Below are 115295 nucleotides of genomic sequence, written 5' to 3' on the forward strand. Positions count from 1 at the left end.
TCCCAAATAATATCCTCCTTAATTAGTCAATTTTTTTATCACTACAAGGAGAACATCTTCGCCCCACCCTTGTTTGTATATATACTAGCACAGTTGCATTACAAAGTCAATATATTTACTTACAATCGTCGGGCGACTTACGCCCCTCAAAAAGAATCTTAAATCGTACCAAACATGCCAAATTCCGGCATATAAAAAGAGCGTAAAACGACACCACCAATAAGAGGGACGTTCTACGCTCAAAGTTTTTTCAAAACCCGTCTTATATTACTTCCTTATCTTGACTTTTTTCACCGTGCTCCACTTACCATACACCTTTTTCTTGCCATTCATCTTATAGGCACGAACCCGAATGTAATACGTTTTCTTCTTTTTCAGTTTCTTAATGGTGTACTTGGTTTTCTTGGTCTGTACGCTCTTTTTCTTTTAGAACTTTTTGTTCATAGCGTACTGAAGCTGGTAACCTTTAGCGCCAGTAACTTTCCCCAAGAATAACTTTAAGCGTCCTTTTTTACTTAATGCTTTTTTTATTTCCGCTTCTGTCATCCCTGTTTTTCGATAGTTTTGTTCCTTTGTCGTATTTAATTTACTTTCTGTAACTGTTGTGATAAACCTACAACACCTTTGTTCCTTATCTCTTCTTTACCTTAACTTTTTTAACTGAACTCCACTTTCCATACACTTTCTTTCCATCTGCAATTTTATAAGCTCGAATCCGAATAAAATATGTCTTTTTCTTTTTCAGCTTCTTTAATGTAACAAAGGTTGATTTAACCGTTTTTTTCTTGGCCTTTTTAAACTTTTTATTTGTTGCATACTGAATCTGATACCCCAAACTGTTTGGCACCTTTTTCCAGGTAACTTTTACTTTGCACTTCTTTTGATTCTTTGCAACGACACCTTTAATCTTTGTCAAAGAAGCCATTTGACCGCTATTCTTCCCATCATTGACCGTTTGTGACGATTGCGGAATATTCCCTTTTGTCGGCACTTGCGGCGTCATAGATGGCTTCGGCGTATTCGCCGGTTGATTGTCTGGATTCGGTTTCACACTTGGCTGAGGACTAGGAGATGGGATTATCTGTGAACCATCACTCTCTCCTTTTGACACAATCGTACATGTATCCTTTACCTTCCCACATGAAACAGTAATTGTCGTTGTTCCTTTTCCTACGGCTGTCACTTTTCCTGTTTGATCTACGGAAGCAATACCTTCATCATCTGATTTCCATGTTATTGCTCCATCTGCATCAGAAGGATAATAACTTGCATTTAACTGGTAACTGTCACCAATAGAATTTAATTCTATTGATGTTTTGTTTAAATAAATGCTTGTTATTGGGATGTTGACTGTTACCTTACATGTCACTGTTTTTTCGCCTGACTTTGCCGTGATCACTGCCTCGCCCGCCGATATTGCCTCAACATTTCCTGTTTTGTCCACTTTTGCAATCTTCTCATCCGAAGACGACCAAATAACTTCATCCGTAGAATCCATTGGATTTAATCCAGCGGTTAATTGATATTTCTCATTTCGTCCTAATGTCATTCCTGTCTCAGACAGCGTAATTTTCTCCGTTGCAATCTGCTGTGCAACAAAAGCAATATCATTTTCTTTTGCATACTGCTCTGCGTAACTTCCTGCCACGCCATAAATTGTCATTTTATCCGGATAGGAAAATGCACTGTCAGATATCGAAGTTGTTGCTTTTGGTATCGTAATCTTTCTTAATTTTGTACAATTTTTAAATGCATCGTCTCCAATGGTTTCCACTTGATATGGGAGAATAATGGATTCTAGGGAGGAACAGCCTCGAAATGCCTGGGATGGAATATTTTTTATTCCTGCTCCCAATATAATATCCGTTAATGCCTCACAATTTTCAAATGCATTTCTTTGTACCTGCTTTGTACTATCTGGTAAATGTAATTTTTCTAAGGAAGCACAGCCCGAAAAAGCGTATGAATAAATATAATTCAATTTAGGTGATAACTTTACTTCTTTCAAAGCGCTACAATTTCCAAACGCATATTCTCTTATTGCCTCTACAGTATCTGGAAAAGTAATAGACTCTAAAGAGTTGCAATTATAAAATACACCTTCGGTAATATTAATACGCCCTTTTGGCAGATAAACATTTTTTATTTTATTATCTCCCGAAAAAACATATGTTCCCATCGAATTTACACTATCTGGAATATTCATTGTTTCAATTGACATGCATCCTTTAAATGCATTAGACTCAATTTCTTCTATTCCATCATTCCAAACAATATCTTTTAATAAACTTGCATTTTCAAAAGCGGATTGTCCTATCTTTTTTAATGCACTTGGAAATTCTATTTTTGTAATTTGAGCACTTCTAAAAAAATTGTCAGGAATTGCTGTCACCTTTTGATCAAACTCTATTTCCTTCAGTTGATTACATCCTGCAAACACGCCACCATCTTTCATATCCCAAAAGGAATACCCTGTACTTTCTATACTTCTAGGTATAAAAACATACGATATACTATCACAATTCGAAAATGCATACCCACCAACATGCTCTACTTTATTAAAATCAACCCTTTCAATTGAGTCACAATCTTCAAAAGCACGCTGTCCTATTCTTTTTAATGCACTTGGAAATTCTATCTTTTTCAAATTAACACAATCTTGAAATGCATAATCTGAAATGACAGTTATCGTGTCAGGTATTTCGATATCCTGAATTCCCGTACAACCTGCAAAAATAGAGACTGGTATTCCTGTTATACCACTTTCAAATACAACATCATTTAATGAAGAACATCCACAAAATGGACCTTCAGAACTCCACAGTCCGCCCGAAGTATTTGTAAGTTTTTTATTTATAAAAACGCTTTTAAGTTGTTCACACTGTCCAAAGGCATTACTTCCTAAACCATCACATTTTTTTGGCAAACATAGTTCTTCAATATTACAATTATAAAACGCCAAATCGCCTATTACTGTAACATATGGATTAAATTTTATCTCTCCCAATTCTACACAATCATAAAAAGATTCACTCTCAATTCTGGTTACATATTCTGGTATTTCTATCTCTTTTAAATTTTCACAATAACAAAAAATTCTGTATCCTATCACGGTATATTTCACATTATTCGGCAAATATGCATACCCCAGACTGGTACAGTCTTTAAACGCACTGTTTCCAATGAATTCCACACTATCCGGTATACTCACAGACAGTAAACTCGTACAGCCTTCAAACGCACTTTCTCCAATGCTAGTTACACTATCAGGAATCAGCACATGCATCATTGTTTTATTATTCAAAAACGCCTCATCACCAATCGCTGTTACCGTATCCGGGATTTCTACAAATGGCTGCCATCCCGTGTATTTTACTAAAACACCATCTTTTATGATAAAATTTGCACTATCATCATAAAAGACATCATCGCCATCTCCGTAAATTGACGCATAATTATCAGCACGATAAATTGTAATTCCTCCATTGGAAGAACCATATCCGTATGTTCCTTTTGCTAATTCCGAATAAGAACGTTCCCATTCATTGATACCACATCCTCCCGGAGCACAACCATTCACTGCGGCATTACAATCATATACTGTGATTCCTTTTGAAGTCAGTCCGGTAAAAATCATGGTATGCTGACCAGAAGAAGCTGTTGTACTGGCCTGAATTACATCACCAATTTTAGCCTGTGCAAATAATTGCTGCACTTGTGCCGCTGTAAAGTTTCCTGTCAGTTGTCCTACCTTATTTACACCATTTTCGTCTCTATATTGATAACGAGCATTAGAATAATATCTAGCCGGCATTTCTTTTCCATAAAGGAAAAAGAATACCATACGTGCAAACCCAAAACACTGGGTTGCTCCACCCCAATCTCCTTTCCATGTTGCTCCTTGATTTGGCGGATATTTCTGTTTTATTGCTGCTAACCGCGCCTTGATGCTCTCTGTGCTGTCATAATTTCCATCAATTGTTGCCCCACTTGGTGTCTTGCGTGTAACTGTATTGCCGGAAATCTTCAACAGACCCGCAGATACATCTGCTGATGCTTCCGAACAGCAACGATCCATATAAGTAGCATAAGAAAAACCAGAAAGCGAACCTGCCCAGCTTTTTAATGCCTGTTTTACTGACTTATCCGAGCCATTTACACAACCTGCCACTTTGTCCATAGTTGTTTTCATTGTTGTAATATAAAAACCATATACAACTTTATATTGCTCTATTTTTTCTGCTGATGCTTTCCCGTTTTTAAATTCTTTACGCAGCTTATTAACTTTATTTCTTGCCAAATATGTATATGCCTGACACATTCCAGCTTGTATGATCTGATCTGCTGTTGGACAAAAAGATTTATATATTTTTCCTAATATATTTGCACAAACATTTTTCACAAACACAACCGGTGATGAACCATATTTTGCCACGGCACTTACCATTTTCTTTATGACTTCATCCTGTAGATAATTTTTCTTCGCAAATGTCAGAAAATCTGATGTCCGATCTGACATAATTGACCGGATTGCACTGGCAAACTCTGAATCCATGGAACTAAAAGCATCATCCAATTTGTTCAATACTGCCAAATCCAAGTCCTGCATTTCAATATATGCCGTAATTATTTTCAATGCTTTCTGTGCATTGCCGGCATAACCCAATATTTTTGAAAATGTATCTGCATCTGTATACATATCCACAAGTTTGTCAACTTGATTATCTGACAGGTTTAGGGATGAGTTTTTCAATGACACTTTATAATTGTACAAATCCGTTGCATTTGCCACATTATAAGCATCGGAAATGATACTATATGCATTTCCAATTTGCGAAACTGTATTTGTAGCAGAAGTATCACTGGACAGATACGCCTGAATTAATTGATAAACCACTTCCTTATTCAATTTGTCTTTGGTGCTCTGTCCAATTCCCGCCTTGCTTGCCAATTCCGATATGATGATGTCCGCACCATTTTGTAACGAATATAAAATGGAGGCACCTAAACCTTCTGCATCATTGATCGTTGACATCCCTTTTTCAATGCGCTCCTCGCATCTAGCCATATAGTTATCATAGGCCTTGTTATCGAGATATTCCGGACATCTATAATATATGTCCTCTTCACTAACAGAATATGCTGCTTTTACTTTTTCTGCCGGAACAAATTCAGCCAGTTGCAAACAGCACATGATTGCTGCCATTAATATGGCTAAGATTCTTTTTTTCATAACAATCCCCTCCAATTTTTGTTAATTCATGTCTACATCATAGCACATATTGTTCTATGGTTCAATAGTCCATTTTGTTCTAGCATTATCATATACACTACGTTCAATTTATAATATTATTGAATTTTGCTCGGATTTCATCCGTTTAAAATCACCCTTAATCCTAGGAGGTTTTTTACATGAAAATGCAGCGTATTCGTGATCTGCGAGAAGACAACGATTTAAAACAAACAGACATTGCAGACTACCTACACATTAGCCAGCGTACGTACTCACATTATGAGACAGACAGCCGGAGCATGCCGATTGAAGTACTAAAGCGACTTGCTGTCTATTACAATACAAGCATGGATTACCTGGCGGAACTTACCGATGAGAAAAAGCCCTACATAAGAAGCAAAGAAACACTTCCAAAATAAAAACACATCGCTTCCCTTTGCAATGTGTTTTTATTTTATATGGCTTGCATAATTTTTTTACAGCGAACTCACATCCACCAAATACGCTCTCTTTTTATTTGTAATCAGAATTTTCTTCTGCGTTTTCACCAGATGAATTTCCATATCATTTCTCAATTTCCCCGGAATATTCATCTTCTTCCACGTATGATTTGTGAGTTGAATGAGATAAACCGCCTGTTTTTTCTCCTCCAGATTTCCAAATAATACATAATCACCACTTACATCAATTACATCGCCACTATCCTTAACATCCGGAATGGTAAATGACTGATTTCCGGTAATTTCATAAAATTCCAGTGATTTCTTTTTGTGGTGGTAACGGTAAGACCATTTCATATTAACAAGGCCGACACCTGAATATTTCTTCTCAATTCTCATGGTCTGTAAATTTACTACGCATGTAGAATCCTCTTCTGTACTGTTTTTAAAAATTGACTCACCGTAGGTTAAAATTCGGTTTTCATCCAAAAACTCAATTTCTGTTGTTCTGGCATATCCATTCACGAGTTTCTGACTTATTTTTTTCTCCGTCTGCGAAGCAATATCAAAGACTGACCAGTAGCCGTCTCCCCTGTGATTGCACAAAATTTTACTACCTGCCGGTGACATAACAAAATTGCATATCATGTTACCGCCGGATATTTTTTTCACCGTTTTCTCTGCCAGATTGATTTCCACCAAATAACCTTTTGTCGCATTTTTTTCTTCTCTTACACCGTAAATTATGCCGTTTTTATAATAAGAGAAAATCTCGGTAATTCCTCCCGTGTAATTAAAGGCATAAATTTCGTTGCCGCTTGCCACATATTGAAAACCGCATTTTTCCCCGTCAAGTACACTTTCAAAAGCAACCGGTGTCATTTTCTTTAATCCATTGGAAACTACTGTGTACACATGGTCTACTTTTTCCTCATCTCCCTCAAAATGATATTCACTGATAAAACTTTCTTTCTCTCCGACCACCATCATGTTTTCCTGTAATTGTATCGTGCCATCTTTTTCCGCCTTAACGTCTGCCACCTGTTTCGTTGGTTCTGGATTTAACTCCACCTCGGTGACATTTTCCTTGCCAAACATATTTTCCAAAAGCGATTGAAACACATTGGATTTCGTTGCCGCCACAGTTACAAAAGTTCCGCACAAAAGGAAAATCACTACCGCCGCAGCCGCTGTCCGAAGTTTTTTCATTGAATTTCTCCTATGGGAAATACCCTGTATCTTTTCCGGATTCAGTGCCTCTTCCACCCAGTCTTCCGGGGCTTTAATCTTATCTATTTTTTTAATATCCATCATTATGCCTCCTGTTTAATCCCTGTTAATTTTTCATGATAGCAGCGAGTTTTTCTCTGCCTCTGCGAAGTCTTGATTTCACCGTATTCACACTTGTATGCAGCATTTTTGCAATTTCACCCGTGCCATATTCTTCATAATAATAAAGCACAATTACTTCACGGTATCGAAAAGGTAATTTTCGCAGAGCCACAACAAGCTGCTCTGTTTCTTCATCTTCTATTTGCAAAGAGCCAGCCTTTTGGTTCTCCTGTGGCACATATCCAATATCCACTTTTCGATTCCAGAACTGCCTGTGGTAATCTCTGCATTCATTTCGCGCAACTGTATATAGCCACGCTTTTATATGTTCTTCCTCTCGAAAGGTTTGTTCGGTCTGGTAGAGTTTCAGAAACGTATTTTGAAAGCAGTCCTTTGCCGCTTCCTCATTCTGCGTCCAGACAACACATAGTCTGGTTATGTCATCTGCATACTGCCGCACGACGTCCTCATACTCTATCCCGGCATATTTATTTATCATTGCCTGATACTCCTTTACTACAATTTCTTTTGCATGCATGGTAGAAAATAATTACTTTCTATATAATACACGATTTGGATGGGAAAATGGGTGCAGGATTTTAATTTTTGTTGTTTAGGATTTTAAGACCCTCATATATCGGACAGACGACTTTTATTTTTTCCAAACTTTTTAAGCGACAGACCGGATTTTCTCCTTCGGATTACCGGTCTTTTACCAATAAAAAAACTCCGATTACGGAACACACACTGCATACCGTAATCGGAGATAAAATCGAGTAATTCTTATCGACGGAACAATCCTTTTTTCTCATAAGGTTCACTTGTATGGGAAACTAATTCATAACCAATCTCTTTAATTTCCTTTTCCAGCATAGAAATATCTAACGATTCCTCGCTGATTACAACAGTTTCTCCTTTTTTTGCAGAGGAAGAAACTTTCTTCACCTTACAATGGTTGCGAATCAAATCATTCATATGCGATTCACACATACCACACATCATACCGTCAATTTTTAACACGGTTTTTACCATTGGAATCATCTCCTTTAACACATTTTCATGTCTATTATAGCAAGAGATTCACCCTTTGTAAAAGATTATTTGTTTGTTGATAAAAATGGTTGCAGAACACCTGCCATCTGGTTAATCGGCATCGACTGCAGATAAATCTTACCGGGACCGGTCACTACGGTGTTAAAGAATCCTTCTCCACCAAGCACTTTATTTTTCAGTCCCTTAACGGTTGTAATATCCATCGTACAGGTTGCATCCATCGCAGCTAAGTAGCCGGTATCAATAATCATCTGCTGCCCTGCTGCCAGCTCATATTCCTTTACATAACCATCAATTTCTACAAAAGCCGTACCGTTGCCGGAAAGTCTCTGCATAATAAAACCTTCGCCACCAAACAGACCGCCACCTAATTTTTTCTGGAACGCAACCGATAATGTCACTCCATCCGTAGAAGCAAGAAATGCGCTCTTCTGTGCAATTATCTCATTTCCATTTCCAATTTCAAATGCCAAAATCGACCCCGGAAAACTGGAAGCATAAGCAATCTGTCCGGCTCCGCCTTCTGCTGTATAACGGTTCTGGAACATATTTTCCCCGCTGAACATACGACCAATCATTTTTCCCATTCCGCCGCCGGATGTCTCCATCTTCATGTTTGGCGTCATCCAAGACATAGCTCCTTTTTCCGTAATCATGGACTCGCCTGCCTCCAAATCACAAATAACTACCGGCAACGGTGCTCCTTCAATTGAATATTTCATATGTATAAATCTCCTTTCGCAATTTCATAAATTGGATTTATTCTATCATATTCAAACTGCACTTTCCATAATCACTGTCAAAGCGGTTATAAAACTGTCGTAATTGCTATTATTTTGTCGCAGCCTCTAAGAAAGAATAAAAAGCTGGTTTTGGATCTTCTAAACTTTCTCCAAATAACAGACATGAAGTAGGTTTTCTCCATGAAATCGCATCATAGAGTCCCCATACCGTAACACCTGTGATTCCGCGGGCATTTACGGATTTATCACGATTTTCCTGTTTGGAAATAAGCAGTTTCATAATATCGGAATAATGATTTGCCAGATCCTCTTCTGTCTGTCCATCTTCGATTCCGATATCCAATTCTGTAACCTGAACCTGAAGTCCGGTTGCCAAAAACTTATCCACTGCTGTTCCATATTTTTCAAGAGACGGATAATTCACAGTAATATGGCTCTGCATACCGATTCCACCGCAAATTTTTGCTTCTTCTCCTTCATTAATGTAATTGATGAGTTCTACAATTTCATCCGCAACATCATATTCATTGTAATCATTATAGAACAACGTAATATCTTTCTGCAGACCGTACTGTTTCAACTCATCATAAGCTACTTCGTAAGCCTTTTTCACATAGGTTGGTTTCAAGCCCATGTCACCATAAACATCAACCCATGTTGTATCGGATGGCTGATTGGTGCGGTGTGTGTACTCATTCGTGATATCCCAGCAATAAACAAGAGAACCTGCTTTTCCGGTCAAACTCTTCTCCTTGTCCATCACATGTTTCATCACGGTACGAATATAAAACTCAATTCGCTTATCCATCACTGCTTTGGTCACAATATCATTATTCGCATCATATCCTTCGTGAAAGAAACGCGGTGATGTCTGCTGATGCCACTGCATCACATGTCCTCGCATCTGAATGCCATAATTATTTGCAATTTCCAGAATCTTATCTACACTGTCAAAATTCAGTTTAGCAACAGTCGATTCGGTGTAACCATCCGGAATCACATAACCAAGTTTTTTCGCTTCGCTCACAGAAATCGTACCACTCCAATTCGATAAAACCTGCTCCGGTTTTAACTCATTTTCCAACGTATAACTGTTAAAATGATGTTTCACAAACTTCATCGTATCATCACTCTGCATCTGATAACCATTATTCCATGAAGTATTGTAACTTACTACATTACCCATGCGTTCAAAAATTCCACTGTAAGTATCCTTGATACTCGTAAGTCCTTCCGGATTAAATGGTTCTTTTCCCGCCGTTGTCTGTGTAATGGTAAGATCATCCACAAGAAAATCAAAATTACCGGATGGTCCCTCGACATAAAATGTTAATTTAGAAAATGACTCCGGAACCTCATAAGTACCCTCAATTTTAGTCCAAACACCGGATTTCAATGTTGTTTCATCCTTGATTGCCGGATAACTACTTTGACCGGAAACCGTCAGATTCGCTGATAACTTGACTTTTTGGTCAGAGCCTGTTGTCTGCTTTACCCATACCGAAATCGAATACGTTGCACCCTTCACAATCGAATCCGTTACATTCAATTCAGCTCCGTTCCATGTGCTCGTACGTCCGGTTACAGAAAGACAATTTCCACTTCGTCCGCCGGAAGCCACTGCTACTTTTGCTGCTCCACGTCCGGTAAATCCGTCCGTTCCGTCTTCAAAACCGGTAGACAAATACGTTTTTTCTGCAAATTCACCTGCCGGTGTTGCCGTTGGTGTTGCTGTTGGCTTTGCCGTTGGTGTTGCTGTCGGTTTTACCGTTGGTGTTACCGTCGGGGTCGCCGTTGGCTTTGCCGTTGGTGTTACCGTCGGGGTCGCCGTTGGCTTTGCCGTTGGTGTTGCTGTCGGGGTCGCTGTTGGTGTTTTTTCTGGCTCCTGCGGTTTATCCTGTCCATCCGTCGGAGTTTGTGTAGGAACAGAAGGCATCGTAACTACCGCAGTAGAACCTGGTTTTTCCGTTGTTTTTACGACATCATTTGTTGCCACCGGCGTACGGACAAGTGTAGCCTTTTTGACTTTAACTTTACACCTGTAACTCTTCCACTTGCCATTTTTCACCTTGCAGGTAAGGGTCGTTGTTCCCTTTTTCTTTGCGGTCAGTTTTACAGCATACTTACCGCTCTTTTTGTAACTTGCAATGCTTTTTTTCTTAATACTCCATTTGATACGCTTTCCTTTTGCGTTTTTGATACGAATTGTCTTCTTCTGTCCCACTGTCATCGTAACACTCTTTTTGGACAGTGCAATTTTTCTTCTTGCTGCTTGACCGGAAACACCTTGCAACGGTGTCATAAGGGAAACAGCTAAGGACATACTTAACAATCCTGCAAAAACTTTTGCCTGCTTCTTCTGCATATAAATCCTCCTTGATAGCATATAAATTTTCCTTATAAGGAAAACGCTATATTTTACACTCAAATTATACGACGTTTACTACCAAGTGTAAAGGAAACTTTATCTAAAGAAATACCACAAATGATGCAAGCCATGCCATAACCAGCTGAAATCCAGCTGCTAAAAACATAAATTTAATACTTCCGCTTTCCTTACGAATCGTTGCCAGCGTAGCAAAACAAGGAATATACAGCAGGCAAAAAATCATAAGACAATAGGCATTTACCATACCAAATCCGGCTGCACCAAGTGCCTGATGCAGCGCTCCCATACCGGCTGCCGAATTTACATTTGCTATTCCAAACAAAACAGCACAACTTGATACAACAACTTCCTTTGCCGATATTCCGGCAATCAAGGCCACGGCTATCTGCCAGTAACCAAGACCAATCGGTTTTAACACAGGCACGATAAAATGTCCGATTGCTGCTCCAAAACTTTCCGACATCTCATTTGTGTAACCATGTATTCCAAAATTTAAAAGAAGCCACATAGCAATAGAAGCAAGGAAAATTACGGTTCCGGCCTTCGTCAAATAATCTTTTACTTTCTCCCAAACATAAATCCAAATCGTACGGGCACTTGGTGCTTTATACTCCGGCAATTCAATAATAAGCATTCCATTTGCTTCTTTTTTATCTACAATATGAAGAATAAAAGCAACAAAAACAGCAACAACTAACCCAATGACATACATTGAGTAAGCTGCTATCATTGCATGTTTCCCAAAAAACATCTGCGAAAACAAAATATAAATCGGAAGCCTTGCACTGCATGACATAAAAGGCGTAACTAACATTGTTTTCATACGATCCTTGTTATCTTCTAATGCCCTTGACGCCATGACTGCCGGCACCGAACACCCAAATCCGAGAATCATCGGAATAAAGGCACGGCCGGATAACCCAATCCGCCCCATAATGCCGTCCATAACATAAGCCACTCTTGCCATGTATCCACTATCTTCCAAAAAAGCAAGTGCCAAAAACAAAATAAAAATATTAGGCAAAAATGTCAATATACCACCTACACCAGCTATAATTCCATCTACCAAAAGCGATGTAACCGCCGGATTAACCTGCCATGCTGCCAATGCGTTTGAAATAAATCCACTTAACCATTCTACTGCCAATTCAAAGTACCCGGATATAAAATCTCCCACCGTAAAGGTCAGCAGAAATACGAGTGCCATAATCCCTAAAAAAATCGGAATTCCGAAAATCGGATGAGTCAAAATACGGTCAGCTTTATCCGTTGACTGCGCCTTCTCCTCTTTGTTTACCAACACTTCCTGAACAATTTCTTCAATGAATTCATATTTCTGGTTAATAATTTCTGATTCATAACTGCGGTCAAGCACTTGTGGCAAATCAACCGGATATTTTTCAGAAATTTCTTTATCTCCTTCTAAGAGTTTAATTGCACACCATCGTACATGAAGCATTTCCGGGTACTGTTTCTGCAAGACATCCGAAATACTATCAATCTTATCCTCAATTTCATCACTATATACCATGGCATGATCGACATGATGGTCATGTTTGTGATGTGATGGCATTGTATGATGATGAACGAGTTTATCCGGCATAACCGCATCCTTGTGATGCGACACAGCATGCATCAAAATTTCAAGCCCGGTACGTTTTCTGGCAGACACAGGAATAACCGGAATTCCAAGCATCTCCGGCAGACGATGCAAATCAATTTCCATTCCACGCTTTTCCACAATATCCATCATATTTAGTGCTAATACCACCGGCTTTCCAAGTTCCAACAGCTGCAGCGTCAAATACAAATTTCGTTCCAGTGAAGATGCATCTGCCACATCCACAATAACGTCAACCTCATCACTTAGAATATACTGTCTGCTCACTTGTTCCTCCATCGTATAAGAGGTAAGACTGTATGTTCCCGGCAAGTCCACAAGCCGATATGTATTATTATGGTATTTTAGCGCACCCTCTACTTTCTCAACCGTTACACCAGGCCAGTTTGCCACCTTTAAATTGGCACCGGTAAAAGCGTTAAACAACGTTGTTTTTCCACAATTGGGATTGCCAATAAAACCAACCACCAAATTTTCACTCATTGTTTTTTATCCTCCGCGACTTCAATTTTCCCGGTTATCCCCCTGCCTAATGCAAAACGCGTTCCCCGCACACGCACAATCATCGTTCCACTTCGCTTCCGGTTTAAAACTTCCACCGGAGTTCCCTTCGTCATGCCAAGTGCTTCCAATCTTTTCTCCGTTTGAAGCGGAAGAAAAAGCCCCTCAATAATGTAGCTGTTTTCCTTTTTTCCTTCTTGTAATATCATAGAACTTATTCTCCTCTACCCGTAATTATCCAAGGAGCCGGCTGCTGCTTAAAGGAATGATTTGCAGACAATCTGGAAACCGCAATCTGAATTGTCTCCACATCCTGAATTCCCAATTTCGAAAGCATCTCACCAGCTCCTGCTGCCACCTGAAAATCCAACGTATAAATGACAACATGAACATTTGGATTCTTCTTAACAAAATACTCAAGTTCCTGATTCATACTTGCGCTGGCTACCATGAATACCGTCGAAGGAACCGGACAGTCACGCATCGTTTCTTCATCCACGTGGTCAATAATTTTTACATTCTGCAACCCAAAATGGTCTACATTTTCCTCCATTGTATCACGGTCTGTAGCACTATATTCAACAGCAATAACCGTTCCTTCCGGAGCCAAAAGAGCGGTCTCAATGGCAATACTCTCTCCTCCGATAACACAGACATCGTCCTGCGTATCCACCATCATTTTATTTAAAATAACAGCACGAATCTCACTTCCCACATACTGAATAGAGCCCTTTTTGAAAAATTCATTGCCAATGCCGATTTTTGCCGTGTTTCTCGCATTTGGATTGACAATCAGCATTCCGGCAGAAGCATTGATTCCACGGTTAATCATATCCTTTACCTGACTGTTCAAAATCGGTCCGTCTGGTTCTGAACCGTCATTGTACCAAACCTCACACTCACCAAGCCCGGCATTCCACAAGCGGTAAAAAATATCGTCAATTCCTGCATTGGTAAATACCATTGTCGTTTTGTGGGATTCAACTGTAGGAATTACATTCTTGTTTTTCTTTGTAATATCAATAATTTTCACATGTTCCAAATCAATTGTTGTATTCTTTGCATAATATTGAAGCCAAGATAAAATAACCTCGTTTGTAAATATCTGTTTTTCCATTATAAAAGCCCCCTTTTGATATTTTTTATCAATTATTTTTATAAGCAGATTATACCACTAAAACTGGGGACGAGGCAAGGTGAAAGGGAGTTAATTTTGTGTCAAGTGTTTGATGCTAATTTCTTCGTAGTTCCAGTAATATAAAAGAAAAACCTTGTGACTCGTGGGTTTTAAGTGCGTCGGTATGTGGCACTGGTATTTTCAGTGCCCATACCGCTACGCACTTAACGAGCGAAAGCGCCCACGAGTCACAAGGTTTTTCTTTTATATTACTGAAATTTCTAACAAACTAGTATTAAAATTTGACACAAAATTAGTTTACCCCAATGAAGTTTTGAAGGCTTTCGCTCAACAAAGGCTCCGGTGTCAGCATTTGTAATAAGGAGCCAAACATATCGGATGAATTCTTATCCTGTTTTTTCTTACCATGTGCTTTTTTATCTTTTTTCTGGTCGTTGGTTTCCGGCAGTCTGGCGTACCGGAAGCTTTTCTTGAATTCTTCTGCGACTTTCCGCAATCCCGCTGTCAGATATGTTTTGTCAGGGTCTTTGTCACTGATTCTGGAAATTGCCCGGACAATGAGAGTATTTGCTTCCTGCTTCGATTTACAGTGTCTTAACTGCTCTTTCAGTTGTTGTTTTGCTGTTTTTACACGCATTGCACTTCGATATAATTCGGGATTGTGAATTCTCAGATAATTTAACTCCTCTACAGATAAGTTCGCACCTCGTTGCAATTTTGCCCGAATCTTTTTCTCATAGTCTTGTTTTTCTTCCTCTGACATACCAGAAGTTATGTCCGTCAATTGTTCGCACACTTTTTTCCATATATCCTGTTCTCTCTCCTGTACGCCCTGTACGCTCCCGCTCGTCATTTGGAAACTTTTCCCAGTTGTTTTCATGTAAATTCCTCACTTTGTCATCGATAAATCCTTTTATCTCATATTATCATCCATGACTCTGTTTTATATATCGGAATTTTACTTGATTCCATAACGGGTCAAATCTACTTTTCCATCTACCACTTCAATACCGTCTGCCATCAGCCGTTCTGCCTGCACATTGGCACCGCCAAAAGCGAAAGCCCCCGAAAGTTCTCCCCTACTGTTCACCACACGGAAACATGGGATGTTGTCCGGGTCCGGATTTTTATGAAGCGCATTTCCAACCGCACGCGCCATTTTTTCATTTCCTGCCATGGCAGCAATCTGTCCGTAGGTTGCCACATGCCCTTTCGGAATTTTTTTTACTGCCTCATAAATCCGTTTTGTCGGATCATCCGTGACAAGTTCATAACTCTCATAAATCATTTTTCGAACATCCGCATCCGGGATGGTTCCATCCAAAACAATCGTATTCCAGTGTTCCTTGTTCTGATGCCATCCCGGTACTACGGAACCATAAATACCACGCCAGAAATCTCTGCTCTCCGGCGTTACCTTTACATTCAGACAGAGAAGTCCTTCCCTTTCATAAGTCCACAAAAAAACTTTTTTACTTTTTTTCACTCTTACAAGCTGCCAGTTGGCATCTCGAAATGGTGCGTCCTGATATGTGTCTGGGAAGGATAACCCATAGGTTAGTGCTTCTTCTCTTGTCTTCATAATGTATTAAATCTCCTCTGTTTCATTACCCTTTTGTTCTCACTTTTAAAGTCTTAGACCATTGTCCATACACACTTTTCTGTCCGGCATCCGTATCAACTACCGTATTCGAGCAATAGCGGATATAGTACGTTGTATTTCGTTTCAATTTCTTAATCGCACGTACCAGCCTTCCCTTATTTGAGACCGTCTTCGCCTTTTTAAATGATTTCTTGGTTGAGTACTGGATTTTCATTACATAATCCGGGTACTGCTTTATTTTAATTTTTTTCGAAGAAATTTGCAAATGCTTTTTCTTTAAGGCTCTTGGTTTTCCCGGCACATACACATCCAGCCAGATTTTTTTTGAAGTTCCATTTTCATAATTTGCCGCCAGTGCAATGTAAATGCAGGTACGTTTTTTCAAATATGACTTTTTCACCGTTATCGTGTTCTTCTTATAATGATTATTTTTATAAAGAACATTTTTCTTTGAAGTCAGACTGCCAAAGGAATTTTTACAGTATATAATCTGATAATCCTTACAGCCGGACGGTTTATCCCACTTCAAAACGTACTGATTGTTTTTGATGGTTTTAATACGGAAATTCTTTGGCACATTTTTCGGCTTCTGAACTACCGGTTTTACCACTTTTTTCAAGTATTTTGCAGGCACATAAGCTTTCTGACTGTTAAAATAAATGGCTGCCCAGCTGGCGTTGCTCTCTTTTTCATACACCTGAACCTGTGCCTCATTTTGCAGATATCCCAAAACTTCACTGGATGAATTAGCTGCTGCCTGCACATTAATATCCCTTTTCTGATTCGCATAAGTAACCGGATAATTCACTTGATAGTCCACCAGATTACTCGGCGTTTTCATGTCTGCCCGGTAAAGATTGATATACTTACTCTTTACATAGTAATATCCCGGACGATTTCTCGTCATATAATTTACGTCATTCTTTCCGTTAAAAGAAATTTTGTAATATGTATCCGTTGTGTCCGATGTGCGGGATGGAAGTTTCACCGTAGAAACAACATTTAACTCGGTATTTACCTTTACTTTGTAAACGTCACCGGAATCTGCTGTTCCCGGAATCGGACTGATTCCAATAAATGACGAAGTGACTCTTCCGGTTCCCTCTTTCTTAATCGTCTCCCCTGTCGGAACTACATTTTCTGTTCGTCCACAATCCAGCCATACCACACTCCTTGGCAGCCTGTAAAAGCCCGGCGGATGTGATGCCATAAGCAGATACTGTTTACACATAACCGGACTTTCCGTGAAACTGCGGTAGCCATTGCTCCAGTAAATAATGTAATTTTTATCATAGGCGACAACTTGAAGCTTGCTGCCTTCATTTTCCAGATATGCACCGGAAATCCACGTGAAATTCTGATACCCCTGAACGGATGAATACAACTGTTTCAGATTCTCAATATTATCCTGCGGAAAATATTGCGGGTCAATCGTCTTCCCCTGAATTTTCGTGTTTACAGGCACCTTATCAACGGCAATGGTTTTCCAGTAATTTGCCACATTATCGTTTCCTACTAAATACGCATGGGCAACGACCTGAATGCCCGGACAGCAGTTTTGCAGATATGCGGTTCGATAACGCGTGACATCTCCGGCTGCTTTTGTCGAAGTACCAAATAAAAGTACGCCTGCGAAAACAAATACCACGCCAAACAGACTGTGAAAAATTTTTGCGATATATTTTCTGTTTTTCCCCATCGCACTCACTCCTTTCTCGCTCTCTATTTTATCATATAATTTTTCGCTATCCGGCGATTTGCGTGAATGGTAATTATACAGCGTGAATAGTAAATCGGGATTGCCATGTGAAAGTTAATGTCGTATAATAGGGGCAGATAATCGGCAGCGAAAGGAATACCACAGATGATTTTACAACTACTTACCGGCATACACAATTTAACAACACAGCTTTTCGGAATTTTCATTTCTGCATTTTTTCTTGGTGTAAAGCCAGTCATGAAAAATTTTGGAAAACTGCTTTTGTTTGCATTGGTGGATGTTTTTTTTTACTGGGGCATCAACCTTTTTACAGGCACGGAGTTTGCCAATCAGCTTTACCCTGTTTTGGTACACCTTCCACTCATTTTATTTTTGTTTTTGTGTTACCGTTATTCACTTTTATCCTGTTGTATTTCTGTTTTTTCCGCCTATCTGTGCTGTCAGTTCAGCAACTGGATCGGACTTTTTGCACTTACGCTTACTAAGAATCCGGTCTGGTACTATAGCACACGAATTGCTATAACACTTATCACATTCTTTTTCTTGTTCAAATTTGTCCGCCGGACAACACAAACTATTTTTTCAAAAGAAAATAAGGAACTTGTTATCATCGGCTTTCTTCCATTTATTTATTATATTTTTGATTATGCCTCAACGAAATTTTCCAATCTTTTGTACTCCGGAAATAAAGTCGTTGTTGAATTTATGGGATTTGCTTTTAGTATCGGCTATCTCATTTTTCTGCTTGTATACTTTAAGGAATCCGAGAAAAAATCGGAAATCCGCCAGTACAGCGACCGAATGGAAATGCAGCTAATATCGCTGCAAAAAGAAATTGAGCAGGTCCGTAACAGTGAACAGACGCTTGCCATTTTGCGGCACGATATGCGCCACCACCTAAATCTTATTCTCTCCATGCTAAACCAGAATCATCCGGAAAAAGCCATTTCCTATATTCAGGAAATCGGCACCGCTTATGATGACACAATTGTCACAAGATACTGCAAAAATGAGACTTTAAACTCGGTAATTTCCATTTATAAAACACGTTTTCTTGAGCGAAACATCAATTTCCTGCCAGAAATTTATGTGCAAAAGGACCTGCCGTGTCCGGACCTCTCTCTCTGTACGATTTTATCAAATGCACTGGAAAATGCACTGCATGCTCTGGAACATACATCAGGCGAAAAATGGGTCTCCTTACATATCATGCAAAAGGAAAATCTTTTGCTGTTGGAAATAAAAAATCCTATTGAAACAATGCCAAAATTTATTGACGGGATTCCCATTTCGGATAAAAAAGGTCATGGTATTGGAACCAAAAGTATTGTATACTATGTACAACAGTTAAATGGACAATGTCATTTTTCTGTTGAGGAACATTGTTTTGTATTAAAAATCATTCTTTCGAGGTGCATATGAAGATAGCAATTTGTGATGATGAGGTGGCAGTAAGCGAAGTAACAAAATCTCTTTTACAGCAATGGGCAATTCACCAGTCGATTTCACTTTCTGTCCACTGCTATGAAAATGGAGATGCTTTGATTCTTGCGCAAAAAAGTGAATGCTTTGACCTGATTTTTCTTGACGTCCTTATGCCGCTTCTAAACGGTATTGATACGGCAAAAGAATTACGCAGGCAGAATCAAAACGTTCCCATTATTTTTCTGACCTCATCCAAAGAATTTGCGTTTGACTCTTATGAGGTCAAGGCACTTCAATATCTGCTAAAGCCGATTTCTCCCAATCAGCTTTGGTCTATTATGGATGATTTTATAGCGCTGATAAAGAATCAGAAAGAAATCTTTGTTGCCCGCACTTCGGACGGATTTTGCAAAATTGCACTGGAAGATACAAACTATTTAGAAGCTCAAAACAAATCCGTTCTCGTTTTTCCTCATAACGGTACAAGTATCGAAATCCGCGAACTATTTTCCCGGTGCGAAGAAGTTTTTACTTTGGAACAGGGATTTTTCCGCTGCCACCGCAGTTACATTATTAACTTAAATTTCGTAAATCAGTTTACTAAAAACAGTGTGACTATGACAGATGGTGTTACACTGCCGATTTCACGCAATCGCTCCCTCGCATTTAAGGAAGCTTATTTTACCTACATGTTTGAGTAAAAGGGCTTCGCCTGTAAATTAAGAAAACCGCTGTAAGCGATGCAATCGTCTCCGCAATCCAAAAGCAGTGCCAGACTGCTGCACCGCCAAATAGTTTTCCAAGCACAAATGCCGCCGGTATAATTACGACAACATAACGAAGCAGCGAAAGAATCAAAGATTCCACACCTCTCCCCAATGCCTCTAACATACCACTTATCGTAACCGAAACTGCCGATATCACAAAGCCCATACAGATAATGCGTACCGCCTGTGCACCCTCCAAAATCGTTAGCGAATTTTCTGTAAACAATCCTATCAGATTTTCTGCAAATCCAAGACATATCAACATCCCCACAAACATAATAGAGGCAATCATAATCAGTGCTGTAATAAAAATTCTTTTAACACGCCCTCTCTCTCCCGCGCCATAATTATAACTGATAATTGGGCGAATTCCCTGTACAATGCCATTTGCCGAGAGATAAATAAATGTCTGCAGTTTATAGTAAATGCCAAGCACCAGCACATACGATGCGGAATACACAGCAAGAATTCCATTAAGTGCCGTAATCATAAAGGAAGGAAGGGCAAGGTTTAATGTCGCCGGAATTCCTACTCCATACATCTGCCCCATCAACCGTTTTTGGAAGACTTTTTTATGCCAGTGAAAATGCAGTGATACCGGGTGCTTGATAAAAATAAACAAGTACACAATAAGTGGTATTACTTGTCCAATACCGGTTGCAATTGCAGCTCCCTCAATCCCCATTTTTGGGAATATTCCAATACCAAAAATCAACAGCGGATCAAGTATGATATTAGCAACACACCCACACAGCATACTAAGCATCGAAACTTTCATCCGTCCCTCTGCCTGAAAAATTTTCTCAAACGTTATCGCAATGACATTTGGAACTGCAAAAATAAATACAAGATTTGAATATTTCACACCATCCGCAAGAATCTTTTCATTTTCTGTAAACAGCGAAACAAATGCCGGTGCAAAAAGAAGTGCCGCAGCCATCAAAATCACGCCATGCAAAAGGCTGAGGATAAGCCCTGATGTCACAATATCATCCGCCCTCTGTTGCTCCTTCGCTCCCAGATAATATGCGGCAGCCGCATTCATTCCTATCCCGAAGCCAACCGCTATTGCCGTTTCCAGTAATTGGAGTGGATATACTAAAGATAATGCCGTCATCGCCTGCTCACTAATCTGTGCCACAAAATAACTGTCAACAATGTTATATAAAGAATTTACAAGCATGGACAACATCATTGGCAGTGACATCGACAATACTAACGGTAATATTTTCTTTTCTTTCATAAATGTTTGTTCCATGGGGAACTCCTTTCTTGGCAAGCGTACAATTGTGGTTGTGTCAAGTAATGTTTTTTAATTTTTTTATTTCCGTAATTTAGCCAATCCATTTTGCATTTCGTGAGCGCTCCCGCTTAACAAACTGCGTAGTGGTATGGATATGCAAAAAACGCATATCTCATACCCACGCGTTTGTACTCACTCAACGCAAATTGGATTGGCTAAATTACTGGAATCTTAAAAAGATTAAATATCTTTATTTGGCACACTCGGAATGTTTATCTCCATTCCTGCCTCTAGTGCAGCTTCAAACCATGCTCTCTTTGCATCTATAGCATTAGCAATTGCTTTTTCTTTTGTATCTCCACAAGTAAAGCATCCCGGAAGTTCTGGAAACGAAACCGCGAAGCCACCTTCCTCTGCATCCTCAACAATTTCCATTCGATAATTCATTTTCATGTAATCGCTTAGCGTTTTCACTATTCCTCTCCTCCCATTCTACAATCTGTTACGCTAATTTAAACTTTCAGCGTATTCATTATATATGGCGTTTTATATGGTGTCAACACTAATCAAGACACCTATAGCCTGCAATTTCCCTTAAAAAAGATAATACCAGGTCTTCCAATATAAAAAGCTTGGTATTATCTGTACCTGTTTCATTTGTGCATAATTGTTTCTGAAAGTATACACATATAACTCTGAACGCTCTTTGTCGCTGCATAATTTTTCCATTATGGTAAAATGAACCTCCTCTCTATGGCTAGAGTATAATTAGTAAATTGGTATTTTTCAGTATTTTAACATTCCAGTAATTCAGGCGAAAACTTTGTGGCGAGTGGATATAAATACGCGAAAGTATCCGATATACAAATCTGCATATCAATACTTCCGCGTATTTATCAAGGCGAGAGCCGTCCACGAGACACAAAATTTTCTCCTGAATTACGGAAACTAAAAAAATCAATCAAACCTTGTTCCCAGATTATAATCCGTCTGAAATTTGGTCTGGCAGAATTTATCTCTTGTTGTGTTGACTGCGACCGCTGTGACAAGTCCGTCCGGTTTATTATCATTGATTAGCACACGCTCTCCCTGTCCTGCGCCAAAAATAATATGGTCATAGCGCACATGATTTTCTTTTAAAAACCGCAGGGTATGCTCTTTTTCCCACTCACCTCTGGCAGTCAGAAATATAATCATATCATCTTCCGAAATTCCATCTAAAAATTCTTTTGCTCCCGGCAAAAACTTATCGTGTCCTAAGATATACGGCCCGTCATGGACAACGATTGTGCCGTCCAAATCTAAAATCCATGTCTTTGGCATGGGCGATAAATTAACTTCTTTTGGCTCTAACATAATATTCCTCTCTACTACTTTTTCCTAAATAACATATAGAATTATATGATTCGCAGCCATATTTGTCAATTTTCACCCAAACAACATTTTTGCAGCCTGCTCCAACGCCCTCCGTTTTCTGTGTCATCATACGATTTTTCCCTGTCATCAATTCCTTTCACCAAATCGAGGGCAAGCAATCCATCCTCCACCCGCTCAACAAAAATAACACTACCTACGAAGCGTAGACTTTCGTTGATTTCATCCTATTCATCAATTTTCTCCGGGTCCCACCCAAATGCCTTGTAATACTTAATATCCAGCTGATTCTGTTTTACATAAGTTCTCAATGTTTTAACTACTTCATCCGCAAGCGAATCTTCGAGAACATCTGAAACAGCTTTTCCATCACTTCCATATAATTTCACCAAGTCTTTCTGTAATAATCCACCATCTCTTGGATGTACTACCTTTTTCACCTGATATCTGCCACCGTCTTTTTTCAAAAACATGACTGCCACCCCACCACCGGACTGCGCCTCATATAAAGTTTTTCCGGACAAGCTGAAGCCATACCAGTAGAATTGTCCAATTACTTTTACCGTATCTTTTTGTCTATTTGTTCCTGTGATTTTGACAATTGGAATTACCACATCACAGTTTCCAAATTCTACTTTTTGATAATTTTGACTGCCCTGATAAACATATCCCTCATACAAAGATGGATTGTCATAAAAGGTTTCAACAATTGCCTTTTTTATCTCCGAACCGCCAAGTTCTTCATACCTTTTAAGGACCGTCGTCTTCTCTTTCTCCGTAGATGCTTGGATGCGTAGTTTTTCTTTTTTTGCCACACCTTGTTTTCCTTTTTTCTGATACAAATACATCTGGTAATCACCCTTAGTCTTGTCTTTTTCAAGCACTAACCACACAGCAGATGAAATCGTATTACCTTCTTTTGAAATTAATGCTTTTTCGCTCAGAAGTCCCTCTTTATCTTTATACAAAGAGGTTCCCTCCGCATAAAAATTTAATGTATCGGCATACTTATCCTTATTCTGTTTCTGCCATTCTTTCTCTAAAAAAGCATCCGCTTTTTGCGTAGTGTCCGGCAAAAGAGACGACGTTTCTTTTTTACCATTCGTTGAAAGATTATAGTGATAGCTCTTTCCATATACTTTTTTATTTTGCAGATTATAAATCACCAGTTCGTCTCCCTGAATCAGAAACCTAGTCTGCAATGTATCGGCATTGAAGTGATTACTTTCAATTTTCTGCAAATCAATCGTAGCCGACACACGCTCACTTTGCCGGTCATAAATAACAAGACCAAAACTTCCGGCAAAAATAAGTCTTTTCTCCGTACATTCAAGTATTTCTGGCGCATATACGGAATCCAGCCTCACATGATAATCGGTCATTTCTGTTACAATTTTCTGACTGCTCTCGTCTGTCTGCCACAAACCGGAAATTGCCTCAACAAGTCCGCCATGACTTACGCCATTAATAGTTCCGAAAAGAACTCCCATTATAAGGAATGCAGCCGCTGTTTTTCCAAGCCGTCTGACCCAAACACGGTTTTTGTGTACCCTTTTTTCTACTGTAGTATTTGAAATTATACTTTCTAAATTTCCCCACACTTCCTGTTTCGTCTGCTCCGGCAATTCCATACCGTCAAACATATTTTTTCCTATCTGTTTATTCATTACCATACACCCTTTCTGTCTGCCAATCTTGTTTTTAATTTGTTTCTTCCTGCCGCCAGCCGGGACTGGATGGTACTCTCTTTCCTTTTGAGCATAATCCCGATTTCCTTTACTGAATATTCTTCATAATAATATAAATAAAGAACCTCCCGGTATTTTTGTGGCAGTTTCAAAATCTCATCTAACACCGGATACTCCTGTTCTCTCTCATCCGACATGATTTCCCGGTTAATATCCAGTGCCACTCGTTTTTTATGCCAACTGCTTTTTAATACATCCAGACAATAATGTTTGGTCGTACTTATAAGCCATGCCTTTTCATGGGAAGCATTTTCAAAGACCGGTTGTTTTTCCCACATTTTCAGAAAAATATCTTGTAACCCATCTCTGGCATCGCTTTCATTTTTCAAATAAAGCATACAGATTCGATATACCATATCACAGTAGCACTCATATTTTTCATGAAAATAATCTTTTGTCCAATCCCTCACCATAAAACCTCCTTTCTCTTGGTCTTCACTATATAAACGAGTGAACTTGCAAAAATATCCTTTTTTCATAAATTTTTCTTGTTATTTTCTCCTATCTCTGCTATTATTTAATTAGAATTATTCGATAGGAGGTATCGTTATGGATATGGATTTAGGCATGGATATTGCCAGTTATTCCATGGCAAATGCTACAAACAATCTCATGCAGTCAGTCGGTGTCTCGATGCTTTCAAAAACTTTAGACTCACAGGAAATGCAGGGAGATGCATTGGCGAAAATGATGGAAATGTCAGTAAACCCAAATGTTGGTGCAAACATTGACATACGCTTGTAAAAAGTGGCTGTATCAAGCAGCCACTTTTTGTTATGATTCATACAATCTTAAGTTCTTTTCCACTAATTTTTCTCCTTCATAAACAAGACGAAGACTAAAAAACCGCGGTTCATCTTCCAGAAACAATTTTAGGAAAATGGCATCCCCCTCCCATGTTGGAAGTGAGGGTACTTTTTCTTTTTCAACCCAGAACAAATCCCCCTCATCACACTCTATTACTTCTCCCTCAAATTTGTCTGCACTAAAAAGGCACATCAGTTCCGGCTCACACTGGTCACTGACAAAAGTTACAATTCCGCGAAATCGGTAAGAAGTAAGTAAAAGACCTGTCTCCTCCTTTACCTCCCTTAACAGACATTCCTCCGGGCCTTCGCCTTCCTCGGCATGCCCTCCAACACCAATCCATTTGTCCTTATTAATATCTTTTTCCTTTTTTGTCCGATGAAGCATCAGATATTTCCCATCTTTTTCAATATAACAAAGTGTCGTCATTTTCATCGTTTGTCACCTCTTTTTAAATTCATCAATCTGCTGTTGAATCGTCGTGTAATCCCGCTCAAACAATTCATCACTAATTTGTTTATGCAGCAGATCTTCCGGTACTTTTTCCATGATTTTTTTGCGGACAAAATCTTTGCTTTTCTGCTTGTATGCCGGCAAATGATTCACTTCTTGAATATGTGCCAGTTCCGGACGCCACAACAATTTTATTTTGTGAAGCATTTTCTGCTTGGGATTTTTTTCGGCTTTACGGAGTACATAAAAATCGCACACTCCATCAACTTCTTCTACCGTAATAATGCCCCACCACTCCGGTACATGTTCCCCCACGTGATGAGCATGTTTCGAACCGGCAACGACATAATTTCGGTCAAAAAAACGGTCGTAATCTTTGACCTGACGTGAAAGTCTTGCGTAGGTATCTGCATCGCTTTTGATTTCAATTCCTACCAGTTCTTCTTCCAAAACCATCACAACATCCGCTCTGGATTTTCCCATCGTTTTTTCCTCTATAATCCGAGTTTTCCCGTACTGTTCCTCCAAAAAGTCAAATAGCGGTTCCCTGATATCTTTATCTTTTAACATCGTATTCCTCCGCCTCCAAAAGTTCAAATTCATTTTTATAGAAAGAAAGGATTCCTTCTTCCTGCATAAGTCCTAACTCCTTTGACAGTGCACTCCGGTCTAAATTCAGGTAATCCGCCATCTGCTGCCTGTTAAACGGAATCTTGAATTTCCGGCATCCGCTTCTCACCCTCTGCATGGAAAGATAGGTGTACACACGATCCCGGATTTTTTTCGGCGTTGTACAGAAAATACGATTTGACAACACCAGATTTTTCTTGCTGAGCATACGGATTATGTTCGCCTGCATTTTCCCGTACCACAAATATCCGGCATTTTTTTCATGCATAAGCTGTTTCATAGGAAGAAACAAAATAACCGTCTCGCTCGTAGCCACTGCATCTACCGCCATTGCCTCGCCACAGAGTGCATACGTCTCCGCAAATACATCCCCGGCTTCCGCATTTCCTAGCAGACTTACATTGCCGGAGACATCCACACTTTCTATATTTACATTTCCTTTTATGACAATTCCCATCTCCTCTGTAATGTCACCCTGATGAAAAATAATCGTATTTTTTTTGAATTTTTTCTCTCGCAGACACAAAAGACGAACCATCTCATCCCATTCTGCGTCCGTTATTTCCATAAAAATCGGTATTTGTGGTTTTTGCATTTTCGCTCCTCAATTTCAAAAAAATGATTTTCGTTGTTATAACAACATAATTTTAGCACAGCGTTTTCTATAATACAACCAGAAACAACAATTACCCGAAAGGAAGGATAAACTATGATACGAAGAATTATTCAGATTGATGAAGATAAATGTAACGGATGCGGTGCCTGTGCCAATGCCTGCCACGAAGGTGCCATCGGTATGGTAAACGGAAAAGCAAAATTGCTGCGCGACGACTACTGCGACGGACTTGGCGACTGTCTGCCAACCTGCCCGACCGGTGCCATTACTTTTGTAGAACGGGAAGCTGCTGCTTACGACGAAGAAGCTGTGAAAGAAAATATGAAAAAGAAAGCAAAAGAGAAAAAATCTCCAGCATTCAGTGGATGTCCCGGACAGAGAATGCGCCAGTTTGACCGCCGCAATTCAGCACCTGCTGTATCCGCAGACAATTCTCTTACGTCCGAATTAAGACAATGGCCGGTTCAGATTAAACTCGTACCGACAAAGGCTCCTTACTTTGATGGTGCAAAACTTTTGATTGCTGCGGACTGCACCGCCTATGCGTATGCTAATTTCCATCATGATTTTATCAAAGGAAAAATCACCGTTGTGGGCTGTCCAAAACTGGATGACATCGATTACTCAGAAAAACTAACCGAAATCATCCGGAACAATGACATCCAGAGTGTAACCGTTGTCCGCATGGAAGTACCGTGCTGTGGCGGACTTGAGCATGCGGCAAAGACAGCACTGCAAAACAGTGGAAAATTTATCCCATGGCAGGTTGTCACAATTTCTACGGATGGACAGATTTTAGATTAATTACAACACACAATACATGATGTGTATGTCTTCATAATCCCCGCTGCGGTTTTCAAAGCCGCCGGGGATTATTTCTCCATTTTCTTCTGATATTCTTCGCCCCACGTCCACATAGCGTCTAAAATCGGTTTCAAACTGTATCCCACGTCCGTCAATGAATATTCAACTTTTGGCGGCACCTCGGCATATACTTTTCGATTCACAAGTCCGCTCTGCTCCATCTGTCGAAGCTGTGCTGTCAACACTTTCTGCGAGACATGTCCAATTGATTTCCTTAACTCCCCAAACCGTTTTGTCCCCGGAAGTAAGTCTCTTAAAATTAACACTTTCCATTTATCACTAATTAAAGTAAGTGTCGTTTCCACCGGACAGGCAGGAAGTTTTTCTACTGTTGGTATATTTTCCATAGCAAAAGTCTCCTTTTTTCGCAATTGTTTCCTTTTGGTAACTATGGCACAAAATAGTGCTTACTTTACGAAAGGTCCCTATGGCGATATTATAATAGCATCAACAGGAAAACACAATATTTTTCCAAAAAAAATTCCAGGAGGTTTTATTATGAACAAAGTAATTGAATTTTTAAAAGAGAATCCGGTACAGTATCTCGCTACCGTAGGACGCGATGAAAAAGCAAAGTGCCGCCCATTTATGTTTGCCGGAGAAATGGACGGAAAACTGTGGTTCTGCACAAATAACACAAAAGATGTTTATCTGGATATGCAGAGCAATCCGGAAATTGAAATTTCTGTTTCCAGTCCATCTTATGCATGGATTCGCCTGCACGGAAAAGCCGTATTTGAAAACAACATGGCTGCAAAAGAAATGTGTATAGCCAATCCGATTGTCAAAGGACAGTATGAGACTGCGGATAATCCGATTTTTGAGGTATTTTACCTAGATGAGCCGCATGGTGTAATTGCTGATTTCTCCGGAAATCCACCGTATACATTTTAAGAAGTAACCCATTTTGCCGCCAGAAAGGAGAACATATAATGACAATGACGAAAAAGCAGTATCTTAATTTGTTGGTAAACGAATTTCATTCCGCCACCATGGCAACGATTGGCGCAGACGGTCATCCGGTAACCCGCATCATTGATTTGATGCTTTGGGATGAATCCGGTGTTTATTTCTTGACGGCAAAAGGGAAATCCCTTTATACTCAGCTTATGGAGCAGAAATTTATCGCCCTGTCTGCAACCGCAGAGAAACGGGCGATTTCCCTTCGCGGTAAAATTAAAAATATTCACTCCGAAAAATTATAAGAAATATTTGAAAGAAATCCTTATATGAAGGGAATTTATCCCGGCGATACCAAAATCGATGCCTGCACTGCGGACAATGCAAAGAAATCTGCCCAAAACAAGCTATTAAAAAGAGGTATTAGCATGACAAAAAAAGAACGACTTATCTTTCTCATCCAGACATTACTAAAAGAAAGTCCGGAATACCACAATACGCCCATTCCGAAAGGTCTGGCGGAGCAGCGTATGCTTTTGCGTGCTCTGATGAATGTCCGGGCACCAAAGCCAATCGATGAGAATTTTATACAAGTGCAAAATGAATATCTACAGGAAGTAATTGAGGAAAAGGGAGTGACTGACCTTGACGATTTAACACCGGTCAAAGACAATTTGTATGTGTGGCAGGGAGATATTACAACACTTCGTTGTGATGCAATTGTAAATGCCGCCAACTCCCAGATGACCGGCTGCTACATTCCGGGTCATACCTGCATTGATAACTGTATTCACACTTACGCCGGTGTGCAGCTGCGCTATGACTGCTTTCAAAAAATGCAAAAACAAGGGTTTGAAGAACCAACCGGCCAGGCAAAGATAACACCTGCTTATAACCTGCCCTGCCGCTATGTTCTCCACACTGTCGGACCGATTGTGGGGGGACACCTGACAAAAAGAGACTGTGATTTGCTGGCAAACTGTTACACTTCCTGCATGCAGCTCGCTACAGAATACCATTTAGAAAGTATTGCTTTTTGCTGCATTTCCACCGGCGTTTTTCATTTTCCAAACGAGAAAGCAGCCGAAATTGCTATTGATACAGTAAGAAACTTTATGAACAACAATGACACAACAATACAGAAGGTGGTATTTAATGTTTTCAAAGAAAATGACAAAGAAATCTATGAACGACTGCTCAGCTCAAATTAACCGGTTAAAAGAAAAACTGGAAAAGGCAGATGCCGTTATCATCGGGGCAGGTGCAGGTCTTTCGACCTCTGCCGGATTCACCTATTCCGGAGAACGATTTAACAGATATTTTTCAGACTTTATTGCTAAATATGGCTTTTCTGATATGTACTCCGGCGGCTTTTATCCGTTTGAGACCTTGAATGAACACTGGGCATACTGGAGCCGCTATATTTATATCAACCGCTATCAAAATGCACCCAGACCGGTTTATGAAAATCTACTGAAACTAGTAAAAGATAAGGATTATTTTATCCTTACTACTAATGTAGACCACTGCTTTCAAAAGGCTGGATTTGATAAAAAAAGACTTTTTTACACTCAAGGTGATTATGGACTCTTTCAGTGTTCCAAACCATGCTGCAGCAAAACTTTTGATAATGAAGTTCAAATCCATCAAATGATGAAAGAACAGGAAAACATGCGGATTCCGGACTATCTAATCCCCCTCTGTCCACACTGCGGCGCTCCTCTGTCAATGAATCTAAGAGCTGATTCTACTTTCGTAGAGGACAAGGGATGGCACGCAGCCGCCAGCCGCTATGATGACTTTTTACGCCGGCATAAAAACTTAAACGTCCTATTTTTGGAACTTGGTACCGGATATAACACACCCGGCATCATTAAATATCCATTCCGGCAGATGACTGCTGCCTGGCCGGATGCTTTTTATGCTTGTATCAATCTTGGACAGACAGAAGTTCCATTGGAAATCCAGAACAAGTCCATAGGCATTTCAAAGGATGCCGGAGAAGTGATAGAAAATTTGCTTACGGGTATCTGATACAATCTAAAAAACACCCGAAACAAAAATTTCAATACCGATTGCAATCAGAATCGCACCACCAAGAATTGTTGCTTTATTGGAAAATTTCGTTCCGCATTTTTTACCAAGAATTAAGCCGGTAAAGCTGATTACAAAGGTCACCGCCGCAATAATCAGAGAGCACGCCAGTGCCATAATAAAATCGTACTCCGCAATCGTAAACCCGACAGACAATGCATCAATTGAGGTTGCAATTCCCTGTACCAAGAGAGCGAGTGCACCAACTTTCGCTTTTTCCACTTCTTCGGCTCCATCCTGAATACCTTCCTTCACCATTTTCCCTCCGATAAAAAGAAGCAGTATCAGTGCAATCCATGGAATGAATTTCTCAAACATTTTAAAATATTCAATAATGGTGTGAACACATACCCAGCCGGTCATTGGCATTAATGCCTGAAAGAAACCAAAGGTTCCTGCAATGGCACACATTTTTTTCTTGTGCATCCAAGACTCATTCAATCCATTTGCTAAAGAAACTGAAAACGCATCCATCGCCAGACCTACACCAAGCAATATACTGTTGAATACAAAAAATAAACTCCATTCCATTTCACAATCCTCCATCTGTTTTCCATTCCGTAATTCCCCATCTTTTGCATAAAAAAACGGGTACAGCAGACATCACTATACCCGGTTGAATTTCTAAAATAGATAGACTTCACGTATAGGAATCCGCTATACATGAGTCTCGCAATTTAAAACAAGCCAGACCATTCGGTCAGTATGTTGACTTGATACGTGTCGTACACGCTCGCTACTCCCTCATGGAAATTAATTGATAACAGAATATCATTAAAGTGGAAGGTTGTCAACTTTTTCTGCAAAGCCACCGGTGTTCCAATCTTTAATTCTTTTGCCGTCATATTCCGGTTGATTCGAATATCTTTCTTCTTAAGAATAAACGGAAGTTTCTTTTCCTTATCAGCATATAGGAAAGAATTACGCTGACTACCTGTGCGGCAACCGTCCTTTGTAAAAATTTGCAACATTCTATCCTTTTCACTCGTTATATATATGAAAACATGATAAAATGATATTATTGATTGGAGGAATGTATCATGAAAAAAACAATTTTATTTGCCGTTTTCGCTATTTTGTGCCTGGGAACCGCACTCCCTGTCCACGCAAAAACAATCCGAAAAAATTATGTGGTCATGCAGGGCGGCACACGGGGAATTAAAGTAAAGAGCAATTTGGCAAAAAAGAAAGTGAGTAATAAAAAAATATCAGCTAAATTTAACAGTCATTATATGTCACTTGTCATTACCGGAAAAAAGGCCGGCAAGTCAACTCTGACCTACTGGTATGGAAAGGGCAAAACAAAATATCGTTATACCGTTACTGTTTTAAGTAAAAGCAAGGTAAAAGCACTGGCAAAGAAAAAACTGAAAAAATATGTAACCGCACTTCCGGAAGGAACCAATTACTCTTATGTGGATTTAAACAATGACGGTGTATCCGAAGTATTTTCGGACAATGGGATTACCTATTACAATTACGCAACAAAAAAATGCGTAACAAAGGATTATAAAATCGGAAATTTTTACGCCGGCAAAAACAGCAAAACTCTTTTGATAACCCGGCCACAGGAAGAAATCCGTAAAACTGAATTTTTTGAATATTTTTCTTCCCTTTATGAGATAAATCCAACAAAAGTATTTGACCTTGTTGACACCGCTGCCGGCTACCGAAAGTACACTACTGTCGGATTAAAAGAATATGGAATTAAAGATGCAAATGCCATTTATTCCTTCTATGATACTCACTATGACCAGGACGATTACGACTACGTTGGCTATACCAAAGAGGAATTGACAAAAAAAATACTGGAATCCATTCCAAATGCCAAAGAAGTTCTCAAAACGAAAACTAAATAAAAAAACAATTTGTTAGAGACTATAACAAGATATGTTATTCAGTCTCTAACAAATTTTTGGGGTTTTATCACGGGAAAATCCCCTTAATTTCTTCCGCGTAAATTAATTTCTTCAGAGCTACCACATAAGCCGCCATTCGATAGGTGCAGTCATACTTCTCTTTTGCTTCCGTAATCTCTGCAAACGATTTAGACATCAGATTTTCCAACATCTCATTGACGCGGTCACGCTCCCAGGTAAGTTCCTGAATATTCTGAACCCACTCAAAGTAGGAAACGATAACACCACCGCCATTAGCAAAAATATCCGGAATTACCGGTATACCGCGCTTTTCCAAAATTGCATCTGCCTCTTTGGACGTTGGACCATTGGCTGCCTCCACAATATAAGAGCACTGCAATTTATCCGCATTTTCTTCGGTAATCTGATTTTCCAAAGCTGCCGGAACTAACACATCACACGGTGTTGTTAATACTTCCGAATTGGAAATATGAGTAATTCCTTCTGCGTCGTAATCTTTCAAAAGAGCCCCAGACGTTTCCAGATACTCAGCAATCGTATCAACATCCAAACCATCCTCTTTGTATAAACCGCCGGACACATCACTGATTGCCACAACTTTGCTTCCCCTGTGCCGGAAAATTTTTGCCGCATTACTTCCGACATTTCCCATTCCCTGAATGACCACTTTTATTTCGTCCAAATTTTTTCCCTCTTTGGCAAGAAGCAATTTGGTACTTATCACAACACCACGTCCGGTTGCCGAATTTCTTCCACGTGAACCGCCAAGTTCAATTGGCTTTCCGGTGACAACGCCCGGACACGGCTTTCCCTGCAGCTGACTGTAAGTATCCAAAACCCAAGCCATCGTCTGAGCATTTGTATTTACATCCGGTGCCGGAATATCCGAATCTGCACCGATAATTGGTGCAATCGCAAAAGTATAACGTCTTGTAAGCGCCCGCAGTTCCCGCTTGGATAATTTATGCGGGTCAACTTTAATACCGCCCTTTGCGCCACCGTATGGAATATTCGCAATTGCACATTTTAATGACATCCACGTAGCCAGTGCGCGAACTTCATTTAATGTAATATTCTGATGATATCGAATACCACCTTTGAATGGTCCGCGGATATTCGAGTGCTGAACACGATATCCTTCAAACACATGAACCGAACCATCATCCATTTCAACCGGAAGGTAAACTTTTGTCTCACGCTGAGGACATTTGATAATTTCCATATAAGGACTATCAATCCCTGCCATTTTCGCTGCATCACTCATTACATTTCTTACATTTTCATATGGGTCATAACTATGTGCCATAATAGCCTCTCTTTCTGCTTTCGCAACTTCCCATTTCCTGCTCCCTGCCGGATGCGCATCGGCTTTACGTCTAATACCTTATTCCTCATTTTTTTGAAAGTCAAGGTTTTCAGAATTTTCAAATTTATTTAATAAAATTAACCATTCGCACTTAATCAAACAAACCATTTTGTATTTTCACAAAATAAAATTAAGTGTGTTCTTGACGTTGTCTCCTAAAAAGAGTATGCTGATTTTGTAGGATTGCATCACAAGGAAGCAACCCGCAGACATCATATTACTTAAGAATGGAGTTTGACAATGAAGAAGAACGAACTTGACCATGTGGACTGTGAAATTTTGAATTTACTCAGTAAAAACGGACGAATGAGTGTAAAGGATTTGGCAAATGAAGTTTTCCTCTCTTCTCCTGCTGCCTCGGCGAGAGTGGAGCGGCTTGAAAAAGAGGGTTACATTACCGGTTATCACGCCACATTAAATCCCGAACTTCTCGGCTTTCACATCCGGGCTTTTATAAACCTTGAGGTTGAGCCAAATCAGAAAGCGGAATTTTATCCTTATATCCGTTCCTGTCTTAATGTGATCGAATGCAATTGCGTGACCGGCGATTATTCGATGCTTTTAGAAGTTCTTTTTCACAGCACAACCGATTTGGATACTTTTATTGGTGAATTGCAAAAATACGGACGCACCAAAACATTGATTGTATTTTCAACTTCTGTAGACCACAGAGAAGTAACGATTCAGAATATACCAAAGGAGAAGTCAGATGAGTAATTTTATGACGAAAAATTTTTATAAACAGCGGGAAGACTTTGAAAAATCGGCAGCTGTTCGCGACAAAAAATTTTCTTTCCCGGATGGCGTAGTCGAAAGCCGTGATATTCCCTATATCGCTGACAGTCAGAAAGAACATCTCATGGATGTGTACCGCCCACAGGGAAAAGAAAATGAAACACTCCCTGTCATCATCAACATCCACGGCGGCGGTCTGTTAATCGGCAATAAAGAATTCAACCGCTATTTTTGTGCCAGATTATGTCTTTTAGGCTATGTTGTATTCAGCGTTGAATATCGTCTTGTCCCGGACTGCAGCGTTTACGACCAGTTTTCAGATGTCTCAACCGCCATGACATTTATCCGTGACAATTTATCCTCCTATGGGGGAAATCCGGATAGAATCTATGGCGTTGCCGACAGCGGCGGTGCTTATCTTTTAACAAATGTAGCTGCAATGACAAAGAACAAGAAATTCGCCAAAGCTGCCCACACAAAGGCACCTGATTTTTCCCTGAATGCCCTTGGACTTATCAGTGGCATGTTTTACACAACCCGCTTTGACAAAATCGGTCTTTTCCTTCCTTCTTATTTGTATGGAAAGGGCTATAAAAAGAAAGCAATTGCACCGTATGTAAACATTGAAAATCCGGAAATTATTTCGGCGCTTCCACCATGCTTTTTAGTTACCAGCCACAGCGATAACTTAGAGCATTATACCGTAAAATTTGAAAAGGCATTGAAAGCAAACCGGGTATCACACAAGCTGCTCCGGTTTGGGAAAAATAAAAAACTCACGCACGCCTTTAGTGTATTCGAGCCATTCTATGAAGAAAGCACAAAAACACTAAAATCCATGCATGAGTATTTCCAGTCTTTTTAGAAGGTCCGGACTTTTATAATCCTAAATCCTCATAATCCTCCGGTAAAAACCGATGGTAAATAATATGACAGCCTTCGTCTTTGAAACAATAGAGATATTTATCTTTGGAATCCACAAAATGAATCATGTAGTCAAATTCTCCATGATTCATTTTTTCTATTTCATAAGCATCTTTCTGTTTCGCAAACAATGCCTCTACTTCTTCCATGACCGTGCCATGCTTTGCCAAAAGCGCTACCAGGTCAAATATAAATTGGTTCTGTCCACCGTTTTGATGAACATACTCGGTTGCACGCTCAGATAAAAAGAAACAAAAGCGCTCTCCTTTGTGTGTTATTTCTACTTCACCGAATTTATCATAAGCAAAGGATTTAAACTTTGAAAGTTTTTCCTGCATCTCATCAGCGGAAACGTCTCCTCCAAAAAAATGATTTAACGAACTCAAAGGATAATACAAACGGATTGGCTCTTTCATGTAACCAAGTTTCGCCTGCTCCTCTGCCACAATGTCACATAAATTATCCATTAATTTCTGATATGCCTCATTCTGCATGCTAATAATCTCCTTTGATGTACTATTTTTACTCTACATCGGGCATTATATAACGAGGGGAAATAAAAAGCAAGTAGAGGGTTGCCAGTTAGGGTTTTATTCTTTATGATTATAAGTATCAATATAAATGGAGGGATTAGATGAATTACTATAAACGTGCGTTGGAATTAAAAAAGGAAACGATTGCGAACCGCCGCTATCTGCATGAACATGCAGAGACAGGGCTGCATCTTGAAAATACGGTGGAGTTTGTGATGAAGCGGCTTACGGAATATGGTCTTAACCCGGAAAGATGCGGGGAAGGCGTGACGGCTTTGCTTGGACAAGGTGAGCCGGTTCTTCTGCTTCGTGCCGATATGGATGCGCTTCCTCTGACAGAAGAAAGCGGAGAAAGTTTTTCATGTAAAACCGGAAAAATGCACGCCTGCGGACATGATTTTCACGCTGCCATGCTCCTTAGTGCGGCTAAGATGCTAAAGGAAAATGAATCTCATTTATGCGGACGCGTGAAGTTTATGTTCCAGCCGGCAGAGGAAACTTTTGAGGGGGCTGACAACATGATCGAACACGGCATTTTAGAAAATCCAAAGCCGGATGCCGCGCTTGCTTTCCATGTAACGACCGGCAGAAGTCCGGTTGGCACTTTTATGTACAATAGCAAAAATACCATGATGAACTCGGTGGATGGCTTTCAAATTACCATCCACGGAAAAGGTTCCCACGGTGCCTGCCCGCATCAGGGCATTGACCCGATTAACATTGGTGTTCACATTTATCTTGCCCTGCAGGAACTAATTGCCAGAGAAAGTAATCCTGCCGATTCCTGTGTTCTCACAATCGGCCGGTTTTGTGCCGGTGAAGTTGCCAATATTATTCCGGAAACAGCCATTTTACAAGGAACACTGCGCACCAATAACGAAGCCGCAAGGGAAATCCTTGTAAAACGAATCCGCGAAGTCAGTGAACGAACCGCTGCGGTATATAACGGAAGTATTGAATATACTGTGCTTTCCGCCGTCCCACCGCTTATATGCAATCCGGATTTGACAGAAGAATTTGTTTCTGCCATGAAAACTCTTGCCATTCCAACGCTAAATGGTTATCCGGATATTAACGCACCCGCTTCGGAAGATTTTGCCTCGATTGCAAACAAAATTCCAAGTACGTATATGTATTTGTCTGCCGGCTTTGAGGATGAGCGCGGCGATTACCCGGTGCACCATCCAAAGGCTCTGTTTAATGAGGACGTGTGCCCGATTGGGGCTGCCTGCTACGCACAGTGTGCGGAAACATTTCTAAAAAACCGAGGGAAGATTTAATCCCTCGGTTTTCTTATCAGAACGGAAATTCAAAACAATGCCAGAAGCGAAGAACTAATTTTTTAATGCAGGAAGATTCCTGCCACATCGTATTCTGAATTTCATTTCCATATTCTCTTAATTGTGATAACTCTTTCTCCGTTATTTCACCGTTCTCATCAAACCAGAAACGTTCCATGCCCTCTCGTATCTCCCGTGGCAAATCTTCTTCGGAAAGTTTTAAATAGGCAAATAACGTGGTCAAATATGAAATAATAAATCGATAATTCGCTGCCGTATCTGCCTGCATAAGTGTTTTTCTACGCTTGTAGACTATAGCCTTTCTGCGAATTGCAAGCACTCCTGCGAAAAGAAAACTTACAGCAAAAATGCAAATTACGATCCATAAAATGATTTGCTGCCACGATAAGTATTTGTTCGGTGCCTCATTTTGTTTTGATTTTTCTTTCTTTTTCGTAACCTTCTGCGAAATTGAGGTCTGCTGTTTTTCTATTTTCTTCTGCTGTTTTGCTTTCACCGTAATCTTATCATAATGTCCCGGTGTCACATCCACGGGAAGCCACCCCACACCATCACAGTAAATTTCCACCCATGCATGCGCATTTTGCCCGGTCACGTCCGCACGGTAATTTCCATTAGCATCTTTTTCATCGGAAGTAACTGCCTCATATCCCTCCACATATCTCGCCGGGATATTCGCCGCACGAAATGCAAGCGTACCAAGAGAAGCATACTGCAGGGCATCCCAGTCACCTTTCTCTTTTCCCGCATTTTTTAAAGAACTTCTAATTTTTTCAATAAACGAAACCAAATTATCTTTCTTTTGAGGAACATACGGTGCAACCTCTTCTTTGGCCTTTTTTGAAAGGGCAAGATAATGTTTTTTTACAAACTTTCGATAATCCATTTCCATATCCGCATAGGCGCGCACCTTTTCGTCTGTAATCGTCTGTTTCTGCCAGTCAACTCCCGCCGTTTTCAAAAGAGAATCTTCATCTATCATGCAAATTTTGTATGTATTTTTTTCATCTTCACGATTGCTCCAGAATTTTTTTTGCAAATTCAAATCCCGGTAAAGGGTATCCAACGACTGAATACTCGAAAAATCCACACCGTAAGGCAAATACTGATACCTCTCATAAGCCCCTGTATTTTCAACTATAATCGTTCCTTCTTTCTCCTCTTTTTCCAATCCGTTTTGCTGGCGGCCTGCCGCCTCACAGTAACTGTACAACTGAGCAAGTGGATGAAATCCATCCGACCGGTACCGATTAAATATTCCCTCGTATTTTTCCCCGTATTCTTTTCCTTCTAATGGTTCCCACCGGTTTTCATGATATTCACTTCCTACATATCCCTTCAAATAATACTTGCCCTTTTCGCTTGCAAAGACAGTCAGACGTTTTTCCCCGCTCAAGGCAATTCCCTCTTTAATTTTTCCCTCCGGCAAATCTTTTTCCCCATATCGTATCGCATTCGCTTCCTCTGTTATATTTTCCTTCAAATCTGCTATGATTTCATTTTTGTGATAAAGCTGCCGGTTCCATGTAAAACAGATAAAAACAGCCACTATAACAACCATTTTGCAAAATGCTGCCAAATAATTTTTTTCTTCATCCACTTTCGTATGCGAGTGGGCATATATCCCTGCTAATGACAAAAAAGCCATTGCACCAACACACCATGCAGACGGCATTTCAAAAAATACAGCCAAAGATACAAGCGCTGCCCAGAAAACAAGGACAGGAACCCAGTGTTTCCCTTTGATTGCAATTGTCAAATATCCGGATAAAAACCACGCCGTAAGACAAAAGAATACCACCATAGCAAGTTCTCTGTTCATATAATTCGGTACAACAAAATAGAAAACTGATTCCCCGGTCACAGCATTAAATCCGGCAGTCACCTGATTTACAAAATCCAGTGCACCGGAAATCCATATCGTGCGAAATGCAAAAAGCAAAAGGATTCCCAACACAAAATAAACCAACACAATTTTTGTGCTTTTTGTGGAAAATATAACGAGACAACAAAGAACGGACACAACCATCGAAATAAACCACCATTTTGTATCCACAAACATTTGCTGCACACAAAAAAGAATGCCCGCCACGGTAAATATCGATAAAATCAGGGCAAAAAAACTTTTTTTCTGTTTTTTCTCTTCTACCAGTCGAAATCCTTGATTCTCCACTTTCTTTCCTCTTCCCAATTAAGATGCCGAAACCATAATCTGTCTGACATTGGCATTTTCCATGCACCAGTCCGTTATTTCGTCATCCGTAATCAAAATTATATGTGAATATTTATGCAATACATTGTGATGCATCAGATAATCATCCACAAACGACTGCATAAAACTTATATTTCCATCTAAAATTGTTCTCTCATATCGTTCTCTTGTGCAGCCCTCTTCTACACTAAATGTCATATGAGACAACCCTTTTTTTTCAAAAACTACACTATCAAAAAATTGATCATTTTCCAATAAATTCTTTGACACCTGACTAATCATTTTCACTAACGAATCCCGATACCAAGGCTTATCTATATTTCTATCCGATAGTGCAAACAAAACAATTGTTTCCTGATTTGCCGGCGTATCCAATTCGCGGACAATCTTATGCCCCATTTTTTTCGATAATTTCCAATGAATCGTCTTAATGCTGTCACCCTTTTGATAGTCTCTTAAATCGAGTATTTCTGTGATATCATTACCTTTCCTGCGCAGATAACGATTTTCCATATTCTGCGCTGCCGGTGTCATTTCTTCTAAATGATATTCACCTTCATCCGCCCCATCCGGATACACATAATAAACCAACACTTCGTGATTTTTTACGAGGCACCCAAAGATACCAAAAAAATCTCGAACAATAAATTCGTCTGTTTCCACTTCAATTCTTCCACAATAGAAGCTTTCAACAGCAAATTCCACCTTTTTTTCCTGCTTCGGTGCTACTGATATCTCCTGATTAAAACAAAAGGAAGAATCTGTCAGGCAGTTTGCAATCGTTCCTTTCATTGACACCCGGAAGCAGGGAATAATTCCTGTATTTTTTACACAAATCAATATCGTGCTTACCTGATTCAAATCTTGCTTCACCTGCAAATGCATTGTCAAATGTCTCGCTGCATACCAATTAAGCAAAAAAGACAAAATGGCAAACAACAAAATTCCAAAGAACAGATAAAATGTCACGGCCACATTAGTCCATAAATAGAGAAAGCCCATTAAGACAAGAATTGCCATGTACCCGATTTTTGCTCTCATAATCTCTTCCTTTCCTTGTTGTCTGCCATTTATGTTTTTTGCTATTTTCTCAGCAGTTTCGGCTTTTCAGTCTGCTGTGCAATTTCTTCCAAAATCTCATATGCTGTTACATTTTCCCTGCGTGCCTTTGTATTCAAAATTAAACGGTGTGCACATACATCCGGAAAAATCGCAAGGACATCATCCGGTACAACATACGTTCTTCCCTCACACAATGCGAATGATTTTGCCATCTCTGCAAGTGCCCCAACGCCACGCGGGCTAATGCCAAGTTCCACATGCTCATGTTCTCTCGTTTTCTCACATAAGCAGATGATATACCGAAGGATTTCATCATTTACCTGCATATTTTTCACATAAGATTTGGCCTGCTTTATATCTTCGATCGTCATAACCGGCTGCACCTTTTCAATCAAATCTCTGTCAGACACATTTTTTAAAATAGCTAACTGACTCTCAGCGTCCGGATATCCCATAGACAAACAAATCATAAATCGGTCTAACTGCGAATCAGGCAGTGCCTGTGTTCCGCCACTGGTAACCGGATTCTGCGTTGCCATAACAACAAATGGCTCAAGGAGCTGGTGTGTCACACCATCCACTGTGACACACCCCTCTGCCATTGCCTCTAACAATGCAGACTGTGTTTTTGACGAAGTACGGTTAATCTCATCTCCCAATAGAAGATTGCAATTCACTGCTGCTCCCTCAACATATTCAAAAGCATTTGTCTGCTCATTATAAATTGACATTCCTACAATATCACTCGGCATCGTATCCGGTGTAAACTGGATTCGTTTGTTTGCAAATCCAAGTGCTTTGGAAAATGCTTTCGCAAGCGTTGTTTTTCCAAGCCCCGGAACATCTTCCAACAACACATGACCGGAAGCTAAAATCGCCATTATCACCTTTCGAATGACCTCATCTTTTCCCTTGATAACAGTCGAAACTTCCTTTTGAAGAATATCAATTTTTTCTTGAATTTCCTTTGCGTCCATATTTACCCCTTATTCTAATTCAACGTCTCCATCTTCATTGCCATCTTCTCCATCGTCTCCATCTTCATTACCGTCTTCGCCATCGTCGGAATCATCGGGAACAATATAAATTATACTCTCATCCACTCCGGTAATTCCGGTCTTCTGGCTCTCTGTACAACTAACCTGTTTCAAGTTTGTATTCGCTGATAAATCCAACGCAGAAATTCCTGTGCCGGCAATATTTAATGTTTCCAGCCCTAACTGTTTCTCAAGATTCACAATCTGCGTAACCGCACTGTTTGAAGCGGAAAGATTTGCAACGATGTCATTTTCCGGCAAAGTAAGTACATTTACATTAACCATTGACATATCAATGTCTTTCAATTTAGCATTTGACTTCAAATCAATATCAATATTTGGTAAATCTTCATTATCTGTTGTAGCATCAGGATTACCAAAACCCGTATTCATTGCATTTAACACCTGCAAATCCGGACAGATTGAAAAATCAAGCTCCGGCACATAAGAATCCGATACATCCAATGACTCTAACTTTGTTAATACTGCAAAATTAATTGTTTCAATTCCTAAACTTTCACTGCAATCAAGTATTTTGATTTCATTTGTCTCAGGAATGTGTAAATCCGTAATTTCGTTGCAGTTAATATTCAATGATGAAAGTTTTACCGCTCCATCCAATGTGATTTCGGATAAATTACATCCGGAAGCATCAATTGTCTCGAGGTTTGACAAATTTAAAACATCCAATGTTTCAATCGGACAATATGAGCAATTCAAGGTCTTCAGACCGGTACATGCCGAGATGTCAAATCCCATCGTATCATCTGCCGAAGTACCACCATCTTCCGGCTGCTCAGAACAGTTTAAGGATTCCAGTTTTGTAAAACCTGCTAAGTTCAAATTAATAAAATCATAATTCGTACCGTTTAATGAGCAATCCAAATTAATAAGTCCGATACTTCCTGTCAAAATTAAGTTGTCATCTTTTAACATATTGCGGCTGCAATTCAAACTCTTTAATGAAGGCAAATCAGAAACATTCAAGCTGCTCATAAGATTGTTACTGCAGTCCACATCCTGCAGTTTATCACAGCCGGACACATCAAGTTCTGTTATTTTGTTATTCGAACAATAAAGGCGTTCCAGATTCTTGCTGTCATTTAAGCGTATCGTATTCGAAATCTGATTATTATGGCAGTCAAGCTCCTGTAAATTTTTATTTGTGTCCAAAACTAACTTATCAATCTTATTTCCGTAACATTTTAATTCCTTCAAATTTGCCAGATCTCCGACATAAAAGGTCCCGGAAATATTATTGTTATTGATATCCAGAATTTCGAGTGCTGTAAACTCATTAAAGTCCGCCATTTCCGCACCGATAATTTCCTTTTCGCCCCAGTAGATTTCCGTCAGACGTCCTTCTTTATTCCAATGATAAACGGATTCGTCATCTAAATTAGCCGAAATATCGGCGCCCTTTTGATTCAAAGTCTGAATCAATGCCTGTAATTTTTTCACATCTTGTTCATTTTTCTTTGGCACATCCGGATCAGCCGCCGGTGTAGCTGTCGGATTCGCAGGATTATCCTTTGAGGGATTATCTTTCGACGGATTGTTTGTTGGCTGCGTAGTTGCATTATTCTGTCCGTTTGAAGGATTGTTTGTTGGCTGCGTAGCTACATTATTCTGTCCGTTCGAAGGATTTTTCGTGGCATTTTTTGCATCTGCCGGCTTATTTGTTGTTTTAGTGCCTGCTGATGTACCATTCTTAACTGTTTTTGCTTTTACAACAACCTTGCATACATACTTCTTTTTACCAACCTTTGCCTGTACTTTTGCTGATCCTGCTTTTTTTGCAGCGACAACAACACTTGCTTTCTTTTTCTTTTGTAATTTAATTTTATCCTTGCCCGATTTAATCGACCATTTCGCTTTTTTCTTTACATTTTTAATCTTTAGTGTCTTCTTTTTTCCTACGGTAAGTGACAATTTTTTTACATTAAACTTCACTTTTTTTGCTGCTGCAGCCGGCTCCGCCGGTGAAAGCAGACTAACCGCCATTGCTGCCGTCAATGCAGTAACAAATAACTGATTTCTTTTTCTCTTCATTTTTACAAATCCATCCTCTCTTTCTTTCTATCAAAAATACGTGTGCTAATTAGACAACACATATATTTTGGTCATTCGAATTCCATAAAAGAATCGCTCTTTTACAAGATACGGTGTGGCTTTTTTGGCATAAACACCGCTTGCATCTGCCTCTTCCATCTCCACTGATTTGAGAACATATTTTTTACTATTATACATCGTATCTTTATCCTGCAAATCATCTTTTCGAAAAGCATTTAAACTTACTCTCTCATCTGAGTAATAATCATAATTTCCCGCATACGAATAACTTCCTGCCAAATCGGTAAGCGACTCATCACGATAATAATAGCAGCGAATCCTCATACTTCTCATATGAAATGTACAGGTTCCGGTAGCAGTAAATGTTTTGTCAATTACTTTATCTTTATATGTAATTGTGAAAGCCTGCTGCTTGTCAAATAATTTTTCATTATATCCGGTAATTTCATATTTGGTAATTTCCTGTTTGGTTCCATCTGCCATCAAAACCTGAACGGTAAGTGCTCCATCCGAAAAATCTTCTTCTGTATAACACTCATCTTTTGTCGGCCATGAATAGGTCAGAGATTTCGTATAATTGTTAATTGTATAAGAAATCCGGCACTCTGCTCCACCGCTTGAAATTGTCATGTTATGCTTTCCAACAGAGTTATTGTTCAACCCGCGAACCACATAAGCTCCTTTAGCCAGCCGGCTCGTTTTCCCGGACTCATATTTGGCAGTCACCTTCATACCATCCATGGAAATATCTTTACCATAAAGAAGATTGTCCTTTTCACTCCACTCGCAGGAAAGGGAAATAATACGGTCTGTCTCCTCAGGCTTCTCCGTGTTTTTCGGATTATCATCCGGCTCTGCGGAAGGTTTCGGCGTTTGTGTCGCCTTGGCATCATCTACCGTTTCTTCCGGCTGCTGTCCTCCATCACCTTCTGTCACCTGTTGATCCGGCAAATCCGGCACACCACTTCCGCCGTCTTTTCCCCCGGGAACAGACTCATCCCCCGTTCCATCCGTTTGCTTTTTATCTGCCTTTGATGTATTTTGTTTTTTTATGGAATTATCTTTTTTCTCCTGACGCTTCCACTGCTTTTTCGGCTCTTTTCTTGTCTTGGATTCTGCATCCTCTTCCTTTGACGCCTGACGGTTCGCATCTGCTGCTTTTATTTCTTTCGCCAGACTTTTTTTGTCATACTCATACAGATGCGGTGTCCGCTCCCAATTTGCCAAGCCGGCATAAATAAGCATCCCGGTAATAAAGAGCGCTGCAAACAGTAAAACCGACTCTTTTTTTCTTCTTTTCAATCGATACCCTCTTCTCATACAGTCTAATACAATTATATTACAATATTTATATAGAAAATTATAGGCAAATCTGTGGCAGATTTTCTTTTACTAATCTCTTTTGAATAATTTCCTCCTTTGCAGCAAACACTAACGAAAAGCAACCGCAAAGGAGGTATTTTTATGGAAGATGATTCGGTTAAATTATTACGGGAATGCAATGCCGGCATCAAAATGGGCATTTCCTCAATTGATGATGTTATGGACCATGTGCAAAACGATGGCCTGCGCGGTGTCCTCAAAGACAGCCACGACATTCACTGCCGTCTCGGCGACGACACCCACAAAATGCTAACCAATTACCATGACGAGGGCAAAGAACCTGCCCCCATGGCAAAAGCAATGGCAAAAATGAAAAGCAATTTCAAAACCATGGGCGAAAACCCGGACTGCGGCATTGCCAGCTTGATTACCGATGGCTGCAACATGGGAATCAAATCCCTGTACCGCTACTTAAACCAGTATCCGGCAGCGGATGATAAAGTAAAACATCTCACACAAGAAATTATCGATACCGAAGAAAAATTGCAGCAATCCATGCGGCCGTATTTGTAAAGGAAAAAGAAGGGGCTATAAATCAATTTCGAAGCTTTTATAGTTTCTTCTTTTTTTCATATATTCCCATTTGTCATCTAAGCACAAATATATAAATACCAGGAATAATTCCACCCAAAATCATCGATACTAAAAAACTATATAAATAGTGTTTTCGTTTATATAAGAAAAATAATAGGGGTACAAAAACCATGGAATATAAAATGCAGCCTAGTAATCCATATATGCGCATCGACTCCCCTTCAGCGACATAGTCTAATGAACCTGGTTCTTCCATAAAGTTTCCTAGCGTTAATATACTATACCCCAGCCAAAAGAAACTAACTGTTCCCCAGGCTAAGCCTAGTACTATAATTATAATTTGTTTCATAATTTCTTCTCGCAATCGTCTTTCAATATCATTATTTATTTACATTTACTACAACAAGATTTTCCATGAGCCACCATTATCCGGTCCTATACGGTCTATAATATTATGTTCCTTTAGCTCGGATATATATCTGGCAATTGTTCTATCTGTCACATCCAACTCGATTCTCATTTCACCAATGGATACTTTGGGATTATCTGAAATCATTTTTACAATTTCAAATGCTCTAGCAGCTTTTTTCTTTGAGTAGCTTGGTATACACTCTCGAATTCGTTTTTCTGAAATGTCTATGACATTTTCTATGACATTTTCTATGACATTTTTGTCTTCTTCCAAAAACGTCGGATGAATCGGAATCCTAATCCTCATAGCTCGTCTATCTTCATCCGTAAAGAATTCTGCCCGTGGAGAACCGTTCTTTTCCAGTTCTTCTTGTATTGTCGGAATACCGGAGGAATGACCTTCTGACAAATCCAACTCTTTCAAAAATTCTCCCAATCTTCTGTTACGATAGTGTCTTGAAACAAATCTTTTACCTTCTGCTATCGTCTTTTCGGAAATGGACCGGTCGATTCCGGGGAAATTCATAATATTAATGCAATCCGGCTCTATCTCTATTGTAACAGGCTCACAAGACATATAATCTCTGTGGTAAAAAGCATTAACAACAGCCTCCTCAATTGCCTGATACGGATAATTCATAATCCGCAAAGCTTCCATTTGATTTGGAACCTTGATTACTTTTTCTCGTATAAAAAGATTTCTAAATCGTTCCATTGTTGCCTGAATCATCTGTGGTACGGAACCTGTAATATTAGGAAAATCCTCGCTTACACTTGGATTTTCTATACTCCCCTGCGGAAATGACGTCATCTGAACATAGGTGTATGGGAAAAAACGGTCCGGATGCTCACAAAACATCATGATTGCCACATTTTGAATATAACGTAGTTCCGGCGGTCCTACCAGTAACTGCATATCTTCTAATATCTCCTCTACACCCCGTTCTTTAACTTGTTTTGCTAATTTACTACCTGTTTTTCTCAAATGATCTTCCAAAAGGACAGGTGAAATGTCATCAAAAATAGCCTTATGATTCGCTCTGCAATCATAAGGAGTCTGGTCTGACATATTAATCAATTCCCTTTCCTGCTCAGCATTTGCCTTAACAGAACTGGTTAGATAACGAATATAATAATTATACTTCTTGTCTTTTTTACCGGTAACATGTTCTGGTGATTTGTAAGGACGCTGCTGTCCGGTTCTCGCCACAATAACAAGAATCCATTTTCCATCAACTTCTAGCGGAATCACTTTGGGAAAATATGGTGGAGAAATCATATTGTTGTAACTGAGCATTTCTTTTTGAATTTCATCCAACATGTACTCCAGAATTCCTTTTACCGGACGTACTGCTATTCCATTTTTCTCTTCAACACCGACAACAATATATCCACCACCATCATTGTTGTAATCATTTGCAAATGCACAAACACTATGATAGATGTCATCCGGGTTCCATCCTGCTTTAAACTCTATGCGGTCTGATTCAATTTTTCTTTTGTTTAACAAATCTTCTACGCTTATTTCAAGTTCCATAGTGCCCTCACTTTCCCTTTACCGGTTTTCCTATAAAATCTCTACAATTTCAATCTGGAAATTTAACTCTTTGCCAGCCATCTCATGGTTCGCATCAAATGTTATCGTGCTTTCATCTTTGGCTGTAACTTTTACTGGGAACGGCTGTCCGTACATATTTTGGAGATATACCTGCTGTCCGGCCTCCAACGCCTCCGCTCCTGGCATTTTATCAATATCCACGGTAAATATTGCATCGGGGTCCGCTTCGCCATACGCTTCCGATGGCTCCAAATGAACGTCCGCAATCTGTCCAACTTCCATATTTGCCACCGCTTTATCAAATCCTAAAATCATCATGCCAGCACCGCAAACGAACTCCAGCGGCTCACCACGGTCGTAGGAAGAATCAAACTGAGTTCCATCATTAAATGTACCTTTGTAATGTACCCTCATCGTCTTTCCGACATTCTTGCCCTCAAAAGGCGGTTTACTGTGACAGCCACCACAGCCGCCTCCACATGCAGAACCACATCCGCCATCTTCGTGTCCGCCGCAAGAACCTTCTTCACCGTGATGATCACAATTGGCACCGGTAGAAGTAAGCTCCCCTTTGATATATTTTTCTACTGCCTCATCTGCCTGTCCACTGACACCGGCAAACAGCTCAATTCCCTGTTCTGTGAGCGCTGCTTGCGCACCCTCGCCAATGCCTCCGCAAATCACAGTAGAAACCGCCTGTTCATGCAAAAAATCTACCAGAGCACTGTGACCCTGTCCATTTGTTTCTACAATTTCAGATGACACAACTTTACCATCCTCTATTTCATACACTTTGAATTGTTTGGTATGACCAAAGTGCTGAAAAACTTCTCCATTTTCATAAGCTGCTGCTACTTTCATTTTCTGTCCTCCAATTTTACATTATGCCCTTGCCGTTCGGAAAGGGTTTCTCTCATCTTTACATGAATTGATGGTTTTGTCAATGGGGAAGGGCCTATGTGTCAATCCTCACATCCCTTTTGCAATCTTATCCACCAAGGTTACATCCGCAGGTAACCAATCAACCGAATCCAACTGTGCCTTCGAAAGCCACTTTGCGTCCTCATGCTCATTTAACACAACATGCTCTGACTCCAATTCACACCAAAAGCAGTCCATTGATAAATGAAAATCCGGATAATCATACTCAATCGTGTCAATCAAATCGCCCACAATAATATCTGCATCTAATTCCTCTTTTATCTCACGAATCAATGCCTTCTGCGGAGTTTCACCGGCTTCAATTTTTCCGCCGGGGAACTCCCATCCACCTTCAAATTCACCATATCCTCTTTGCGTTGCGAAAATTTGTTTGCTGCCATTGTGTTTTCTTTGAATAACCGCTGCAACTACTCTTATTATTTTCATTCCTAATTCTCCTTAATTGTGCTCTGTAAATAACATAACAAATCATCCCTCACTGGGTGATGCATTTTCACAACCACTTTACAAATTTTCTTTAAAATGCCTTTGTTATCTTCTTTTTGGTCTTCCTTAACATCTAAAATATCAAATGTACCCATATAATAAAAATTAGATTCTGCATCGCTTTTCTTGACCAGCAAATGTTTTCTAGGTGCTGTTGTCACCTCTTTCATATAGTTACTTTCAATACCCATTCCGATTTTAGAATCCCATCTAAAAATCATGTTGTCCTCAAACGCATCTGCGTAATCCGGTTTGCCATCCACATAATTACGTTCATCATCTGATTTTTCTTTATGATATGTAACAAATATAAAAACATCATCCACGATTCTTTTCATTCCAAACATAACCGAAGATAAATCTTTTCCGCAATTCATTAACAAACTCACGTCTCTTCTCGAATACTTTTCATACAAAACAAATGGAGACTCTATCTCATCCGTTTTCATAAATTTATCTTCGTATCGCGTAAGACCTACTCGAATTATATCTTCTACCATTTGCCTAAACTCATCATGTCGTAAACGCTCCTCATAACAAAGCATTCTTGTAATAAAGTTATTATGGTCATTCGTTATAACTTCAATATTCTTGTATTTTTGATACTCATTATCATTACTTACAAATTTCCCTTGTAGCACATCTATTGCATAATCAACTTGATTATTTGTAATGTTTCTATCATACTTTTCATTTACAAACCGTTTAAAATCATTTATGGAAATACTTTTTTGTTCTAATAATAAACGCAAGATTTCCAATTCTTCCGGTCGCACCCCACTTAAAATAGTTTTCGACAAATATTCTATAATCATTTTTTCTTCTTCTGACAAAGTGCAAATATAGTTCGCTTTTTCTACACTTTCAAGAAACTGAAAATATGTCTTGTATTCCTTAATTATGACTAACGGGTCCACTTCGTTATGAATATAAAAATCATACAAACTAGGAATTTTCCCTAATCTATTTTTTAATGACACATAACTTTCTTTAATAATCGATTTCATTCCTCGAATTTTGTCAATTGATTGGAATATTTTATTCTTCGCAATCTCATCAAAATGAATTGTCGAGGCTCCCGGAATTGTTCGATTTCCGCTTATAACATACTTTCGAATCGTATCTGGATTATAGGAACGATCTCCCGATAAAGCCACCGGAATCATAAAATTATTGTTGTAATTTCCAATAAAATCAAGAATAACGACATATTCCTTGCCCGCCGCCTTTCGAAGTCCCCTACCTAATTGCTGAATAAATACAATCGGCGATTGTGTAGGCCTTAACATAATAACCTGATTGACTTCAACAATGTCAACACCTTCATTTAGTATATCCACTGAAAAAATATAATCCAATGGTTCTTTGTCTGTTGCATTTTCCTCATCCATCGCCAAACGCTCAAACGCATTTTGCCGGATTTCCTCTGAATCATCTCCACTAAGTGCAACTGTTCGGTACCCTAACTCATTAAATTTTGCCGATAATTGTTGACACTCTTGTTTGCGGCTACAGAAAACTAAACCCTTTACACGCTCACCACTGTAACCATAATAATTTGCTTGTTCCAAAATATGTTCCACACGTTCATCACAAATCAACTTATTAAACTCTTCATGAGACAAATTCTTTGATTTCGTATCCTGAACAACAGATAAATCCGTAATTCCAAAATAGTGAAACGGACACAATAATTCTTCTTCCATTGCTTGTTGCAAACGAATCTCGTATGCAATCTGATGGTTAAATATTTCATATATATTATCATCCGAATCCGTTCTCTTATCTGGCGTCGCCGTCATTCCCAAAAACAGTCGCGGCGTAAAATAATTCATCACTTTTTGATATGTATTGGCGGAACTATGATGCGCTTCATCTAAAATAATACAATCAAAATCATCCACTTTATAACGCTGCAAATGCGCATCCTTATTTAACGTCTCTACAGTCGCAAATACATAATCTTTATCATATTCATAATAACCGGCACCAACCAATCCCATCGAAACTGAGTTACCAAACACTCTCTGATAAGACTTCTTCGCCTGAACTGCCAATGACGCCCTATGCACAATAAATAAGACACGTTTAAATCCAAGTTCACGCATAGCAAAGGCAGAAGCATACGTTTTTCCTGTACCCGTAGCACTAATTAATAACGCACGTTTCTCATCTTTTTTCAAAATATTTTTAAGATTCGTAATAAATCGAACCTGCATACTATTTGGTTTTAATTTATATCTCTCAAGCGAGGTTACATTTCGCTCTGTTGCGATTTTTCTTTGTTCTTTTATAATATCATATCTCTGCTTATATTCTTCATAAAAAACATCATAATCAAGCGCATACTCTGAATTCCATAACTCCTCAAATTCTTTCAGAATATCCTCAGCCACTTCTCCCTGCGAAGTAGAAACTAACTTTGTATTCCATTCACGATTTGTCGTAAGTGCAGCACTCGTCATGTTGGAACTGCCAATAATAATGCGATATACTTCTTCCTCTTTAAAAATATATCCCTTCGTATGAAAACCATTCTTCGCCGAATTTGTGTCATACATTTTAATCCGAATATTTTTTAAAGAATTCAATTTTTCTAATGCCTGCGGCTCACTAAAATCAAGATAATTAGAGGTTAAAATCTCACCTGGGATTTCTCTTTTCTCTAATTCTTTTAATGTCTGGAGCAGCGGCGTCACCCCTCCCAGCGTAATAAACGCAACACTGATTTGGAATTTGTCACATTTTAAAAGTTCATCCTCAATGACCGATAAAACCTTTTTTCCCTCATTGTGGTTATTTGAAACAAAGTTTGGTTTATATAATAATTCGGATGCCGTACTACCATTCACATATGCTGTTTCCAAGCCATCTCGAATTAATTGTATTTTTTCCCTTTGCATAACTTGTCCTCCGTTTCAAATAATCCTTTATCAACATTGTAAACATCTTATGACTTAATTGCAAGGGGGAGATGAGGGTGGGCGGAGTAATTCTTTTCGTAAATCAGTCCTGTATCATAGCATAGTTAGCCCAGTTATTCTAGGTACTCTTTAAATTTGCATAAGTTTTTGTTACATTTTATTTGCTTTTACAAATCAGTTATCGCCCCCATTTATATTAATTTTCTATAACAATCACAGATAGCCTCCACAAATTTGTTTGCATACCAACTCTCTTAACTGTGAAGGTGTTGCTGGAACACTTTCATTTCCAATACGCATAAACACAATAAGTTGTCCATCGCCTTCATAATAGTATGGTGTCTGCTGCCCTTTCATAATTTCTACAATAACAAATGTCTTGTCTTTATCATTTTCAAATGAAAGCTTAAACTCTGGTATTGGATTAAGGTTTGTTTTAATTATCTCACTGATTTTTTCTGCATCACCTTCAGCATCCTCAAGACCAACCAACACATTATCGTTTGCCACACCAAATATCAGTTTACCACCATAGCAATTTGCAAATGCACTGATACTCTTGCACCAACTTTTAGGTTTCTTTGTCTCAAGTGCAACCTTTTTATCGTAATCTGTAGTTTCACCGATTAGCTGCTTTATGTCAATAAATTCACTTCCTTCGCTTTATAGTGTATAGAATTTCTAATTATTTACACACTCAATTTAACGTACTTGTCTCTTAGAATTAGCCAAAAAAGTTTTTTGTGAAAATGGGCCTTTATAAGCTTCTTCATCAAGAAATCCAAGTATTATCTTGATTTTTTCTTTATCATTTGGAATTACAATTTTTTTATCCTTCACATCAATCTCTACTCCAACCAACTTTGCTCGTGCTTTTATCTCTTTTGCCGAATAGTTATCCAAAACTTGTGAATCATTAATCATAGCAATCTTTCTTCTTATCCAAGTATTTGCCAGCCCTTTAAATGCGTCTGAATCATCAATTGCTAGCTTTGAACTTGTGGTAAAGGATTCGACCTCGCTGTCAGTAGCTGAACGATAACATTCGCTCAAGTCAAATATTTGCCTTGCATAATAAAATGATGAAAATCGTAATTCTTTATCTGTATAATAACAGTCGACTCCATCAGCTATACTAATTCCGAATCTTTTCTCTTGAAAAAAAGTATTATTTTCAAAAAAAAGATTACACCATTTTGTTGAAATGTATTGTTCTTTTCTAAATCTCTGAAAAACCACATTAAACTTTTCTGTTTCTCCATCCTCCGTTCTCTCACCAACAAATATTGCCTTGATTTCCGGAAATACATCATTATCTTTTTTGAAACTTGGTACTCCCAAAGGATCTCTTATTGCGTCTTTTATTTCATCAGATAACTGATAATTTTCTATTTTTAATATTTCATCCTCATTCGGCTTATAACTGCCATCAAATATTATTTGTGTTTTTTCAGCAATCAGAGCATTTAACGCATTCCTCATAGAAGCAATTATTGTATTTTGAGTTTGTGCATCGACTTCTATTTTATATACCTCATCTTCTTTTGTATTTGCCCTCAATACCATTATAGAACTGTTTTCAAACACTTAGTCTTACCTCCTCATTTCTCAATTAACAAAAATTCAAAAATTCTTCCTACCACTTTTATATCTTTCTTATTTCGTATTTTCTTTTTACTTATCAAAATGTATGATGATATGCCATTCTCTGTAGCAATACTATAAAAATGGTATCCTCTAAAAAATAGTAATGGATGAGGAATTGCAGAATTCACAAATAGTATTACTGCGCTTATTATCAAGCTGATTCCTACTAATATAAACAAATTCCATTCATCTATTACCATATTCGCCAGCGGTAACAAATAAGAGAAAATATATCCTAATATCCATAAATCACCCGTAGATACATCTGTAACTCTAATTGTCATAGGTGCAATATTTTTATAACCATATCTAAATGATACAATAAATAAAACACTTCCTATCATTGAAGCAGATACCAATATTACCGGAAACATTATTCCTTTACTTTGAATAATCCAAACCACTGAAAATGTTATGCACACGGGTGCTACCGCCGAGAAAAAATAAAGTAGCTTTTGTATTATATTAGCCATATCTCATCCACTTCCTTTTATTTCTTTGTTTCATAGATTGCTGTACTTTCAGCAACCATCATGGGTGCATAATTTGATTCTGCATATGATATTGATTCGTCTCGAAAGTTGACAACCTTTTCCTCGACCATATCATTATTATCTGTCCATAGCTCGCATTGTGTCATAACAGTCTGAACCGCATCCTCCATACCTTCAGGTGGATACCTATGTTTTTTCAGCAGTTTCTTTATAAGCATACGCATTTTTGCTCTTGCTGATTCTCGTTTCTGCCAGTCAATTGTTTTATTTCTTCGGAGAGTGTCTGCAAGTTCTTTTGTAATTGCTATCAGTTCTTCATTTTCATAGAAATCCTTTATTGCCTGTGGCCTCGTTAATGCATCATAGAAGGCAAGCTCATCAGCAGTAAGCCCAAGCTGGTCGCCTTCCTTTTGGGCTGCTGCAATCTGTTTCGCAAGATTCAGCATCTCCTCAATAACTTCTTCATTTGTCAACATACCATTAAGATACGCATTAAGTGAGTGCTGCATGATTTCACTAAACTTCTCAGATTTAACTACATTAGTTCTGCGATATACTGAAACCTGTTCTGCAATCAACTTCTTAAGAAGTTCAACCGCGAGATTCTTCTCTTTCATATTGGCAACTTCTTCAAGGAACTTCGGATCAAACAATGAAAATTCCTCTTTGATATCTGAGAAAAGATTGATAACTCCATCACTCTTGATACTCTGCTTTAAAAGCTCATTTATTCTTGCATTCATTTCTGGAAGAGAAATCTTCTTCCCAACTCCTGTATTAGTCAGTCTAAGGACAAGAACACGCACTGATTCAAAGAACGCTGTCTCAAATCGACTTTCTTCATCAACTAGAGAAGAGCAAAGAGACAATGCCTGATGCAGCATAAGTGCTTCTTTTACAAATGAATCCTTGTCATCAACTTTATTTCTGTCCATAACAAAGTTGACAGCACCACTGATAGTTTTTGCTCTTTCAAGGTCCGTTCCACCTGTAAACTTTGAGTAATCATATCCGTGGAACATATCTCGACAAACTGAAAGTTTTTCTAAGAACTTCGGATATGCTACCTTTGCAACATCAGTATCACCATAATTCTTTTTATCACGAGAAGTATAATTATTCATTGCCTGTTTCAATGCAGATGCAATTCCTACATAGTCTACAACAAGTCCGCCTTCTTTATCACGAAATACACGATTTACACGAGCTATAGCCTGCATAAGGTTGTGTCCGGACATTGGCTTATAGACATACATAGTCGCAAGTGAAGGAACATCAAAGCCTGTCAACCACATATCAACGACAATTGCTATCTTCATAGGGCTGTTATTATCTTTGAATTTCTTAGCAAGTTCATCCTTATGATGTTTATTGCCAATAATTTTTCTCCATTCTTCTGGATCATTATTACCGGAAGTCATAACTACCCCAACCTTTTCAGTCCATGCAGGACGAATTTCTAAAATACGCTTGTATATCTTCATCGCAATAGGACGCGAGTATGCAACAATCATTGCCTTTCCTGTTAAAAGATTCTCTCTGTTATTCTCGTAATGGTCAAGAATATCACAAACAAGTGAATTGATAGTATTATCATTGCCAAGAACAGCTTCCATCGTACCAAGTTCACGCTTGCTTTTCTCAACTACTTCTCCATCAGCATTTTCAGCCATAATGTCATATTCACTATCAATCAGCTTAAGAGTTTCTTCATCAAGATTAAGCTTGATAACACGGCTCTCATAATAAACCGGTCTTGTTGCTCCATCCTCAACCGCCTGTGTCATATCATAAATATCTATATAATCGCCAAATACTTCACGAGTACTGCGGTCTTTTGATGAAATAGGAGTACCAGTAAATCCGATATATGTAGCATTAGGCAGAGTATTTCTGATAATTCGTGCCGTTCCAATTTTTATCTTACCAGTTTTAGCATCAACAGTTTCTGCTAGTCCATATTGTCCTCTGTGTGCTTCATCCGCCATAACTATAATGTTGTTTCGCTCCGACAATGCTTCGTCAGATTCTTCAAACTTCTGCATTGTAGTAAAGATAATACCATTTGCCTGTCTGCCGGCAAGCAAAGACTTTAAGTTTTCTCTGCTTTCGGCATGTATCGGCTCTTGTCTTAAAAACTCTTTACACTTTGCAAATTGCCCATAAAGCTGATCGTCAAGGTCGTTTCTATCGGTAATAACAACTATCGTTGGACTATCCAAAGCTTCTTGTAATAAATGTGCATAGAATACCATAGAAAGTGACTTACCACTTCCTTGTGTATGCCAGAACACACCGCCTTTACCATCCGTAACAGTAGCGTGTTTTGTGGATTCAATTGCTTTTCTGACTGCAAAATACTGATGATATCCGGCAAGAATTTTGAATGAGTTAATCCCCTCATTTGAAAAGCAAATAAAGTTCTTTATAATATCAAGAAGCCGATCTTTCTTGAACATCCCCTCAAAGAAAGTATCAAACTGTGCAAACTGTGTATTCTCATAATCTCCATCTTTAGTTTTCCATTCCATAAAGCGGTCTTCACCTGAAGTGATTGTACCTGCTTTAGATGTCAACTGGTCGCTCATAACGCAAATAGCATTATAAATAAACATAGATGGGATTTCCTGCATATAATTCTGAAGCTGTCTGTATGCTTCAGAAGCGTCCGTTTCTTCACGAGAAGGAGATTTCAACTCAACCAATACAACCGGTAAGCCATTTAAAAAGAGAATTACATCTAGACGCTTATTACTGTTCTCAATGAAAGTCCACTGATTAGCTATAATAAAGGAATTATTGTGAGGATTTTTATAGTCAACAAGATAAACGATAGAGAAACGCTCCTCACCATCCTCAAAATATCTTACTGGAATGCCATTTTGCAGATAGTCCATAAATGCAGCATTTTTCTGCACAAGCTCTCCGTTTTCAAAATTTTTAAGCTTATATAAAGCATCCTGAATAGCGTCATCAGGAAGACCTCCGTTCAGACGATACAGAGAATCAAGCAGAACTTCCTCATATAGTGGATTGTAAAAATCTCTTTCTATATCCGGGCCATAAACATATTCATAGCCTAAATCATTTCTAAATAGCTCTATAACCGAATTTTCATAATTAGCTTCCGTGTAATTAGCTGACACTTTATTCACCTCTCTCATCCATTGCTGTAATAAAATCTTCAACCATTTGGTTTAATAATATCACAATCTGTTCTGCCTTTTGCTTTGCGACATCCCTTGATTGATATTTTTTTAAATAATATCCTGTAATAGACATATTTATTTTACTAAGTATTGGATTACGCTTATACCAATCAACAGTAAAATGTTCTTTTATTATATTTAATACCTCCTTAACATCTTCTCCAATAATCCCTTTAAATTGATCATCAAAATTGTCAAGAATGTATTGTTCCAGTTCCGATTGTTTTACACCTATCCCCTGCTTATTGCTTGCAGACTCTTCTTCATATTTTGTAAAATCTGTAACAGGATTAACCAGATTACGATTCACATATTTTATGTAACTTAGTTGATGCTCTAATTCAGGAAACAAGGTAGCCTCATTTATGTTATACAGATCCAGTTCCTTTAAAATAGTTTCTTTATTTTCTCCTGAAATATAAAAACACGTATCACTAAATTCTTCTTTTAGTTTTCCCTTCGCTTTTGATATAACGGAATTCTTGGTCTCATTCTCTTTATTAAAAGAAAATAAGCTTGTCAATAAAAATACTCCACTTTGCTTTCTCAATCTTTCATTTGTATAAGTTGGCATTACCATGTAATTATTTTGTATTATTTTTACAAACTCTCCGTATTTTACTAACCAATTATCCTTTGTTCTTTCGTCTATAATTCGGTCATGATTTAGTCTTTCAAGAACATCAGACAAAGTATTTTCTTTTTCCAAATCATAACTTGCTAAAGCAGACACGATTTGAATTTCGATATCTGTAGATTGAGATGAATAGTATTTGTCCGTATAATAAATTACTCCATATGGTTCTTTTTCCACTTCTCCATCTTCTGTAACATATTTTACCTCACCATGTTTTTTACATGCGAAGTAGAGTGCAACCAACGGATTTGTAGTCAAATCTAAAAGACGGGTACACATCCCATAATGCTGGTACTTAGTCATAATATCAAACATTGAATTCAAGTCCCTAAATTCTGTTGGTGACTTCTGCAATGGTATCTGCATCAATTTATGTTCAATGCTTAACATATCGTCTCTAAATATACTCGGCTCAATATCCCAAAATTCAGTCTCCTGACCCCTGAAATATAATTCAGTAGAAGTTCCGTCTTGAGCTTCCTTAGTCTCTTTTATCTGTCTTATCTTTTTAATAAAAGAACTAACTGAATTAATCAATGTTATATTAGATTCATCAATTTCTTTATATGCCACTTTATCTACTCCTTTGCAAACTAAACGATTATCCTTTGAAGTGTTTTGGCTAGCAGTGCACCACCTGCCAAATTAGCGCTCATAGTATATAAAATATCAGGAATTACACTTACGAATTCTTTCACTTTACTTCCCATGGCGTCATCTCCCTTCGCTTTTATCACTATCTTGACAACAGATACAGTAAATAAGACTACAAGCGATGAAATAGCAATTGGTGCAACTAACCCTTGCACTGCAAGCCAAAACACTTCAAGTATGGTAAACAATAATTTAGCGGCTTAGCCTTTAAGCTTGGCATATTGCTTTTTCCAAGCGCGTGACGGCTTTTTGCAAATACAATCTTCCGAGGAAAAGGCACAGACATTCGGTAATCCGTTATTCCCACATATATCTGGGGTATTAGCTCTGCAACCGTATGTTTGTAATTCTGTGTCTTGTGAATGTAGTGGTGCATTAAAAGGTATTGAGAGGTCTTTTTTATTCATAATCCACCTCCGATATATCAATCTCTCCACTCATAAGTTTTGGAAGAAGCGTGTCTCTTGCTTCAGCAAGTTTTTTGTTCTCTATTCGGTTTGCGATAATCAAATCATAAATTGGCTGAAGCAAATCTCCAATTCGCTTGTAGTCTGCTTCGTTGGGTATGAGAACCTCTGCTTTTGAAAGTTCATCGCGCTTGATGTGTCCCATTGTTGTAGCTTTATCAGCAGCAACGGCAATAAAGCGGTCAAGATGGTGTTTTGTCCAAGCATAATAGAACCACTTATCATACTTGTTTGATGTTACTTTAAACAAATGCTGGTTTAAACCGCAAATACCGCCACACCAAAAATCGACTAACAGACTGCCTGACCAAGAGAAAATAACATCGCCATCGCGAATGATGTACTCACTTTTAATGTTTGGAGAACACAGTTCGCTGTTATCATCACAACAGCCTTGACGAAGTTCTTTAATTTTAAGAACTGGAATGCCTGTTTCGTCAACAGTTGGACGATATTTTTGCATAGCAAGACCGTTTAGATAGTCTGCAATATCTATCAAACTGGCTTGCTTCCAACTATCTGGCAACGTTTCAAGAGTTAAAAACTCATTTGAAAAGATAGCCTGAGCTTGCAGCTCTAAATTATTGTTTATCCTCTCATTTTCTTCAATTTTATTATCAAGCGCCCCAAGAATCGACGCTATTTTTTCTTGCACCCTTTTATCACTAGGTACAAATACTATAATATTCCTCATAGTATTGGCTGATACCTCTTTAAATGTTGTTCCACTTCCCATACTTTCAATATTGTGTTTATTGTATTTGAGTAAATAATACAAAAATAGCGGATCTATGTTTTCATTTGGAATAACACTTTTGAAGCCTTGATTGGTGCATAGTTCTTTTGCCGCAATAGCAACATAACCAATTGGCGCCCTTGAAGAAAACAACACCGAATTTCTAGGAAGAAGCTGCGTTGAACAACTCCTATATCCCGTTTCCGTAATATTTCTTTCCCCCTGCTTAATATAGCGTCCACAAAATGTCGATAAATCCTTTGGTGTTATCCAAGAAATGTCCCCGTTTTCGTAATTTTCACTTTTTTTCGTTGAAGGTGTAGCTCCACCCACAACTGTACCTATATCAGAAATCTTACATTTCTTCCATTCAGCCATAATAAAAATCCTTTCTATCCAATATATTTTCGATGTGCAATCTTAACATTGCTCTGTTTAACCATTGCATATTGCAAGGTTGTATCTATTTTCCTATGTCCTAAAAGTTGCTGTAATTGCTCAATAGGCATTCCCTTATCTATTGCCATTGTTGCAAGTGTACGCCTGAATTTATGTGGATGTACCTTTCGCAACCCCAATTGTTTTCCAAATTCTCGCAGTCGAACTTCAACACCGCCTATTTTCAACCTTTCATGTGGCGATTTCAGCGAAACAAACAATGCTGGATTATTGTCTGTTCTACTCTTCAAGTAGTTCTGTAAATGTATTTTTGTTCGAGCATCAAAATAAACTACTCGTTCTTTGCTTCCTTTACCAAAAACAATACATTCTCTCTCATTAAAATCAATATCATTTCGATTAAGCAATACCATCTCACCTACACGCATTCCCGTTGAAGCAAGTATATCGATAATCGCCAAATCTCGAAGTGTTGTGCAATTATCTCGCATAAGTTCTAATGATTCATCGGAATATGTTTCCTTAATGTTTGTACCAGTTTTGACTTTATGTATACGTCTCACCGGACTTTTTAATATATAATCCTCATCCTCTAGCCATGAAAAAAAACTAGATAAAATGCGCCGGATATTATCTATCGTAACCCTGCTTGACTTCTTCTTTTCCTGATATTCCGTCAAGTAACCTCTAATATCATCTGTTACTATGTGTTTAACATCTTTTTTTAACTCATCAAGCATTGTTTCAATAGTTGCCTTGTAATATTTAAGCGATTTCTCAGAACAGCCCTCTATTCGCTTTGCGGCTAAGAACAATTCTACAAAATCCTGTTCCGAATTCTCCTCTTTATTCTGACTATCTGTTACCTCATATTTTGCAAGAGTATATCGCAAAATCTCTTGCAATTTTTCATTTTGTGCGTTATTCAGATATGGCAACATTTCTTGAACAACATCTTTGATTAAATTCTGTTTCATTGTCTTTTCTCCTTATCTTTTAGAGAACGACAATCAACGGCAGTTCTTTTATTTTTACTCCCGCCGTTGGTGGAAGATTGCCTTTTAATAAAGGTCTATCTCATCATGGTCTTCACCATCATAATGATTATAATAATGAAATCCATCTTCAAAGGGTTTACCACAATCGCAACAAACATCCCAATATCCCCATTCTGAATTCTCAGATGTCATTGCAGATGGAGTAGAACATTGACAATAACCAATTTTGTCAATAGGAATTCCTCTAAAATGCATTTTCTCACCTCCTAAGATTGACAATAACTAGCACCATAATAACTAAAATAGCAATATTGTGCTCTGTTTCACTTCATTCTTATAAACAATAATTTAGAGCAACAAATTGAGATGGTTCTGCTTAAAACCATTAATGATACCGATACTCAGCCAGTAATGCTTGGCGATTACCTTTACATCAAGGGGCGTATTGGATGGAAAGGTTTAAAAAAATCAGAGTATTTGCCAATTTCAAACTACCGTATCATCAATGGTGAGAGTCTCACTCTATCGGGCATTGACTGGAACAAAGCTGGTTACATATCCGCTGAAAGATATGAGGAATCTCCTGAAATAATGCTTAACATTGGAGATATCCTTCTTTCTAAGGATGGAACTATCGGAAAAATTGGATATGTCGATAAACTGGATGCTCCGACTAGTGTTGCATCAGGAATTTTTGTAATCAGGAACACCAGGCAATCCGAAATTTCAACACAGTTCATTTACTATTTGTTAAAGTCTAAGCTGTTTAAAGCTTTTATCGCTAGCAGGACAGAGGGAAGCGTCATTCCTCATCTTTATCAAAAGGATTTTATGGAATTTGAATTCCAACTTCCGTCACCTGATGATATGAAAATTTTTGATGATACTACAGCCGATATGTTTTCCTTGGTGTTTTCAAATCTTAATGAAAATGAAAGGCTCATTCATTTAAGAGATTCATTGTTGCCAAAGCTCATGTCTGGTGAACTTGATGTCTCTGATACAGACATCTAAACCGCTAAATTATTGTTTATCTCATTATTAAGCTTTATCTTATCATCAAAAGTCTTTAACAATCCTCCTATCTTTCTTTGTTCCTCAATAGGTGGCAATTCAATATCTAAATTGGCAACAACATCAGTCTGAACTCTTTGGCGACCAGATGAACCAACCATGGATTTAATCGCCGGATTGCGAACCAACGGGCTAGATATCAAATAGTACAAAAAATCAGCATCACTTACACCATCAATAGCTCGAAAGACAATGTATTCCGTTGATCCAAAACCTATTTCATCAGTATTCAAAACTGAAACTTTTGCAATTTTTCCGTTTTCAAGACAAGGAGTAATTCTTGCCATAATCGTATCATCATTTCTAAATTTTGTGCCACCCTTATATTCCCCAAGCACAAATTCTGGAACATCTCTACAAAAAGGCTGCAATTTATCCATTGGCACTTTCTTTGCAACAACGCCCTTACCTATACTCTCTCTTGGATTAATATAAGCGATTTCTGATAGTTTTTTCGTAGTCCAATTAAACTTCATGCCCAATCGCCCCCAGTTTCTTACGAATTTCTTCTTCCAACTCATGAGACTTTGCAAACATATCTGAAAGCTCTGATGTAAGGCGTGTCATTTTTTCTTCAAATGGTTCTCCGTCGTCTGGGGCTTCTTCAATACCAACATATCTACCCGGTGTCAGAATAAAGTCCTGCTTTTCGATTTCTTTAATGTCTGCTACAACACAGAATCCTTTCACATCTTCAAGCGTACCATCTTGAAATGATGTAAATGTATCAGACAACTTCTGAATATCTTCATCAGTAAAATCTCTATGCTTGCGGTCAACCATATAACCCATCTTGCGTGCATCTATAAATAAGGTTTTGCCTTTCTGCTTTTTGTTCTTAGAAATAAACCAAAGTGTAACCGGAATTGTAACGCTGTAAAATAACTGCGTAGGCAATGCAACGATACCCTCTACAAGGTCAGCCTGAATAATATTCTTTCTGATTTCTCCCTCGCCGCTGGATTGAGAGGACAACGCACCATTAGCAAGTACAAGACCAATTTTCCCATTCGGTGCAAGATGATGTATCATATGCTGAATCCACGCATAGTTAGCATTTCCTGCTGGTGGAGTTCCATATTTCCATCTAAGATCATCTTTTAGCTTATCTTGTCCCCAGTTTGAAAGATTGAATGGCGGATTTGCCATAATAAAATCAGCTTTAAGCGTTTTATGTAAATCATTGAAAAAAGTATCTGCCTGATAAGGTCCAAAATCTGCGTCGATACCGCGAATAGCCATATTCATTTTTGCCATCTTCCAAGTATCAGCGTTAGACTCCTGACCATAAACAGCGATTTCTCCACGCTTTCCACTGTGTGCCTGAATAAATTTTGCACTCTGAACAAACATACCACCAGAACCACAACATGGGTCATATACACGACAGTTTTTGAATGGTTTCAAAATAGCAACGATTGTTTTAACGATACTTGCAGGAGTATAGAACTCGCCACCTTTAACACCCTCGTATGCTGCAAACTGCTGAATACAATACTCGTATGTTCTGCCAAGAAGGTCTTTGCTTTCTTCTGTATCGCCCATATCCATATTGGTGAAAAGATCAACAACCTCACCTAATACTCGCTTATCCAAATCTAGACTTGCATAATTCTTTGGCAGCACATTTTTAAGAGTTATATTTTCCTTTTCAATAGCTCTCATTGCATCATCGATAACAGTACCAATTTCTGGCGTATGTGCCGCAGAAGCAATCTTGCTCCAACGGGCTTCCTCTGGTACAAAGAAAATATTATCTTCTGCATATGCATCCTTATCACCCTCAAAACCATCACCCTCTTCAACAAGCTGTTGATATCGTTTTTCAAACGCACTTGATATATAACGCAGAAAAATAAGTCCTACGATAACCTTTCTGTATTCTGCTGCTGGAATGTGTCCCCAAAGGACACAAGCTGCATCCCATATTTGTTTTTCAAAGCCAATGTTAGCATTATTTTGAACTACCATTTATAAATTCCTTTCTATTAGTAACTTGCTATAATTATCTGCACACACTTCTTCATTTTGCAATATAACTATCGTTCTATCTCCACAATATCATCAAAGCCACATTTCAATTCAACACAAACACATATACTTGCCAGAATATCTAACGATACTTGTTGATCATTGTTGATTTTAGTAAACGTACTTGGTGCTATCTGTGTTTTCTTTCTCAATTCAGTTTTTGTCATATCCCTATCAATCAACATCTTCCATAAAGGTTTATAAGTTATTTTTACTTGATTTTCTGACATGTTGTTTTCTCCGATTATCACGTCAAATAGTCCTTTTATCTTGATTTTTATTATATCATCAGTTTTTCGCTTATGCAATTACAAATTTTGAGTTCTCGAAATCACGCATATGGTTATTTGCGGAAAAAATTGAGTAGAGGAATTATCTTCCTTTACCCCTATTCCACATCTTATCTTTATCCTTTTCTTTATTTGTATCTCTACCGACACTCTCATCATAAATTTTCTGAAACTCCTCATAAAGCTCATCTCCATCTTGTTTTATCTCCAGCCTTTTCATTACATCCGAGAACAACCTTATGCTTCCACTAACATCAGCAATATCAAATCCGAATATATCTGCCTTAACAGAACCACCAAGTTCTGATATTCTCCTGACAATCCAGCCACCTTTGTATACAGGTTCAGTTTCTTTAGTTTCCACAAATTCATTTTTATCTGTTACATCAGTTATACTTTCGCCCACTCTTGTCACATTCACATCAGACGAATTATGAATCTCTGGTATTCGAATGCCATCTAAATCAGTCTGTTGTTTTCTCGCACTATCAGCTTGCTCCTTCTGTCTGCCTATTTCATTCTGATTATTGTCAGACTTCATTCCTGTAACACTTATATCCGGCTCAACAACCGCTTCCGCTGTTCTCTCCATTCCTATGAATGTCACAGCAAATGCCTGTTAGCTTTCTGATACCGCTCATTCAGTTGTTTTCAATACTATATCGTATAGATAAATGAATTATGATTATTCTATATCCTATGGTATTGAATTGTCAAGAACTTTTTCTAATGTTCTCGTATAGAAAAAGTTCCCTTTTCATTTTTTTCGTGTTATACTGTGTTCAACAGTCCATACAGGATCACAAAATGGAGGTGACTACACTATGACAATAGGTGAAAGAATAAAGAAAATACGGGTGTTCCGTAAAATGACAATGGATGATCTAGGCGGTGCTCTTGGCTTTGAAGGAAAAAATATGTCAGTCCGTATATCACAATACGAAACTGGTGCACGTATTCCCGGCGAAGATATGATTCAAAAGCTCGCCGATGCACTGCACTGCAATTACAAAGCTATTTCTGATTATAGCCTTGGTGCTGCAGAGGATATCATTGAAACACTTTTCTGGCTTGAAGAAAGTGCAGCTTCACTTCCAGCAAGAGGAAAAGGCACCAGATTTCCTGAGTACACTGCTCCCGGCAATCTGATTCACTTAACTGCAATGATTCCGTCAAAGCCATCTGAAACAGCCAGACCAACTTATAACGAAGATGATTATGACTGTGCAGGTGCACCTGTTGCATTAACTTTTGAATATGGATTGGTAAATGATTTCCTTTCGGAATGGTGTGAAATGAAAACGAAATTAAATAACGGAGAGATTTCTCCAAATGAATATTTTGAGTGGAAAATCACATGGCCGCATGGCAAATAGAAATAAGAATAGGAGAATTATTATGATACGTGATATGGAATTACTACTTAATACTGTATATGACGACGAAATCAAATCCTACTTACGCGAAGCTCTTAATTGCTATTCTGCAGAAGCTTATCGTGCTTGCGTAATAATGTCAATAATTGGAGGGATTCATGATTTACACAATAAACTCAAAATTTTGGCACCAAGTAATCATGACATTGCCGACCTTGAAAAAAAAGTATCCGATTCAAAAGAAAAACTAAATCCATACGAGAGACTTTTAGTTGATGGCTGTGCTAGATCAGACATAGATTTATTAACACCATCTGAGGCAAAAGAGATTAATAGATGTTTTGATATTCGTAATGACTGTGCTCATCCTAGTGATTATAATTGTACTGCTGAAACAGCACGTTATGTTTATTCTACTATCATTGATATTTTGGCTTCAAAACCAATCTTACTAGGGCAGCAATATATTACTACTATTTATAACAATATAATTTCTGATACCTTTTTTCCTAGAATTGACAAGACCGAAATACAATCTTTTGTCAACAAACAGCTTCAATCTTGTAGCAAACGAATTATTGCTCCACTTGCTCAAAAAATAGTCAAAGGAATTATGGAGGAATCATCCCATACAAATAACAACAAACTATTTTTTCTAGCAAATATGTCAACAGAACTCAATAATAATTTTGATAGAATCATTCAACCACTCTTATTGGACTCAAAATTTCATTCATCCATAATGATAATGCTATCATCCAATGTCAATATAATAAACGTTTTATCGGATGAAAATATCAAACGTATCTTGCATATATTTAAATCATATGTTAAAGAAGACCAAAACTATAACCAAACTATAATAGATGTTTTGCAAAACGCAAAACTTTCAGATGCATCATACAATAATAACATTGTCGAATTATTAAATTTCAGCTATGATAAAATGACAGATAATCAGATTGACTTATGGATAAAAATTGTTACTAATAACACTTATAATCAACAACGACTATCTCAAATAAAGTCAGATTATATCTCACATATTTTAGATAAAACAACTTTTTCAAGCCAAAGATTTCAAGAGATATTTATATTATGCAACAATAAAGATTTGTTTTCTTCATTAATCAAAAACATATCTGAAAAAGTTGCTGATTATGATTACACAATAAGTAACCCTGCTGTTTTGCAATTAAAGGAACTAAATGAAAATTTTATAACTTCTCTGTCAATTAAAGATGTAGACAATATCATATATAGTATCTTAGCAGGTAATCAAGGATATGGACGTGAGGTAGCTGCTTTACTTGATAGTATATATGACAAACCATTTTACAAACGTTATATTAATGAAACTGTTCCTAGTTTCAATTATGATGAATTATTAGAAATGGAAAGTTATAATTTAACTGATTATACATTATATAAATTTGTAACCATAATAACCCAAAATGCCCCTGATTTTGATAATCATTTTATATCACTTGCCAAAGATTATATTTCCAATAATTTTGATGATTATTATGCTACTATATTAACTAATACCATCAATAAGCTTGAAAATAGTGACTCTAAATCTTAGTACCAAAACGAAAAAAGAGAGCTCGCATCCCTTGATTTACAAGGGTTTGCGAGCTCTTAGAAATTATTCAAACTCTACAAAGACTAACGCTTTTTGTTTAGGAATTATTCTCTGTAATGTTTCTCGTTCTTTTGATTATTTGATATATCCATATTATCCTGCCTATACGAGCTAATGTTATCATTTTGTTATCGGCATTGATAACACCTACTCGATAACTGTGGATAATAACTATATGTAGCATGTCAAATTATAAGCTATTTTGCTTAGAGATTCAACACAAAACTGAAATTTTACTTTTCCTTATATTCATCTGGTATTGCTATTTGAAATGTTTCACACAACAGCATCACATCATGCACATCATTTTTATCGTGTTCATATCCCAAATGAAGCATTACCTGACTCAATGGTTCAATACAAGAAACAGTTATATCTCCAACTTTTCCAATACCGGAAAAAGTTTTTGATGGAAATATATCTCCCTCATAAACAATTCCGTCATCTGTAAATTCAAAACAATGTAAATCAATGATTCTTTGTTTATCATCTTTCCAGACAGTATGACCATCCGTTGTATAATCAGTATTTACTTCCTCAAATCCATGCTGCTTAATCACATAAATATAATCATGATAATGTTTCAGTTCAACAAACAAATCAATATCATTGTGTATTCTTGATTCTCTTTTAAGAAGTGCATCAACACCCCATCCGCCATCTAAATATACTTTAATTTCGTTTTGCAAAGCATATTTTATAATTTCACATGCATCTTCTGTACGTACCATAATCTATCCTCCAAATTCAAATCTTTGTATGCTTTCCAACTCACTAAAAGCCTGAAATTTGTCAGTCTTTCATCCTTTTTGTTATCAATCACCAATTAGCTGTAATCCATTAGGATTTAGCTGATATATTTTATCGCACACCTCTTCAATATACTTTCTATCGTGAGAAATGCTAATGACAGCCCCCGGAAATTCTCGGAGCATTTTTCTTATTACCGGACCGGACAATGGTGAAAAATTTCTTGTCGGTTCATCCAGAATAAGAACATTTGCACCACTTAAGCTCATCCTCAAGAGAAGCACTTTCGCCTTTTGTCCGCCTGATAACTCCCGAATCGGATGCTCCATTTCATCTGGTGTGTATTTAAGTGAACCAAGGTATGTTCTAATTCTTGTACGCTCTTCTTTATCTCCTGTTTTATCAAGGTAATCAACCGGTGTAACATCCAAATCCAGCAGGTCTTCATAAGTTTGAGGCATATATTCTGCTTTAATGTCATTCCGATTTAGGAGTTCTTCCGCTATCTTTTTTAGAAGAGTCGTTTTTCCTGCCCCGTTGGCTCCTATCATACAGATTTTTTCTGAACCTTTTATTTTTAAATGAATTCCTTCTGCTAAAATTCTTTTGCCATCCGGAGTCACAAGCTTTGAAAGTTCATATTCTATGACCGTTTTTCCTGCGGGAATGTGTGAGTTTTCATCCCCTAATTTGACAAAGATTGCTTCTTCCTGTTCCGGCATCTGAGTCATATTTTCATCTTCTTTTTCAAATCTTCGTTCCATTGCCTTAACCGTATGCATTTTGTCCTTTAAGTTTTTGGCAACAGACGGTGCTTGTCTGGTACAACTTCTTAATGCACCTTGTACACTCTGCATAACTCTTTGATATTTTTCATCGCGAATCTTTTTCTCCCTACGGTCACTCAGTGCCCGCTGTTTTTGGATTTCAAATTTATGAAGCCGTTCTTCCACATAGCGTCTATAGGGAAGCTTTGCCACGGTATATCTCGCCTTTGTTTTTCGTATAATCTGCTCGATATGTATCACCATGTTGGCAGTACGCTCTATCAGCGTTTCATCGTGTGAAATAAAAAGCACAATGTGCTTCCAGTCATTTATGATTTTTTCCAGTAATGTAAGCGTCGCAATGTCGATGTCATTGGAAGGTTCGTCCAACAACAGCACAGAAACATCGCGAATGAAAAGCCTCATAAGTTGTGTCTTGACTTTTTCGCCTCCTGAAAGACTACCCATTGTCTGGTTACTGTAGAAAAAATCATTTTTCATTCCAAATTTTCCCGCAATAACAGACAATTCTTTAGGCGTTTTCTCCCAGAATATTTCCTCTTCAGAAAAATATTCGTATATTGTTTTTTCCTTATCTTCATCGAGCATCTCCTGCGGAAGATAACCAAGACGTTCGTGTCCCATTATCCTTTCCCCATCTGCTTCTATATAGTTTTCTACAAGCGACGGATTGTATATCCACTTCATTAATGTCGATTTCCCATTTCCCTCTTCTCCAATAATAACTGCCTTATCTCCATCATTTAGCACAAGGTTGAAATCATTAAGAATTATTCTCAGGTCTTTTTTATGTGTTAAATTTAATTTTTTTATCTGCAACATTAAAGTTTCTCCTTTTCGAAGTCTGAGCCAATTATTATTTTGAACACACAAAAACGAGTCTTTTTTGCATACGCAAAAATAGACTCGCTAAATAGCCCCTTATTTCTTTTCCAAAAGGAAAACAAAGGAAATGCCTCTTGCGATAATCCAACTTAAGCGTACACAAAACAAACCTATTCTCTACAGGCTCAATAACTATATGTGTCTTACTTAAATCAAATTATCTATTAATCATTTCCTCACCTTACACAAAATGTGCCTTTCTTTCTTCTAATGGCAATACTATCATACTGTATTTTTTGTGTCAATACATTTCACCTTATGGAAGTGCAAATTAAAATTTTCACTTCCTAATTATACATCCAACCATTACGAAATTCAATCTTTCACAACCTCTTTACAACCACAACCACAGCACTCCAGCAAACGCAGGAGCACCATACCGTAAAACGCTTATGTGTAAATCAACTCCGTTCCTACAACTTCCCTCACACAAGCCTGAATATTATTCATTCTTCCAATCCATTCGTAGGGATTATCTTTCTTTAATTGTTCCGTCACATCTTGTCTGTCGGCATATTCCTTTACCAGTCGAAGAAACATATCCTCTGCTTGCTTATCGACTTCTGCAAGATAACTATGCAGCTTTCCGCTTGTCAGCAGGTTCATATATAACACTTTATAGTGTTCCTTTAAATGCCTTGCATGTCGTTTCCCCCATAAACCAATCGGCTCTATTTCTTCTTCGGCTGGTACTGTGATGTTCGGCAATAAATAATCACCCACCTGTCTATAAGTTCCGCCCATTTCTTCAAAAATTGTCTTTGTCATTTTCCTTTTCCTCCTGTGATTTTTGTCTATCGTGATCGTGTATTATCACGCTTGCGACCTTTAACTGTTCTTGCCTGCTCCAACAAATCATCTATCTGTTTGCGACCAAAAACCTTACGGAGCAGGCTGTAATCTTTATTTTCTGCTTTTAGGATTTTGTTTTCTTCGGTCAATCTTTCATTGACTTTCTCCAAACGCTGATTGGTGCGGTATAACTGTGCATTCGCTGTATTCAGCCTATGATAGTTGTCCCACCCCTCAAAGCAGCGGGCAAGCACCGTTTTGACAAGTTGCTTCAATTTCCTTACAACCGGCTCTGCCATTTTGGTTTTATATGCCTTTGCAGTCATAAATTTCTCTGGTTCTGGCAACTGATATTTCGGTGCAGTATCAAGCTCTATTTCAAGATTTGACAGCTCGTCTTTTGCCTTATCATAGTTCAATACTCGTTCCGACAACACATCAAATTCAATCTGTTTCTGCTCGATTTTCGCACCTAATGCCGCCACTTCTTTTTCTCTTTCCTGCTTTTTATAATCCAAAACAGAAAGATGTTTTTCGTGTGTGCCTAAATGTTCCCACTCAATCCCATAACGTTCCATCACCGCCGCAAGCTGTTCTTTTTCGGACTGTATCCATTGCGACCACTCCGTATCGCCACGACTGCCGCCCTTAAAACCTTGCGTTGCAAGAGCCTGCTTTAGTGACACTCTTGTATCAAGTCCACGCTTGCTGCCTGTGGTAAAAGGTACAAAATCTATGTGCAGATGTGGTGTAGCTTCATCCATATGCAGATGAGCCGAGAACACCCGAAGCTGTGGATTTCGCTCCTGAAAACCCTGATAGTATTCATCTAAAATCTGCTTTGCCAGTTCTCCGTTTTCCGTATCGGCGTTCATATTTCCCTTACCGCCCACCTGTAAAATGATTTCGTGGAACGGTTTTTCCTGCTTGGAACTTCGGATTTTTTCATAATAATCTTTTATCTTTCGGTCTGACCTTATCTGCTTGGCATTGTATCTTTCCAATGCTTCATCAAACAATTCGTGATAAACTGTCTTTATATTTTCATTGCAGTAGTCGATATTGAGATGAGTACGAGTTCCGTCTACATTTTCTGCTCGGAACTTTCGGCTATTGTGATTGACCGAGCCTTTACCGACCATTGCACTTATCGTTCTCTGCATTTTTTCATCTCCCATCTGTAAATTTCAACATTCTCAGGTTTTGTTACTTTTGTCAAAAGTAACGCAAAAGCACTTTTGACGGGTACACCCATCAAAAATGCGACCTGTAAACAGGTTTTGCGTTCTCCGAAGGCTCTCCGAGGGGTGAGCGTGTGCCGGTGGCACACACGCCTGCGAACCGACCGAGCCAGCAGGCGAGACCAAAGAGCCGCCTTTGAAAAGGCACTCTCTGCACACTCCCCTAAACTTTATCCGGTGTCAAAGTGTGACGATGGTGACAATGTTTTTCACAGCGTGCTGCTCTCAAAAACATTGACACCTTTGACACCGTTTGTCACGCCGTCTGCTCGGTTTCTTTCCAAAGTGAAACCTTTCTTCCGTCGTGTGTGCGGCTGTTCTGATAACGGATACCGTAATCACGAAACAGCCTGCTTGCGTTGATACTGAGCCTTAAAGAAAGTACATTCGGCTTTATATCCACCGCAAGCCTTTCGCAAAGTTCCGAAGCAGTTCCTTCCCATCTGTCACTTTCCGAAAAGAGCGTATCCGCTATCTTCTCAAGCAGAGGTTCGGGCGGTTCTTTCCACATCTCCGTTTCCGATTTTGCAAAGTTCCACACCAATCGCTCGCTGTCCCTTACAAGATGGATTTTCATATCCTGCTGGTCTCTGCCAGCAACATCAAGTGTGGCATTGTTGGAAGTACGCTTGTCCTTACTGAGAACAAATGCACCGTCTGCCGCACCCATCAGACCATTCGTGCCTGAAATCATATCGAATATATCTTCCGATTTTTGTTTGCGTGTATGATGAACAATAAGCATTGAAACCTTGTAACTGTCTGCCAACGCTTTCAGCCTTGCCACAACATCATAATCACTTGCGTAGCTGTAATCTGCTCCGCCTGCTTCACGCACACGCTTTAAGGTGTCTATGATAATCAAGCCTGTGTCTGGGTGTTCCCTCATAAACCCTCTTATCTGTTCTTCCAGTCCGCCATTGACCGTTTTACATTCCGTTGCGAAATACAGATTGCCTGTCTCCTTTGCACCGAACATCTGAAACAATCGCTTCTGCAAACGTGGGTAATCATCTTCAAGGGCAAAATAAAGCACCGTTGCCTTACGCACCTTATACTCCCAAAGCGGTGTGCCTGTGCTGATATGATAGGCAAGCTGTGCCATCATAAAGCTCTTTCCCACTTTCGGGGAACCTACGAAAAGGTAAGTTCCCCTTTGGAGCAGACCGTCGATAAGTGGTGTCTGAACCTCAAACACCGTATCATACAGCGTTGTCATTGATACTGTTTTCAGATAGGAAGGGTCTAACTGTCTGAGTATTTCCCTTTGCATTTCTTCAAAAGATTGCTCGTACCCCTTGAAATCCGTATCCTGATTGACTATACTATTGTCAGTACATTTGGAAAGTGACTGTTCCGCATCTGTTGCCGCAGATACATTTGGAATAGTCATTTCTTTTTTATTCTCCATTCGCATCCTCTCCTTTCAAACCGCCGAGAATAATGGAAATCAGTTCTATTACACTCAGCAGTTCATCATCCACACCTTTTCCTGCTTCAATCCTTTTCAGTTCCGCAAGGACTGTGGCAAATTCCGTTTTCAACGCCTTATACACTCTCGGATTGCCCTGTACCACCACATCCTGATTTAAGCAACGGCGGTAACAATACTCCTGTTTTGGCAATCCTGATAGAGCTACAGCTCTGTTAATGAGTTCGTTTTCTTCGGGCGATACTCGAAACCCTACTGTGATATTCCTCCAACGATTTTTGTTATCTCTGTTCTTAGCTGACATTTTCAAAATCTCCTTTCCCTAAATCATCTAATTTTTCTGCCATCTCAATCTGCTTTGACGGAAAGAGGTGTGCGTACTGATAAGTAATATCAATACTTTCGTGACCAACTCGGTCAGCAATCGCCACCGCAGAAAAGCCCATATCAATCAAGAGTGAAATGTGGCTGTGACGGAGATCGTGAATGCGGATACGCTTCACGCCTGCCGCCTTTGCCCCTCTGTCCATCTCGTGATGAAGATAGCTTTTCGTCACCGTAAAGATACGGTCTTTCTTCTTCAATCCGTAAAGCATACCGAGATATTCTTTCATTTCCTCACACAGAAACTTCGGCATTTTAATCGTGCGGTTGCTCTTTTTCGTTTTCGGAGAAGTAATCACATCCTGCCCTTTCAAACGCTGATAGGATTTATTGATTGTGACTGTTTCCTTATCAAAGTTGAAATCTGCCGGAGTCAAAGCTAACAGCTCGCCCTCTCGGATACCGCACCAGTAAAGCATTTCAAACGCATAAAAGGAAACAGGCTTGTCCATCATCTCAAAAGAGAATTTCTTGTATTCTTCCTTTGTCCAGAACAGCATTTCCTTGTGTTCCTCACGTCCCATATTTCCCACCTTTGCCGCAGGATTGGAACGCAGTTCATAGTAGCGGACAGCGTGATTGAAAATGGCGGACAACTGATTGTGCAGCGTTTTCAGATACGTCTGTGAATAAGGCTTTTTCTTCTCATCACGATAGGCAAGCATTTCATTCTGCCAAGTAATAATCTCCTTTGTGGAAATCTCGCTGATTTTCAGTTTCCCGAAATACGGAAGTATCTTTGTGCGTATGATATGCTCTTTGGTAAGCCACGTGTTTTCCTTCAAACGGTTCTTCACATCATTGATATAAAGCTCCGTAAAGGCTTCAAAACTCATATCAAGGTCTGAAGAAGTCTGCAATTTGAACATTCTTTCCCATTCCTGTGCTTCTCGTTTGGTAGCAAAGCCACGCTTGCATTTCTGCTTGCGTTCCCCTTTCCAGTTCACATACCTTGCCATCACATACCAAGTACCGTTATCTTCATTCTTAAATACCGGCATTTACATTTCCCCCTTTCCTGCTCCGTAGAGCCTTTCGTAAAAATACTGGCGATTTACACGCCCTGCAATCGTAATAAAGCCCTTTGCTTTCAATTCCTCATTTAATTGTCTGATGAGTTTATATGCATAAGGTTTTGATACGTTTAGTTCCTGAGCCACATCTTCGGCTCGGATAAATCTGTTTTCCATATCCTTTTTCTTCCTTTCTTAAAATAATTTTTTGCTTGCCGCTTTCTCCGTGTTAAAGTTCCAACAGGCACTCCTGCTTGTCGGCAGGCGCTGTGCTGTCCCAATGCACCGCAGTACATCAGGCGCTCGCTCGTATAGGGGTTCCCGAAAAGTCGGAGACTTTTGGGGAAGAGGAGGAGCAGTGCAGCGAATGAGCTTTTGTGCTTGCACACAAGCGAACGATACGGAACTTGCTCCGACGAGGTCTTGGCGGTTTGGCTTTTCGGACGGTCATTCAGTTGTCGCATTAAGCATATTTGTTTAATTCGTAATTTATTTTACTAAACATATTTGCTATTGTCAAGTGGTTGCAAAGAAAATATTAAACATTTTTGTTTCGGTTTTTCTTGACTTCCACTAAACATTTCTGCTATACTTATTTCACTAAATATAAAAGGAGCGTATCATTATGGCTATCAGCGAAAGAATACATTTTTTCAGACTAATGCGTGGTATGACACAAAAGTATCTCGGTACAGCAATCGGTTTTCCAGAAAAGAGTGCTGATGTGCGTTTGGCACAGTACGAAACTGGTACACGCAAACCGAAAGCAGACCTTACAAATGCATTGGCACAGGTGCTTGATGTTTCTCCACAGGCTCTTGATGTTCCTGACATAGACAGCTATATCGGTCTTATGCACACTCTGTTTACCCTTGAAGATATTTACGGTCTTACTGTCAGTGAAGCAGACGGAGAGGTATGCTTAAAGGTCAACAAGGACAAAGGCAGAGAAGCATATGAACTCCTCAAAATGCTGTATGCTTGGAAAGAACAGGCAGACAAGCTATCTTCCGAAGAAATCAACAGAGAAGAATACGATAACTGGCGTTACCATTATCCAGAGTTCGACACCACACAGCGTTGGGCAAAAGTTCCATCACAGGAATTAAGTGACGCTCTCGTGGAAGCATTCAAAGACCACTTGAAAGATAAATAAGCACCTACAGGACCTGCCACTGGCAGCTCCCTACAGATGCTTTGGCAACGACAAAAAAGCCCTTAACTATGGTTATTAACCACAGCTAAGGGCTTAGTTTATAATATGGAATTTGTTCAGAGCCAAGCTCCGAACTTTAGTCTGCAAGCCACCTGTTAATTGTTCCGTTACCCATAAACCACTGGATAACAAGAATAATGGCACTTGCTATGACTGTTATCAATTTGTTATCAAAAGACTAATCGAAATCGCTGAAACCCGCATAAACACTGGCTTTTTTAAGCAACTCGATTTATTCAAACTCAATCGTTCCAGGCGGCTTACTCGTCAAATCATAGAATACCCGGTTGACTCCCTTAACCTCATTTATGATTCTCGTCATTACAGTCTGCAGCACCTCAAACGGAATATCTGCGCTTTCTGCGGTCATGAAATCAATGGTCTTCACAGCACGAAGTGCAACGGCATAATCGTACGTTCTCTCATCGCCCATAACGCCGACGCTGCGCATGTTTGTGAGGGCGGCAAAATACTGGTTGATGTCGCGGTCGAGACCGGCTTTTGCAATTTCTTCACGGTAAATCGCGTCTGCATCCTGCACGATGCGGACTTTTTCGGCGGTTACCTCGCCGATGATACGAATTCCAAGTCCAGGACCTGGGAATGGCTGACGGAATACAAGGTATTCCGGAATGCCGAGTTCGAGACCGACTTTGCGGACCTCATCTTTGAAAAGGTCACGGAGAGGCTCGATAATTTCTTTGAAATCAACGTAATCTGGGAGGCCTCCGACGTTGTGGTGGCTCTTGATGACAGCGGATTCACCGCCTAAGCCGCTTTCTACAACATCCGGGTAAATGGTTCCCTGTACGAGGAAATCAACAGCGCCTACTTTTTTTGCTTCCTGTTCGAAAACGCGAATAAATTCTTCGCCGATAATTTTTCTCTTTTTCTCCGGTTCTTCGACACCGGCTAATTTTTCATAAAAACGCTCCTGCGCATTGACGCGGATGAAATTCAAATCATAGTCGCCGTCCGGACCGAATACCGCTTCTACCTCATCGCCTTCATTTTTACGGAGAAGTCCCTGGTCTACAAAGACGCAGGTGAGCTGGTCGCCAATGGCTCTGGAAAGAAGCACGGCTGCAACCGAGCTGTCAACACCACCGGAAAGAGCGCAGAGCACGCGGCCATTGCCGACTTTCTCACGGATTGCCTTAATCTGATGCTCAACAAACGAATCCATGCGCCAGTCACCGGAACAATGACATACATTGTAAACAAAGTTGGAAAGCATTTTCGTTCCCTCTTTGGTGTGAAGCACTTCCGGATGGAACTGAATGGCGTACAGTTTCTCCGATGGATTTTCAGCGGCTGCCACCGGACAATCTGCCGTATGTGCACAGATATCAAATCCCGGTGCCACCTTGGAAATATAATCAAAATGACTCATCCAGCATACGGTGTCTTCGCTGACATCCGTAAACAATGCTGAATTGGTATTTACATGAACGTCGGTTTTTCCGTACTCACGAACCGGTGCTTTCTCCACCGTTCCACCAAGCACGTGCATCATCAACTGAGCACCGTAGCAAAGGCCGAGTACCGGAATACCCATTTCAAATAATGCTTTATCATAAGAAGGAGCACCATCCTCATAGCAGCTGTTTGGTCCGCCGGTCAAAATAATGCCCTTTGGATTCATTTCCTTTATTTTTGCTAAATCCGTTTTATACGAATAAATTTCACAATATACATTGCATTCACGGACTCTGCGCGCAACTAACTGGTTATACTGACCGCCAAAGTCCAATACGATGACTAATTCCTTATTCAAAATTAGTTTCCTCCTTCTTCATTTGATTCTAATAATATTGTGTAAAAGCCTTTTCGTGCGGGCACGAACGCCTTTTGTACTTTTTACCCTAGTATCTAACACATTTTATCACGAAACATCCTATGGGGTCAATGAAAACTCCTACAAATCAAAATACCCGACAAATTTGACATCGTGCTTTCCTTTCGGGAACAAATAATGGTAAAGTGCAATAAAATAATCATCTGTCATGCTGGCAAGATAATCGACGACAAGCTGATTTTTCTCCTGCTCGGCATACGGCTTTCTGACATGGGATTTGATATAAAAATTATTTTTCTCCATGTATGCCATGTGATGGCGGTAAAAAACAGAAGATTTGTCTCCGCTTTCTGCCTGACGCAAAAGTTCCTCATACAATTCACCAAACATTGGGCGGATTTCATTTTCATATAAATCGTTAAGCGACTTATTGTTATAAATCATTTCATAGTTTTCTTTTTTCGCCTGCCGCAAAGCGTCAAAATATTCTTCATCCATTTTCAAATAATCTTTGCCATAACTGTTTTCGATGATATTGACACTGAAATTATTGATAATTTCACCGTTGCTGGTGCCAATCGCCCCGGCGGTAAATGGTGATTCTTTTAATAAATTCAGGCGCATTGCGTCCTGTCTGTCTTTGCCAAGATAGGCAATAATATCGCAGATACGCATCACACAGCCCTCTAACGTGCACGGAATCAACTCGCCGATTGCATTCTCATCGACATAGCACGCTTCCACCTTTTTGTCGTATTCTACAAATGTAGACATGTTGCATGGACGATACTCTTTTAGTTCTAACTCACCATTGTGACAAAGAATTCCGTCTAAGGTCTGCAAACTGATATTCCAGTTCACCATATCGTCCAGCACGCGGACGCTATGTACATTATGATTAAAATAACGACCGGTATGCTCCTGATACAGACTGCTCAGAATCCGCTCGCCGGCATGGCCAAACGGCGTATGACCGATATCATGTCCAAGAGAAATGGCTTCAATCAAACTTTCATTGAGGCCTAACACACTGCCGATATTTCTTGCGATTCGTGACACGAGCTGAACATGCAGGGCACGCCTTGAAATGTCATCATTCTGGTAAAAAGAAAATACCTGCGTCTTATCCGAATAACGGTTGTAATACGGCACATGCATAATTTTCTCCACATCCCGCACAAATGCCGGACGCCACAAATTCGCCTTATCGTGGTCCATGCGTCGTCTCACAATTTTCTCATCCGGAAATGCATACGGATTTATCTTATGTTTCTCCCTGTCCTCTAAAATCCGCTCCTGCAATTCCTTCGATAATGAATGATACTGCGCCATAATTCCCTCCATTTTTCATTTCTTTATTCTTCCGAATCGTCCTCCGCCACAACGATTTCCGTCTTTAACCGGCTCAACCGTCTAGATATCGAAATCGTCACATACAAGTCCGTGATACCGCTGTAGACCAGTGCAATTCCGAGACACATAATCAAAATCTGCGCTGCCTCAAACGGATTCATCAAAAGCACAATTCCGGCAACAATATTTACAATTGCCATCGCAAACGCCACGTGCCACGTACCATGTCCGAGGCGAAGCATATCGACCGAATTCTGCATTTTCATAATACCGCTCATCGTTACCAGAAAACCAAGCACCGCCGGAATCAAATCCGTCAGTTTGTCCACTTTCACAATCACGAGAATTCCACCAAGGATTGCACACAACCCCACGACAAGATCATAGCGGTAAATAATTCCACTGATATCTTTTCGAAGATAATTAATAAGGGAAACCACTCCTAATGTCAAAAGCATCGCCGCCAGCAGATAGCAAATCGTTTTCATCGTTGCCCCCGGCCAGAGAATCAAGACAATACCAAGTGCAATAAAAATTACTGCGAGCAAAATCAAATTCCATTTCAACTGTTTTAATAAACTCATAATCACCCTCCAATCATTCAAAATAGTATTCTGTCGTTACCATATCCACACCAACTTCATCCAAGAGACGCTTCATTTCTTCCTCTTTGTTCACCGTCCAGACATTGACGGTAAGCCCCGCCTTGTGAAGTTTTTCCACATCTTCTTTGGAAACAAGCGTGTAACGTGAATCGAGTGAAATCTCATTTTCGGTAAGCCATGCAATCAGCTCATCCGAAACTTTCGTCCACTTATTGCCGCCAACCGCCCCATAAACGTACTGAAGCTTTGATGCCGGAATTCCGATATCTTTCAAACGCAACAGTGCCAAAAGGTGCATACTGATAAAAACAGTTCGTTCAAGAAGTCCCTTTTGTTTTACCAAATCAACGATTTCTCTTAATTCTACAGTTGTATAATCCATCTTCAGTTCCACAATTGGGTGAATCGTTTCGCTCCTCGCCATAATGGACAAATACTGTGAAAAAGAAATCAAATGCTGTAAGGGATGCTCCTCTCTCTTTTTCCCCGCTGTCACCGGATAGCTGATTATTTCCTCAAAAGTCATCTTGGGAATCCAGCGATCAATTCCGCACATCCTGCGCAAATGTCCATCGTGGCTGACAACGTAAACGCCATCTTTTGATTTCCAGATATCACATTCCACGCCATAAAAATCCCCTTCTACCGCCATTGCAAATGACGCCTGCGTGTTTTCCGGCGCCTCCGAACTGAAACCGCGGTGTGCAATTCTCTTGATTTTCATTTGGCATCCTCCTTGGTTTGAGATATGGTTTCTCATGTTTATAACGTAAGTATACTCATTTTGGAGGAAAAAATCAACTTTGATGCAGAAAGGGTTTGTTGGAATTTTTCAGTTTCCGTAATTGAATAAAACAGCTTTATGTCCCGAGGGCACTTTCGTTCGTTGAGTACGTAGCGGTATGGACACTGAAACTACCAGTGCCTCATACCGACGTACTCAAAACCCACGGGTTCACAAAGCTGTTTTATTAAATTACTGGAATACTGAAAAGATTTTCAACAAATACCTTTTCCATATTTACTTTTCTTCTATGTATCTCCCTATTATTCTTTCAACTTTCTTATCCGTTCCATACGACCGCACAATTTTCAAAAAGTCGTCTGTTGTTACGATTTGAAATTGATATGTCTGATAATATTTATGCAGCATTTGAAAGAATGTTTTATCGCCCATTGTTTTCCACAGTTCATACAGGAATAGTTTGCCGCCCTCGTAAACAGAGTTTGAGTATTCGTCCGGCTTGTCCTGATAATCGCTTACGCTTCGGTTGATTGCTTTGGTGCGGGAGGACTGGGGGATGACGATTTTTCGGAACCATCGGTCCATGTCTTTGCGGGTGGAATACTTGTCGCTCCACAGTTTTTTCTGTAATTTTTTATTTGCATAATAAGGGAATAACACGTCTTCACAGAACTCACAAAAGCCCTCGTCAAGCCACGGCTCCTTGTACGAGTCGTTGCCGATTGCAGCATAAAACCACTGGTGAGCGATTTCATGCGGAACATGCGCTTCCAGTCCCCCGTAAGAATTCTTGTTAATTTTGCGAAAGTCCTTCACATCCGGCATGCCAATCATACAAAGCCCCGGATATTCCATCGCGCTGTTCATAAAGCAATGCACGATTTTTAACTGTGAAAACGGATACAAACCTATTTTTTCCGAAAAAATGCGGACTGCCTCTTTCGCAAGCTGCATGGAATATTTGTAATAGCTCTGATTTTTCTCATAATTTGGTCCCAAAATTGAAATCGTTGTACTGCCGGTCTTCGCATCCAGCCGGCAAAAATCATCCGACAAAACCGCTGCAAACTCTCTTAACTTTTTGCCGGTAATCGTTGTTCCATCCTGCACAGAGTGCTGCGTGCCGGTTGCTGCAATCGTGTATTTTTTCGGATGCCGGAATGTAACTTCATAATCTGCTGCCTCATACACATACGTCTCATCGTTGTCACCCACATAAGGATTTTCGTTCCACGCCCCCTTTTGATAGCGAGAGATACAGGGAAAACAAAACGAAAGCTGATACATTTCATGCCCGTCATAAGAGATATAGCCAAATCGGTTTTTCTGTTTTGGAATCTCGGTGCGGAATGAAAATTCAACAGTTACACACTCGCGGGCCGGTGCTAAAACCCGGTTCTTATCGGATAAATAAAGAACTGACGCATCTTCTTTTTTATCAATCTGCAAAATATGTCCTCCGATTCTTGCGGAGGTTATCTCAGTTTTGCACACTTTCTTTTTCTGGTTCGTTTTCTCCTGCAAAATAGCGGCTGCCCAGTTGCGCACGCAAATACTCTTCAAATCATCATCGGTCGCATTTTTTAGTGTCGCACGGACCGTTCCGGAAAGAACCTTGTTGTTGGTGTCAAGCAATATGTTCATCCGGTATTTGCCGGCATACGCTTTTCCTTCCTTTTTTATCTTTTCGTGTTTCTGTTCTACTTTTGTCGTCTCTGGATGCCCTGTGACAAAAACACCTGCGGCAACCGCCACTCCTATTACCGCCAGTATCATGACTGCTATACCTATTTTCTTCATTCGCTGCCTCACTTTCTATCAAGTTTACTTCTTAATTTCCCCTACAAAATATCCACACAAAACTGATACTTGGAAAGTTTTTTTGCTTCTTTCCTTGTTTTTGCGCGATACAATTTGAGGTTATCTGCCGTTGTGACATAACCATACAATTTCGTTATCACACGCCCTCTCCTTGCATAAATTTTCTGCTCCCATGGACCTTTTTTCTCACCAACTTCTTCAAAAGAAATCTTCTCGCCGTTCTGATCAAACAATGCAATCTGACTGTGCACGCCTCCGCTCTCCTTTGTAAACACAACAATCTGATAAGGGGAAACAAACACACTTTTTACTGCCAAATGACTGTTTAGCTTTTTATTGACTGCAATCTCTCTACTCCCTTTTTTATAAACCGTATACGGGATTTCAAAATTCCATGAACCGCAGATAGACTGCTCTTTATCCTGAAGATAAACCGTCAAAATCCGAATCCGAAGAGTTCCGTCTTTCTTAATGACATCCTCTTTATCAAATTTCATCATTCCGATAAACGCATGCTTGTCAACACATTTTCCATCCATCAAAATGTCGGAATCTTCTTTTGACATCTGTTTTCCAAAACTATACTGTGCTTTCACACAGATTCCATTTCCTTCCTTTGAAAAATCCATCTGCTCTGCCTGCATTTTCATCGTAACATACACAGAAAATCCATCGCAGTAAACTTCCGACGCCGTCAGTTTGATTCCTTGGCTTTGTGCACTTAAATGGTTTTCCTTTTCCTGTGTAATCTTTTTCGCATCCTTATACTCACCGGAGTAAATAACTCCCTTCTCTACCTTTTGAAAAATGGTTCCAAGAATCGGAAGATTTGCCGCAAGTGACGGATTTACCGCAAGCACGCTGCCGCATATCAAAATAACAACACAAGCTGCCACCGCCAGATGTTTCCACGTGCGGTTTTCAATTTTATTCTCCGGTGCATCCGGCAGATTCTGCAATGTATCACAAATTGTCTGTTTTACCGCATCCGGCACCTCATCCGTTCTCCGAATATTGCCAAGCCATTTTGTAAATCTATCCATACTAAATCCCTCCAATTCATAAGCGTCCGTCGCTGTCAGGTGATGCTTCTTTCCCAATCTCATAAAATTGCTCCAAAGTCTTTCTCGCTGACTGCAGCCTGCTTTTTACCGCACTTTGTCCAATTTGCAGTGCCCCCGCAATTTCCCGGACTTTAAACTGCTGCCCGTAATAAAGCTCCACAACGATACGCTGCTTTTCATTTAGAAAACCAAGCATTTCCTGCCACTCGATTTCTCCGTATTTATCCGAGCAGTCCATGACATCCGGAAAATTGTCTGCCGCAACCGTCCGCTTATTTTCATTATAAATCGCATAACACCGGTGAATTAAAATCCGCGTCATCCACGTTTTAAAAAATTTAGCATTTCGCAAAGAACCTATTTTTTCCCAGCAGATAAGAATCGTTTCCTGTATGGCATCTGCCGCATCCTCGTCATTTTGCAAAATAGCAATTGCGGTCTTATACATACTCACCTGATAATTCTCCACCAGTTTCACAAAGGCTTCTTTGTCGTGCTTTTTCGCTTGTAACACAAGTTTTTTGTCCATGGTATGTTCCTTTCTTCCAAGGCCTTGAAATTAAGTACTACAACTATTAGATAAAAGAATACCACATTTGGTCGGTTTTTACTTCAAAAAAAAGCCACATCTACCTGCGGGTACAGGTAAATATGACTTTCTTTTTTATGATTTCCTATTTTCTACTCATACCGAAGTGCTTCAATCGGGTCAAGTCTCGCCGCTTTGTTCGCCGGATAGTAACCGAAGAACACGCCGATAATCATGGAAAATACAACGGAACCAATGATGGCAGCCACCGGAGCAGATGCCGCATAGCCTAGGAGGGAAGCGGCGGCGGCTCCGAGAATAAATTCCCAAAGACGCCTCCCAGCAAGCAGAGGATAACCGCTTCTATAATAAATTGCAGGCGGATGGAGCTGTTCTTTGCGCCAAGCGCCTTGCGCGTACCGATTTCTCTGGTACGCTCGGTAATTGAAACAAGCATAATATTCATAACGCCGATTCCGCCTACTAAAAGGGAAATGCCGGCGATAAACGCAATCGCAATGGAAACGGTATCAATCATGTCGTTCATGGAATTTGTCATACTGCTCATCGTATTCTTTACATTTTCTACCTTTAATCTAAAGAAAAAGTATGAACAGCCTGTGTTCATACTTTGATAATTCGGACATAAAGTTGTGATTTTCTGTTAAATGGAAAATAGTTCCTCTAACTGTGCATATGTCTCCACTGTGTTCATTGCACGCCGCAGAGAAGCAGAATGTGGGTAACCCGCGGTGTACCACGCCGCGTGGCTTCGCATTTCACGCATGCCGCGTTTTTCGCCTTTCCACTCAATCTGCATTTTTGCATGGCGCAGAATCATCCGGCACACTTCAGAAAAAGGTGGTTTTTCCGGTACCATTCCGGTTTCTAAATATGTCTTAATCTGATGAAAAATCCACGGATTTCCCTGTGCGCCGCGGCCAATCATCACACCATCACAATTTGTCTGCTCCATCATATTTTTGGCATCTTCCGGCGTAAAAATATCTCCATTTCCAATGACCGGAATTGACACCGTATCTTTCACTTTGGCAATTATCTCCCAGTCAGCCTTTCCACTGTAATACTGCTCTCTTGTTCTGCCATGTACTGCCATAGCCGCTGCGCCTGCTGCTTCCGCCGCCTTTGCCATCTCGATTGCCTGCACTTCGTCCGCACCAAATCCTTTGCGAAATTTCACCGTCACCGGTTTGTCAATCGCTTTTACCGTTTTCTCAATAATTTTTGCCGCAAGCGGAATGTTTTTAAGGAGAGCAGAACCCTCGCCATTATTTACAACCTTTGGCACAGGACACCCCATATTGATATCTAAGATGTCAAAATTCCGATGCTCAATTTTTTTTGCCATCTCACTGATAATATCCGGGTCTGAGCCAAATAACTGCAGCGATACCGGGCGTTCCCTGTCATCAATCCGAAGCAAATCCTCGGTATTTTTATTATTATAAAAAATGCCTTTTGCACTCACCATTTCTGTGCAGATTAAATCCGCTCCCTGCTCTTTGCAAAGCAGACGAAATGGCAGGTCCGTAACCCCTGCCATTGGTGCTAATACAATATTGCCATCTAAGCTTACATTGCCGATTTTCAGTTTGTTACTTCCCATCTTCACTCTTTTTCGTCCTCTCATAAATCAGACGCATGCCCTGTAAGGTCAGCTCTGAATCATAAATATCAATCTTATCGGTGCCCTCTGAAATAATGCGTCCGAGCCCGCCGGTTGCCACAACTTTCATATTCTGATAACCCGATTCTTCACGGAACTTGTCAATGATATATTCCGCCTGTCCAATCGTTCCATACACAAGTCCTGCCTGCATACTTGTAATCGTGGTTTTCGCCATAATCGACTCCGGTTTTATAATTTCAATTTCCGGAAGTTTTGCTGCATTGCTCCAAAGTGCTTTCGCACTGATTCTTATACCGGGTGCCGTGACACCTGCAACAAATGCACCGTCTTCCGTCACCAAATCATATGTCGTAGCCGTGCCGTAATCAATGACAAACACCGGCCCGCCATACAAAAAGTAAGCACCGACCGCATCCACGACACGGTCTGCTCCAATTTCCATCGGATTCGTTGTTGCAATACGGATACCCGATTTTGTCCCATTTCCCACAATCATCGGATCACAGTCAAGATATTTTTTTACACCGCTTGTCAGAGAATACATAATCTTTGGCACAACGGAGCAGATAATGACATCCTCAACGTCGTCCGCAGACACATCTTTGTGAGATAACTGCTCCACAATCTGGACACCAAACTCATCCGAAGTTCTCGGCAGACTGGTTGTCAGCCGGAACTTATGCAGAATTTTTTCTCCTTGAAAAAGTCCAAATGTCAAATTTGTATTTCCGATATCAATCGCCAGTAACATAATAGCCCCCATTCAGAGTAAATGATTTCATTCGTTCACTCCGTCAATAAAAAATGTTTTATAGTAAGTCTCTAAATTTTCTAAAAGTTCTGCGTATTTTACACGGTATTGTTTAATTTTCAAATGGCTTCCGATTTCATCATAGAAGAAATCATTTTCCTTTGCCGTCGTAGACATATAAAGGGAGCCATCTTCATCAAATTCCATGGTAAATACACCGCCGACATCTTCCGTCATCGTCACCGCCATAATCTGCAGTTCATCCTGAATCGCGGATGGAAGCGATGCATAACGCGGATTTAAATAATATTTCTGCTCATAGGCACTGCACGCGCACAAAATCTGTTGTTCCTGCATGGAAAACCTCCTAATCCCGTTCACTTAACGGTGTATATGGTTTATGTTTTGCCACTGCTTTATAAGCCGGACGAATGATTTTCCCGGCATTGACAAGTTCCTCTAAACGGTGCGCACTCCAGCCGGCGATACGTCCAATTGCGAAAATCGGAGTATAGAGCTCGTGCGGAATCCCCAGCATGCTATATACAAGTCCGCTGTAAAAATCGATATTTGCACTAACACCTTTATAAATATGACGCTCATTCGCAATGACTTTTGGTGCCAGTTTTTCGACCAGATTGTAAAGGGCAAATTCTTTCTGAAGCCCCTTTTCATCGGCAAGTTTCTGGACAAATTTGCGGAACGTTCTCGCACGCGGGTCAGAAATTGAGTACACCGCGTGTCCCATACCGTAAATCAAACCGGCACGGTCAAATGCCTGCTGATTCAGAAGGGCAATCAAATACGATTCTACTTCATCCTCATCTTCCCAGTTTTTAACTTTCCGTTTCATATCGTCAAACATCTGCGATACTTTTTTATTTGCTCCACCGTGTCTTGGTCCTTTCAGCGAACCGAGTGCTGCCGAAATGGCCGCATAAGTATCGGTTCCTGATGAGGTTACTACATGGTCCGTAAATGTCGAGTTATTACCGCCGCCATGCTCTGCATGAAGCACGAGGGCAATGTCTAAAATTTTTGCCTCTAACGGTGAAAATTTGCTGTCCGGGCGAAGCATATGCAGAATATTTTCTGCGGTCGAATACTCCGCTTTTGGCGGATGCAGAAAGAAACTGGTTCCTTCATGGAAATAGCATGCCGCCTGATAACCATATACCGCAAACATCGGAAACAGTGCGACTAACTGCAAACACTGGCGCAGCACATTTTCCGTAGTAATATCGTCTGCTCTGTCGTCATAAGAATATAACGTAAGAACGCTTCGTCCGAGTGTATTCATAAGGTCAACACTTGGTGCTTTCATAATAATATCACGTACAAAGCTGGTTGGCAGGCTTTGACGATAATTGGCTAACATGTCCTTGAGTTCTTCCAGTTCAGATTCATTCGGCAGTTTTCCAAAAATCAGAAGATACACAACTTCCTCATATCCAAACCGTTTTTCAGATAGAAACCCATCCACGATCTCCTCAATATCAATGCCTTGATAAAATAATTTACCATCGCAGGGAACTTGTACCCCATCGGAAATTTTTGTTGATTGAATCTCTGAAATTTCTGTGAGGCCGGTCAATACACCACGTCCATTCAAATCACGGAGTCCGCGCTTTACTTCATATTTTTCATAAAGAGTAGAGTCAATGGTGCTGCTCGCTTCACACACCGATGCCATCTTATGTAACCACTCATTTCGATATCCGGCGTTTAAGTTATTGCTCATATTAGCTCCTTTCGTTGCTTTACCTTGGAAGTGTCACATACATAACCGCTTTAATTGTGTGCATGCGGTTTTCTGCCTCGCGAAATACCACGTCAGCATATTTTTCAAACACTTCATCTGTTACTTCCATTTCCGTCAATCCATATTTTTCATGGATTTCTTTTCCAATCTTAGTTTTCAAATCATGGAATGCCGGCAGACAATGCATAAATACAGCATTTTCTTTTGCATTATCCATTGCCGCTTTGTTAATCTGATAAGGACTTAATGCCTCAATTCTCTCTTTCCAGACTTCATCCGGCTCACCCATAGAAACCCATACATCGGTATAAAGAACATCTGCATCTTTTGTTCCCTCTTTTACATCTTCTGTGAGAGTAATGCTGCCACCGCTTTCTTTTGCATATTCCTCACACAAGGCAACCAGTTCTTTATTTGGAAAATATTCTTTTGGTGCGCAGGCAGTAAAATGCATTCCCATCTTGCTGCACGCAATCATCAGAGAATTTCCCATGTTATAACGGGCATCTCCCATATAAGTCAGACGGATTCCTTCCAAATGTCCAAACTGCTCCTCAATGGTAAGAAGGTCGGCAAGCATCTGAGTCGGATGATATTCATTCGTCAGTCCGTTCCAAACCGGCACACCGGCATACTCTGCCAGTTCTTCAACAATTTCCTGTCCAAAGCCACGGTACTCAATACCGTCGAACATACGTCCAAGCACACGTGCCGTATCCGCAATACTTTCTTTCTTGCCAATCTGGGAACCACTTGGATCTAAGTATGTCACACCCATTCCCAAATCATGCGCTGCGACTTCAAATGAGCAACGTGTTCTCGTACTTGTTTTTTCAAAAATCAGGGCAATATTTCGTCCCTCAAATTCTTTCATTGGAACATGATTTTTCTTCTTTTCCTTCAACTCTTTTGCTGTATCCAGAAAATAGCGAATCTCTTCCGGTGTAAAATCCTTTAGCGTCAAAAAATTTCTTCCTTGTAAATTCATTTTTTTCACTCTTTTCTCTGTGTTATTTTTCTTTACATGTTTCAATCACGGATTTTGCCAGTCCTGCAATCCCCTGAATTTCCGATGGAATGATAATTTTGGTTGCCTGGCCGTCACTTGCTTTTTCAAATGCTTCCAAACTCTTCAAAGTCAGAACCGATTCCGTCGGTGCAGCTTCATTTAAGTATTTCAGGCCTTCTGCTGTCGCCTTCTGGACCTCTGCAATCGCCTGAGCCTTACCTTCTGCCTCGCGAATCATTGCTTCTTTCTTTGCTTCTGCACGAAGGATTGCTGCTTCTTTTTCTGCTTCCGCTTCCAAAATCGCAGACTCCTTTTTACCTTCTGCTACAAGGACTGTCGATTTCTTCTCACCTTCCGCACGAAGAATAGATTCACGTCTCTCACGCTCCGCCTTCATCTGCTTCTCCATGGAGTCCTGAATTTCTCTCGGTGGAATGATGTTTTTCAATTCCACACGGTTTACTTTGATTCCCCACGGGTCAGTCGCAATGTCCAGATTGGAACGCATATGCGTATTAATTGTCTCACGTGACGTAAGTGTCTGGTCTAATTCCAAATCACCAATGATATTTCTAAGTGTAGTCGCCGTCAGATTTTCAATTGCCATAATCGGATTTTCCACCCCGTACGTAAAAAGCTTCGGATCCGTAATCTGGAAAAATACAACGGTGTCAATCTGCATCGTTACATTATCCTTTGTAATTACCGGCTGTGGCGGGAAATCCATCACCTGCTCTTTTAACAGAACTTTTCTAGCTACCTTGTCAATAATCGGAACCTTAAAATGCAGTCCAACCGACCATGTACACTGATAGCCGCCCAGTCTTTCAACAATAAACGCCTGTGCCTGTGGCACAATTTTAATACAAGATGCCAGTACACAAAGCAAAATTGCTACAATTACAACAATAATAATCGGTACCAGACTAATCTCCATTTCGCTTCCCATAACATGCCTCCATTCCGCGCTTTTGCGCTGTTTTTATCACTCTTTTACCAGTAACTTGACACCGGAAACCGATTGAATCGTTACTACTTTTCCCTCTTCAATCACCGTGTCATCTACACTGCGTGCCATCCATTCGACACCACGAAGACGTACCGTGCCACTTCCCTTTTCATTATCAATTGTTTCGATAACTTCTGCTTTCTGCCCCGGCAGTTCATCGATATTGGTCTTGGCACGATTTTTGTCAAGCACTTTTACAGCAAACGGACGAACTAAAACCATAACCACAACCGACACGCCGGCAAACAAAACAATCTGTAACCACAAAGGGCTGTTAAGTCCTGCTGCAATTGCCGCTGCCACGCCGCCAAGACTAAACCAAATTGTCGTAAGACCCAGTGTAAAAATCTCAATTACCAACATAATGGCTACCAGTACAAGCCAAAAAATCGTCAACATCGTCTCGAATCCTCCCTTTCATTTTATTCACTGTTTCTCCTTATCATACTAAAAAATTAGGTTTTTGTCAAAATTTTAACAGATTTTGTTTGTGGCGTGGGGGTGGGAATTTTTTATTTTCCGTAATTCAGTAGAAAGTTTTGCGTCTCGTGGGCGCTGCCATTTTTTTAGTTTCCGTATTTTATTCGAAAAGTTTGCATGTCGTGGGCGCTCCCGCTAGACAAATACGCAGAAGTATCGACATGCAAACTACGCATGTCTCATACTTGCGCATTTGTACCCACGCCATACAAATCTTTTCGAATAAATTACTGGAATCCTAAATAAGTTGGCAACTACCTCTTTACGCAAATCTTTTCTTCATAAATCACCGGAACCCCAAATAAGTTGGCAACTACCAATAGTATAAGCAATCAAAAGCGAAATAACTCTCGCTGTACTCTACTAAATGTTGCCTCAAAACAAGTTGCTTACCAATTCAGAATGCTTTCACGCCTAGCATTTACGGCTAGTTTTCTATAATTTCCAGTAATTTAGTACAAAAAGTTTTGGGGCTCATGGGTTTTGAGTGCGTCGGTATGTGGCACTGGTAGTTTCAGTGCCCATACCGCTACGCAACTCAACGAGTGAGAGCGGCCCATGAGGAACAAACTTTTTGTACTAAATTACGGAAACTATAGCTGCTTATTCCGCTGCACCTCATACATCAACAACGCAGCCGACACTGCTGCATTTAACGACTCCAGTTCGCCCTCCATCGGAATGATTACTTTTTTATCGGCAAGGGCGGTGACTTCATCACTCAGTCCATTTGCCTCGTTGCCGATTAAGATGCCGATGCGTCCATCATACGTTTCCTCGCGGAAGTTTTTCTTGCCCTGTAAATGAGCGGCATAAAAGTGAAATGACTGATTTTGCAGCTGTTTCATCTCCTCGCTCATTGACTCGCAGATATAAAATGGGACACGAAACATTGCTCCCATCGTCGAGCGCACAACTTTTGGATTAAACAAATCTACACAGCCGGACGACAAAACAACACCCGACATACCGGCCCCTTCTGCTGTCCGAAACATTGTTCCCAGATTACCGGGATCTTGTATGTTTTCGAGGCAGAGAAGCTTACATTCATCCGAGGAAATCATTTGCTCCCTGTCATAAGACGGCATTGTGATAACCGCCAAAACCCCCTGTGGATTTACGGTGTCTGACATCTGCTTAAATAACGCTGTCTTAAGCACCTCAATCGCCGGACGTTTTTGCAGTTTTGCCAGTTCTTTGGCTAATGCTTGTTCTTCTTTTTCATCACAGTACAATTCCTGTACCAAATCTCTCTGCAATGCCTCACGCACCATTTTCCATCCCTCTACGACAAAGACACCTTCTTTTTTTCTTGCTCTTGCCTGCTTCATCAGTTTCTGGATGCGCTTAAATTTTGCATTTGCTGCTGACTCAATCATTCTTTCATCTCCCGTAACTTCTGTATCTCTGTATTATGTCCCAAAACAATTAAAACATCCTGTGGATGCAGTGCATACGATGCGGATGGATTTACATTAGTCTCTTCCAATCCACGGATACCGATAATACTGATGCCATAGCGTGAGCGGATATTTAACTGCTCCAATGTTTTTCCCGCCCAGTTTGACGGCACTGCCATATCCACAATACTATATTCATCCGAGAGTTCAATTGCCTCAAAATAATTACCATTCATAATATCGTTGCCAACACGGATTCCCATTGCACGGTCAGGAAAAATTACTTTGTCTGCCCCGATACGGCTCAAAATTCTTCCTTCCATATCAGTGGATGCCTTTGCCATGATAAATGGCACATTCAATTCTTTTAACTGCATCGTAATCAGGGCACTGGTTTCCAAACTCCGTCCGATGCCGATAATCGCACCGTCGTAATTTCCAATTCCTAACTGTTTTACCGCTTCCGGGTTTGTGGCATCTGCACAAATTGTATGCGTCACTTCCGAAGCAATCTGCTCTAACCGCTCCTCATCTTTATCCACTACCATCACGGTAGCACCGGAATTGGCAAGGGTTTTCGCAACATACATACCAAAATCACCAACACCAAACACAACAAATTCTTTTCGTTTCATCGTATTCCTCCTATCCAACAGAAACCCGCTCTTTCGGGTACGTTTTTACATTCACAAAGCGCTTGGAGTTAAAAAACAGGGCAAGCGAAATCGGACCGATTCGTCCAATATACATTGTTACTATAATAATTAACCGCGACACCGTAGTCAAATGCGGGGTAAAATCTCTGCTTAATCCAACCGTCGCAATGGCAGAAACAATTTCATACAGACAATCAATAAAATTGCCCGGCTGAACTGCCGCTAAAATGACTGTAGCTCCTAACATTACACTGAAACTCACGGCAAAAATCGACAACGCACGGCGCACCGCCATATCACTGACTCTCCGTCCAAACATTTCCGTATCACGACGCCCCTTAATAATGGAAACAACCGTTAATACAAGTACTGCAATCGTCGTTGTTTTGATTCCTCCTGCTGTACCGGACGGTGACCCGCCAATAAACATTAAAAGACAGCACACAAGGGCAGTCGACTTATTTAACCCTGACTGTGAAATGGTACAAAATCCTGCCGTTCTTGTCGTTACTGACTGAAAAAAAGCTGCCTGAATTTTATCAAAAAAAGACAAAGGACCAAGTGTTGCCGGATTTTGATATTCAAGAATTAATATCAAAATAGCACCAACCACAATCAAAAAAGCTGTCATAAAAAGTACAAGTTTTGCATTTAACGATAAATAATGTAAAGATTCCCTTCCGGTTCGGCGTTTTCGTTTTCTCTGTTTCATAACATCCAATACATTCCACCAGACCGGGAAACCTAGTCCTCCTAAAATAATCAGCCCCATTGTTGTAATATTCACAACCGGATTTCCGACATAACGGCTCAAACTATCCGGTCCGATTACATCCATCCCGGCATTGCAAAATGCGGACACGGCATTAAAAACGGAATACCAGATTCCCGCCAAACCGTAATCCGGAATAAACACCGTCATATAAAGAAGGGCACCCACTGTCTCTACGACAAGGGTCCCCTTTAGAATTTTTTTCACCAAAACAACAAGCCCCTGAATCGTATCGAGGTTATACGCATCCTGAATCAAAAGTCTTTCTTTCATGCCAATCCGGCGACGCAGAATCAACATAAACATCGTGGTAAACGTAATTACACCTAAGCCGCCAACCTGCGCCAAAAGTGCAATCACAACCTGTCCGAACAGACTCCAGTGTGCGTATGTAGGCACCGTCACAAGGCCGGTCACACATACCGATGTAGTCGAAGTAAACAGTGCATCCACAATTCCCGTTACTTTTCCTGTTTTCGAAGAAAGCGGAAGCATTAAAAGAAATGTTCCAATTACAATAGCAACAAAAAATCCAACTGCCATAATTCTCGTCGTTGTAAATTCTTTTTTCCTGCCGAAACGCTTCATTAATGAATCACTTCCCTTTCCTTATGGACATAATGCAGTACATATTTACCTCTGCCACGTGTCTTTGCTTTATAAAGCGAGTCATCCGCCTGCGTATACATCTGCTCAAACGAAACCGGGACTTTTCCTGCTACAGCAGCTCCGATACTGCAAGTCATATTGATATTTCCATTCTCATTCGATATTGCTTTTATTTCGTGCTGAATACGGGAGCATTTTCCAGCCAGCCAGTCCTCACTCTTTAAGTTTCTGACATAAACCATAAACTCATCCCCGCCAACACGTCCAATGATATCCGAGCCACGAAAAATACTTGTCAAAAACTCCGCAACATTTTCCAAAAACATATCGCCGACAAGTTTACCAAGTTCATCATTCATGCGCTTCATATTATCAATATCAACAAGAAGAAGTGCACATTCATGTGTCTCATCCCTTGCATTTAAAGTGTCACGCAGAGAATTTTCAAATGAAAACTTATTCAAAATTCCCGTAACCGGGTCTACCATACAGCGTCTCTGATACTCACGCTTCGCATTATTATCACGGATTCGAAGCTGCACAATCGTAAGTGTCATCATATAACCAAGCACCAATCCAATAAATGCCGTAAAGACGTCAGATTGGGCAATACGCGGAACTTTATACCAAAGAGTAACAATTGAGTAAACCAAATCAACAATTGCCATTAATGGTATAATCAATCGAAAGCGAAGAATAAATACCGTTGGTGTTACAATCAGTAACAGCGGCACAAAACTAGCCGGGGCATTACGGTACGGAAAAATGTCAATCCATGCAGTTATTATAAACATCCCCAGTATAAATAATGTACAAATTGTATTTGCCGCACGATAATAAATCTTTGGTCTCGAAGCATAAAAAATTGAAATTCCTGCTGTCAAAACAACAAATCCAAACAATACATAATACGATAATGAAATAGTCCATCCACGAATCAAAAATGGCGTAAAGAAAAATGCAAACAAAATGAATGGCACCAATAAAACCGTAATTTTTCTTAACATTCTTAAATTCTGTCTGCCACTCTCTTCCCTGCAATCTAAAAAAAACTGTCTTCGTTCGCGGTTATATCTGTTAAAAAGTTCCGAATACAATTTCGTACGTGTCATAATCCCCTCTCCTTTTCTACTCAATTCTGATTCATTTTTGCCAGTTTTGCTGCCTGATCCGCAGCAATCAAACTATCAATAACTTCATTCAAATCCCCATTGATAATCGAATCCAGCTTATGAAGTGTAAGTTTAATTCGGTGATCCGTCACCCTTCCCTGTGGATAATTGTAGGTGCGGATTTTCTCCGAGCGGTCTCCGGTACCAATCTGGCTTCTTCTCTCCTCCGCTTCCGCATCGTGCGCCTTGGCGCGCTCCAGTTCATATAGTCTCGCACGAAGCACCTTCAGCGCCTTATCCTTATTTTTCAACTGTGATTTTTCATCCTGACATGAAATAACGATGCCGGTCGGAATATGAGTTAAGCGCACCGCTGAATCTGTCGTATTGACACACTGTCCACCGTTTCCGGAGGCACGGAACACGTCAAATTTACAATCATTCATGTCCAATTCCACTTCCACTTCCTCCACTTCCGGCATAATTGCCACAGTAGCTGTCGAAGTATGGATTCGTCCGCCGGACTCTGTCGCCGGAATTCGCTGCACACGGTGTACGCCACTTTCATATTTTAATTTTGAATATGCACCGGTTCCATTAATCATAAAAACAATTTCTTTAAATCCACCGATGCCATTTTCATTTGAATTCATTGTATCCACTTTCCAATGGTTTGCCTCTGCAAACTTACAGTACATACGATACAAATCAGCAGCAAACAACGCAGCCTCATCGCCACCGGCACCGGCACGAATCTCCACGATTACGTTTTTATCATCATTCGGGTCCTTTGGCAGAAGCAAAATGCGAAGTTCATTCTCAATGTCGTCAATTTTCCCTTTGCACTCATTGAGTTCCTCTTTTGCGAGTTCTCTCATTTCCTCGTCAGTTTCCTCTTCGAGCATCGCCAAACTATCTTCAATCCCCGCTTTTGTCTCCTTATATTCGCGGTATTTTTCCACAATCGGCTCCAAATCTGACTGTTCTTTCATCAGTTTCTGATATCTCGATGCATCATTTAACACCTCCGGCTCACTTAATTCCTTCAGCACTTCATCATAACGAAACAAAATATCTTCTAATTTGTCAAACATATGCTTCCTCCTAACGAACCATTTCCGTCTGTAAACCAAACACAATCCGGTTTCGTCCACAGTAATCTTTTTTTATTGTAATTTCTTTGAACCCTGCCGCTTCCATCAGCCCGCTTACCGCGTCTGCCTGTTCACAGCCAATTTCAAAGAACAAATAACCATTTTCCTTTAAATATTTCGGTGCCTCTTTTATAATGCACCGATAAAACAAAAGACCATCCGCACTGCCATCTAAGGCGAGTCTTGGCTCATAATCCCTTACTTCCGGCATCAGCATCAAAATCTCATCACTTTCAATATAAGGCGGATTCGATACAATCACATCAAACGTACCTTCGATATCCGCAAATAAATCACTCTGAATACAAGTGACATCCACTTGATTTCTCCCCGCATTTTCCTTCGCTGTAAAAAGTGCTCCCTCCGATATATCCGAAAGCGTTACACTCTTACAGTTGCCAAGTTTCCCTAGACTAATTCCAATGCATCCGGAACCCGTACACAAATCAAGCACATCTGCTTCCTCGCATTTTTTCAGCACTTCCTCTACCAGACACTCAGTATCCTGCCTCGGTATCAGGACATTTTCATTGACCAAAAACGGAAGTCCCATAAACTCCGTTTCGCCTAACAGATATTCGAGCGGAATCCGCTCGCACCGTTTCGCAATCAGTGAAAAAAAACGCTCCGTTTTCTCACTTTCTGCCTCCAATTCCTGATTTAAAAAGAAACCGCTCTTTGACGTTTCAAAACAATCCGAAAATAAATACCATGCATTTAATTTTGCCTCCGGTACACCTTTTTTCGATAATCGTTTTTCGCCTTCGTTTAAAAGTTCCTGCCACGTCATGTGTCTGATTCCTTCTTTTCTTCGTCCGATGGTTCCGGTGCTTCAAAATAACGGTCAAGAGCATTCAAAATTTCATCTTTCTCTCCATCATCCTCGTCATCAATGCTGAGAATCTCGATTTCGTCCTCAACCTTTTCCTTAACCTCTTCTACCGGTTCCTCTTCGTTTTCTGTTTTTTCTTCCTCAAGAAAGGCTTTCCAGTCAAATACTGCTTCCACCGCCGCAATTGCCACTTCAATCATCGAGTCATCCGGCTCTTTTGTTGTAAGACTCTGCAGCATAAGTCCCGGTTTACTTAACACATTAATAACTTTATTATCATGCTCTCCCGCATAGCGGATGAATTCATAAGACAAGCCTGCAATAACCGGAATCAATAAAATACGCAGCACCATACGGAGCCACACATTTCCTACTACAATAAACATGAAAAACAAAATACTGACAAACATAACAATCAAAAGAAAACTTGTTCCACAGCGTTTGTGAACCGTCGTCTGCATACGAACATTTTCCACCGTTAATTCTTTGCCATTTTCCACGCAGTTAATCGATTTATGCTCTGCCCCGTGATACATAAACACACGCTTAATATCTTCCATACAAGAAATCAGTTTCACATAAGCAACAAAAAGAGCCACACGAATGACACCCTCAATCAATCCACGCAATTGAGGCGAAGGCACCGGGCGTTTCAATGCTTCGGAAATAAGAAATGGAACAATCACAAAGATTCCAACCGCCAGCACAATAGCAAGCAGCATAACAAGCCCCATAACAAGGCTTTCTTTTCTCTCATTTTTTTCTTTCGCCTCTTTTTCCTCCTCTTCAAAAAAAGAAGCCGAATAATTTAATGTTTTCATTCCCGTCGACAAAGACTCAGCAAATATCACCATTCCACGGATAATCGGCAGAGACGCTATTTTGTACTTATCCCGAATACTCGATGTCGCTTTTTTCGTCACTTCAATTCCACCATCCGGCTTACGGACGGCAACCGAATATTCTTTTTCATGCTTCATCATCACGCCTTCGATGACTGCCTGACCGCCAAGCTTTGAATACCTCATGAATACTCTCCTTTCATTAAACATGGAAAAAAGGGCAGAGTCACGCCGACTCTGCCCACATTCTCAATCCACTATTTCAAGCCATACTTACGATTGAACTTATCGATTGCACCACGAGCTGCTACCGACTTCTGCTGTCCGGTATAGAATGGATGGCACTTAGAACAAACTTCAACGTGAATCTCTTCTTTTGTTGAGCCTGTCTCAAACGTATTACCACAGTTGCAAATCACTTTTGCCTGGTAATATTCCGGATGAATTCCCTCTCTCATGTTCATTTCACCTCACTACTTGTATTTTCCTTATATATAAAAGGATAATTGTCTTGCTCAAAAACTGCTTGCTCATTATATCATGTTCCACCTTTAATTGCAAGCACTTTTTAATTATAAATGCATTTTTTTAACAGTTTCAATGAATTCCTTATTGTCCTTGGTTCGTTTAAACAAATTCAAAATCTGCTCTAAGGCAGGTTCTGCTTTCATACCGCCAAGTGCTTTTCGGATTTTGACTACTGCTTCCTGTTCTTCACTGTCTAACAGTAAATCTTCACGGCGTGTACTTGATTTCTGAATATCTATCGCAGGGAAAATACGTTTTTCCGATAAACTGCGGTCTAATACAAGTTCCATATTACCGGTTCCCTTAAATTCTTCAAATACAACATCATCCATATGGCTTCCGGTATCTACAAGCGCCGTAGCAAGAATCGTCAGACTGCCGCCTTCACGCATATTTCGTGCAGCACCAAAGAAACGTTTTGGCATATGCAGCGCCGCCGGGTCAAGACCACCGGAAAGGGTACGTCCGCTCGGTGTTACAGTCAGGTTGTAAGCTCTTGCCAGACGTGTAATACTGTCTAACAGAATCATTACATCCTCGCCGCTTTCCACAAGGCGTTTTGCATGCTCAATTACCATTTCCGATACACGTTTGTGATTTTCCGGTAATTCATCAAATGTAGAATAAATGACTTCTACCTGTTCGCCCTCAATCGACTCTTTAATATCCGTAACTTCCTCCGGTCTCTCATCAATCAGAAGAACAATCAGTTTCATTTTCGGATAGTTTGTCGTAACCGCTTTCGCAACCTGTTTTAACAAGGTTGTCTTTCCGGTTTTTGGCTGGGAAACAATCATACCACGCTGCCCCTTACCAATCGGTGCAATCAAATCGAGCATACGCATCGATACTCCTGCTCCCGGTGTTTCTAAATGAATCCTGTTATTCGGAAAAATTGGTGTCAAATCCTCAAACTTTTTACGATTATACAAATAGGTCGGTGAATATCCATTTACTTTTGTCATATACAACAGTGCACTGAACTTTTCACTCTGGTTTCTCGTTTTTAAATTCCCCTCAATAATGTCACCGGTACGCAGTCCAAAACGACGAATAAACTGTGGTGCTACATATACATCATCTTCACCCGGAAGGAAATTATCACAGCGGATAAATCCATAATTTTCCGGCATAATCTCCAAAATACCATTTTTCGTAATACCACTGTCTAATTCTTTCAATTCAGACGGATGTACCTCCGTAATTTGACGATCTTTAACAATCGAAATCAGCCCATCGCTTCCATCATGATACTTCTGTGGACGATTATTGTAATAATAGTTCGACTGTGACACACGTTCATGCTGCTGCGGTCTCTCGGAGTGATAAGTTCTTTCATGCGAATTATATGTTCTCTCACTGTGTGAATCATTTCTTCTATCATTTCTATCACTGTATGAGTCATTTCTTCTATCGCTATAGGAATCATTTTTTCGTTCGTAGCCATTATTATAGCTATTATTGTTATAACCGCTGTTATAGTTACTGTTACTGCCATAATTATTATTGCTGCTATAGTTATTATTGCCATAATTATTGTTATTGCTGTAATTATTATTGCTGTAGTTATTGTTGCTGTAATTGTTATTGCTGTAGTTATTGTTCCGCTCATAACTATTGCTGCCATAGTTATTGTTATAACTGTTATAACCGTTGTTGTTATAGCCGCCGTTATAATTATTGCTGTAACCGCCGTTGCCGTAACCATTTTCATTGCGACGCATCGGACGACGTTCGTATCTGTCCTGACGGTCATTCCGTTCCATGCGGTCTTGTCTTACCGGTCTTGTCTGACGTTCCATCGGTGCTCTCTGGGAAACCGGCTTTCTCTCCATCGTTCTCTCCGGCATAACCTCCGGCTCTCTTTTCGTTTCCTCGGAAACTTCCATCAACCGCTGAATCAACTCCGGCTTACGCAATGCCGTGATTCCTTTCAAACCTTTTTCTTTTGCAATCTCGCGCAATTCAACTAATGTTTTTTTTGAAAAATCCATACATTACTTCCTTTCTAATGCTGATACATCTCTCAACCACTCTTAACTAATCCAATCTCATAATTAGGAAATCAAACTCAAACGCCCGAATTTCAGATAATCGAATTTCAAATGATTCTTTACGATAATTCTGAAACCTTATTATAACGAATAAGAAAAGGTTCGTCAAGTAGTGTTTGGGCTAAATTGCACGCTTTTTAAAATTCAATTTTATTTTTTTTCATCAAATCTCTCGCCGTATCTAAAGAATCAACACCGGTTCTGTTTTTAATCGGTGCAAATTCGCGTTCTCTCTCAACCTCAAAAGATAAACAATTGTCCATCATTCGAATCATATCCAGAACAAGAAGTTCAAATTTGTAACCGTTTGGCTCCTCCGGCTTCATCATCTGCCCATCTTCTGCCATATATGGAATCTTTTTCTCCACTACATGAGTCGGCATATATTCATTCATAATCTTTGTCAGCGTTTTTACATTAAACAGATAGTTCAAAATAACACCATAGTTGTATAACAGTCGTCCATTTTCATCTTTGGAATGAATCATTTCATCAGTCATTTCATAATACTCTACAATCGATGGTTTTCCATCCTCTAAACAGAGAACTCCTACTTTTTCATTTGGGTCTGCCTTTGCCACTACCTTTGATCCGCACACACAGCCTGCCTCAATCGTTGCACCAACGAATACCGGGTCAGCCATCTTCTGAAGTACATTATCCACAGAAAATACGTTCAGCCATTCCACGCCAAGTTCATCGATTTTATCCAAAAGACCTGCTTTTGCCAAGGAAGAGAACCAGCCGCCATTTCCATTTGGTGAAGTTGAAAGTTTTGCTTTACCTTCCATATAAATCTTTCCGTCATAGCTTACCGACGGTGCCATTTCCTGAACAAAAAAGAATACATAATCTTTGTTATAACCAAAATAATCGTGTTCTTTGAAGAACTGTGTCGTATCGTCATTGTTCTTTTCACTTGTCATGATAAATAACGGAATCCATGCATTCGCTTTTTCTTTCACCTGCATCAAATTATGTATTAACTGTTCAAACAGATATAATTCTTTTGTCACGCCAACATTTAACATTCCTTTTGGCTTATCCAGACCAAGTCTTGTTCCCTGTCCGCCTGCCAAAAGAACCGCACCCACTTTGCAGTCATAAATTGCCTGAAGTCCGATTTCTTCATAATGCTCTCTCTTTGCCGCAATCTCCTCTAATGTCACAGCGCCAAGTGGCTCCAATTTTCCTTTTGGTATCTCTTTTACACCGCCCTCAATCAAATTAAGAAGCGACAAATCCAAATCTTCAATCTGTTTCAACAGTGACTTTTTCTCCTCTTCTCCCAATTCCTCAAAATATTGTAATAAATGTTCCTGACCAACAGGCATTAATTTCTGCTTTGCTTCTTCGTAAGTCATCCTTTTTTCTCCTTTCCTTAGCGCCATGGCGCCATCCTATCCTCATTGTACCATTTTCCATAAAAAGTACAAGAGAAACTTATTGTGTTTGCCCTTGAAAAATGATATGATTATTGTTATATGTTTATTGGATTTGTACAAGATAGAATGGAGGATATTATGACACAGAGTGAAAAAGCGTTAAAGCTGCATGAAGAATGGAATGGAAAAATTACAACCACACCAAAGTGTGAGGTAAAATCAAGAGAAGATCTTGCCATTGCCTACACACCGGGTGTTGCAGAACCATGTAAAGTAATTGCAGCGAATAAGGAAGAAGCTTACCGCTATACCATCAAGTCAAATACGGTTGCCGTTGTTTCCGACGGGAGTGCCGTTTTGGGCCTCGGTAACATCGGCGCAGAAGCCGCTATGCCGGTTATGGAAGGAAAAGCTGTTTTATTCAAAGAATTTGGCGGGGTCAATGCTTTCCCAATCTGTTTAGATACACAGGATACCGAAGAAATTATCAAAACCGTAGTCAATATTGCCCCTGCTTTTGGCGGCATTAACTTGGAAGATATTTCCGCACCACGTTGTTTCGAAATCGAAACGCGCTTAAAAGAATTACTTGACATCCCGGTTTTCCACGACGACCAGCACGGAACAGCTATCGTAGTTCTCTCGGGAATCATCAATGCATTAAAAGTAGTGAACAAAGAAAAAGAAGACTGTAAAGTCATTGTAAGCGGTGCCGGTTCCGCAGGAATCGCTATCACAAAACTTTTACTCCGCTATGGATTTAAGGATGTAACACTCTGCGATAAATCCGGTATTTTAAGTAAAAACAGTAAGGACTTAAACTGGATGCAGAAAGAAATGATGGAAGTTACCAATTTATCCGGCAAAGAGGGAAGTCTTGCCGATGCCTTTGTCGGCGCTGACATTTTCGTAGGCGTTTCCGCTCCGGGAATCGTAACAGAGGAAATGGTTACCTCAATGAACCGCGACGGCATTTTGTTTGCCATGGCAAATCCGGTACCGGAAATCATGCCTGACCTTGCAAAAAAGGCCGGTGCAAAAGTGGTTGGAACCGGACGTTCCGATTTCCCAAATCAGGTCAACAATGTAGTAGCTTTCCCCGGTATTTTCAAAGGTGCCCTAGAGGGACGTGCCACACAGATTACCGAAGAAATGAAATTAGCAGCCGCTCTTGCTATCGCATCTTTAGTACCGGAAGATGAGTTAAATGAAGATAACATTATGCCGGAAGCTTTTGATCCACGCGTTGCAGATGTTGTAAGTGCTGCCGTAAAAGCACATATTGCTGATTAATCATGGAAAAATGGGGCGATAAACCGTACCACTCTCTGGATTACGAGAACAAAAAACGTTTTGGTGAAAAAGTATATAAAATTTCTCTGGCTGGTGGAACCACCTGCCCAAACCGCGATGGCACGCTTGGTACAAGAGGCTGTTGTTTTTGCAGTGGCAGCGGTTCCGGTGATTTTGCCGCCACCAAAGGAAGCATTACCGAACAGATCGAAGAAGCCATTGCCCGTGTTTCCCGTTACAAAAACGCAGGGCATCATTTTACCGCTTACTTCCAATCTTTCACCGCTACATACGCACCGGTTGAAACTTTGCGGGCGGCTTGGGAAGAAGCAATGACACATGAATCCGTTGTCACGCTTGCAATTGCAACGAGACCGGACTGTTTAGGAGACGATGTTCTCTCGCTGTTAGCCGACTGCTGTAGAAAAATGCCGGTGACCGTTGAACTCGGTTTACAAACCATTCATCCGGACACCATCCGCTACATCCGGCGGGGTTATCCAAACTCCGTATACGAAACAGCAGTAAAAAACCTGCAAAATATCGGTGTGAATGTTGTAACTCACGTGATTGCCGGTCTGCCCGGTGAAACAAAAGAAAACTTTCTCGATACGGTAAGATATGTTGCTGATATAGGAAGTGACGGTATTAAACTCCAGCTTTTGCATGTACTGAAAGGAACCGACTTAGCGTTGGATTATGAAAGTAAAATGTTCCGGACACTGACTCCGGATGAGTATTTAGACTACATTGCCGAAGCACTTTCGATTCTTCCACCGGATATGGTGATACACCGTGTGACCGGTGACGGACCAAAGGACTTATTAATTGCTCCTCTGTGGAGTGCCAACAAGCGAATGGTTTTAAACTCCCTTCAAAAAAAAATGAAGCAGGAACATATTTTTCAGGGAAAATTCTATCACGGGAAATAAGGAGGGATTTGCTATGCCAAATGGCTCAATTACCATTTATAAACTAATTATTTTATATACACTAAGTAAAGTAGATTCTCCACTGCCGCCCGGCGTGATTTCCGATTACATCACAGACCGCGGCTACACAAATTATTTTAATTTACAAAATGCCTTTGGGGAATTGTTAGAAGCGGATTTAATCAAAGAGGACAGCACCTATCATTTAACGTACTACACGCTGACCGAAGCGGGTGCCGAAACATTAGAGTTGTTTGGTGCTCCTTTATCAAGAGAAATTCGGGACGAAATCAATCATTACTTAGAAGAACACAAATTTGAAATCATTGATGATACATCTTTAGTGAGTGACTACCATGCGACAAACGATGGCACCTATCTCGCCACCTGTACACTGCGCGACGGCAATCATGTTCTCATGCAGCTGTCTTTGGACGTTGCTACGGAAACAGATGCTATCAAAGTATGCGAAAACTGGCAGTCGAAAAGTGATATCCTCTATCAGACTGCCATGCAAAATCTTCTTTCTTGAACTTGTATGAGGGAGTGCCGCATCAACCGACGCCGGTGCTCCCCATTTCTAAATATTTCAAATAAGCACCATATGTCATTGTAACCGCATTATCGCCGGTTCCAACTGCTACGGTAACTTTTTCAAAATCTGAAGCCGTCGCTTTTACTGCAGTCGTATCAGTCGATTGAGACGTTGTTTTCTTCTCTTCTACACCAGTAGAAGCACCACTTCCCTCATATGCATCGGAAGTAGTCGAAACCTTGCGGTTCGGAACAGTAACGCCTTCCTGCATAAATTTCTTTATCTTTTTCACGTAATTTGTCGTCTCTTTATACGGTGGCACACCGCCGTACTTTTTCACCGCACCGCTGCCGGCGTTATATGCCGCTGCCGCCAATGTGTAATCACCGTTAAATTTCTTCAAATGCGCTTTCAGAAGTTTTGCCGCTCCCATAATATTCTGCTCGGCATCAAACGGATCTTTGATTCCTAACCCCTTCTGTTCTTCCGGCATCACCTGCATAATTCCCTGTGCTCCGGCAGAGGAAACACACTTTGTGTTAAAATCTGATTCTGCCTTTGCCACGGCAACTAAGAAATCATAGGAAATATCATATTTTTCTGCCGCCCGCTCAAAGATACCTTTTAACGTCGTGCTTCCTGTACTCTCGGAAGTATCATTCGACGTTTTGTTTGTCTTTGATGCTGACGATGTTTTTTCTGTCGTCTTTGCTGTCGTCTTTTTCAGCGACGCACTTTCTGTGTTTTCCTCAGAAGCCGCAGCATACAACGCATTTTCCTTTTCTAACACTTTCTGAAACGGAGTAATGGATGTCTTTGTATGCGAAGCGGACAGCGATACACTTGCTGCCTGATTGGTTCGATTTGTAATATCCTGAACATACATCGCCGACATCTTATTTCTCCTTTCGCAAAAATCTCCAAACTTAATTTCATTATACCGAAAACTGTTTTAAAAAGCAAGACAAGCCTAGCGGTATTTTTCCAAAAATTCATCCATCTTCTTCATAGATTCTGTAAGAACGGACACCTCCGGCAGATAGACAATACGGAAATGATCCGGATTTGCCCAGTTAAATCCACCGCCATGTACCAAAAGCACATGTTTTTCACGCAGAAAGTCTAACACAAACTGCTCATCATTTTGAATTCCAAAACGCTTTGCATCAATGCGTGGGAAGATATAAAAGGCCGCTTCCGGATGAACAACGGACAAGCCATCCACACCATCAATCGCCTCACAGATGCATTTTCGCTGCTCATATAATCTGCCCCCCGGTAATAAAAGCGGGTCAACATCCGGTCTGTTTTTCAGTGCCGGTGCCACCACGTGCTGTGCTAACACGTTGGCACACAAACGCATGGACGAAAGCATGTTAATTCCTTCTATGTAGCCTTTGCCCTTTGACAAGTCTCCGCTAAGCACCATCCAGCCGCTGCGAAATCCCGCAATGCGGTCTGATTTGGAAAGTCCGTTAAACGTTACTACAAACAAATCCGGTGCCAAAGATGCAATCGATGTATGCGTTTTGCCATCAAAAACAAGTCTGTCATAAATCTCATCCGCAAATAAAATCAATTCATGGCGTCTTGCCAGCTCTACAATCTGCTCTAACACTTCTTTTGGATACAAAGCACCTGTCGGGTTATTCGGGTTAATAATGACAATTCCCTTTGTTCTGGAATTGATTTTTTTCTCCATATCCGCAATATCCGGATACCAGTTGGATTTCTCATCACAGATATAATGAACCGGCGTTCCTCCCGCCAATTTTGCCGCAGCTGTCCACAATGGGTAATCCGGTGCCGGAATCAAAATTTCATCACCATCATTTAACAAGCCCTGCATCGCAAGGGAAATCATTTCACTGACCCCGTTTCCGATGTAAATGTGGTTCATCTCCAAATTCGGCAGCCCCTTTGACCGGTGATAATCTAAAATCGCCTCACGTGCCTCAACAATACCATTGGACTCGCTATACCCCTGACTCATCGGGTCATCCAATGCATCGCGAATGGCGTCCAAAATCCACGAAGGTGCCTGAAAGCCAAACGGCGCCGGGTTTCCTATATTTAATTGGAGAATCTCCGTGCCCTGGCGTTTCATCTCATTTGCCGCATCCAGAACAGGGCCTCTCACATCGTAACATACTCCATGTAATTTATCTGATTTTGCAAAGGTTCTCATCCTTCCACATCTCCATTTCTTTTTCTAATTTCATCATATCGGTTCGGCAGCCGGCGCAGCGAATAAATGCTTGCCGCCACAACCACAATGCAAAGTACATAAAAAATCACATACCAGATGGAAGCAATCCGAATTTGCCGGTAAGCTAACCACTGACCGATTCCACTGATTAGATAAGAACTTAAATTAAATGCCATATGCATAAGGGTGCTTCCCCAGATACTCTGTGTTTTTTCAAAGATGTACGCCAAAATAATACCAAAGGCAGCCGCATACAATCCCTGAACAATATTTTTATGGTATATACCAAAAATCAGTGCCGAAACAAGCGCTGACACATCAACCGGAAAACAAGTTCTAAGTCCACCATAAATCACGCCGCGAAACAGTAGTTCCTCCGCAATCGGTCCCACGGCAACAACAAGAAGCAGCACAGCAAACGGAGAACCGTTTTTCAGGCTTAAAATCTCACTCACATTGTCATAGGAAGCAAATATGTTTGGCAGAAGATACCGCAGGAATCCAACAGTGATGCCAATCGCATACTGTCCAAACAACCCAATCGCCGTCAAACCGGCGATACGCTTTACCGTAAATAATGGGCGGTAATCCGGTCTGTAATGCCATTTATTCTCCCGCACGGCATACCAGAAGCCAAATACAAATAATACAACCAATTTCAAAATAAAATTTGCCATAATCTGCACTTGAATTTGTTCCTGCTTTGTCATCCCTTTATGTAACGCAAGTCCAAACAAGGCACGAAACAACACTTCCAAGCCGTAACAGACAAGGAGGGCAAGCAGCGTCCAGCCAATTGTCTTTATTATTTTTTTCAATCTGCCATATCCCCCTTAAACTAATTTCCCGTTTCGTTTCTATTTCCAACGGCATTGATATTCATTTTACCACGCCGTCTCCAATCGGTCAATTTTCTATTGCTAATTTTCTTTGTAAATGATAGTATGTTTATGATGCTGTGGGAGAACATCTGTTGGATGTAACATTAAATAACCGCCTGCTTATCAGGCTTAAGAATGGAGGATATTTATGAAACTCTGGGGAGGACGATTCACCAAAGAGACCAATCAGTTAGTACACAATTTTAACGCTTCCATTTCCTATGACCAGAAATTTTACAAACAGGATATTTTAGGAAGTATTGCACATGTAACAATGTTAGAAAAACAGGGGATTTTAACTACTTCTGAAAAAGATGCCATTGTCGATGGCCTGCAGGGAATCCTGAATGATTTAGAGAGCGGTGCTTTAGAAATCACTGCGGAACACGAGGACATTCACAGTTTCGTAGAGGCAAACCTGATTGAACGCATCGGAGATCCCGGCAAAAAACTTCACACCGGACGCAGCCGAAACGACCAGGTTGCTCTGGATATGAAATTATATACAAGAGATGAAATCGTTGAAATCAATGATTTGCTCAAAGAATTGATGGTGGTAATTCACCGGATCATGTCAGAAAATATTGATACTTTTATGCCGGGCTTTACCCATTTGCAGAAAGCTCAGCCGGTGACACTTGCTCACCATTTCGGGGCTTATTTTGAAATGTTCCGCCGCGACCGAAGTCGCCTGCGCGACATCTATGACCGTATGAATTACTGTCCACTCGGTGCCGGTGCTCTCGCCGGAACAACCTATCCTTTGGACCGCGAGTACACCGCTTCTCTTTTGAAGTTTGACGGCCCTACTTTTAACAGTATGGATTCGGTTTCCGACCGTGATTACCTCATTGAACTGCTCAGTGCTCTCTCGACGATTATGATGCATATGAGCCGTTTCTGCGAAGAAATCATTCTGTGGAACTCAAACGAATATCGTTTTGTTGAAATTGATGATTCTTATTCCACAGGCTCGAGTATCATGCCACAGAAAAAGAACCCGGACATCGCCGAACTTGTCCGCGGAAAAACCGGTCGTGTATACGGTGCTTTGATTTCAATGCTGACAACAATGAAGGGAATTCCGCTTGCTTACAACAAAGATATGCAGGAAGACAAGGAATTTACCTTTGATGCCATTGACACCGTAAAGGGATGTCTGGCACTGTTTACCGGCATGATTGATACAATGAAATTTAATAAAGAGATTATGGAAGACAGCGCAAAACATGGTTTCACAAACGCAACCGATGCCGCTGACTACTTAGTCAACCACGGTGTTCCTTTCCGCGACGCACACGGCATCATCGGACAGTTAGTACTGCTTTGTATCGAGAAGAAAATTCCACTCGACGACCTTCCATTGGAAGAGTATAAAAAGATTTCTCCTGTTTTTGAAGAGGATATCTACGAAGCAATTTCGATGAAAACATGCGTAGAAAAACGTAACACCATCGGTGCTCCGGGCGAGGAAGCCATGAAAAAAGTAATTGCTGCAAACGCTCTTTATTTGCAGGAAAGTTAATTGTTAATGATTCAAAAAAATCCCTGTCATTTCGGGTGAAAATCTCACCCGAAATTGACAGGGATTTTTCATATGCGTACTGTTTACCGCATGATAAGCCATTTCATTGTTTCATTACTTTTTATCGTCGTATTTTTTCTCATAGTTGGCAATACATTTTTCAATAACCGCAATTGCTTCTGACGGACCACCAAAGTCCTTGACGTCTGTTTCCTTATTCTCTAAATCTTTGTATACCGAGAAGAAGTGCTGAATCTCTTCAAAGATGTGCTCCGGCAGCTGCTCAATGTCGGTGTAGTAATTGTATGTTGGGTCGTTGTACGGAATCGCAATAATTTTCTCATCCATATCCCCATTGTCACGCATGTACATAACGCCAATCGGGTAACAGCGAACCAGCGACATCGGCTCAATTTCCTCCGAGCAAATCACAAGCACGTCAAGTGGGTCCTTGTCATCGCCGAGCGTTCTCGGGATAAATCCATAGTTCGCCGGATAATGGGTCGAAGTGTAAAGAATACGGTCCAAAATAATCAATCCCGTTTCTTTGTCTAATTCGTATTTTTTCTTGCTTCCTTTCGATATCTCAATTGTCGCAATGAAATCGGTCGAAGAAATCCGCTCCTTGCTGATATCATGCCAAATATTCATGTGTGGCCCTCCTAATTTTTTCTTGTGTAACCCCACGCATTATTAGCGAATATAGTTTGTACGGATTACCGGTTCTCTCTCCGGGAATGTAATGCCCTTCTCTTTTCCTGCTTCAATGCATGAAAGAAGCCATGCCATATTGTTTCCGAGCGTCCGCATCGTCTGCATTCCCTCTTCGTCCTGCTTCACTTCTTCTGCCTTGCCCCCATGCACCTGATTCCAATACTGGGAACCAACAACCGGCATACAGTTAATGGTAAAATACTTATTAATCTGGTCGAATGCCGCCGACGCTCCTCCACGACGACAGCTTACTACAGCCGCTGCCGGTTTTCCGGTCATTTTACTGCCACCGCTGTAAAACGCACGGTCCATAAATGATGTCAATGCTCCACTTGCCGCAGCATAGTGTACCGGCGAACCAAATATATATCCGTCCGCCTCTCCGGCCTTCGCAACAAATTCATTTACAACGTCCTCGCGGAAACATCCTTCTCCCGTCTTCGCACAGGCTCCGCATCCGATACAACCGGCAATTTCTCCATTACCAACCCAGAAAATTTCCGATTCAATGCCATATTTCTCTAACGCGCCTGCCACTTCTTTCAGCGCCGTATATGTGCAGCCTTCTTTATGAGGACTTCCATTTACCATCAGTACTTTCATGTCATCCTTCCTTTCCAATGAATCAATCACTGCTCTTTTTGATACATTTTATTATCTTATCTTGTCTAGTATAACAGACCATTCTCCAAAAGGAAAGTAAGAAATGCTTCGCATCCCTCTAAAACATCATCATACGTCTCGTCAAAATTGCCGGTATACCACGGGTCTGCAATATCTCTTCCATCTCCGCTCCACGCTAAAAGTTTACTGACTTTCCCCTCCTGGTCACCGCCTAAAATCCGGTTTATATTCTTCATATTCCAGGTATCCATGCCAATGATGTAGTCAAATTTGTCGTAATCGCTGCGGCTTAACTGGCTCGCTCTATGTGGCAGAACCGGCACTCCTACCTGACTTAGTTTGCGCACGGTTCCGCGGTGCGGCGGGTTGCCTAACTCCTCTGTGCTCGTCGCTTTGGAATCAATTGTAAATTGGTCGGAAAGACCACGCTTGTTTACCATGTCTTGGAAAACAAATTGCGCCATGGTGCTGCGGCAGATGTTGCCGTGGCAGATGAATAATACTCGAATCATAACTTTCTATATCCTTTCGATACCTTTCAACACCTCAAAATTCTAAGCACATCGGTGTTTTCTGTATCCATATTCTTTTTTTCATTTTTTATCAAAATACACCTTATTTTCTCATATTTTCACACTCAAAAGGTGTAAAAAAAGGTGTAAATTTGAACGTTTTGCACCTTGCCTTTTCGACAGGCTAACTAGAAGTTGAACATCTCCATTTCTTCTTCACTTGCTAACTGCTCCACAATTTCTTCCTGGTGCATCAATTCATTTTCTTTTTGCATCATTACATACATTTCTTCTTTCACATCATCTACCTGCAGATGTGTGTATGTATCAAAAGTAATTTCCATAGAACTATGTCCCATAATATACTTTAGCTTGGCAGGATTCATACCTGCTTTTGCCATCTTGGTACAAAAAGTATGTCTGCACACATGAGGAGTTATCGTTGGCAATGGTTCCTTATACAGCTTATTGTACTTCTCTCTGATAAATTGAAAATACTTTTCCCAATGCAATGCCACCATCGGCATGTCATTCTGGTCTAAGTAAAGGAAACCACTATACCCATCGACCACAGGTTCCTTCTTTACTTTTCTACGATTTTTAATAATCGTCCGAAAGCACTCCGCCACTTGCTCTGTCATGGGAACTTTTCGCACACCGGCTGTTGTTTTTGTCTTCTGAATAATATATGCTTTCTTTTCGTTATACACCCGAACCAATTGATGATCTACATTTATCACCATATTGTCAAAATCTATATCCGAAATTGTAAGCCCAACAAATTCAGAGATTCGCAATCCCGTGTTAAACAGTATATATACACCCTCATACACTCTATTATAGTGTACATCGGAGCGAATAAAGTCAAGAAATAACCTTTCCTGCTTTCTGGTAATTGCCTGTCTCATAACACTATCATTAACAATCACACTAGCCAATTCAAAGTCAAAAGGATTCTTTCTTATAAAGTCATCCTCATAAGCCAATTGAAATGCCGGTCGTAACACGCCTCGAATGGAATGTATGGAACTATATCCTCTTCCATTTTTCTGCAAATTGATTAACCATGCTCGTGCATCTGATGTTCGTACCGACGATATTTTTCGCTTGCCAAAATCATCTTTTTTCAAGAAATTGACCACCGTTTTGTATCCCAGCCGTGTACTTGGTTTAACACCGATTTTTTGCGAAATATATAATTCCACCAAAGCTAATACTGTCATATCTCCACGACTTATTGCCAGTCTATCCTGCTTATCCTTCATGATTCGCGCAATTTTCTCACGCAACGATTCATCTTTTTTTCCATTTACTGCAGGGTCATTTGGCACTAATCGAGTAGAATACACATATCTGGATTTACCTAACTCATCCACATATTTATAACGGTATCTGCCATCCGCCAACTGTATCTCTCCATTGTGAAGTTTTCTGTTCTTTTTGTCTCTTCTATTTGTTTTCATATATGCTTTCCTTTCTTTTCATTAAAGAAAGTCAAGCCCTAATATGATATAAACATGATAACACATTTCTTTACTTCTGCAAAAGTTTTATTTTTCTACATTTATATACTACTTTAACTAAACCGCATTTGCAGAATCCAAATATTCTTCAAATAATTTTCGCTTTATCTGAACACGATTCCCAACCATCAATATATACGGTGCATATGGATCTTCTGATACAAGCGCCCGAAGCCTCGCGCGTCCAATATGAAAATATGCTGCCGCCTCATCAATAGTCATGGTATATCTTTGCCAAATAGGAACATCCAATTTTTCTACTTTTGATGACATGGTTTCACCTCCACCATTAATCAGGCACTTCACACAAGAGTCCATTTACCAGTCCTTCCACTTCTAAACGATATATCATTAATCGAAGAAGATAATTAGCCATATGTCGTGCACCACGCTCCCAATCTTCTATTGTTCGACAAGGAATCCCAAAATATTCGGAAAATTCTTTCTGCGTCATGCCTGCTTGTTTTCTTGCTTTCTTTAATAATTCCATTGTTTCCATTTACGCCCCCTTTTTACAATGTGTGTTTCTATAACTACAGATTACCACGCATTGCGTTGTTTGTCAAGGCTAATTGAAACAAAATCTCCAGTTGAAATCATCAGTGGTTATGGTTAGTAACCCACTCGGGACTTGCACCCTCTTCTCTTGGACCCTTACGGGGAGTATCATTATCACAGAACAGTCGCAACCACGGAATCACCACAATTCCTATTTTGCATGGATGTTATCGCTCCCGGCATCTCACATCAGGTGGACGTTCAAAGTTGAAAACACATTCTCATCCCATCAATCCTATCCTTACCGATCCTGGCGCATCTGCGGCACGGCGCAATGCGTAACTGTTCCTCATGTCTGATGAAATCATCATATTCAGTTGTATGTATCCACCAATTCTGTGGACACATCTAAATTATAAAATCGGGTTTTGAAAAATGGTAGACTAAATGTTCCGTGGTACTTGTATCGGTTTATCGGAATATCTTGTGCAAATTCCTCAAAGAAAAAGAGGCAGCAAAACAATTGTTTATATGCTACCTCATACATTATGTATTTTTCTCTTAATTGCTATTTTCATCATTTGCTTCTTTCTGCAATCCGCTTCAAGCTATGCAAATATTCAAGCATTATTTCCCGGTACTCTTCCGGGAGTGATCTTGCTTCAAGAATTGCTTGAATCTCCTCATCTTTTTCCAATACAAGGATTTCCTCGCTTGTTTGAAACAGGTCAAAAGGCTCTATCTGCATTCCATGGCATATCTTAATGATATTACTTTCACGGATATCATAATCTTCTTTTCTTATGATGTCATAAATTGTACTAAGAGAAATCCCACTTCTTTGTGCAAATTTATATTTCGACATCTTTGTTTCTTCTAAATATTCCAAAAGTTTTTTTCGGACTATGCTTTGTTCCATTCGGAAAGCACTCACATCCTTTCTGTGACCACATTTGCATTATACAATGACAATTCTATTTTCAACAGACTAATTGTTCCGTGATACTTATTACGGTTCTCCGTGATAATCACGCACTTTTCTATAATCTATGGGTCCGGACGTCGTATGTGTTCCTCATCGGCATGCTTCCATAATATTCTAAGCAACATCAATAGAAGCATTTTTTTGGTACTGGTTCTCCCCATCTGTGTTCTTCTCCCTCCTATCCTTCATCCCACAGAACACAGACCCTCTATACAAAAGAAAAAGAGGATTCATGTTCCTGACATGTTCCTCTTTACTCTTTTACTGCTTATTCATATTCATTTGCTCGCCGGACTCGGCGGTATGTACTCTGTCAATTCTCCTAAATCCACATTCAAATACAAGCACAATTTACATAGAAATTTCAAATCCCATCGGGTTTGCTTGTCTTGGCAATACCTATTGAAGTTTGTGCGTGGTATATCCATATCTTTACATAGTTTATTTTTACTAATTCCACGCTCATCCAATATTTCTTCAATCCGCAAATGAAGATGACCTAAATCAGTAACATACTCATTCGTATTTTGCATGCGAAACATCTCCTATAAAAGTATATTTTAATTTTATAGGATTAGTCACATTTTTATAATTCACAGTTATGCGACTGACAGATATATTACCCTCTTACTCCATTTTTATCCATCTCAGTCTGCTCCTTTACAATACAAAATCAACAAGTTTCATTTTGTACTTGAAAAGGAAAATGCCCGCATAAAGGAATTATTAGAAAAAGCAAATAATCACTAACCATTAACCACCAACCACCGCAAGGTATTCACAAGCCACAGAATACACTATGCGGTGGTTTTTTCTCAGTCGGTGAAACCCGTCCACCTATTCCAAATACAGATAAAAGTAGTGGCTGTCAGCGGGATTGAACTGCTTCCCGTCAAGTAGACAATTGAAAAAATATAAATTTTTCCTGCC

General features: G+C 39.9%; 113 protein-coding genes and 2 pseudogenes. 23 read left to right on the forward strand and 92 right to left on the reverse strand.

The window, feature by feature from the left end:
- Nucleotides 1-631: 631 nt before the first annotated feature.
- On the reverse strand, nucleotides 632-5233 hold the full coding sequence (locus DW019_RS06110) for a leucine-rich repeat protein (protein ID WP_118442826.1): 4602 nt from the start codon (nucleotides 5231-5233) through the stop codon (nucleotides 632-634).
- A gap of 179 nt (nucleotides 5234-5412) precedes the next feature.
- Between DW019_RS06110 and DW019_RS06115 the strand changes: the two genes are divergently transcribed.
- On the forward strand, nucleotides 5413-5652 hold the full coding sequence (locus DW019_RS06115) for a helix-turn-helix transcriptional regulator (protein WP_118442827.1): 240 nt from the start codon (nucleotides 5413-5415) through the stop codon (nucleotides 5650-5652).
- Between the two features lie 57 nt (nucleotides 5653-5709).
- Here DW019_RS06115 and DW019_RS06120 read toward each other — a convergent pair whose 3' ends face one another.
- The 11 genes from DW019_RS06120 to DW019_RS06170 all read right to left on the reverse strand — a co-directional run bounded on the left by DW019_RS06120 (nucleotide 5710) and on the right by DW019_RS06170 (nucleotide 17752).
- Nucleotides 5710-6987: a hypothetical protein gene (locus DW019_RS06120; protein ID WP_147353011.1), complete on the reverse strand. Its 1278-nt coding sequence runs from the start codon at nucleotides 6985-6987 to the stop codon at nucleotides 5710-5712.
- A gap of 22 nt (nucleotides 6988-7009) precedes the next feature.
- Nucleotides 7010-7504, reverse strand: a complete 495-nt coding sequence (locus DW019_RS06125; protein ID WP_117479713.1) for a sigma-70 family RNA polymerase sigma factor — start codon at nucleotides 7502-7504, stop codon at nucleotides 7010-7012.
- Between the two features lie 284 nt (nucleotides 7505-7788).
- Nucleotides 7789-8037, reverse strand: a complete 249-nt coding sequence (locus DW019_RS06130) for a heavy metal-associated domain-containing protein (protein WP_118442829.1) — start codon at nucleotides 8035-8037, stop codon at nucleotides 7789-7791.
- 65 nt (nucleotides 8038-8102) lie between these two features.
- Nucleotides 8103-8780, reverse strand: a complete 678-nt coding sequence (locus DW019_RS06135) for a TIGR00266 family protein (RefSeq protein ID WP_117479695.1) — start codon at nucleotides 8778-8780, stop codon at nucleotides 8103-8105.
- 109 nt (nucleotides 8781-8889) lie between these two features.
- Nucleotides 8890-11166: an endo-1,4-beta-xylanase gene (locus DW019_RS06140; protein ID WP_118442830.1), complete on the reverse strand. Its 2277-nt coding sequence runs from the start codon at nucleotides 11164-11166 to the stop codon at nucleotides 8890-8892.
- Between the two features lie 103 nt (nucleotides 11167-11269).
- Nucleotides 11270-13294, reverse strand: coding sequence for a ferrous iron transport protein B (gene feoB / locus DW019_RS06145; RefSeq protein ID WP_118442831.1), 2025 nt, complete (start codon nucleotides 13292-13294; stop codon nucleotides 11270-11272).
- A complete protein-coding gene (locus DW019_RS06150; RefSeq protein WP_118442832.1) occupies nucleotides 13291-13521 on the reverse strand; it encodes a FeoA family protein in 231 nt (76 codons plus the stop codon). Before DW019_RS06150 ends, feoB begins: the two co-directional genes overlap by 4 nt.
- 5 nt (nucleotides 13522-13526) lie before the next feature.
- Nucleotides 13527-14429 (reverse strand): precorrin-6B methylase 2, encoded by a 903-nt coding sequence (locus DW019_RS06155; RefSeq protein ID WP_022376265.1) that lies wholly within the window; start codon nucleotides 14427-14429, stop codon nucleotides 13527-13529.
- 313 nt (nucleotides 14430-14742) lie between these two features.
- Nucleotides 14743-15330, reverse strand: coding sequence for a hypothetical protein (locus tag DW019_RS06160; RefSeq protein WP_118442833.1), 588 nt, complete (start codon nucleotides 15328-15330; stop codon nucleotides 14743-14745).
- Nucleotides 15331-15408: 78 nt separating this feature from the next.
- Nucleotides 15409-16032: a methylated-DNA--[protein]-cysteine S-methyltransferase gene (locus DW019_RS06165; RefSeq protein ID WP_118442834.1), complete on the reverse strand. Its 624-nt coding sequence runs from the start codon at nucleotides 16030-16032 to the stop codon at nucleotides 15409-15411.
- Nucleotides 16033-16057: 25 nt separating this feature from the next.
- The gene (locus DW019_RS06170) at nucleotides 16058-17752 is read right to left on the reverse strand and encodes an SH3 domain-containing protein (RefSeq protein WP_118442835.1); all 1695 of its coding nucleotides are present in this window, start codon (nucleotides 17750-17752) and stop codon (nucleotides 16058-16060) included.
- Between the two features lie 165 nt (nucleotides 17753-17917).
- Here DW019_RS06170 and DW019_RS06175 point away from each other — a divergent pair, with 165 nt between their 5' ends.
- Together DW019_RS06175 and DW019_RS06180 are read left to right on the forward strand one after the other, a co-directional pair.
- Nucleotides 17918-19195 carry a GHKL domain-containing protein gene (locus DW019_RS06175; RefSeq protein WP_118442836.1) on the forward strand — a complete coding sequence of 426 codons (1278 nt, stop codon included), beginning with the start codon at nucleotides 17918-17920 and terminating at the stop codon, nucleotides 19193-19195.
- Nucleotides 19192-19899 (forward strand): LytTR family DNA-binding domain-containing protein, encoded by a 708-nt coding sequence (locus DW019_RS06180; protein WP_118442837.1) that lies wholly within the window; start codon nucleotides 19192-19194, stop codon nucleotides 19897-19899. Before DW019_RS06175 ends, DW019_RS06180 begins: the two co-directional genes overlap by 4 nt.
- Here the strand turns inward: DW019_RS06180 and DW019_RS06185 are convergent.
- The 5 genes and pseudogenes from DW019_RS06185 to DW019_RS06205 all read right to left on the reverse strand — a co-directional run bounded on the left by DW019_RS06185 (nucleotide 19880) and on the right by DW019_RS06205 (nucleotide 24743).
- Complete coding sequence (locus tag DW019_RS06185) at nucleotides 19880-21223, reverse strand: MATE family efflux transporter (RefSeq protein WP_118442838.1); 1344 nt, start codon at nucleotides 21221-21223, stop codon at nucleotides 19880-19882. The two genes, DW019_RS06180 and DW019_RS06185, sit on opposite strands and share 20 nt — an antisense overlap.
- A gap of 249 nt (nucleotides 21224-21472) precedes the next feature.
- Nucleotides 21473-21682: pseudogene (locus tag DW019_RS06190) on the reverse strand (type II toxin-antitoxin system HicB family antitoxin); the annotation flags it as partial.
- 483 nt (nucleotides 21683-22165) lie between these two features.
- Nucleotides 22166-22564, reverse strand: coding sequence for a hypothetical protein (locus tag DW019_RS06195; RefSeq protein ID WP_117479673.1), 399 nt, complete (start codon nucleotides 22562-22564; stop codon nucleotides 22166-22168).
- 245 nt (nucleotides 22565-22809) lie between these two features.
- Nucleotides 22810-24249: a hypothetical protein gene (locus DW019_RS06200; protein ID WP_118442840.1), complete on the reverse strand. Its 1440-nt coding sequence runs from the start codon at nucleotides 24247-24249 to the stop codon at nucleotides 22810-22812.
- Nucleotides 24249-24743: an RNA polymerase sigma factor gene (locus DW019_RS06205; protein ID WP_022375855.1), complete on the reverse strand. Its 495-nt coding sequence runs from the start codon at nucleotides 24741-24743 to the stop codon at nucleotides 24249-24251. The genes DW019_RS06200 and DW019_RS06205 overlap by 1 nt, the downstream gene beginning before the upstream one ends.
- 136 nt (nucleotides 24744-24879) lie before the next feature.
- On the opposite strand from DW019_RS06205, the gene DW019_RS06210 reads away from it, so the two are divergent.
- Nucleotides 24880-25074 carry a YjfB family protein gene (locus tag DW019_RS06210; protein WP_243024107.1) on the forward strand — a complete coding sequence of 65 codons (195 nt, stop codon included), beginning with the start codon at nucleotides 24880-24882 and terminating at the stop codon, nucleotides 25072-25074.
- Nucleotides 25075-25104: 30 nt separating this feature from the next.
- On the opposite strand, the gene DW019_RS06215 is transcribed toward DW019_RS06210, so the two are convergent.
- Genes DW019_RS06215 through DW019_RS06225 form a run of 3 tightly spaced genes read right to left on the reverse strand, consistent with a single transcriptional unit; the run spans nucleotide 25105 to nucleotide 26815 of the window.
- Nucleotides 25105-25572, reverse strand: a complete 468-nt coding sequence (locus tag DW019_RS06215; protein WP_118442841.1) for an 8-oxo-dGTP diphosphatase — start codon at nucleotides 25570-25572, stop codon at nucleotides 25105-25107.
- A gap of 6 nt (nucleotides 25573-25578) precedes the next feature.
- Nucleotides 25579-26160: a sce7726 family protein gene (locus tag DW019_RS06220; protein ID WP_022375858.1), complete on the reverse strand. Its 582-nt coding sequence runs from the start codon at nucleotides 26158-26160 to the stop codon at nucleotides 25579-25581.
- Nucleotides 26147-26815 (reverse strand): Crp/Fnr family transcriptional regulator, encoded by a 669-nt coding sequence (locus tag DW019_RS06225; protein WP_118442842.1) that lies wholly within the window; start codon nucleotides 26813-26815, stop codon nucleotides 26147-26149. Before DW019_RS06225 ends, DW019_RS06220 begins: the two co-directional genes overlap by 14 nt.
- 114 nt (nucleotides 26816-26929) lie before the next feature.
- Here DW019_RS06225 and DW019_RS06230 point away from each other — a divergent pair, with 114 nt between their 5' ends.
- Nucleotides 26930-27640 (forward strand): 4Fe-4S binding protein, encoded by a 711-nt coding sequence (locus DW019_RS06230; protein WP_118442843.1) that lies wholly within the window; start codon nucleotides 26930-26932, stop codon nucleotides 27638-27640.
- Nucleotides 27641-27708: 68 nt separating this feature from the next.
- Here the strand turns inward: DW019_RS06230 and DW019_RS06235 are convergent, their stop codons facing one another.
- The gene (locus tag DW019_RS06235) at nucleotides 27709-28047 is read right to left on the reverse strand and encodes a helix-turn-helix domain-containing protein (protein ID WP_118442844.1); all 339 of its coding nucleotides are present in this window, start codon (nucleotides 28045-28047) and stop codon (nucleotides 27709-27711) included.
- 151 nt (nucleotides 28048-28198) lie between these two features.
- On the opposite strand from DW019_RS06235, the gene DW019_RS06240 reads away from it, so the two are divergent.
- The 5 genes from DW019_RS06240 to DW019_RS06255 all read left to right on the forward strand — a co-directional run bounded on the left by DW019_RS06240 (nucleotide 28199) and on the right by DW019_RS06255 (nucleotide 30634).
- Nucleotides 28199-28594 carry a pyridoxamine 5'-phosphate oxidase family protein gene (locus tag DW019_RS06240; RefSeq protein ID WP_118442845.1) on the forward strand — a complete coding sequence of 132 codons (396 nt, stop codon included), beginning with the start codon at nucleotides 28199-28201 and terminating at the stop codon, nucleotides 28592-28594.
- 38 nt (nucleotides 28595-28632) lie between these two features.
- Nucleotides 28633-28905 carry a pyridoxamine 5'-phosphate oxidase family protein gene (locus DW019_RS06245; protein WP_242989461.1) on the forward strand — a complete coding sequence of 91 codons (273 nt, stop codon included), beginning with the start codon at nucleotides 28633-28635 and terminating at the stop codon, nucleotides 28903-28905.
- Nucleotides 28906-28967: 62 nt separating this feature from the next.
- Nucleotides 28968-29027 carry a 4Fe-4S binding protein gene (locus DW019_RS15385; RefSeq protein WP_243024112.1) on the forward strand — a complete coding sequence of 20 codons (60 nt, stop codon included), beginning with the start codon at nucleotides 28968-28970 and terminating at the stop codon, nucleotides 29025-29027.
- Between the two features lies 1 nt (nucleotide 29028).
- Entirely contained in the window at nucleotides 29029-29811 is a 783-nt protein-coding gene (locus tag DW019_RS06250) for a protein-ADP-ribose hydrolase (protein WP_117479918.1), read from the forward strand.
- Nucleotides 29756-30634, forward strand: coding sequence for a Sir2 family NAD-dependent protein deacetylase (locus DW019_RS06255; RefSeq protein ID WP_118442846.1), 879 nt, complete (start codon nucleotides 29756-29758; stop codon nucleotides 30632-30634). Before DW019_RS06250 ends, DW019_RS06255 begins: the two co-directional genes overlap by 56 nt.
- Before the next feature lie 6 nt (nucleotides 30635-30640).
- On the opposite strand, the gene DW019_RS06260 is transcribed toward DW019_RS06255, so the two are convergent.
- Nucleotides 30641-31225: a manganese efflux pump MntP family protein gene (locus tag DW019_RS06260; protein WP_118442847.1), complete on the reverse strand. Its 585-nt coding sequence runs from the start codon at nucleotides 31223-31225 to the stop codon at nucleotides 30641-30643.
- 146 nt (nucleotides 31226-31371) lie between these two features.
- Complete coding sequence (locus DW019_RS06265) at nucleotides 31372-31665, reverse strand: hypothetical protein (protein ID WP_118442848.1); 294 nt, start codon at nucleotides 31663-31665, stop codon at nucleotides 31372-31374.
- Between the two features lie 69 nt (nucleotides 31666-31734).
- Here DW019_RS06265 and DW019_RS06270 point away from each other — a divergent pair, with 69 nt between their 5' ends.
- Nucleotides 31735-32553 carry a hypothetical protein gene (locus DW019_RS06270; protein ID WP_118442849.1) on the forward strand — a complete coding sequence of 273 codons (819 nt, stop codon included), beginning with the start codon at nucleotides 31735-31737 and terminating at the stop codon, nucleotides 32551-32553.
- Between the two features lie 67 nt (nucleotides 32554-32620).
- Here the strand turns inward: DW019_RS06270 and DW019_RS06275 are convergent, their stop codons facing one another.
- The gene (locus tag DW019_RS06275; RefSeq protein WP_118442850.1) at nucleotides 32621-33880 is read right to left on the reverse strand and encodes a Glu/Leu/Phe/Val dehydrogenase; all 1260 of its coding nucleotides are present in this window, start codon (nucleotides 33878-33880) and stop codon (nucleotides 32621-32623) included.
- Between the two features lie 300 nt (nucleotides 33881-34180).
- On the opposite strand from DW019_RS06275, the gene DW019_RS06280 reads away from it, so the two are divergent.
- Nucleotides 34181-34657: an Lrp/AsnC family transcriptional regulator gene (locus tag DW019_RS06280; protein WP_118442851.1), complete on the forward strand. Its 477-nt coding sequence runs from the start codon at nucleotides 34181-34183 to the stop codon at nucleotides 34655-34657.
- Nucleotides 34650-35540: an alpha/beta hydrolase gene (locus DW019_RS06285; RefSeq protein ID WP_118442852.1), complete on the forward strand. Its 891-nt coding sequence runs from the start codon at nucleotides 34650-34652 to the stop codon at nucleotides 35538-35540. Before DW019_RS06280 ends, DW019_RS06285 begins: the two co-directional genes overlap by 8 nt.
- A 13-nt stretch (nucleotides 35541-35553) precedes the next feature.
- On the opposite strand, the gene DW019_RS06290 is transcribed toward DW019_RS06285, so the two are convergent.
- Nucleotides 35554-36093, reverse strand: a complete 540-nt coding sequence (locus DW019_RS06290; protein ID WP_118442853.1) for a DUF3877 family protein — start codon at nucleotides 36091-36093, stop codon at nucleotides 35554-35556.
- Nucleotides 36094-36233: 140 nt separating this feature from the next.
- Here DW019_RS06290 and DW019_RS06295 point away from each other — a divergent pair, with 140 nt between their 5' ends.
- A complete protein-coding gene (locus DW019_RS06295) occupies nucleotides 36234-37412 on the forward strand; it encodes a M20 family metallopeptidase (RefSeq protein WP_118442854.1) in 1179 nt (392 codons plus the stop codon).
- A gap of 16 nt (nucleotides 37413-37428) precedes the next feature.
- On the opposite strand, the gene DW019_RS15390 is transcribed toward DW019_RS06295, so the two are convergent.
- The 5 genes from DW019_RS15390 to DW019_RS06320 are packed head-to-tail and all read right to left on the reverse strand — an operon-like array spanning nucleotide 37429 to nucleotide 45119.
- On the reverse strand, nucleotides 37429-39606 hold the full coding sequence (locus DW019_RS15390) for a transglutaminase domain-containing protein (RefSeq protein ID WP_243024108.1): 2178 nt from the start codon (nucleotides 39604-39606) through the stop codon (nucleotides 37429-37431).
- Between the two features lie 18 nt (nucleotides 39607-39624).
- Nucleotides 39625-40686, reverse strand: coding sequence for a DUF58 domain-containing protein (locus DW019_RS06305; protein ID WP_118442855.1), 1062 nt, complete (start codon nucleotides 40684-40686; stop codon nucleotides 39625-39627).
- A gap of 41 nt (nucleotides 40687-40727) precedes the next feature.
- Entirely contained in the window at nucleotides 40728-41684 is a 957-nt protein-coding gene (locus DW019_RS06310; protein ID WP_118442856.1) for a MoxR family ATPase, read from the reverse strand.
- 9 nt (nucleotides 41685-41693) lie between these two features.
- Nucleotides 41694-43796, reverse strand: coding sequence for a leucine-rich repeat domain-containing protein (locus DW019_RS06315; RefSeq protein WP_118442857.1), 2103 nt, complete (start codon nucleotides 43794-43796; stop codon nucleotides 41694-41696).
- Nucleotides 43797-43841: 45 nt separating this feature from the next.
- The gene (locus DW019_RS06320) at nucleotides 43842-45119 is read right to left on the reverse strand and encodes a bacterial Ig-like domain-containing protein (RefSeq protein WP_182431057.1); all 1278 of its coding nucleotides are present in this window, start codon (nucleotides 45117-45119) and stop codon (nucleotides 43842-43844) included.
- A 162-nt stretch (nucleotides 45120-45281) separates the two neighbouring features.
- Between DW019_RS06320 and DW019_RS06325 the strand changes: the two genes are divergently transcribed.
- Complete coding sequence (locus tag DW019_RS06325; protein ID WP_118442859.1) at nucleotides 45282-45713, forward strand: hypothetical protein; 432 nt, start codon at nucleotides 45282-45284, stop codon at nucleotides 45711-45713.
- A gap of 73 nt (nucleotides 45714-45786) precedes the next feature.
- Here the strand turns inward: DW019_RS06325 and DW019_RS06330 are convergent, their stop codons facing one another.
- The 14 genes from DW019_RS06330 to DW019_RS06395 all read right to left on the reverse strand — a co-directional run bounded on the left by DW019_RS06330 (nucleotide 45787) and on the right by DW019_RS06395 (nucleotide 61551).
- A complete protein-coding gene (locus DW019_RS06330; protein ID WP_118442860.1) occupies nucleotides 45787-46083 on the reverse strand; it encodes a hypothetical protein in 297 nt (98 codons plus the stop codon).
- A gap of 48 nt (nucleotides 46084-46131) precedes the next feature.
- Nucleotides 46132-47682, reverse strand: a complete 1551-nt coding sequence (locus DW019_RS06335; RefSeq protein WP_118442861.1) for an RNA-binding domain-containing protein — start codon at nucleotides 47680-47682, stop codon at nucleotides 46132-46134.
- A gap of 30 nt (nucleotides 47683-47712) precedes the next feature.
- Entirely contained in the window at nucleotides 47713-48564 is an 852-nt protein-coding gene (locus DW019_RS06340) for an FKBP-type peptidyl-prolyl cis-trans isomerase (RefSeq protein ID WP_118442862.1), read from the reverse strand.
- Nucleotides 48565-48672: 108 nt separating this feature from the next.
- Nucleotides 48673-49071, reverse strand: a complete 399-nt coding sequence (locus DW019_RS06345; protein ID WP_118442863.1) for a (deoxy)nucleoside triphosphate pyrophosphohydrolase — start codon at nucleotides 49069-49071, stop codon at nucleotides 48673-48675.
- Nucleotides 49072-49073: 2 nt separating this feature from the next.
- Entirely contained in the window at nucleotides 49074-52034 is a 2961-nt protein-coding gene (locus DW019_RS06350; protein WP_118442864.1) for a DEAD/DEAH box helicase, read from the reverse strand.
- A gap of 234 nt (nucleotides 52035-52268) precedes the next feature.
- On the reverse strand, nucleotides 52269-52700 hold the full coding sequence (locus DW019_RS06355; RefSeq protein WP_347474408.1) for an RNA-binding domain-containing protein: 432 nt from the start codon (nucleotides 52698-52700) through the stop codon (nucleotides 52269-52271).
- Between the two features lie 57 nt (nucleotides 52701-52757).
- Nucleotides 52758-53642, reverse strand: coding sequence for a Kiwa anti-phage protein KwaB-like domain-containing protein (locus DW019_RS06360; protein WP_118442865.1), 885 nt, complete (start codon nucleotides 53640-53642; stop codon nucleotides 52758-52760).
- Between the two features lie 14 nt (nucleotides 53643-53656).
- Entirely contained in the window at nucleotides 53657-54175 is a 519-nt protein-coding gene (locus DW019_RS06365) for a hypothetical protein (protein ID WP_118442866.1), read from the reverse strand.
- A 17-nt stretch (nucleotides 54176-54192) separates the two neighbouring features.
- Entirely contained in the window at nucleotides 54193-57342 is a 3150-nt protein-coding gene (locus tag DW019_RS06370; protein ID WP_118442906.1) for a type I restriction endonuclease subunit R, read from the reverse strand.
- Nucleotide 57343: 1 nt separating this feature from the next.
- Nucleotides 57344-58615, reverse strand: a complete 1272-nt coding sequence (locus tag DW019_RS06375) for an FRG domain-containing protein (protein ID WP_118442867.1) — start codon at nucleotides 58613-58615, stop codon at nucleotides 57344-57346.
- A gap of 281 nt (nucleotides 58616-58896) precedes the next feature.
- A complete protein-coding gene (locus DW019_RS06380; protein ID WP_118442868.1) occupies nucleotides 58897-59103 on the reverse strand; it encodes a hypothetical protein in 207 nt (68 codons plus the stop codon).
- Nucleotides 59096-60277, reverse strand: a complete 1182-nt coding sequence (locus DW019_RS06385; RefSeq protein WP_118442869.1) for a restriction endonuclease subunit S — start codon at nucleotides 60275-60277, stop codon at nucleotides 59096-59098. The genes DW019_RS06380 and DW019_RS06385 overlap by 8 nt, the downstream gene beginning before the upstream one ends.
- A gap of 14 nt (nucleotides 60278-60291) precedes the next feature.
- The gene (xerA, locus tag DW019_RS06390) at nucleotides 60292-61275 is read right to left on the reverse strand and encodes a site-specific tyrosine recombinase/integron integrase (RefSeq protein WP_118442870.1); all 984 of its coding nucleotides are present in this window, start codon (nucleotides 61273-61275) and stop codon (nucleotides 60292-60294) included.
- Between the two features lie 84 nt (nucleotides 61276-61359).
- The gene (locus DW019_RS06395) at nucleotides 61360-61551 is read right to left on the reverse strand and encodes a hypothetical protein (protein ID WP_118442871.1); all 192 of its coding nucleotides are present in this window, start codon (nucleotides 61549-61551) and stop codon (nucleotides 61360-61362) included.
- A gap of 111 nt (nucleotides 61552-61662) precedes the next feature.
- Here DW019_RS06395 and DW019_RS06400 point away from each other — a divergent pair, with 111 nt between their 5' ends.
- Nucleotides 61663-62310, forward strand: coding sequence for a restriction endonuclease subunit S (locus DW019_RS06400; RefSeq protein WP_243024109.1), 648 nt, complete (start codon nucleotides 61663-61665; stop codon nucleotides 62308-62310).
- On the opposite strand, the gene DW019_RS06405 is transcribed toward DW019_RS06400, so the two are convergent.
- From DW019_RS06405 to DW019_RS06420, 4 genes are all read right to left on the reverse strand, one after another.
- Nucleotides 62307-62846 (reverse strand): restriction endonuclease subunit S, encoded by a 540-nt coding sequence (locus DW019_RS06405; RefSeq protein WP_118442872.1) that lies wholly within the window; start codon nucleotides 62844-62846, stop codon nucleotides 62307-62309. The genes DW019_RS06400 and DW019_RS06405 overlap by 4 nt on opposite strands.
- Nucleotides 62836-64341, reverse strand: a complete 1506-nt coding sequence (locus DW019_RS06410) for a class I SAM-dependent DNA methyltransferase (protein ID WP_118442873.1) — start codon at nucleotides 64339-64341, stop codon at nucleotides 62836-62838. The genes DW019_RS06405 and DW019_RS06410 overlap by 11 nt, the downstream gene beginning before the upstream one ends.
- A 68-nt stretch (nucleotides 64342-64409) precedes the next feature.
- The gene (locus tag DW019_RS06415) at nucleotides 64410-64631 is read right to left on the reverse strand and encodes a helix-turn-helix transcriptional regulator (protein ID WP_118442874.1); all 222 of its coding nucleotides are present in this window, start codon (nucleotides 64629-64631) and stop codon (nucleotides 64410-64412) included.
- Nucleotides 64632-64773: 142 nt separating this feature from the next.
- On the reverse strand, nucleotides 64774-65298 hold the full coding sequence (locus DW019_RS06420) for a hypothetical protein (RefSeq protein WP_243024110.1): 525 nt from the start codon (nucleotides 65296-65298) through the stop codon (nucleotides 64774-64776).
- A 217-nt stretch (nucleotides 65299-65515) separates the two neighbouring features.
- On the opposite strand from DW019_RS06420, the gene DW019_RS06425 reads away from it, so the two are divergent.
- Complete coding sequence (locus DW019_RS06425) at nucleotides 65516-66067, forward strand: helix-turn-helix transcriptional regulator (protein ID WP_118442875.1); 552 nt, start codon at nucleotides 65516-65518, stop codon at nucleotides 66065-66067.
- 22 nt (nucleotides 66068-66089) lie between these two features.
- The gene (locus DW019_RS06430; protein ID WP_118442876.1) at nucleotides 66090-67652 is read left to right on the forward strand and encodes a hypothetical protein; all 1563 of its coding nucleotides are present in this window, start codon (nucleotides 66090-66092) and stop codon (nucleotides 67650-67652) included.
- 293 nt (nucleotides 67653-67945) lie between these two features.
- Here DW019_RS06430 and DW019_RS06435 read toward each other — a convergent pair whose 3' ends face one another.
- The 8 genes from DW019_RS06435 to DW019_RS06470 all read right to left on the reverse strand — a co-directional run bounded on the left by DW019_RS06435 (nucleotide 67946) and on the right by DW019_RS06470 (nucleotide 75174).
- Nucleotides 67946-68443 (reverse strand): aminoglycoside nucleotidyltransferase, encoded by a 498-nt coding sequence (locus DW019_RS06435; RefSeq protein WP_009247521.1) that lies wholly within the window; start codon nucleotides 68441-68443, stop codon nucleotides 67946-67948.
- Nucleotides 68444-68527: 84 nt separating this feature from the next.
- Nucleotides 68528-70072 carry an ATP-binding cassette domain-containing protein gene (locus DW019_RS06440; RefSeq protein WP_009247522.1) on the reverse strand — a complete coding sequence of 515 codons (1545 nt, stop codon included), beginning with the start codon at nucleotides 70070-70072 and terminating at the stop codon, nucleotides 68528-68530.
- A gap of 453 nt (nucleotides 70073-70525) precedes the next feature.
- Nucleotides 70526-70903, reverse strand: a complete 378-nt coding sequence (locus DW019_RS06445; protein ID WP_009247523.1) for a TnpV protein — start codon at nucleotides 70901-70903, stop codon at nucleotides 70526-70528.
- 26 nt (nucleotides 70904-70929) lie between these two features.
- Entirely contained in the window at nucleotides 70930-72090 is a 1161-nt protein-coding gene (locus DW019_RS06450; RefSeq protein ID WP_009247524.1) for a plasmid recombination protein, read from the reverse strand.
- Nucleotides 72091-72424: 334 nt separating this feature from the next.
- The gene (locus tag DW019_RS06455; RefSeq protein ID WP_009247525.1) at nucleotides 72425-73579 is read right to left on the reverse strand and encodes an AAA family ATPase; all 1155 of its coding nucleotides are present in this window, start codon (nucleotides 73577-73579) and stop codon (nucleotides 72425-72427) included.
- Nucleotides 73569-73904 (reverse strand): hypothetical protein, encoded by a 336-nt coding sequence (locus DW019_RS06460; RefSeq protein ID WP_009247526.1) that lies wholly within the window; start codon nucleotides 73902-73904, stop codon nucleotides 73569-73571. Before DW019_RS06460 ends, DW019_RS06455 begins: the two co-directional genes overlap by 11 nt.
- Nucleotides 73894-74985 carry a site-specific integrase gene (locus DW019_RS06465; RefSeq protein ID WP_009247527.1) on the reverse strand — a complete coding sequence of 364 codons (1092 nt, stop codon included), beginning with the start codon at nucleotides 74983-74985 and terminating at the stop codon, nucleotides 73894-73896. Before DW019_RS06465 ends, DW019_RS06460 begins: the two co-directional genes overlap by 11 nt.
- Nucleotides 74986-75174, reverse strand: a complete 189-nt coding sequence (locus tag DW019_RS06470) for a transcriptional regulator (protein ID WP_009247528.1) — start codon at nucleotides 75172-75174, stop codon at nucleotides 74986-74988. It lies immediately after the preceding gene.
- Between the two features lie 448 nt (nucleotides 75175-75622).
- On the opposite strand from DW019_RS06470, the gene DW019_RS06475 reads away from it, so the two are divergent.
- Nucleotides 75623-76153: a helix-turn-helix transcriptional regulator gene (locus DW019_RS06475; RefSeq protein WP_009247529.1), complete on the forward strand. Its 531-nt coding sequence runs from the start codon at nucleotides 75623-75625 to the stop codon at nucleotides 76151-76153.
- 292 nt (nucleotides 76154-76445) lie between these two features.
- Here DW019_RS06475 and guaA read toward each other — a convergent pair whose 3' ends face one another.
- The 25 genes and pseudogenes from guaA to DW019_RS06600 form a co-directional block, all read right to left on the reverse strand.
- On the reverse strand, nucleotides 76446-77990 hold the full coding sequence (guaA, locus tag DW019_RS06480) for a glutamine-hydrolyzing GMP synthase (RefSeq protein ID WP_118442877.1): 1545 nt from the start codon (nucleotides 77988-77990) through the stop codon (nucleotides 76446-76448).
- Nucleotides 77991-78131: 141 nt separating this feature from the next.
- The gene (locus tag DW019_RS06485) at nucleotides 78132-79343 is read right to left on the reverse strand and encodes an HD domain-containing protein (RefSeq protein ID WP_118442878.1); all 1212 of its coding nucleotides are present in this window, start codon (nucleotides 79341-79343) and stop codon (nucleotides 78132-78134) included.
- 23 nt (nucleotides 79344-79366) lie between these two features.
- Entirely contained in the window at nucleotides 79367-79948 is a 582-nt protein-coding gene (locus DW019_RS06490) for a DUF308 domain-containing protein (protein WP_118442879.1), read from the reverse strand.
- A gap of 13 nt (nucleotides 79949-79961) precedes the next feature.
- Complete coding sequence (locus tag DW019_RS06495) at nucleotides 79962-80693, reverse strand: glycerophosphodiester phosphodiesterase family protein (RefSeq protein WP_182431058.1); 732 nt, start codon at nucleotides 80691-80693, stop codon at nucleotides 79962-79964.
- Between the two features lie 297 nt (nucleotides 80694-80990).
- Complete coding sequence (locus DW019_RS06500; RefSeq protein ID WP_118442881.1) at nucleotides 80991-82514, reverse strand: M1 family metallopeptidase; 1524 nt, start codon at nucleotides 82512-82514, stop codon at nucleotides 80991-80993.
- A gap of 41 nt (nucleotides 82515-82555) precedes the next feature.
- Nucleotides 82556-83641: a DUF4179 domain-containing protein gene (locus DW019_RS06505; RefSeq protein WP_118442882.1), complete on the reverse strand. Its 1086-nt coding sequence runs from the start codon at nucleotides 83639-83641 to the stop codon at nucleotides 82556-82558.
- Nucleotides 83595-84128, reverse strand: coding sequence for a sigma-70 family RNA polymerase sigma factor (locus tag DW019_RS06510; RefSeq protein WP_118442883.1), 534 nt, complete (start codon nucleotides 84126-84128; stop codon nucleotides 83595-83597). Before DW019_RS06510 ends, DW019_RS06505 begins: the two co-directional genes overlap by 47 nt.
- A 152-nt stretch (nucleotides 84129-84280) precedes the next feature.
- A pseudogene (locus DW019_RS06515) lies at nucleotides 84281-84678 on the reverse strand (FtsX-like permease family protein); the annotation flags it as partial.
- A 114-nt stretch (nucleotides 84679-84792) separates the two neighbouring features.
- Nucleotides 84793-85755, reverse strand: coding sequence for a tRNA dihydrouridine synthase DusB (gene dusB / locus DW019_RS06520; protein WP_118442884.1), 963 nt, complete (start codon nucleotides 85753-85755; stop codon nucleotides 84793-84795).
- Nucleotides 85745-86530, reverse strand: a complete 786-nt coding sequence (locus DW019_RS06525) for a type III pantothenate kinase (protein ID WP_022375783.1) — start codon at nucleotides 86528-86530, stop codon at nucleotides 85745-85747. Before DW019_RS06525 ends, dusB begins: the two co-directional genes overlap by 11 nt.
- A gap of 27 nt (nucleotides 86531-86557) precedes the next feature.
- On the reverse strand, nucleotides 86558-86887 hold the full coding sequence (locus DW019_RS06530; protein ID WP_118442885.1) for a DUF6145 family protein: 330 nt from the start codon (nucleotides 86885-86887) through the stop codon (nucleotides 86558-86560).
- Between the two features lie 10 nt (nucleotides 86888-86897).
- Nucleotides 86898-88271: a citrate/2-methylcitrate synthase gene (locus DW019_RS06535; protein WP_118442886.1), complete on the reverse strand. Its 1374-nt coding sequence runs from the start codon at nucleotides 88269-88271 to the stop codon at nucleotides 86898-86900.
- Nucleotides 88272-88290: 19 nt separating this feature from the next.
- On the reverse strand, nucleotides 88291-89280 hold the full coding sequence (gene argF, locus DW019_RS06540; protein ID WP_118442908.1) for an ornithine carbamoyltransferase: 990 nt from the start codon (nucleotides 89278-89280) through the stop codon (nucleotides 88291-88293).
- Between the two features lie 22 nt (nucleotides 89281-89302).
- A complete protein-coding gene (locus DW019_RS06545; protein ID WP_347474407.1) occupies nucleotides 89303-90250 on the reverse strand; it encodes an SPFH domain-containing protein in 948 nt (315 codons plus the stop codon).
- Nucleotides 90251-90286: 36 nt separating this feature from the next.
- Nucleotides 90287-90709, reverse strand: a complete 423-nt coding sequence (locus tag DW019_RS06550; RefSeq protein WP_118442887.1) for an NfeD family protein — start codon at nucleotides 90707-90709, stop codon at nucleotides 90287-90289.
- Between the two features lie 674 nt (nucleotides 90710-91383).
- Nucleotides 91384-92169 (reverse strand): RNA methyltransferase, encoded by a 786-nt coding sequence (locus tag DW019_RS06555; RefSeq protein WP_118442888.1) that lies wholly within the window; start codon nucleotides 92167-92169, stop codon nucleotides 91384-91386.
- Nucleotides 92166-92825: a TrkA family potassium uptake protein gene (locus DW019_RS06560; protein WP_118442889.1), complete on the reverse strand. Its 660-nt coding sequence runs from the start codon at nucleotides 92823-92825 to the stop codon at nucleotides 92166-92168. Before DW019_RS06560 ends, DW019_RS06555 begins: the two co-directional genes overlap by 4 nt.
- A 10-nt stretch (nucleotides 92826-92835) precedes the next feature.
- Entirely contained in the window at nucleotides 92836-94206 is a 1371-nt protein-coding gene (locus DW019_RS06565) for a TrkH family potassium uptake protein (RefSeq protein ID WP_118442890.1), read from the reverse strand.
- Nucleotides 94206-95339, reverse strand: coding sequence for a GGDEF domain-containing protein (locus DW019_RS06570; RefSeq protein ID WP_118442891.1), 1134 nt, complete (start codon nucleotides 95337-95339; stop codon nucleotides 94206-94208). Before DW019_RS06570 ends, DW019_RS06565 begins: the two co-directional genes overlap by 1 nt.
- A 20-nt stretch (nucleotides 95340-95359) precedes the next feature.
- Nucleotides 95360-96433, reverse strand: a complete 1074-nt coding sequence (gene prfA / locus DW019_RS06575) for a peptide chain release factor 1 (RefSeq protein WP_022376306.1) — start codon at nucleotides 96431-96433, stop codon at nucleotides 95360-95362.
- A 10-nt stretch (nucleotides 96434-96443) separates the two neighbouring features.
- Nucleotides 96444-97283, reverse strand: coding sequence for a peptide chain release factor N(5)-glutamine methyltransferase (prmC, locus tag DW019_RS06580; protein ID WP_118442892.1), 840 nt, complete (start codon nucleotides 97281-97283; stop codon nucleotides 96444-96446).
- Entirely contained in the window at nucleotides 97280-98353 is a 1074-nt protein-coding gene (locus tag DW019_RS06585; protein ID WP_118442893.1) for a DUF1385 domain-containing protein, read from the reverse strand. The genes prmC and DW019_RS06585 overlap by 4 nt, the downstream gene beginning before the upstream one ends.
- A gap of 71 nt (nucleotides 98354-98424) precedes the next feature.
- Nucleotides 98425-98625 carry a 50S ribosomal protein L31 gene (gene rpmE / locus DW019_RS06590; protein ID WP_022376309.1) on the reverse strand — a complete coding sequence of 67 codons (201 nt, stop codon included), beginning with the start codon at nucleotides 98623-98625 and terminating at the stop codon, nucleotides 98425-98427.
- A 114-nt stretch (nucleotides 98626-98739) separates the two neighbouring features.
- Entirely contained in the window at nucleotides 98740-100689 is a 1950-nt protein-coding gene (rho, locus tag DW019_RS06595) for a transcription termination factor Rho (RefSeq protein WP_118442894.1), read from the reverse strand.
- A 197-nt stretch (nucleotides 100690-100886) separates the two neighbouring features.
- Nucleotides 100887-102113 carry a UTP--glucose-1-phosphate uridylyltransferase gene (locus DW019_RS06600; RefSeq protein WP_022376311.1) on the reverse strand — a complete coding sequence of 409 codons (1227 nt, stop codon included), beginning with the start codon at nucleotides 102111-102113 and terminating at the stop codon, nucleotides 100887-100889.
- Between the two features lie 159 nt (nucleotides 102114-102272).
- Here DW019_RS06600 and DW019_RS06605 point away from each other — a divergent pair, with 159 nt between their 5' ends.
- From DW019_RS06605 to DW019_RS06615, 3 genes are read left to right on the forward strand one after another with little or no spacing between them, the layout of a single operon-like run.
- Entirely contained in the window at nucleotides 102273-103427 is a 1155-nt protein-coding gene (locus DW019_RS06605) for an NADP-dependent malic enzyme (RefSeq protein WP_118442895.1), read from the forward strand.
- Between the two features lie 2 nt (nucleotides 103428-103429).
- On the forward strand, nucleotides 103430-104359 hold the full coding sequence (locus tag DW019_RS06610; RefSeq protein ID WP_118442896.1) for a TIGR01212 family radical SAM protein: 930 nt from the start codon (nucleotides 103430-103432) through the stop codon (nucleotides 104357-104359).
- 13 nt (nucleotides 104360-104372) lie between these two features.
- The gene (locus tag DW019_RS06615) at nucleotides 104373-104891 is read left to right on the forward strand and encodes a DUF4364 family protein (protein WP_117479800.1); all 519 of its coding nucleotides are present in this window, start codon (nucleotides 104373-104375) and stop codon (nucleotides 104889-104891) included.
- A 22-nt stretch (nucleotides 104892-104913) separates the two neighbouring features.
- Here the strand turns inward: DW019_RS06615 and DW019_RS06620 are convergent, their stop codons facing one another.
- The 3 genes from DW019_RS06620 to DW019_RS06630 all read right to left on the reverse strand — a co-directional run bounded on the left by DW019_RS06620 (nucleotide 104914) and on the right by DW019_RS06630 (nucleotide 107921).
- Nucleotides 104914-105789: a lytic transglycosylase domain-containing protein gene (locus tag DW019_RS06620; protein ID WP_243024111.1), complete on the reverse strand. Its 876-nt coding sequence runs from the start codon at nucleotides 105787-105789 to the stop codon at nucleotides 104914-104916.
- Between the two features lie 75 nt (nucleotides 105790-105864).
- Complete coding sequence (locus DW019_RS06625; protein ID WP_022376316.1) at nucleotides 105865-107082, reverse strand: pyridoxal phosphate-dependent aminotransferase; 1218 nt, start codon at nucleotides 107080-107082, stop codon at nucleotides 105865-105867.
- A complete protein-coding gene (locus DW019_RS06630; protein WP_118442897.1) occupies nucleotides 107079-107921 on the reverse strand; it encodes a type II CAAX endopeptidase family protein in 843 nt (280 codons plus the stop codon). Before DW019_RS06630 ends, DW019_RS06625 begins: the two co-directional genes overlap by 4 nt.
- 211 nt (nucleotides 107922-108132) lie before the next feature.
- Between DW019_RS06630 and argH the strand changes: the two genes are divergently transcribed.
- Nucleotides 108133-109509, forward strand: coding sequence for an argininosuccinate lyase (argH, locus tag DW019_RS06635; protein WP_117479804.1), 1377 nt, complete (start codon nucleotides 108133-108135; stop codon nucleotides 109507-109509).
- A gap of 114 nt (nucleotides 109510-109623) precedes the next feature.
- Here the strand turns inward: argH and DW019_RS06640 are convergent, their stop codons facing one another.
- From DW019_RS06640 to DW019_RS06675, 8 genes are all read right to left on the reverse strand, one after another.
- Nucleotides 109624-110160, reverse strand: a complete 537-nt coding sequence (locus DW019_RS06640) for an inorganic diphosphatase (protein WP_117479806.1) — start codon at nucleotides 110158-110160, stop codon at nucleotides 109624-109626.
- Between the two features lie 42 nt (nucleotides 110161-110202).
- On the reverse strand, nucleotides 110203-110826 hold the full coding sequence (locus DW019_RS06645; RefSeq protein ID WP_118442898.1) for a flavodoxin family protein: 624 nt from the start codon (nucleotides 110824-110826) through the stop codon (nucleotides 110203-110205).
- A gap of 65 nt (nucleotides 110827-110891) precedes the next feature.
- Nucleotides 110892-111359, reverse strand: a complete 468-nt coding sequence (locus DW019_RS06650; RefSeq protein ID WP_117479808.1) for a low molecular weight protein-tyrosine-phosphatase — start codon at nucleotides 111357-111359, stop codon at nucleotides 110892-110894.
- A gap of 188 nt (nucleotides 111360-111547) precedes the next feature.
- A complete protein-coding gene (locus DW019_RS06655; RefSeq protein ID WP_118442899.1) occupies nucleotides 111548-112822 on the reverse strand; it encodes a site-specific integrase in 1275 nt (424 codons plus the stop codon).
- Nucleotides 112823-112939: 117 nt separating this feature from the next.
- The gene (locus DW019_RS06660; protein ID WP_118442900.1) at nucleotides 112940-113155 is read right to left on the reverse strand and encodes an excisionase; all 216 of its coding nucleotides are present in this window, start codon (nucleotides 113153-113155) and stop codon (nucleotides 112940-112942) included.
- Between the two features lie 16 nt (nucleotides 113156-113171).
- Nucleotides 113172-113381: a helix-turn-helix transcriptional regulator gene (locus tag DW019_RS06665; RefSeq protein WP_118442901.1), complete on the reverse strand. Its 210-nt coding sequence runs from the start codon at nucleotides 113379-113381 to the stop codon at nucleotides 113172-113174.
- Nucleotides 113382-113957: 576 nt separating this feature from the next.
- A complete protein-coding gene (locus DW019_RS06670) occupies nucleotides 113958-114299 on the reverse strand; it encodes a helix-turn-helix transcriptional regulator (protein WP_118442902.1) in 342 nt (113 codons plus the stop codon).
- 344 nt (nucleotides 114300-114643) lie between these two features.
- Entirely contained in the window at nucleotides 114644-114898 is a 255-nt protein-coding gene (locus DW019_RS06675; protein ID WP_118442903.1) for a helix-turn-helix transcriptional regulator, read from the reverse strand.
- Nucleotides 114899-115295: the final 397 nt, after the last annotated feature.

This window comes from Clostridium sp. AF37-5, from assembly GCF_003477605.1.
Classification (GTDB): Bacteria; Bacillota; Clostridia; order Lachnospirales; family Lachnospiraceae; genus Eubacterium_F.

Excerpts from the sequence above, each read along its gene's own strand:
- DW019_RS06110 (WP_118442826.1), bottom strand. The coding sequence starts at position 5,233 with ATGAAAAAAAGAATCTTAGCCATATTAATGGCAGCAATCATGTGCTGT.
- DW019_RS06115 (WP_118442827.1), top strand. The coding sequence starts at position 5,413 with ATGAAAATGCAGCGTATTCGTGATCTGCGAGAAGACAACGATTTAAAA.
- DW019_RS06120 (WP_147353011.1), bottom strand. The coding sequence starts at position 6,987 with ATGATGGATATTAAAAAAATAGATAAGATTAAAGCCCCGGAAGACTGG.
- DW019_RS06125 (WP_117479713.1), bottom strand. The coding sequence starts at position 7,504 with ATGATAAATAAATATGCCGGGATAGAGTATGAGGACGTCGTGCGGCAG.
- DW019_RS06130 (WP_118442829.1), bottom strand. The coding sequence starts at position 8,037 with ATGGTAAAAACCGTGTTAAAAATTGACGGTATGATGTGTGGTATGTGT.
- DW019_RS06135 (WP_117479695.1), bottom strand. The coding sequence starts at position 8,780 with ATGAAATATTCAATTGAAGGAGCACCGTTGCCGGTAGTTATTTGTGAT.
- DW019_RS06140 (WP_118442830.1), bottom strand. The coding sequence starts at position 11,166 with ATGCAGAAGAAGCAGGCAAAAGTTTTTGCAGGATTGTTAAGTATGTCC.
- feoB (WP_118442831.1), bottom strand. The coding sequence starts at position 13,294 with ATGAGTGAAAATTTGGTGGTTGGTTTTATTGGCAATCCCAATTGTGGA.
- DW019_RS06150 (WP_118442832.1), bottom strand. The coding sequence starts at position 13,521 with ATGATATTACAAGAAGGAAAAAAGGAAAACAGCTACATTATTGAGGGG.
- DW019_RS06155 (WP_022376265.1), bottom strand. The coding sequence starts at position 14,429 with ATGGAAAAACAGATATTTACAAACGAGGTTATTTTATCTTGGCTTCAA.
- DW019_RS06160 (WP_118442833.1), bottom strand. The coding sequence starts at position 15,330 with ATGAAAACAACTGGGAAAAGTTTCCAAATGACGAGCGGGAGCGTACAG.
- DW019_RS06165 (WP_118442834.1), bottom strand. The coding sequence starts at position 16,032 with ATGAAGACAAGAGAAGAAGCACTAACCTATGGGTTATCCTTCCCAGAC.
- DW019_RS06170 (WP_118442835.1), bottom strand. The coding sequence starts at position 17,752 with ATGGGGAAAAACAGAAAATATATCGCAAAAATTTTTCACAGTCTGTTT.
- DW019_RS06175 (WP_118442836.1), top strand. The coding sequence starts at position 17,918 with ATGATTTTACAACTACTTACCGGCATACACAATTTAACAACACAGCTT.
- DW019_RS06180 (WP_118442837.1), top strand. The coding sequence starts at position 19,192 with ATGAAGATAGCAATTTGTGATGATGAGGTGGCAGTAAGCGAAGTAACA.
- DW019_RS06185 (WP_118442838.1), bottom strand. The coding sequence starts at position 21,223 with ATGGAACAAACATTTATGAAAGAAAAGAAAATATTACCGTTAGTATTG.
- DW019_RS06195 (WP_117479673.1), bottom strand. The coding sequence starts at position 22,564 with ATGTTAGAGCCAAAAGAAGTTAATTTATCGCCCATGCCAAAGACATGG.
- DW019_RS06200 (WP_118442840.1), bottom strand. The coding sequence starts at position 24,249 with ATGAATAAACAGATAGGAAAAAATATGTTTGACGGTATGGAATTGCCG.
- DW019_RS06205 (WP_022375855.1), bottom strand. The coding sequence starts at position 24,743 with ATGGTGAGGGATTGGACAAAAGATTATTTTCATGAAAAATATGAGTGC.
- DW019_RS06210 (WP_243024107.1), top strand. The coding sequence starts at position 24,880 with ATGGATATGGATTTAGGCATGGATATTGCCAGTTATTCCATGGCAAAT.
- DW019_RS06215 (WP_118442841.1), bottom strand. The coding sequence starts at position 25,572 with ATGAAAATGACGACACTTTGTTATATTGAAAAAGATGGGAAATATCTG.
- DW019_RS06220 (WP_022375858.1), bottom strand. The coding sequence starts at position 26,160 with ATGTTAAAAGATAAAGATATCAGGGAACCGCTATTTGACTTTTTGGAG.
- DW019_RS06225 (WP_118442842.1), bottom strand. The coding sequence starts at position 26,815 with ATGCAAAAACCACAAATACCGATTTTTATGGAAATAACGGACGCAGAA.
- DW019_RS06230 (WP_118442843.1), top strand. The coding sequence starts at position 26,930 with ATGATACGAAGAATTATTCAGATTGATGAAGATAAATGTAACGGATGC.
- DW019_RS06235 (WP_118442844.1), bottom strand. The coding sequence starts at position 28,047 with ATGGAAAATATACCAACAGTAGAAAAACTTCCTGCCTGTCCGGTGGAA.
- DW019_RS06240 (WP_118442845.1), top strand. The coding sequence starts at position 28,199 with ATGAACAAAGTAATTGAATTTTTAAAAGAGAATCCGGTACAGTATCTC.
- DW019_RS06245 (WP_242989461.1), top strand. The coding sequence starts at position 28,633 with ATGACAATGACGAAAAAGCAGTATCTTAATTTGTTGGTAAACGAATTT.
- DW019_RS06250 (WP_117479918.1), top strand. The coding sequence starts at position 29,029 with ATGACAAAAAAAGAACGACTTATCTTTCTCATCCAGACATTACTAAAA.
- DW019_RS06255 (WP_118442846.1), top strand. The coding sequence starts at position 29,756 with ATGTTTTCAAAGAAAATGACAAAGAAATCTATGAACGACTGCTCAGCT.
- DW019_RS06260 (WP_118442847.1), bottom strand. The coding sequence starts at position 31,225 with ATGGAATGGAGTTTATTTTTTGTATTCAACAGTATATTGCTTGGTGTA.
- DW019_RS06265 (WP_118442848.1), bottom strand. The coding sequence starts at position 31,665 with ATGTTGCAAATTTTTACAAAGGACGGTTGCCGCACAGGTAGTCAGCGT.
- DW019_RS06270 (WP_118442849.1), top strand. The coding sequence starts at position 31,735 with ATGAAAAAAACAATTTTATTTGCCGTTTTCGCTATTTTGTGCCTGGGA.
- DW019_RS06275 (WP_118442850.1), bottom strand. The coding sequence starts at position 33,880 with ATGGCACATAGTTATGACCCATATGAAAATGTAAGAAATGTAATGAGT.
- DW019_RS06280 (WP_118442851.1), top strand. The coding sequence starts at position 34,181 with ATGAAGAAGAACGAACTTGACCATGTGGACTGTGAAATTTTGAATTTA.
- DW019_RS06285 (WP_118442852.1), top strand. The coding sequence starts at position 34,650 with ATGAGTAATTTTATGACGAAAAATTTTTATAAACAGCGGGAAGACTTT.
- DW019_RS06290 (WP_118442853.1), bottom strand. The coding sequence starts at position 36,093 with ATGCAGAATGAGGCATATCAGAAATTAATGGATAATTTATGTGACATT.
- DW019_RS06295 (WP_118442854.1), top strand. The coding sequence starts at position 36,234 with ATGAATTACTATAAACGTGCGTTGGAATTAAAAAAGGAAACGATTGCG.
- DW019_RS06305 (WP_118442855.1), bottom strand. The coding sequence starts at position 40,686 with ATGAGAGCAAAAATCGGGTACATGGCAATTCTTGTCTTAATGGGCTTT.
- DW019_RS06310 (WP_118442856.1), bottom strand. The coding sequence starts at position 41,684 with ATGGACGCAAAGGAAATTCAAGAAAAAATTGATATTCTTCAAAAGGAA.
- DW019_RS06315 (WP_118442857.1), bottom strand. The coding sequence starts at position 43,796 with ATGAAGAGAAAAAGAAATCAGTTATTTGTTACTGCATTGACGGCAGCA.
- DW019_RS06325 (WP_118442859.1), top strand. The coding sequence starts at position 45,282 with ATGGAAGATGATTCGGTTAAATTATTACGGGAATGCAATGCCGGCATC.
- DW019_RS06330 (WP_118442860.1), bottom strand. The coding sequence starts at position 46,083 with ATGAAACAAATTATAATTATAGTACTAGGCTTAGCCTGGGGAACAGTT.
- DW019_RS06335 (WP_118442861.1), bottom strand. The coding sequence starts at position 47,682 with ATGGAACTTGAAATAAGCGTAGAAGATTTGTTAAACAAAAGAAAAATT.
- DW019_RS06340 (WP_118442862.1), bottom strand. The coding sequence starts at position 48,564 with ATGAAAGTAGCAGCAGCTTATGAAAATGGAGAAGTTTTTCAGCACTTT.
- DW019_RS06345 (WP_118442863.1), bottom strand. The coding sequence starts at position 49,071 with ATGAAAATAATAAGAGTAGTTGCAGCGGTTATTCAAAGAAAACACAAT.
- DW019_RS06350 (WP_118442864.1), bottom strand. The coding sequence starts at position 52,034 with ATGCAAAGGGAAAAAATACAATTAATTCGAGATGGCTTGGAAACAGCA.
- DW019_RS06365 (WP_118442866.1), bottom strand. The coding sequence starts at position 54,175 with ATGGCTAATATAATACAAAAGCTACTTTATTTTTTCTCGGCGGTAGCA.
- DW019_RS06380 (WP_118442868.1), bottom strand. The coding sequence starts at position 59,103 with ATGAATAAAAAAGACCTCTCAATACCTTTTAATGCACCACTACATTCA.
- DW019_RS06385 (WP_118442869.1), bottom strand. The coding sequence starts at position 60,277 with ATGGCTGAATGGAAGAAATGTAAGATTTCTGATATAGGTACAGTTGTG.
- xerA (WP_118442870.1), bottom strand. The coding sequence starts at position 61,275 with ATGAAACAGAATTTAATCAAAGATGTTGTTCAAGAAATGTTGCCATAT.
- DW019_RS06395 (WP_118442871.1), bottom strand. The coding sequence starts at position 61,551 with ATGCATTTTAGAGGAATTCCTATTGACAAAATTGGTTATTGTCAATGT.
- DW019_RS06400 (WP_243024109.1), top strand. The coding sequence starts at position 61,663 with ATGGTTCTGCTTAAAACCATTAATGATACCGATACTCAGCCAGTAATG.
- DW019_RS06405 (WP_118442872.1), bottom strand. The coding sequence starts at position 62,846 with ATGAAGTTTAATTGGACTACGAAAAAACTATCAGAAATCGCTTATATT.
- DW019_RS06410 (WP_118442873.1), bottom strand. The coding sequence starts at position 64,341 with ATGGTAGTTCAAAATAATGCTAACATTGGCTTTGAAAAACAAATATGG.
- DW019_RS06415 (WP_118442874.1), bottom strand. The coding sequence starts at position 64,631 with ATGTCAGAAAATCAAGTAAAAATAACTTATAAACCTTTATGGAAGATG.
- DW019_RS06425 (WP_118442875.1), top strand. The coding sequence starts at position 65,516 with ATGACAATAGGTGAAAGAATAAAGAAAATACGGGTGTTCCGTAAAATG.
- DW019_RS06430 (WP_118442876.1), top strand. The coding sequence starts at position 66,090 with ATGATACGTGATATGGAATTACTACTTAATACTGTATATGACGACGAA.
- DW019_RS06435 (WP_009247521.1), bottom strand. The coding sequence starts at position 68,443 with ATGGTACGTACAGAAGATGCATGTGAAATTATAAAATATGCTTTGCAA.
- DW019_RS06440 (WP_009247522.1), bottom strand. The coding sequence starts at position 70,072 with ATGTTGCAGATAAAAAAATTAAATTTAACACATAAAAAAGACCTGAGA.
- DW019_RS06445 (WP_009247523.1), bottom strand. The coding sequence starts at position 70,903 with ATGACAAAGACAATTTTTGAAGAAATGGGCGGAACTTATAGACAGGTG.
- DW019_RS06450 (WP_009247524.1), bottom strand. The coding sequence starts at position 72,090 with ATGCAGAGAACGATAAGTGCAATGGTCGGTAAAGGCTCGGTCAATCAC.
- DW019_RS06455 (WP_009247525.1), bottom strand. The coding sequence starts at position 73,579 with ATGGAGAATAAAAAAGAAATGACTATTCCAAATGTATCTGCGGCAACA.
- DW019_RS06460 (WP_009247526.1), bottom strand. The coding sequence starts at position 73,904 with ATGTCAGCTAAGAACAGAGATAACAAAAATCGTTGGAGGAATATCACA.
- DW019_RS06465 (WP_009247527.1), bottom strand. The coding sequence starts at position 74,985 with ATGCCGGTATTTAAGAATGAAGATAACGGTACTTGGTATGTGATGGCA.
- DW019_RS06470 (WP_009247528.1), bottom strand. The coding sequence starts at position 75,174 with ATGGAAAACAGATTTATCCGAGCCGAAGATGTGGCTCAGGAACTAAAC.
- DW019_RS06475 (WP_009247529.1), top strand. The coding sequence starts at position 75,623 with ATGGCTATCAGCGAAAGAATACATTTTTTCAGACTAATGCGTGGTATG.
- DW019_RS06485 (WP_118442878.1), bottom strand. The coding sequence starts at position 79,343 with ATGGCGCAGTATCATTCATTATCGAAGGAATTGCAGGAGCGGATTTTA.
- DW019_RS06490 (WP_118442879.1), bottom strand. The coding sequence starts at position 79,948 with ATGAGTTTATTAAAACAGTTGAAATGGAATTTGATTTTGCTCGCAGTA.
- DW019_RS06495 (WP_182431058.1), bottom strand. The coding sequence starts at position 80,693 with ATGAAAATCAAGAGAATTGCACACCGCGGTTTCAGTTCGGAGGCGCCG.
- DW019_RS06500 (WP_118442881.1), bottom strand. The coding sequence starts at position 82,514 with ATGAAGAAAATAGGTATAGCAGTCATGATACTGGCGGTAATAGGAGTG.
- DW019_RS06505 (WP_118442882.1), bottom strand. The coding sequence starts at position 83,641 with ATGAGATTGGGAAAGAAGCATCACCTGACAGCGACGGACGCTTATGAA.
- DW019_RS06510 (WP_118442883.1), bottom strand. The coding sequence starts at position 84,128 with ATGGACAAAAAACTTGTGTTACAAGCGAAAAAGCACGACAAAGAAGCC.
- dusB (WP_118442884.1), bottom strand. The coding sequence starts at position 85,755 with ATGGGAAGTAACAAACTGAAAATCGGCAATGTAAGCTTAGATGGCAAT.
- DW019_RS06525 (WP_022375783.1), bottom strand. The coding sequence starts at position 86,530 with ATGTTACTGGCGATTGATATCGGAAATACAAATTTGACATTTGGACTT.
- DW019_RS06530 (WP_118442885.1), bottom strand. The coding sequence starts at position 86,887 with ATGCAGGAACAACAGATTTTGTGCGCGTGCAGTGCCTATGAGCAGAAA.
- DW019_RS06535 (WP_118442886.1), bottom strand. The coding sequence starts at position 88,271 with ATGAGCAATAACTTAAACGCCGGATATCGAAATGAGTGGTTACATAAG.
- argF (WP_118442908.1), bottom strand. The coding sequence starts at position 89,280 with ATGAATTTACAAGGAAGAAATTTTTTGACGCTAAAGGATTTTACACCG.
- DW019_RS06545 (WP_347474407.1), bottom strand. The coding sequence starts at position 90,250 with ATGGGAAGCGAAATGGAGATTAGTCTGGTACCGATTATTATTGTTGTA.
- DW019_RS06550 (WP_118442887.1), bottom strand. The coding sequence starts at position 90,709 with ATGTTGACGATTTTTTGGCTTGTACTGGTAGCCATTATGTTGGTAATT.
- DW019_RS06555 (WP_118442888.1), bottom strand. The coding sequence starts at position 92,169 with ATGATTGAGTCAGCAGCAAATGCAAAATTTAAGCGCATCCAGAAACTG.
- DW019_RS06560 (WP_118442889.1), bottom strand. The coding sequence starts at position 92,825 with ATGAAACGAAAAGAATTTGTTGTGTTTGGTGTTGGTGATTTTGGTATG.
- DW019_RS06565 (WP_118442890.1), bottom strand. The coding sequence starts at position 94,206 with ATGAAGCGTTTCGGCAGGAAAAAAGAATTTACAACGACGAGAATTATG.
- DW019_RS06570 (WP_118442891.1), bottom strand. The coding sequence starts at position 95,339 with ATGACACGTACGAAATTGTATTCGGAACTTTTTAACAGATATAACCGC.
- prfA (WP_022376306.1), bottom strand. The coding sequence starts at position 96,433 with ATGTTTGACAAATTAGAAGATATTTTGTTTCGTTATGATGAAGTGCTG.
- prmC (WP_118442892.1), bottom strand. The coding sequence starts at position 97,283 with ATGACGTGGCAGGAACTTTTAAACGAAGGCGAAAAACGATTATCGAAA.
- DW019_RS06585 (WP_118442893.1), bottom strand. The coding sequence starts at position 98,353 with ATGAGGTATTCAAAGCTTGGCGGTCAGGCAGTCATCGAAGGCGTGATG.
- rpmE (WP_022376309.1), bottom strand. The coding sequence starts at position 98,625 with ATGAGAGAGGGAATTCATCCGGAATATTACCAGGCAAAAGTGATTTGC.
- rho (WP_118442894.1), bottom strand. The coding sequence starts at position 100,689 with ATGGATTTTTCAAAAAAAACATTAGTTGAATTGCGCGAGATTGCAAAA.
- DW019_RS06600 (WP_022376311.1), bottom strand. The coding sequence starts at position 102,113 with ATGACTTACGAAGAAGCAAAGCAGAAATTAATGCCTGTTGGTCAGGAA.
- DW019_RS06605 (WP_118442895.1), top strand. The coding sequence starts at position 102,273 with ATGACACAGAGTGAAAAAGCGTTAAAGCTGCATGAAGAATGGAATGGA.
- DW019_RS06610 (WP_118442896.1), top strand. The coding sequence starts at position 103,430 with ATGGAAAAATGGGGCGATAAACCGTACCACTCTCTGGATTACGAGAAC.
- DW019_RS06615 (WP_117479800.1), top strand. The coding sequence starts at position 104,373 with ATGCCAAATGGCTCAATTACCATTTATAAACTAATTATTTTATATACA.
- DW019_RS06620 (WP_243024111.1), bottom strand. The coding sequence starts at position 105,789 with ATGTCGGCGATGTATGTTCAGGATATTACAAATCGAACCAATCAGGCA.
- DW019_RS06625 (WP_022376316.1), bottom strand. The coding sequence starts at position 107,082 with ATGAGAACCTTTGCAAAATCAGATAAATTACATGGAGTATGTTACGAT.
- argH (WP_117479804.1), top strand. The coding sequence starts at position 108,133 with ATGAAACTCTGGGGAGGACGATTCACCAAAGAGACCAATCAGTTAGTA.
- DW019_RS06640 (WP_117479806.1), bottom strand. The coding sequence starts at position 110,160 with ATGAATATTTGGCATGATATCAGCAAGGAGCGGATTTCTTCGACCGAT.
- DW019_RS06645 (WP_118442898.1), bottom strand. The coding sequence starts at position 110,826 with ATGAAAGTACTGATGGTAAATGGAAGTCCTCATAAAGAAGGCTGCACA.
- DW019_RS06650 (WP_117479808.1), bottom strand. The coding sequence starts at position 111,359 with ATGATTCGAGTATTATTCATCTGCCACGGCAACATCTGCCGCAGCACC.
- DW019_RS06655 (WP_118442899.1), bottom strand. The coding sequence starts at position 112,822 with ATGAAAACAAATAGAAGAGACAAAAAGAACAGAAAACTTCACAATGGA.
- DW019_RS06660 (WP_118442900.1), bottom strand. The coding sequence starts at position 113,155 with ATGTCATCAAAAGTAGAAAAATTGGATGTTCCTATTTGGCAAAGATAT.
- DW019_RS06665 (WP_118442901.1), bottom strand. The coding sequence starts at position 113,381 with ATGGAAACAATGGAATTATTAAAGAAAGCAAGAAAACAAGCAGGCATG.
- DW019_RS06670 (WP_118442902.1), bottom strand. The coding sequence starts at position 114,299 with ATGGAACAAAGCATAGTCCGAAAAAAACTTTTGGAATATTTAGAAGAA.
- DW019_RS06675 (WP_118442903.1), bottom strand. The coding sequence starts at position 114,898 with ATGCAAAATACGAATGAGTATGTTACTGATTTAGGTCATCTTCATTTG.